The 112572-nt window shown below is 59.3% G+C and carries 108 protein-coding genes, 2 tRNA genes and 2 pseudogenes (1 of these 112 only partly in view); 62 read left to right on the top strand and 50 right to left on the bottom strand.

All coding sequences use genetic code 11. The features are described from left to right. On the top strand, positions 1–915 hold the 3' portion of the coding sequence (locus tag APH41_RS12070) for an ABC transporter substrate-binding protein (RefSeq protein ID WP_054919173.1). It extends 285 nt beyond the left edge of the window; the window shows 915 of its 1200 coding nt (coding positions 286–1200); the start codon falls outside the window, past its left edge; it ends in the stop codon at positions 913–915. Beyond that, positions 912–1673, top strand: a complete 762-nt coding sequence (locus APH41_RS12065; protein ID WP_054919169.1) for an ABC transporter permease — start codon at positions 912–914, stop codon at positions 1671–1673. The genes APH41_RS12070 and APH41_RS12065 overlap by 4 nt, the downstream gene beginning before the upstream one ends. A 122-nt stretch (positions 1674–1795) precedes the next feature. Here APH41_RS12065 and APH41_RS29360 read toward each other — a convergent pair whose 3' ends face one another. Beyond that, positions 1796–1927 carry a hypothetical protein gene (locus tag APH41_RS29360; RefSeq protein WP_254914091.1) on the bottom strand — a complete coding sequence of 44 codons (132 nt, stop codon included), beginning with the start codon at positions 1925–1927 and terminating at the stop codon, positions 1796–1798. 174 nt (positions 1928–2101) lie between these two features. Between APH41_RS29360 and APH41_RS12060 the strand changes: the two genes are divergently transcribed. After that, entirely contained in the window at positions 2102–2296 is a 195-nt protein-coding gene (locus APH41_RS12060) for a hypothetical protein (protein WP_014718591.1), read from the top strand. 10 nt (positions 2297–2306) lie between these two features. Here APH41_RS12060 and APH41_RS12055 read toward each other — a convergent pair whose 3' ends face one another. Next, positions 2307–2687 (bottom strand): hypothetical protein, encoded by a 381-nt coding sequence (locus tag APH41_RS12055; protein WP_034127544.1) that lies wholly within the window; start codon positions 2685–2687, stop codon positions 2307–2309. Positions 2688–2925: 238 nt separating this feature from the next. Between APH41_RS12055 and APH41_RS12050 the strand changes: the two genes are divergently transcribed. The 5 genes from APH41_RS12050 (at position 2926) to APH41_RS12030 (ending at position 8793) form a co-directional block, all read left to right on the top strand. After that, complete coding sequence (locus APH41_RS12050; RefSeq protein ID WP_054919168.1) at positions 2926–5205, top strand: acylase; 2280 nt, start codon at positions 2926–2928, stop codon at positions 5203–5205. A gap of 214 nt (positions 5206–5419) precedes the next feature. After that, positions 5420–5493 (top strand) — tRNA-Cys (locus APH41_RS12045). Between the two features lie 704 nt (positions 5494–6197). Further along, complete coding sequence (locus APH41_RS12040) at positions 6198–7529, top strand: nucleoside 2-deoxyribosyltransferase (RefSeq protein ID WP_054919157.1); 1332 nt, start codon at positions 6198–6200, stop codon at positions 7527–7529. Further along, on the top strand, positions 7526–8146 hold the full coding sequence (locus tag APH41_RS12035) for a 7-cyano-7-deazaguanine synthase (RefSeq protein ID WP_054919154.1): 621 nt from the start codon (positions 7526–7528) through the stop codon (positions 8144–8146). Before APH41_RS12040 ends, APH41_RS12035 begins: the two co-directional genes overlap by 4 nt. Beyond that, positions 8143–8793: a hypothetical protein gene (locus tag APH41_RS12030; RefSeq protein ID WP_054919152.1), complete on the top strand. Its 651-nt coding sequence runs from the start codon at positions 8143–8145 to the stop codon at positions 8791–8793. The genes APH41_RS12035 and APH41_RS12030 overlap by 4 nt, the downstream gene beginning before the upstream one ends. Before the next feature lie 72 nt (positions 8794–8865). On the opposite strand, the pseudogene APH41_RS12025 reads toward APH41_RS12030, so the two are convergent. Further along, a pseudogene (locus tag APH41_RS12025) lies at positions 8866–9714 on the bottom strand (tyrosine-type recombinase/integrase). 219 nt (positions 9715–9933) lie between these two features. After that, entirely contained in the window at positions 9934–10170 is a 237-nt protein-coding gene (locus tag APH41_RS12020; protein WP_054919150.1) for a DUF4224 domain-containing protein, read from the bottom strand. 118 nt (positions 10171–10288) lie between these two features. Here APH41_RS12020 and APH41_RS12015 point away from each other — a divergent pair, with 118 nt between their 5' ends. From APH41_RS12015 to APH41_RS12000, 4 genes are all read left to right on the top strand, one after another. Continuing rightward, the gene (locus tag APH41_RS12015) at positions 10289–11035 is read left to right on the top strand and encodes a hypothetical protein (RefSeq protein WP_054919145.1); all 747 of its coding nucleotides are present in this window, start codon (positions 10289–10291) and stop codon (positions 11033–11035) included. Positions 11036–11788: 753 nt separating this feature from the next. Beyond that, positions 11789–13984: a P-loop NTPase fold protein gene (locus tag APH41_RS12010; protein WP_233098190.1), complete on the top strand. Its 2196-nt coding sequence runs from the start codon at positions 11789–11791 to the stop codon at positions 13982–13984. 576 nt (positions 13985–14560) lie between these two features. Further along, the gene (locus tag APH41_RS12005; RefSeq protein ID WP_054919143.1) at positions 14561–15757 is read left to right on the top strand and encodes an SEC-C metal-binding domain-containing protein; all 1197 of its coding nucleotides are present in this window, start codon (positions 14561–14563) and stop codon (positions 15755–15757) included. Positions 15758–16352: 595 nt separating this feature from the next. Then, on the top strand, positions 16353–17072 hold the full coding sequence (locus APH41_RS12000) for an META and DUF4377 domain-containing protein (protein ID WP_256220278.1): 720 nt from the start codon (positions 16353–16355) through the stop codon (positions 17070–17072). A 436-nt stretch (positions 17073–17508) separates the two neighbouring features. On the opposite strand, the gene APH41_RS11995 is transcribed toward APH41_RS12000, so the two are convergent. Then, positions 17509–18450, bottom strand: a complete 942-nt coding sequence (locus tag APH41_RS11995; RefSeq protein WP_034127534.1) for an aromatic alcohol reductase — start codon at positions 18448–18450, stop codon at positions 17509–17511. A gap of 96 nt (positions 18451–18546) precedes the next feature. Between APH41_RS11995 and APH41_RS11990 the strand changes: the two genes are divergently transcribed. The 4 genes from APH41_RS11990 (at position 18547) to APH41_RS11975 (ending at position 22607) form a co-directional block, all read left to right on the top strand. After that, entirely contained in the window at positions 18547–18996 is a 450-nt protein-coding gene (locus APH41_RS11990; protein WP_034127533.1) for a helix-turn-helix domain-containing protein, read from the top strand. 122 nt (positions 18997–19118) lie between these two features. Next, entirely contained in the window at positions 19119–19727 is a 609-nt protein-coding gene (locus tag APH41_RS11985; protein WP_034127532.1) for a LysE family translocator, read from the top strand. A 944-nt stretch (positions 19728–20671) separates the two neighbouring features. Next, a complete protein-coding gene (locus APH41_RS11980) occupies positions 20672–21655 on the top strand; it encodes a GlxA family transcriptional regulator (RefSeq protein ID WP_052199968.1) in 984 nt (327 codons plus the stop codon). A 37-nt stretch (positions 21656–21692) separates the two neighbouring features. Continuing rightward, entirely contained in the window at positions 21693–22607 is a 915-nt protein-coding gene (locus APH41_RS11975; protein ID WP_034127530.1) for an ADP-ribosylglycohydrolase family protein, read from the top strand. A gap of 3 nt (positions 22608–22610) precedes the next feature. Here APH41_RS11975 and APH41_RS11970 read toward each other — a convergent pair whose 3' ends face one another. The 5 genes from APH41_RS11970 to APH41_RS11950 form a co-directional block, all read right to left on the bottom strand. Then, positions 22611–23858, bottom strand: a complete 1248-nt coding sequence (locus tag APH41_RS11970; RefSeq protein WP_034127617.1) for an FAD-binding oxidoreductase — start codon at positions 23856–23858, stop codon at positions 22611–22613. Between the two features lie 2 nt (positions 23859–23860). Further along, on the bottom strand, positions 23861–25432 hold the full coding sequence (locus APH41_RS11965) for an aldehyde dehydrogenase (NADP(+)) (protein WP_034127529.1): 1572 nt from the start codon (positions 25430–25432) through the stop codon (positions 23861–23863). A 162-nt stretch (positions 25433–25594) separates the two neighbouring features. Further along, positions 25595–26542 carry a dihydrodipicolinate synthase family protein gene (locus tag APH41_RS11960; protein WP_054919134.1) on the bottom strand — a complete coding sequence of 316 codons (948 nt, stop codon included), beginning with the start codon at positions 26540–26542 and terminating at the stop codon, positions 25595–25597. A 37-nt stretch (positions 26543–26579) separates the two neighbouring features. Then, on the bottom strand, positions 26580–27506 hold the full coding sequence (locus APH41_RS11955; protein WP_054919133.1) for a 4-hydroxyproline epimerase: 927 nt from the start codon (positions 27504–27506) through the stop codon (positions 26580–26582). 11 nt (positions 27507–27517) lie between these two features. Further along, on the bottom strand, positions 27518–29143 hold the full coding sequence (locus tag APH41_RS11950) for an APC family permease (protein WP_054919132.1): 1626 nt from the start codon (positions 29141–29143) through the stop codon (positions 27518–27520). 187 nt (positions 29144–29330) lie between these two features. Here APH41_RS11950 and APH41_RS11945 point away from each other — a divergent pair, with 187 nt between their 5' ends. Further along, a complete protein-coding gene (locus APH41_RS11945) occupies positions 29331–30119 on the top strand; it encodes an AraC family transcriptional regulator (protein WP_032897151.1) in 789 nt (262 codons plus the stop codon). Between the two features lie 185 nt (positions 30120–30304). Next, positions 30305–32368, top strand: coding sequence for a maltose alpha-D-glucosyltransferase (treS, locus tag APH41_RS11940; protein WP_054919131.1), 2064 nt, complete (start codon positions 30305–30307; stop codon positions 32366–32368). A gap of 163 nt (positions 32369–32531) precedes the next feature. On the opposite strand, the gene APH41_RS11935 is transcribed toward treS, so the two are convergent. Further along, positions 32532–32960, bottom strand: a complete 429-nt coding sequence (locus APH41_RS11935; protein ID WP_054898126.1) for a glycine zipper domain-containing protein — start codon at positions 32958–32960, stop codon at positions 32532–32534. 227 nt (positions 32961–33187) lie between these two features. Here APH41_RS11935 and APH41_RS11930 point away from each other — a divergent pair, with 227 nt between their 5' ends. Beyond that, a complete protein-coding gene (locus tag APH41_RS11930; RefSeq protein WP_014718573.1) occupies positions 33188–33646 on the top strand; it encodes an Hsp20 family protein in 459 nt (152 codons plus the stop codon). Positions 33647–33711: 65 nt separating this feature from the next. Here the strand turns inward: APH41_RS11930 and APH41_RS11925 are convergent, their stop codons facing one another. Continuing rightward, positions 33712–34608, bottom strand: a complete 897-nt coding sequence (locus APH41_RS11925) for a LysR family transcriptional regulator (RefSeq protein ID WP_054919129.1) — start codon at positions 34606–34608, stop codon at positions 33712–33714. A gap of 215 nt (positions 34609–34823) precedes the next feature. On the opposite strand from APH41_RS11925, the pseudogene APH41_RS28785 reads away from it, so the two are divergent. The 9 genes and pseudogenes from APH41_RS28785 to APH41_RS11885 all read left to right on the top strand — a co-directional run. Further along, positions 34824–34934, top strand: a pseudogene (locus APH41_RS28785) (hydrolase); the annotation flags it as partial. 66 nt (positions 34935–35000) lie between these two features. Continuing rightward, on the top strand, positions 35001–35627 hold the full coding sequence (ycaC, locus tag APH41_RS11920) for an isochorismate family cysteine hydrolase YcaC (RefSeq protein WP_003191542.1): 627 nt from the start codon (positions 35001–35003) through the stop codon (positions 35625–35627). Positions 35628–36069: 442 nt separating this feature from the next. Beyond that, positions 36070–37101 (top strand): phosphate ABC transporter substrate-binding protein PstS, encoded by a 1032-nt coding sequence (gene pstS, locus APH41_RS11915; protein WP_054919120.1) that lies wholly within the window; start codon positions 36070–36072, stop codon positions 37099–37101. Between the two features lie 74 nt (positions 37102–37175). Further along, positions 37176–38141, top strand: coding sequence for a phosphate ABC transporter permease subunit PstC (pstC, locus tag APH41_RS11910; RefSeq protein WP_054919118.1), 966 nt, complete (start codon positions 37176–37178; stop codon positions 38139–38141). After that, complete coding sequence (gene pstA / locus APH41_RS11905) at positions 38141–39034, top strand: phosphate ABC transporter permease PstA (RefSeq protein WP_054919114.1); 894 nt, start codon at positions 38141–38143, stop codon at positions 39032–39034. Before pstC ends, pstA begins: the two co-directional genes overlap by 1 nt. Positions 39035–39110: 76 nt before the next feature. Then, positions 39111–39872 (top strand): phosphate ABC transporter ATP-binding protein PstB, encoded by a 762-nt coding sequence (gene pstB / locus APH41_RS11900; RefSeq protein ID WP_019817112.1) that lies wholly within the window; start codon positions 39111–39113, stop codon positions 39870–39872. Between the two features lie 56 nt (positions 39873–39928). Continuing rightward, entirely contained in the window at positions 39929–40627 is a 699-nt protein-coding gene (locus APH41_RS11895) for a hypothetical protein (protein WP_054919112.1), read from the top strand. Further along, positions 40627–41244 carry a hypothetical protein gene (locus APH41_RS11890; protein WP_054919109.1) on the top strand — a complete coding sequence of 206 codons (618 nt, stop codon included), beginning with the start codon at positions 40627–40629 and terminating at the stop codon, positions 41242–41244. The genes APH41_RS11895 and APH41_RS11890 overlap by 1 nt, the downstream gene beginning before the upstream one ends. Before the next feature lie 369 nt (positions 41245–41613). Beyond that, positions 41614–43473: a calcium-binding protein gene (locus APH41_RS11885; RefSeq protein WP_054919107.1), complete on the top strand. Its 1860-nt coding sequence runs from the start codon at positions 41614–41616 to the stop codon at positions 43471–43473. Between the two features lie 154 nt (positions 43474–43627). Here the strand turns inward: APH41_RS11885 and APH41_RS11880 are convergent, their stop codons facing one another. Continuing rightward, on the bottom strand, positions 43628–44095 hold the full coding sequence (locus tag APH41_RS11880) for a MerR family transcriptional regulator (RefSeq protein WP_256220273.1): 468 nt from the start codon (positions 44093–44095) through the stop codon (positions 43628–43630). A gap of 94 nt (positions 44096–44189) precedes the next feature. Between APH41_RS11880 and APH41_RS11875 the strand changes: the two genes are divergently transcribed. After that, a complete protein-coding gene (locus tag APH41_RS11875; protein ID WP_034127517.1) occupies positions 44190–44828 on the top strand; it encodes an NAD(P)H-dependent oxidoreductase in 639 nt (212 codons plus the stop codon). Positions 44829–44984: 156 nt separating this feature from the next. Here the strand turns inward: APH41_RS11875 and APH41_RS11870 are convergent. Next, positions 44985–45071: transfer RNA gene (locus APH41_RS11870), tRNA-Leu, on the bottom strand. A gap of 223 nt (positions 45072–45294) precedes the next feature. Here APH41_RS11870 and APH41_RS11865 point away from each other — a divergent pair. Continuing rightward, the gene (locus tag APH41_RS11865) at positions 45295–45771 is read left to right on the top strand and encodes a hypothetical protein (RefSeq protein ID WP_054919104.1); all 477 of its coding nucleotides are present in this window, start codon (positions 45295–45297) and stop codon (positions 45769–45771) included. Positions 45772–45904: 133 nt separating this feature from the next. On the opposite strand, the gene APH41_RS11860 is transcribed toward APH41_RS11865, so the two are convergent. Then, a complete protein-coding gene (locus tag APH41_RS11860; RefSeq protein ID WP_054897299.1) occupies positions 45905–46432 on the bottom strand; it encodes a DinB family protein in 528 nt (175 codons plus the stop codon). A 124-nt stretch (positions 46433–46556) separates the two neighbouring features. Here APH41_RS11860 and APH41_RS11855 point away from each other — a divergent pair, with 124 nt between their 5' ends. After that, positions 46557–47255, top strand: a complete 699-nt coding sequence (locus tag APH41_RS11855; RefSeq protein ID WP_054919192.1) for a tellurite resistance TerB family protein — start codon at positions 46557–46559, stop codon at positions 47253–47255. On the opposite strand, the gene APH41_RS11850 is transcribed toward APH41_RS11855, so the two are convergent. The 8 genes from APH41_RS11850 to APH41_RS11815 form a co-directional block, all read right to left on the bottom strand. Then, the gene (locus APH41_RS11850; RefSeq protein ID WP_054919102.1) at positions 47252–48064 is read right to left on the bottom strand and encodes a hypothetical protein; all 813 of its coding nucleotides are present in this window, start codon (positions 48062–48064) and stop codon (positions 47252–47254) included. The two genes, APH41_RS11855 and APH41_RS11850, sit on opposite strands and share 4 nt — an antisense overlap. Positions 48065–48082: 18 nt before the next feature. Beyond that, positions 48083–48430, bottom strand: a complete 348-nt coding sequence (locus APH41_RS11845; protein WP_003191350.1) for a DUF2493 domain-containing protein — start codon at positions 48428–48430, stop codon at positions 48083–48085. 64 nt (positions 48431–48494) lie between these two features. Further along, positions 48495–51209: a magnesium-translocating P-type ATPase gene (gene mgtA / locus APH41_RS11840; RefSeq protein ID WP_054919100.1), complete on the bottom strand. Its 2715-nt coding sequence runs from the start codon at positions 51207–51209 to the stop codon at positions 48495–48497. Between the two features lie 236 nt (positions 51210–51445). Then, complete coding sequence (locus APH41_RS11835; RefSeq protein WP_054919099.1) at positions 51446–51739, bottom strand: hypothetical protein; 294 nt, start codon at positions 51737–51739, stop codon at positions 51446–51448. Between the two features lie 318 nt (positions 51740–52057). Then, complete coding sequence (locus APH41_RS11830; RefSeq protein ID WP_054919097.1) at positions 52058–52669, bottom strand: LysE family transporter; 612 nt, start codon at positions 52667–52669, stop codon at positions 52058–52060. A 276-nt stretch (positions 52670–52945) separates the two neighbouring features. Beyond that, positions 52946–53428 (bottom strand): arsenate reductase ArsC, encoded by a 483-nt coding sequence (locus APH41_RS11825; protein ID WP_054919095.1) that lies wholly within the window; start codon positions 53426–53428, stop codon positions 52946–52948. Between the two features lie 11 nt (positions 53429–53439). Then, the gene (locus APH41_RS11820) at positions 53440–54723 is read right to left on the bottom strand and encodes an arsenic transporter (RefSeq protein WP_054919092.1); all 1284 of its coding nucleotides are present in this window, start codon (positions 54721–54723) and stop codon (positions 53440–53442) included. Between the two features lie 19 nt (positions 54724–54742). Further along, on the bottom strand, positions 54743–55099 hold the full coding sequence (locus tag APH41_RS11815; protein ID WP_034127507.1) for a metalloregulator ArsR/SmtB family transcription factor: 357 nt from the start codon (positions 55097–55099) through the stop codon (positions 54743–54745). Positions 55100–55276: 177 nt separating this feature from the next. On the opposite strand from APH41_RS11815, the gene APH41_RS11810 reads away from it, so the two are divergent. The 4 genes from APH41_RS11810 (at position 55277) to APH41_RS11795 (ending at position 57094) form a co-directional block, all read left to right on the top strand. Then, positions 55277–55492 (top strand): hypothetical protein, encoded by a 216-nt coding sequence (locus tag APH41_RS11810; protein WP_003191339.1) that lies wholly within the window; start codon positions 55277–55279, stop codon positions 55490–55492. A 71-nt stretch (positions 55493–55563) separates the two neighbouring features. Then, the gene (locus APH41_RS11805; RefSeq protein ID WP_054897293.1) at positions 55564–56259 is read left to right on the top strand and encodes an AzlC family ABC transporter permease; all 696 of its coding nucleotides are present in this window, start codon (positions 55564–55566) and stop codon (positions 56257–56259) included. Beyond that, a complete protein-coding gene (locus tag APH41_RS11800) occupies positions 56256–56567 on the top strand; it encodes an AzlD domain-containing protein (RefSeq protein WP_014718527.1) in 312 nt (103 codons plus the stop codon). Before APH41_RS11805 ends, APH41_RS11800 begins: the two co-directional genes overlap by 4 nt. A 173-nt stretch (positions 56568–56740) precedes the next feature. After that, a complete protein-coding gene (locus APH41_RS11795; protein WP_054919090.1) occupies positions 56741–57094 on the top strand; it encodes a hypothetical protein in 354 nt (117 codons plus the stop codon). A gap of 148 nt (positions 57095–57242) precedes the next feature. On the opposite strand, the gene APH41_RS11790 is transcribed toward APH41_RS11795, so the two are convergent. The 11 genes from APH41_RS11790 to APH41_RS11745 all read right to left on the bottom strand — a co-directional run bounded on the left by APH41_RS11790 (position 57243) and on the right by APH41_RS11745 (position 66981). Next, on the bottom strand, positions 57243–57947 hold the full coding sequence (locus APH41_RS11790; RefSeq protein ID WP_054919088.1) for a YoaK family protein: 705 nt from the start codon (positions 57945–57947) through the stop codon (positions 57243–57245). Between the two features lie 69 nt (positions 57948–58016). Beyond that, positions 58017–59651, bottom strand: a complete 1635-nt coding sequence (locus APH41_RS11785; protein ID WP_054919085.1) for an ABC-F family ATP-binding cassette domain-containing protein — start codon at positions 59649–59651, stop codon at positions 58017–58019. 124 nt (positions 59652–59775) lie between these two features. Beyond that, entirely contained in the window at positions 59776–60825 is a 1050-nt protein-coding gene (locus APH41_RS11780; RefSeq protein WP_054919082.1) for a DNA topoisomerase IB, read from the bottom strand. A 74-nt stretch (positions 60826–60899) separates the two neighbouring features. Then, entirely contained in the window at positions 60900–61979 is a 1080-nt protein-coding gene (modC, locus tag APH41_RS11775) for a molybdenum ABC transporter ATP-binding protein (protein WP_054919081.1), read from the bottom strand. A 5-nt stretch (positions 61980–61984) separates the two neighbouring features. Further along, a complete protein-coding gene (gene modB, locus APH41_RS11770; protein ID WP_003191329.1) occupies positions 61985–62665 on the bottom strand; it encodes a molybdate ABC transporter permease subunit in 681 nt (226 codons plus the stop codon). Continuing rightward, positions 62666–63418, bottom strand: coding sequence for a molybdate ABC transporter substrate-binding protein (modA, locus tag APH41_RS11765; protein ID WP_054919080.1), 753 nt, complete (start codon positions 63416–63418; stop codon positions 62666–62668). Between the two features lie 112 nt (positions 63419–63530). Next, positions 63531–64595, bottom strand: a complete 1065-nt coding sequence (locus tag APH41_RS11760; protein ID WP_054919079.1) for a nitronate monooxygenase family protein — start codon at positions 64593–64595, stop codon at positions 63531–63533. Positions 64596–64666: 71 nt separating this feature from the next. Next, the gene (ada, locus tag APH41_RS11755; protein WP_054919077.1) at positions 64667–65740 is read right to left on the bottom strand and encodes a bifunctional DNA-binding transcriptional regulator/O6-methylguanine-DNA methyltransferase Ada; all 1074 of its coding nucleotides are present in this window, start codon (positions 65738–65740) and stop codon (positions 64667–64669) included. A gap of 75 nt (positions 65741–65815) precedes the next feature. Then, complete coding sequence (gene alkB, locus APH41_RS11750; RefSeq protein WP_034127498.1) at positions 65816–66481, bottom strand: DNA oxidative demethylase AlkB; 666 nt, start codon at positions 66479–66481, stop codon at positions 65816–65818. 3 nt (positions 66482–66484) lie between these two features. Then, a complete protein-coding gene (locus tag APH41_RS29050; RefSeq protein ID WP_169918926.1) occupies positions 66485–66652 on the bottom strand; it encodes a hypothetical protein in 168 nt (55 codons plus the stop codon). A 26-nt stretch (positions 66653–66678) separates the two neighbouring features. Then, positions 66679–66981, bottom strand: a complete 303-nt coding sequence (locus tag APH41_RS11745; protein WP_003191319.1) for a DUF1883 domain-containing protein — start codon at positions 66979–66981, stop codon at positions 66679–66681. Between the two features lie 212 nt (positions 66982–67193). Here APH41_RS11745 and APH41_RS11740 point away from each other — a divergent pair, with 212 nt between their 5' ends. Beyond that, entirely contained in the window at positions 67194–67544 is a 351-nt protein-coding gene (locus APH41_RS11740) for a hypothetical protein (protein ID WP_003191317.1), read from the top strand. 146 nt (positions 67545–67690) lie between these two features. Beyond that, on the top strand, positions 67691–67921 hold the full coding sequence (locus APH41_RS11735; RefSeq protein WP_034127497.1) for a hypothetical protein: 231 nt from the start codon (positions 67691–67693) through the stop codon (positions 67919–67921). A gap of 5 nt (positions 67922–67926) precedes the next feature. Here the strand turns inward: APH41_RS11735 and APH41_RS11730 are convergent, their stop codons facing one another. Then, a complete protein-coding gene (locus tag APH41_RS11730; RefSeq protein ID WP_003191312.1) occupies positions 67927–68208 on the bottom strand; it encodes a hypothetical protein in 282 nt (93 codons plus the stop codon). 141 nt (positions 68209–68349) lie between these two features. Continuing rightward, entirely contained in the window at positions 68350–68535 is a 186-nt protein-coding gene (locus APH41_RS11725; protein ID WP_034127495.1) for a hypothetical protein, read from the bottom strand. A gap of 311 nt (positions 68536–68846) precedes the next feature. Between APH41_RS11725 and galU the strand changes: the two genes are divergently transcribed. Together galU and gorA are read left to right on the top strand one after the other, a co-directional pair. Then, positions 68847–69686, top strand: a complete 840-nt coding sequence (galU, locus tag APH41_RS11720; RefSeq protein WP_003173830.1) for a UTP--glucose-1-phosphate uridylyltransferase GalU — start codon at positions 68847–68849, stop codon at positions 69684–69686. Positions 69687–69791: 105 nt separating this feature from the next. Next, positions 69792–71150 carry a glutathione-disulfide reductase gene (gene gorA / locus APH41_RS11715; RefSeq protein WP_054898428.1) on the top strand — a complete coding sequence of 453 codons (1359 nt, stop codon included), beginning with the start codon at positions 69792–69794 and terminating at the stop codon, positions 71148–71150. Here gorA and APH41_RS11710 read toward each other — a convergent pair whose 3' ends face one another. Further along, positions 71151–72158: a DNA-binding protein gene (locus APH41_RS11710; RefSeq protein WP_054919075.1), complete on the bottom strand. Its 1008-nt coding sequence runs from the start codon at positions 72156–72158 to the stop codon at positions 71151–71153. Positions 72159–72328: 170 nt separating this feature from the next. On the opposite strand from APH41_RS11710, the gene APH41_RS11705 reads away from it, so the two are divergent. From APH41_RS11705 to ahpF, 3 genes are all read left to right on the top strand, one after another. Beyond that, a complete protein-coding gene (locus APH41_RS11705) occupies positions 72329–73261 on the top strand; it encodes a site-specific integrase (RefSeq protein ID WP_054898430.1) in 933 nt (310 codons plus the stop codon). Positions 73262–73394: 133 nt separating this feature from the next. Then, a complete protein-coding gene (gene ahpC, locus APH41_RS11700; protein ID WP_003191303.1) occupies positions 73395–73958 on the top strand; it encodes an alkyl hydroperoxide reductase subunit C in 564 nt (187 codons plus the stop codon). 130 nt (positions 73959–74088) lie between these two features. Then, on the top strand, positions 74089–75654 hold the full coding sequence (gene ahpF / locus APH41_RS11695) for an alkyl hydroperoxide reductase subunit F (RefSeq protein WP_054919072.1): 1566 nt from the start codon (positions 74089–74091) through the stop codon (positions 75652–75654). 132 nt (positions 75655–75786) lie between these two features. Here the strand turns inward: ahpF and gloA are convergent, their stop codons facing one another. After that, complete coding sequence (gene gloA / locus APH41_RS11690; protein ID WP_054919070.1) at positions 75787–76308, bottom strand: lactoylglutathione lyase; 522 nt, start codon at positions 76306–76308, stop codon at positions 75787–75789. Between the two features lie 178 nt (positions 76309–76486). On the opposite strand from gloA, the gene APH41_RS11685 reads away from it, so the two are divergent. Continuing rightward, positions 76487–77023 (top strand): DUF4946 domain-containing protein, encoded by a 537-nt coding sequence (locus APH41_RS11685; protein ID WP_054919069.1) that lies wholly within the window; start codon positions 76487–76489, stop codon positions 77021–77023. 111 nt (positions 77024–77134) lie between these two features. On the opposite strand, the gene APH41_RS11680 is transcribed toward APH41_RS11685, so the two are convergent. Next, the gene (locus APH41_RS11680) at positions 77135–77500 is read right to left on the bottom strand and encodes a histone-like nucleoid-structuring protein, MvaT/MvaU family (RefSeq protein ID WP_014718508.1); all 366 of its coding nucleotides are present in this window, start codon (positions 77498–77500) and stop codon (positions 77135–77137) included. Positions 77501–77694: 194 nt separating this feature from the next. After that, positions 77695–79239: an EAL domain-containing protein gene (locus APH41_RS11675; protein WP_054919068.1), complete on the bottom strand. Its 1545-nt coding sequence runs from the start codon at positions 79237–79239 to the stop codon at positions 77695–77697. A 295-nt stretch (positions 79240–79534) separates the two neighbouring features. Between APH41_RS11675 and APH41_RS11670 the strand changes: the two genes are divergently transcribed. The 5 genes from APH41_RS11670 to APH41_RS28780 are packed head-to-tail and all read left to right on the top strand — an operon-like array spanning position 79535 to position 85360. Continuing rightward, positions 79535–80095, top strand: coding sequence for a fimbrial protein (locus APH41_RS11670; protein ID WP_054919067.1), 561 nt, complete (start codon positions 79535–79537; stop codon positions 80093–80095). A 45-nt stretch (positions 80096–80140) separates the two neighbouring features. Beyond that, positions 80141–80923: a molecular chaperone gene (locus APH41_RS11665; protein WP_034127487.1), complete on the top strand. Its 783-nt coding sequence runs from the start codon at positions 80141–80143 to the stop codon at positions 80921–80923. A 2-nt stretch (positions 80924–80925) separates the two neighbouring features. Beyond that, positions 80926–83547, top strand: a complete 2622-nt coding sequence (locus APH41_RS11660; RefSeq protein WP_054919066.1) for a fimbria/pilus outer membrane usher protein — start codon at positions 80926–80928, stop codon at positions 83545–83547. After that, positions 83547–84296 (top strand): molecular chaperone, encoded by a 750-nt coding sequence (locus APH41_RS11655; RefSeq protein WP_054919065.1) that lies wholly within the window; start codon positions 83547–83549, stop codon positions 84294–84296. Before APH41_RS11660 ends, APH41_RS11655 begins: the two co-directional genes overlap by 1 nt. A gap of 47 nt (positions 84297–84343) precedes the next feature. Further along, positions 84344–85360, top strand: a complete 1017-nt coding sequence (locus APH41_RS28780; RefSeq protein ID WP_177333562.1) for a fimbrial protein — start codon at positions 84344–84346, stop codon at positions 85358–85360. Here the strand turns inward: APH41_RS28780 and APH41_RS11645 are convergent. Beyond that, on the bottom strand, positions 85351–86238 hold the full coding sequence (locus tag APH41_RS11645) for a LysR family transcriptional regulator (RefSeq protein WP_054919063.1): 888 nt from the start codon (positions 86236–86238) through the stop codon (positions 85351–85353). The two genes, APH41_RS28780 and APH41_RS11645, sit on opposite strands and share 10 nt — an antisense overlap. Before the next feature lie 77 nt (positions 86239–86315). Between APH41_RS11645 and APH41_RS11640 the strand changes: the two genes are divergently transcribed. The 7 genes from APH41_RS11640 (at position 86316) to APH41_RS11610 (ending at position 94860) form a co-directional block, all read left to right on the top strand. Further along, the gene (locus tag APH41_RS11640) at positions 86316–87236 is read left to right on the top strand and encodes a DMT family transporter (protein ID WP_054919061.1); all 921 of its coding nucleotides are present in this window, start codon (positions 86316–86318) and stop codon (positions 87234–87236) included. Between the two features lie 246 nt (positions 87237–87482). Further along, on the top strand, positions 87483–88559 hold the full coding sequence (gene hppD / locus APH41_RS11635; RefSeq protein WP_054919059.1) for a 4-hydroxyphenylpyruvate dioxygenase: 1077 nt from the start codon (positions 87483–87485) through the stop codon (positions 88557–88559). A gap of 233 nt (positions 88560–88792) precedes the next feature. Next, on the top strand, positions 88793–89356 hold the full coding sequence (locus APH41_RS11630) for a fimbrial protein (RefSeq protein WP_034127482.1): 564 nt from the start codon (positions 88793–88795) through the stop codon (positions 89354–89356). A gap of 93 nt (positions 89357–89449) precedes the next feature. Continuing rightward, on the top strand, positions 89450–90241 hold the full coding sequence (locus tag APH41_RS11625; RefSeq protein WP_236455538.1) for a molecular chaperone: 792 nt from the start codon (positions 89450–89452) through the stop codon (positions 90239–90241). A 68-nt stretch (positions 90242–90309) separates the two neighbouring features. Next, entirely contained in the window at positions 90310–92982 is a 2673-nt protein-coding gene (locus APH41_RS11620) for a fimbria/pilus outer membrane usher protein (RefSeq protein WP_054919057.1), read from the top strand. Between the two features lie 64 nt (positions 92983–93046). Further along, positions 93047–94081, top strand: a complete 1035-nt coding sequence (locus tag APH41_RS28095; RefSeq protein ID WP_080757688.1) for a fimbrial protein — start codon at positions 93047–93049, stop codon at positions 94079–94081. Next, positions 94078–94860: a molecular chaperone gene (locus APH41_RS11610; protein WP_052199965.1), complete on the top strand. Its 783-nt coding sequence runs from the start codon at positions 94078–94080 to the stop codon at positions 94858–94860. Before APH41_RS28095 ends, APH41_RS11610 begins: the two co-directional genes overlap by 4 nt. Here APH41_RS11610 and rarD read toward each other — a convergent pair. The 3 genes from rarD to APH41_RS11595 form a co-directional block, all read right to left on the bottom strand. Further along, positions 94829–95710 carry an EamA family transporter RarD gene (rarD, locus tag APH41_RS11605; RefSeq protein WP_034127481.1) on the bottom strand — a complete coding sequence of 294 codons (882 nt, stop codon included), beginning with the start codon at positions 95708–95710 and terminating at the stop codon, positions 94829–94831. The genes APH41_RS11610 and rarD overlap by 32 nt on opposite strands. Positions 95711–95746: 36 nt before the next feature. Continuing rightward, positions 95747–96757, bottom strand: a complete 1011-nt coding sequence (locus APH41_RS11600; protein WP_054919046.1) for an aldo/keto reductase — start codon at positions 96755–96757, stop codon at positions 95747–95749. 76 nt (positions 96758–96833) lie between these two features. Continuing rightward, positions 96834–97736 carry a LysR family transcriptional regulator gene (locus APH41_RS11595; RefSeq protein ID WP_054898442.1) on the bottom strand — a complete coding sequence of 301 codons (903 nt, stop codon included), beginning with the start codon at positions 97734–97736 and terminating at the stop codon, positions 96834–96836. Positions 97737–97837: 101 nt separating this feature from the next. Here APH41_RS11595 and APH41_RS11590 point away from each other — a divergent pair, with 101 nt between their 5' ends. After that, on the top strand, positions 97838–98542 hold the full coding sequence (locus APH41_RS11590; RefSeq protein WP_054919044.1) for an SDR family oxidoreductase: 705 nt from the start codon (positions 97838–97840) through the stop codon (positions 98540–98542). Between the two features lie 48 nt (positions 98543–98590). Here APH41_RS11590 and APH41_RS11585 read toward each other — a convergent pair whose 3' ends face one another. Next, the gene (locus APH41_RS11585) at positions 98591–99901 is read right to left on the bottom strand and encodes an MFS transporter (RefSeq protein WP_054898444.1); all 1311 of its coding nucleotides are present in this window, start codon (positions 99899–99901) and stop codon (positions 98591–98593) included. Positions 99902–100058: 157 nt separating this feature from the next. Between APH41_RS11585 and APH41_RS11580 the strand changes: the two genes are divergently transcribed. Then, complete coding sequence (locus APH41_RS11580) at positions 100059–101159, top strand: sugar diacid recognition domain-containing protein (protein ID WP_034127476.1); 1101 nt, start codon at positions 100059–100061, stop codon at positions 101157–101159. Positions 101160–101364: 205 nt separating this feature from the next. Further along, the gene (locus APH41_RS11575) at positions 101365–102504 is read left to right on the top strand and encodes a glycerate kinase (protein ID WP_054919043.1); all 1140 of its coding nucleotides are present in this window, start codon (positions 101365–101367) and stop codon (positions 102502–102504) included. Here APH41_RS11575 and APH41_RS11570 read toward each other — a convergent pair. The 4 genes from APH41_RS11570 to APH41_RS11555 all read right to left on the bottom strand — a co-directional run bounded on the left by APH41_RS11570 (position 102494) and on the right by APH41_RS11555 (position 106723). Next, positions 102494–103606, bottom strand: a complete 1113-nt coding sequence (locus APH41_RS11570; protein ID WP_054919042.1) for a class II histone deacetylase — start codon at positions 103604–103606, stop codon at positions 102494–102496. The genes APH41_RS11575 and APH41_RS11570 overlap by 11 nt on opposite strands. Continuing rightward, positions 103603–104757, bottom strand: a complete 1155-nt coding sequence (locus APH41_RS11565; protein WP_054919041.1) for an MFS transporter — start codon at positions 104755–104757, stop codon at positions 103603–103605. Before APH41_RS11565 ends, APH41_RS11570 begins: the two co-directional genes overlap by 4 nt. 22 nt (positions 104758–104779) lie before the next feature. Next, positions 104780–105652 (bottom strand): transporter, encoded by an 873-nt coding sequence (locus tag APH41_RS11560; protein WP_054919040.1) that lies wholly within the window; start codon positions 105650–105652, stop codon positions 104780–104782. Positions 105653–105751: 99 nt separating this feature from the next. Further along, positions 105752–106723 carry a helix-turn-helix transcriptional regulator gene (locus APH41_RS11555; protein WP_054919039.1) on the bottom strand — a complete coding sequence of 324 codons (972 nt, stop codon included), beginning with the start codon at positions 106721–106723 and terminating at the stop codon, positions 105752–105754. Between the two features lie 227 nt (positions 106724–106950). Between APH41_RS11555 and APH41_RS11550 the strand changes: the two genes are divergently transcribed. Further along, a complete protein-coding gene (locus tag APH41_RS11550) occupies positions 106951–107463 on the top strand; it encodes a GNAT family N-acetyltransferase (protein WP_054898451.1) in 513 nt (170 codons plus the stop codon). Positions 107464–107893: 430 nt separating this feature from the next. Here APH41_RS11550 and APH41_RS11545 read toward each other — a convergent pair whose 3' ends face one another. Further along, a complete protein-coding gene (locus APH41_RS11545; protein ID WP_054896527.1) occupies positions 107894–108586 on the bottom strand; it encodes an aspartate/glutamate racemase family protein in 693 nt (230 codons plus the stop codon). Positions 108587–108943: 357 nt separating this feature from the next. On the opposite strand from APH41_RS11545, the gene APH41_RS11540 reads away from it, so the two are divergent. The 3 genes from APH41_RS11540 to idi all read left to right on the top strand — a co-directional run. After that, positions 108944–111169: a cytochrome P450 gene (locus APH41_RS11540; protein WP_054919035.1), complete on the top strand. Its 2226-nt coding sequence runs from the start codon at positions 108944–108946 to the stop codon at positions 111167–111169. Beyond that, positions 111166–111963 carry a trans-aconitate 2-methyltransferase gene (locus APH41_RS11535; protein ID WP_054896525.1) on the top strand — a complete coding sequence of 266 codons (798 nt, stop codon included), beginning with the start codon at positions 111166–111168 and terminating at the stop codon, positions 111961–111963. Before APH41_RS11540 ends, APH41_RS11535 begins: the two co-directional genes overlap by 4 nt. Before the next feature lie 49 nt (positions 111964–112012). Beyond that, positions 112013–112572: isopentenyl-diphosphate Delta-isomerase (gene idi, locus APH41_RS11530; protein ID WP_156359043.1), on the top strand; the 560-nt coding region annotated here is incomplete at its 3' end.

The following is a 112572-nucleotide window of genomic DNA, read 5'->3' as shown; positions in this document are numbered from 1 at the left end:
GTGATACACCTGCTGTCGCCAATGACCGTATGGGCGCGCTACGGCAGTAAAGTGCCGGCCAAAGTCGTGGCGTGGAACCATGTGGGCGGTTCGGGCTTGACCGTATCCCCAGGTATTACCGACGTGAAGCAACTGGGTGGCAAGTCGGTGGCGATTCCGTTCTGGTACTCGATTCATAACGTGGTGGTGCAGCAACTGTTCCGCGATAACGGCCTCACGCCGGTCACTCGTGCCACCGGCAGTTCGATTGCCGCCAATGAGGTCAACCTGATCGTGTTGCCGCCCTCGGACATGCCTCCGGCCCTGGCCAGCAAACGCATCGACGGCTACATCGTCGCCGAACCGTTCAATGCCCTGGCAGAAAACCTCAAGGTCGGTCGCGTGCAGCGCTTCACGGGTGACGTGTGGCGCAACCACGCGTGCTGCGTGGTGTTCATGCACGAGCACGACCTGGCTAACCGTCCGGAGTGGTCGCAGAAGGTGGTGAACGCCATCGTCAAGGCCCAGGTGTGGACCCGCAACAACCGTGAAGAGGCGGTGAAGCTGCTGTCCAAGGATGGCCCGAACCGTTACACGCCCCATGCCGAGCCGGTGTTGAGCAAAGTCCTGGCGCCGGCGGCCAGCGACCGCGCCTCCTACGTGGCCGACGGCGCGATCCAGCACGCCAACTGGGACGAGCATCGCATCGACTTCCAACCGTACCCGTTCCCCAGCTACACCGAAGAACTGGTGCGGCGCTTGAAGGACACCTTGATCGAAGGCGACAAAAAGTTTCTCACGGGCCTAGACCCGGCCTTCGTGGCCAAGGACCTGGTGGACGACCGCTTCGTGCGCAACGCGATCGAAGCCGTGGGTGGCATGCAGACCTTCGGTTTGCCGGATGGTTATGAGCGGCACGAGGAGATCGGCGTTTGAACAACAGCAGAATCCCCGGCTGGTGGCTGGGGCTGAGTGGCTTGGCGGGTTTGTTGGTGGTGTGGTGGCTGGGCGTGAAAGTGTTCGGCGAGGCCGATGGCCTGTCGGCACGCTTTTCCCTGGCGGCCACCGCCAGCAGTTTGTGGGAATTGCTCGGGCGGGGTGAGTTGTACCTGCATATCGCCGTGAGCCTGAAGCGTATTTTCGTCGGGCTGTTTATCGCGTTGTTGGTAGGCGTACCCCTCGGGCTGCTGGTGGGCAGTTCGCGTAACCTGGAGGCGGCGACCACGCCAGCGTTCCAGTTTCTGCGGATGATTTCGCCGCTGTCCTGGATGCCGATCGTGGTGATGCTGATGGGCGTGGGCGACCAGCCAATCTATTTCCTGCTGGCCTTTGCCGCTGTCTGGCCGATCATGCTCAACACCGCAGCGGGCGTACGTCAGCTCGACCCGCGCTGGTTACAGTTGAGCAAGAGCTTGAGCGCCACGCGTTGGGAAACCTTGCGCCGGGTGGTCATTCCTGGCGTGGTAGGGCATGTGCTGACCGGCGTGCGCCTGGCCATCGGCATCCTGTGGATCGTGCTGGTGCCCTGCGAAATGCTCGGGGTCAGTGCGGGGCTGGGGTATTACATCCTCGACACCCGTGATCGGCTCGCGTATTCGGAGTTGATGGCGATGGTAGTGGTGATCGGGGTGCTGGGGTTCGCGCTGGATGCGTTTGCGCGTTGGTTGCATCGGCGGTGGGTGCATGGCGGCTAAGTGGTTGAAACTGGCGTCGAGGCTCCGAACCCGCCTGACGAGTAGGTAATGTCGATGCAGTAACGCGTGAAGCCCCCAAGCGTGCTGCACGCGTTGTGCACGAAGCGTTATCCGGATGCAGATCAGCGGCGCTGGTAACCGCCACCACCCTCATAGCGGTGATCATGCCAGCCCCCGCCGCGCGGGAAGAAGAAACAACCGCCCAGGCTCAGCATGATCATCAGTGGAACCAGCAGGATGAGTCGTCGCAGCATTTCACAGTTCTCCAAGGGGTATTCGCAAGGCCTGTCAGGCGGAGGGCAAGCCAAAACTTTTCATCGCCTGTAACATAAGACCCTGCCGAAACCGCGCCATCCCCGTGACTGGGTATGTGCTTGGCATGCACGGCGATACACAGTGGATACATTCTTCAGGTTCAGGAACTCGTCATGACCCAAAAGCAACGCTTGAAATACTCGCTTCTGATTGCCCTGGCTGTACTGGGCGCGATGTTCGGCCTGTCTTATCTGCAGAACACAGGCGTGATCAGTGAAAAAACCTTCCAGTACCTGGCCATCGCGATTGCCGTGGTCGTCGTCGTGATCAACGGCATCATGCGCCGCAAGGTCAAGCCTAACTTCTGACGGGCGTCAGTCAGGCACGACCTTCGAGTACCTTGGCAGCCTCTTCATGGAGGCTGTAGCTCTTGTCAGCGTTGAGGGTGATCACGCCCTCGCTGCATAGACGCTTGAGTACCTCGCGCACGCTGAGAAACGACAACGGTATGCCCAGCTCCAGCAAATGGCTGTGCACGCCGCGTACCCCGAGGGTGCGCTGATTGTCGGCGGCAGTGAGGAGGGCGTCGATGACCTTCAGCCGGATCAGGCTGGTGCGCAAACCGAAACACTTGAGCAAATGGCGGATGCGCTGGTTGCCCTGCTGTTCGGGCGCGTTACCGAACGCCCGTGCGTCGTTGCCATAGTGGGTATCTGCGGCCTTTGAATGTCCATCCGTGGGCACTTGCGGGTTATACATGCAAAAACTCCTTTTCAGAGCCTGATCAGGAAAAAGATGGTGCTCTTGGGGAATAAGACGAACGAGTGACGCAAATCATGAAACGATGGATGTAGAAAATTTGTCGGTATCAGGTTTGTCACATCCCCTGCGCCGTCGATAGGCAACCTTGTGCGGTTAAATTTTGCCGGACGATGTGCGTTCTTACGGTGGGGTAACCATCCCTCGTGAGGCTGTTCAATTTGACTGTGGAGTCGGCGTGATTATTTCCAAGGGGTTGTCCAGAGTGGGCACGGCAGGGCTGTTACTCGCCTTGAGCCTGGCCGTATCGGCACGCGAGCAAGTGACGCAGACGTCGGCGGATATACGGCGTACCAGTTATGGCGTGCCGCATATTCGCGCCTCTGATGAGCGGGGCCTGGGGGTAGGTATGGGTTACGCCTATGCCCAGGACAACCTGTGCCTGCTGGCCAATGAAATAGTCACGGTCAATGGCGAGCGGGCGAGGTTTTTCGGGCCGGACCAGGCGACCCTGGAAGAGCGCAACAACCTTGCCAGCGATGTATTCTTCAACTGGTTGAATACACCCGAGGCCGTTGCGGCATTCTGGAAAGCCCAGACGCCCGAAATGCAACAGCGCATCGAAGGGTACGTGGCCGGCTACAACCGTTATCTCAAGGATAAGGGCGCACCCGCACAGTGCCAGGCCGCGTGGGTACGGCCCTTGGTAGTGCAAGACCTGGTGAAGTTGACCCGCAGGCTATTGGTGGAAGGGGGCATCGGCCAATTCGCCGAAGCCTTGGTCGGGGCAGCACCGCCGCAGGCCACCGCCAGTGTGCAGTCCGGTGCCAAAGCCTTTGCCACGGCCGCCGCCAACCAGCAACGCTTCACGCTGGATCGAGGCAGCAATGCCGTTGCCGTGGGCCGTGACCGCTCATTCAATGGCCGTGGCATGCTGCTGGCCAACCCGCATTTCCCGTGGGTGGGCGGCATGCGTTTTTACGAGATGCACCTGACCATCCCGGGCCAGTTGGATGTGATGGGCGCCGCACTGCCAGGGCTGCCCGTGGTGAACATCGGTTTCAACCAGCATGTGGCGTGGACCCACACCGTGGACACGTCCAAACACTTCACCCTGTACCGCCTGACCCTCGACCCCAAGGACGCCACCCGTTACCTGCTGGACGGCAAGTCCATCCCCCTGGAGAAAACCGCCGTAACGGTACAGGTCAAGCAAGCCGACGGCAGCCTCAAGGCCGTGACCCACACCGTCTACAGTTCGCAGTTCGGCCCCGTGGTGCAATGGCCGGGCAAGCTCGACTGGGACAACCACTACGCCTTCAGCCTGCGCGACGCCAACCTGGGCAACGACCGGGTGCTGCAACAGTGGTACGCCATGAACCGCGCCGGTAGCCTCAAGGAGCTGCAAACCTCAGTGCATACCCTGCAAGGCATCCCCTGGGTCAACACCCTGGCCGCCGATGACCAGGGCCAAAGCCTGTACATGAACCTGTCGGTAGTGCCCAACGTCAGCGCCGCCAAGCTGGCAAAATGCAGCGACCCACGGGCCGGCCTGCAAATGATCATGCTCGACGGCGCCCACAGCGCCTGCACGTGGGACATCGACCCGCGCGCGGCCCAGCCGGGTATCTTCCCGGCCGACCAGTTGCCCCAGTTGCAACGCACCGACTACGTGCAACACTCCAACGATTCCGCCTGGATGGCCAACCCCAAGGCGCCGCTAAGTGGCTTTTCGCCGGTGATCAGCCAGGACAACATCGGCCTCGGCCCGCGTGCGCGCTTCGCGCTCCAGCGCCTGCAAACCCTCGAGCAGCAGCCGATCACCGTCACTGATCTGCAAGACATGGTCATGGATAACGAGGTGTATCTGGCGGGCCAAGTCATGCCCGACCTGCTGACGTTCTGCGCCAAACACCTGGGCACTGACGCCGCTACGCTACAGCCGCTGTGCACCAGCCTGAAAAACTGGGACCAGCGCGCCAACCTCGACAGCGGCGTCGGCCTGGTGCACTTCATCAACCTGGTGCAGCACCTGCAGCAAATCCCTGACGCCTGGCGCGTGGCCTTCGACCCGGCCCATCCCCTGACCACCCCTAGCGGCCTCGCCATCGACCGCGCCCCGGTCGCCAAGGCCTTGCGCGCAGCCATGCTGGCCTCCAGCGCTGAGGTCAGCAAACTGGGGCAGACCCGCTGGGGCGATATCCAAGTCTCCGGCCAAACCCCCATCCACGGCGGCCCGCAAGAACTCGGTATCTACAACGCCATGCAAACCGTGCCCCGCGCCGACGGCAAACGCGAAGTCGTCAGCGGCACCAGCTACCTGCAAATCGTCAGCTTCGACGACAAAGGCCCCAACGCAGTCGGCGTCCTGGCATTCTCCGAGTCCAGCAACCCGGCGTCCGCCTATTCAAAGGACCAGACCCAAGCCTTCTCCGAGAAAAAACTGCGCCCATTGCCCTTCACCGAGGCCCAGATCAAGGCCGACCCGCACTACCAAATCCACACGGTGAAGGAGTAGGGCAGAGGCGCAACCCCTTGATGCCAAGGCAGAATATTTTTTGAAATCAAGGGGTTGCAGGCCTAGGCAAATGAGTACATAATGGCGCCCATCGAACGCAACGAAGCATTAAAAACTTCAATGTATTCAATGAGTTAGAGTAGAGGCAGGTTTCACGTAGCCCACTCAAGTTTGTATGCGGTGAATGTCAGCAACCAGGGCATTGATCGTTTGAGGCCGAGTAGCAAAATGGTTATGCAGCGGATTGCAAATCCGCCTACGCCGGTTCGATTCCGACCTCGGCCTCCACTCTTGAAAACCCCGTAGATTAGCGTCTACGGGGTTTTTTATTGCCTGTAATTTGAGGATCACTTCTGCAACTTTTTGAATCACTTCCTCAACCAGCCCTTTTTACGAGCTAATGAGCGCCCTAGGCGGTACGAATCACAGAGCAGTTCCTAGCATCTGCAGGCTCCAGTATCGTGCCAACCTATTAAGGCTGTTTTCTGCATTTATGAAGGGTTCATCCAGTTAGTTAATTTCCGACAGCTGGATTGCATTAACCCATGGAAGAGGATACAAACACCTTCCACTGAGGCAAATCGCTATCACAAGGAGGGTGTTATGGGGAGCTCTGGATCTGGGCGTTTTTCGGATTATCCTGGTACGAAACCCAAGGAAGTAGCAGGCGACGGTGCAGGAGTTGCCGGAGGTACAAGCGGAGTTGATAGGTGCAGCCAGGCCTTTCACGTACTGTTGGAAGATGTTGGAAATGGCCAGTTTTACTCGCAGTCCCGGACTGTCCCATCTCTGAGTACTCAGTTGACGATTATCTTCGACGGACAGCGCGTTTTTGCGGTTGACGCAAATGGTTTGAAGGTTGGTGCACTTCCTACGCTATATAATTATCTTGTTGCATGCATGCAAGACGGTGTTACTTACGTAGGTGTGGTCACTTCGTCCGCGGCATCACCCGTACCTACCGTCGAAGCTGACTTCGTGCCGCAATAATTATGGGCACTATAGAAAGAGTCTTGGTGGTCGGAGAGCTTGTTGTCGATTACACGCTGGGCCAGCATGGTTCAATGTGTAAGCTTCGCTTGGGGGGTGTAGCGCATGCTGCAAGAGGGCTTTGGGCAGCAGGGGTTGAATACTCCGTTGCTGTTTTTTGTCCGCAATATCTCGTCGACGAAGCAACTGACTATCTTGCGCAGCTTGAGTGCTACGAATTCATCTGGCTTGGGGATGTGGTCGGAGCTCCCAATGTCATTGTCATTGGCGATGTGACGGAGGTTGCGCATCAAGGTTATGAGGACCTTATGCGTGAAACGAAGAGATTGAAGCTCCGCGATCCTTTACCCTCGTTAGAAGCTTACCAAAAGGTTGTTGTCTTTCCGGGCAAGTTCAGCATTGAAGCGCTTGCTCAGGCATTCTCCAAAGATGCACGGTTCTCGTTCGATGTTGCCTATGATCTTGAGGACCTATCGTCGGTCGAAGCGTTTCGAGGTCGGTTGCAAGCAATCATTATTTCGACGTCATCGTCTCTGTTCATGAATTTAGGGCATGAAGACCTTGATGGATTGCTTGCTGCCGTGCGAACACTTTCACCAGAAGTGTTCCTGCTTAAAGAGAATCGTGGTGGGAGCCGGCTTTTCGATTTGCGTAAGGGAACCGTTCTACAGATCCCGGCAACGTTGGGTCGCACCATTAATTCCGTGGGCGTAGGGGATGTTTACTCAAGTGTTATGGTCGCCCACTCACAGAAAGGGTGGGTCGAGGCGGCATGGCGTGGGTGTCAGGCTGCGACAATCTACTCTCAGTCTACGTTCCCAGACGATATCAAGCGGGAAGTACAGCGCGGGTTTAGGCTGCCTTTAAGTTCGCTGCAAGGTCTTGGTGGGACGTCGCTTCCGTGGCACGACCGGCAGAAGTACTCTATTTATCTCGCAGGCCCGGACTTTTCTTGCGTCGACAAGCGAGAGCTTGATCGGGCGGTGGATAGCCTCACGTACCACAATTTTAGAGTACGACGACCGATAGTAGAGAACGGTGAGTTAGAGAGGCCGGCCACAGAAAGCGGTCTGCGTCGAGCCTATTTTTTGGACTGTCAGCTACTTAGGGACTGCGACGTGGTATTTGCAATTCCTCTCGATCGTGACCCCGGAACCCTCGTAGAGATTGGGATGGCTATTGAAATGGGCAAAAAGATAGTCACCTATGATCCTCGGCGCGAGAATGAAAACACGATGGTCATGGTTGGTAGCTCTATATTCTCCGCCGACCTCGACACATGTCTCAACGGAACCTTCAACTTAATTGCTGAATTAGGGCGCGAAAAGTCATGAAAAAGGCCCTATTACTGGCATCAGGTGGTTTGGACTCCACCACCGTGGGATATCAGCTCGTCGCCCAAGGCGTTGAAGTAGTACCAATTTTTTTCGATTACGGGCAGCATTGCGCCGACGTTGAATGGGAGCGGGTGAATGAGGTCCTTCCATCCGGAATGGTGCGACCTGAGCGCTTTGATATCTCGGATATTTTCCGGGGGTCGCAGTCCCGCCTTATCCGAGAGGCTGATCTCTGGATAGAAGAAGTGAAGGACGACGACCTGTACATCCCGTATCGGACGATGCTCTTCTTTGCCGCTGCTGCAGCGCGCGCCCAGACCGTCGGGATTTTGGATGTCTATACTGGCTTCATTAACAGCAACCACGCTAAAGAAATCGACTGTACTGCTGCGTTTATGAACAGCCTTAATGGGCTAACCTCGACAATAGGCTCTGTCCGTTTCCATTCACCCTTCCGATACTCCTCCAAAAGCGATGTGGCTATGGCTGCAGCTGCGCTAGGCGTACCGATTGGTAGGACCTACTCCTGTCAGGCGTCGGCCCATTTTCCATGCGGCGCTTGCCCGAACTGTGTTGAGCGCTTGAACGCGCTGAAAGAGGCTAAATTGGTATGAGAAACTCCCTCGTCGATGTTCTCCTGGTTGCACGTCGTATTGCTAACCGCGCCAAGGAGGAGGGCGCGCTCTTCGATGAGAAGCATCCGCGTGCCACTTGTGAGCATCTTGGGGCGGTGCTGGCAGACTCTGTACTTCAGGCGGGCCTCAATTATACGATGGTCGTGCGGCCTCGTGTCCTTGCAATTCTGCAGTCGCATCCGGATCTGGACACAATCTCCTCATTGGTCTCGTTGGTTCAAGCTAGCAATGTCGGTGCTTTTTTGAATTGGCGCCATTTTGAAAAAGTGGGCCGATTTGAAGCACTTGTGCTTTTCTTGCAGGGTAGGGGAATCGAAGACGCGCAAGATCTACGCACAGCTTTGGTTTCCGCCGAGTTCTGCGATGCAATTCAAACAGTGAATGGCATCGGGCCAAAAACGGTTGACTATATGGCGTGCCTGGTTGGTATCGACTCTATTGCTGTTGATCGTCACGTTCGTGCCTTCGCACGATCGGTTGGTGTTGAAAATGACGATTACCATTTTCTCCGTAAGTCGTTTTGTTGTGCTGCCGATCTCCTATCTCTTCCTCGTCGCGAGTTCGATGCCTGGCTTTGGCGTCGCGCGACCGTACCTGCTCAGGTACAGCTGAGCTTGGCTGTCTAAGCACGCATTGGTGATGTCCAATTGAATAGTGGGTAACTGCTGGTTAACGGCCATTAATGACTCAAAGGTAAGTTATTTTGTGGGCTTAATAATCTCACCGACTCGCCTGTATACCTTTTTGGTCATCTCTTCGGTTGAGTGGTCCAGAAGGCGGCTCGCGTGCGTCAGTTCGATCTCGCTTGCGGCTTTCGGCCGGATGTCCTTGAACTGAAACTGCCGGATGCTGATGGCTAGCGCTGGGTCACCGTCCACGGTTGCTTTTATAGCAGCCTTCTCCCGTGCGTCGTCCCACCGGTTGCGTAACATCTGCTGGCTCATTCGAAGCCCTGACGCGTTATTGATCAGGGTTGAGGTCCTAATGCCATTGATGGTTCTGCGTTCCTGCAGGTCATCGATAAAGGCACTCAGCCCCGACTGGATGCCTGCATCCTCCAAACGAAGGCGCAGCCGCTTTTCGGTCTTGCCCTGGCCAATCAGCAAAAATCCGTTGTTCAAATCGGTAGCCGCGATCTTGAGCACATCGGCGGGGCGCAGTCCTGTCAGGTAGGCCAGATCCATAGCATCCTTGAGCTCCTGTAAGACCTCGGCGTACACGGCGTTCCACACAACTTCACCAGCGTAATAGTCGCGCGGCTTTTCCTTGTTGCGGCGCACGCCAAAGCAAGGGTTGGCTTTGTCGGTAAGGCCCCACTCACGCGCAATGGTAAAGGCGTGAGAGAGAGGGGCGATCTCACGGTTCGCTCTCACCTTAGCTGTTCTGGCATCGCGGTACTGGGCAACCACCTAGGGCGTGATCGACTCAATGGGCGCACTCTCAAATGCTCTCCTGAGCTGCTTGAGTTCCTTTCGGTTGTCTGATTGGGTACGAACGGACTTGCCCGGGATGATTTCCTTTTCATACCGGTCGAACACGTAGCCCATCAGGTGATTGGGTTTCGGCGGTGCCTTCCGCTCGAGTCTGGCCCATTCGACTTTCGCTTGGTCCAGGTCGGTGCCCAGCGGAATTTCCTTTCGTTTTCCGTCCGCAGTCCTGCCGTCGTAGTAATACTATATCCAAGTCTTTCCGCTTTTACCCCTGCGGATGCGCCGTATCATCCGCGGCGGAAGATCCCGGTTGGCTGTGCTTTTCTGGCGCATAGATCAACTCACATTCGAAAGGTCGAGCGTCCAGGTTTCGGCGACGGCGTTAGACGCCGAAGGCTTAACGCCTGCTAGTTTCAGTCGAGCGTATACCCTACCCACGATAGGGCGTCGGGCACCGGTCAGAACGAACTCCCAACGGTTGTCAGTTAGCCATTGGATTTGTTTGTATGGGAGCAGATAGCCAGTGATAGCTGTCAGCTCTTCCTCTGCGAGGGTTTCGCTTTGTATTTCCATTAGGTGGTCCTTGCCGCTGTGGTGGCTGACTTTGAAGGGGGGGGGTAGTGCTGGGTATAGATCTAGCTTGTAGAATTGGTCAAGCTTCGCGTTATTTCAGGCTAAGGATGAGCTTTCGGTGAAAAAGTTAGAAATTCCAGAAGGTTTAAAGATTGCTAGTATTTGGTTGGTTTGGGCGTTTGTTGCTGTTGGCGTTGTTGGATGGTCGCTATTTATTGTGTTGAGAGCTTTTGATGTCACCCAAGATGCGGCTGCCTGGGTGCAGGCTTTTGGTTCAATACTTGCGATCGTAGGAGCTTTGTCAGTGAGCCGAAAGCAGGTTCAGGCACAAAGCGATGTCGCTTCCGCCCAAATTCAGCATCAAATGAACATGGTGGAACAAGCGGCGAGGGATAAAGCTGAAGCTTTCTTTGCTGTCGTTGATTATGCAGCAACAAGCTGCGTTGCGATCTGCAATATGGCTCGTCAGAAGATGCCTGTTGAAATTATGGGGATGCAGTGGGAGGCGCATTTGAAAGAGGTATCTCAGGCAAGTCTTATGGCTCTCAGGAGAGTCCCTGTGCATGAGTTAGGGTCTTATGAACTAGTTGTTGGGTACTCCACGGTTTTGGCTTCTTATATTAATTTTATTAGCGAAACTGAAAGAACAATTAGTGGCGACCGTCAGTATCACTCGCCGGAGTCTAGTGATTTGTATGCAGGGATGATACAACATAACGCCATGCTACAAGCTGGGTTTGAAGTTTTCAAAATGGCTCATGCCCTTAAGTTTGGTGGATTACCTGAAGGGACAGAGCAACCTGTACAAAAGGAAGAGGGAGAACGGACAGTATCAGAGGGTGATACTGTGGTTGTGAGTGGCTGAATCAGGGCATACTGCTGCCTCAACTATGCGGCGCAAATACGGGTAGTCATGGTTTCTTTCAACAGCCTTGCCATCGACCAGGTAATGCCACTCATCACCGAATAGCTCGGCCAACAGCTTGCTATGATGCCGGCATTCGTTCGAACTCTCGATACTGGGCAAGATGCCGATTTAATGCCAAAGCTCGCCCAGTTCCCAATCGTGGCGCCCGTTCTGTTGTCGGCGGTGCTGGACGATACACTTCTTGGTGAGAGCATGTAGCGCGTCACCACCGAACATGGTGGGGTTGATTCCGCGATCTAGGCAGCTCAGAACGTAGTTCCAGCTGCATTTGGTGACGTACTCTGCGACGGTGTGCGACCTCACCCCGCCCAAGTAGGTATTCCAGCTGTTGTCTCAGCAGTTGATGGTGATTTGGCTCTGGGCTTTCTGGTCGTTCGGATCGGATTCGGTCGGACAGCCATGCCGACTGAAATCTTCGGGAAGACTGTGGTGGCGTTAAGCTGTGGCGCGTCGGTGATCACCAACTTCGTAACGGTCGATCGACCAACCTGTAGCGGCTCTGTCAGGCTGTTTTCTGTGGGCATGGGGATACCGGTATGGCAATATGCTGCTAATGAATGTTTCGGCGCGTGATCTAAGTGCGAAATAATACAAATAAGTTGCTTTTGGTCGCAGGCCTGCTAGGAGCTCTAGTGACATTGCATTCGGATATTCAGGAATACTCACTACAGAAAGGGATTCTAGGGATAAATGATGGGGAAGAAAATAGTGGGGGAGAGTAGTGACAATACTGTGAGCCGGGACTTTTCGGATATTGATTTCGACGTTCCCTTGCAGCCGAGTTCTGCGCTAGCAAAAGATAAGCTATCACGTGGGGGGTTTGCCGAAATTGCAGCCGTAACGCTACGAAAGGTCACATCCTCAGCAGGATTTGTGTTGTCGATTGAGGGGCCATGGGGCAGCGGAAAAAGTTCGACCCTTGCGATGATTGAAGCGCTGCTTACCACCGGAGATGAATTGGGTGCGCCGATTATTGTGCATTTCAACCCATGGTTGGTGGGCGAGAAGGATGCCTTGCTGCGTCAGTTCCTCTCCAGAATTGCCAGTGCGATCAAGTTAAGTGACCGTACTCAAGGGGCCAAAAAGGTCGCAACAGCAATCAAGGCTTATGGCAAAGTCTTCGACCTAGTAAAGCTGATCCCAGGGGCCGAACCTTGGGCTTCGATGATCAAATCCGTTGTAGAAGCTACCGGAGACGCGACAGGGTCAATATCCGAGTACAAGACTCCCGATGTCGAGGAATACAAACTGCGACTGGAGGAGGTGCTTAGGAAGTTTGAACGCCCCATCATAGTGTTTATTGATGATATTGACAGGCTATTTCCTAACGAAGTGTTTGAGATGATTCGGATCATCAAGGCAGTGGGAGGATTACCCCGTGTCGGCTACGTTGTGGCGTGGGATTCGTCCTATGTCATTGGCGCGCTTGAGAATCTCGGGGTTCCGCAAGCTGGTAACTACCTGGATAAAATTGTTCAGGTAAGAATGTCGCTTCCTAACCTTTCACTGACGGCACGCGAAAAGCTGCTCAATAGCGCGTTGGAAGGACTTGATCCTAGTGCATTACACCCACGCTTTGCTGGCCAAGATAAGCGGATGAGGTTCCTTTTCCACTCCGGGCTACGTGACTTCTTAAATCAACCCAGAGACATTGCTCGAGTTTTTAATGCGCTACGCATCATTGAACCTCTCCTTCGAGGGGAGATCGTCTTAGCTGATATTCTCGGGCTAGCTGCGTTGTCCGTGAAGGCACCCGCGGTGTTTGAAATGCTGAAAAAGAAACCACACCTTTTCGTGGGACGCATGCGTAACGATATTTTAGAAAGAGGAACATCTGACAAAATCATAAAGGATGGTAATGACGAGCGAAGGCAAGCTTATGAAGCTGGTGCCGCTGGAGGCTCTGCTCAAAAAATGGTTCATTTTCTTTTTCCTGAAGTGGCGGTTGCTGAGAAAGAGCATTCATTAGGAAGAGGCTCATATGTGGAGGGCGTCATTGCTCATCCGGCGAGGTTAGCTATTGCTCTTCAGTTGGGGGTGACAGACGGTGATGTCAGCATCAAAGCTGCCAGGAGTTACCTACAAAACCCAAACCTCCGACGTCAAGTGGTATCCGGATTGACTAGTGAAAACTGTGACGCGTTTGTCGAGATGGTCGGGGAAGTCGGTGTATCCCTACAAGGAGAAGGTATCTCGGATATGGATGAGCTCTGTTTATCAATTGCCCGTCTCGTGGATGAGCCACTATTTGTTGACCGAGCCCTATCAAAAGGAATGCGATTTAGCCCGCGCATTGAAGATTTTGCATTGCAAAAAATTTATGCGCTCGCCAATACAGGAGATAACAAAATATTCGGGCGAATTGCGATGAATATTGCAAAGGATGATTTTGCACTTTCCTGCGCCGCAGAAATTTTAAGAAAAAATTACGGCCAGGAACGCGAAGAATATTACGGTGACGATAGACTTGTAGATGAAAGCAAGGCAGATATTATTCAAACATTTGCCACGAATGTACAGGATGCTGGGCGCAAAGGAGAACTGTTCGAGAAAAACCGTGCAGGTTTCATATTGCGAACGCTTGCTTTAGTCGCACCTCAGGAGTGCTCCAAGCTTTTGACAGAGCTGAAGATCGTAGACCCAACACTGGATCGTTTCGCGCTCGTTTATTTTATGAGCTCTTGGGACTCATCGAAAGGCGACGCATACAGCTTGCATCAGAATGAGGTTCTTGACACTGCGTACTGCACGCTGGAGGACATCAAGAAACATGCATCCATGCGACTGAAGGACGAGTTTCTCGAGTATCCAGCAAAAGCGGTATGGCGATCTTTGCTTGAAAATAAGAGTTTATACGGTGTCGATGGAACTGAAATGACACGATGAGAAGGAAATTTCTACGGCCCATATTGAGTCTCCTCTAGATCTATTGGGCATCCAGGCTTTCGAAAAGGAAGAAGTCCTGCAATATGCTCATCTTTGTCAGAAAGTAGATCCTCAATAAGTTTCAGTTTGACATCTTGTCTGGTCGTGGGCTGCGCTGGGTCGGCACGGCACTGAAAAGTGCGGAGATCAGTTCCGCAATCCACGCTGGAGACCTTGAAGGGCCTAGCCTACAGGCCTTTAAGAATCACGATAATGCGGAACTAAAAAATCGTTAACTATCTGATTTGTAGTATAAAAGTTATGGATTGCAAATCCGCCTACGCCGGTTCGATTCCGACCTCGGCCTCCACTCTTAAAAGCTCCGTAGATTAACGTCTACGGGTTTTTTTGTTGTCTAAAAAAATTGCGAAATTTCGAGTTATTACCGTGACGTTTACGCTCGGATTGGGTATGGTAGCGCTACGCCATTATCGGCGAAAATAAGCCGAAAAAAGTAGGTCTACGCCTGGCTTTCGTTATCACTTGGCTTTAACCGTTTCGTTTGTTGTGTAATAGCTTCGAATTTAAGGAGAGACAATGCAAAGGAAGTTTTTGTCAGATGAGTGCCCAAATTACAAGTGCTTGGAGATGTATTTGGCGCAGGGCAGATTTGGAGATTTGCCAGATGAAAAATTGCATAAATTGCAGCATGAACAGGCGAATAATAAAATTGTATTTGAAGAGATGCGGAGTAAAAATATTGAGCTGTTTAAGCTCGATACTGAAAATGTAGCAGAAAAAGTTTTACAGGATTTAGCAGGGCTTGCACTGCCCACTAGATATGATAGTCCGTGGGGGTATCAGCAGATAAGTTTGTTGATTCAGAAAGTAAAGGGGGCAGCTAAAGATTTGGGTCTTGAAGTGGGACTTTTTCCACTCCATGCAACGCTGCCGACAGGCCAAGTTAATGCGATGGCCGTTAACCTGCCGTGCTCTTCGAAAGCTTTTTTGCTGTTTGATCCGGAGCTATTAACTTTCTGCAATATTCTCTCTAAGTTATATGCTCAATGCTTGACGGCTAACGTAGAGTCTCGTTCAGGGAATAAAAAAATTTTACGAGCGGTCATTGAGAGCTCGCCGGAAATCCCTATTCGGCTAAAGGGTGTGCTTGAAGCGTTTGTCAAGACGGGGCGGCCGGGTACCTCCCCACCTTTTTCCGTTGATACGAGCAGTATTCGGTTGAGTAATATCCTCCGTACTAGCATGGAGGTTTTTGTTGTTGCTCATGAGTTTGGCCATGTGTATGCAGGTCATTTGAGTGAGTTACTTTCTAAATTGCATATGGCAGCGCCTGTAATATCCTTACCGACGTCCCATGTTCAGGAATTTGAAGCAGATTATTTCGGTTTGGTGCTTACGGTCTTCGCACTCAAAAAAGAAGGTTATGAACTTCGCCATATTTTGGGGGCGATTAAGTTATTTTTTTCGAGTTTGGATCTCGCAAAGCGTTACGCTGATTTTAAGGCTTACGGAAGTAGCCGAAAGTTTGTCAGTGAGGCGAGCGACACGCACCCTTCAAATGAAAGTAGAAAAAAAGCAATCGATGAAGCGATCGAGAGTTTCAATGCTGAGTCTGACGATTTAGAATTGGCGCAGCAGTTCTACAGCTTGATAGATGAGTCGACTGATTTGCTCTGGTGCGCCATGACCTCAAAGGCAAAAAAAATTGGGAGTAATGATCTATGTCCCTGTGGTTCGACGAAAAAGTATAAGAGATGCTGTCGAGTTAAATGACAACTAGATAACAGCGTGTACCTTGTTTTGGGGGGCGGAGAGGGGCGAAGTCAGAGAGAGGTTTTTATACGAAAAGCTCTTTAGGGTCGCTCTGATTCAACTTGATCGCTGAGTTTGATGTGCTCAGTAAGCAACGGTTTCCCCTGACTAGAAACGATCGACAGTAAGACGGTTCTCTATCCCAAATATTTCGAGTCGTGAATTTGAGTCAAAACATGGCCATTAATCAACGCGGGATCTCTGATTGACGTTTAGAGAGCGCATTCGGTAATGAGCTTGCAAGGTCTCTCGAAAATTCTGGGCGGTTCATCACTTGCACTCTCATTCCGTGAAACTGAACGAAGCAAATGATGTCCGATTGCTATCGGCCAAGGACGAGGTCTGCCAAGCACGCATTGGGTCTATGCTCAGTAAGGTCTCAAGCGACCTCCTCACGCCGTTTTAGCCGCGCGCTTATCCTGCCAGCGCAGGACGCCCGCACTCATCAAAGCTGACAGAGTGACCCATGAAACAAAAAATTCTTCTTGTAGCCGTGTGTGCTGCACTCATCCAAGGCTGTGCCGCCCCTTCCAAAAGCCATGAAGAATCACCTTCGATGCCGACTACCTCAGCCGCTGTAGCCAAGCCAACCTTATCCGCTTACGACTGGAACCTGGTCTCGGCAACGGACGCGTCGGGCAAGCCTCTTGTGGCGATGAACAAAGGCATCGAGCGCAAGTTGCGCGTTGCCTTCGGTGACAAGAACCTGAGCATCAGCGGTGGCTGCAATCGTCAGTTCGGCGGCTTTCACTATCAGGACGGGGTTCTGAAGGTTCAGCCACTGGCCTCTACGCTGATGGCCTGTGACAAAAGCCTGATGGACCTTGATGCCCAGGTAGGGCGGCTGTTCAAGGGTGAGCTGCGCGCTGTGATCACCGGCGATAACGTGGCGCCGATGCTGCAACTGACGACAGCGGATGGCTCGGTGCTCAAGCTGCAAGGCGAGGCCACCCCGCAGACCCGCTACGGTAGCGAGGGCGAGGTCAAGTTTCTGGAAGTGGCGGCCAAGACGGTCAAGTGCAGCCATCCTTTGATCCCAGGTTATCAGTGCCTGCAAGTGCGCGAGCGTCGCTATGACGACGCGGGCCTGCAACTGGCGACCCAAGACACCTGGCATCCGCTGTACCAGCCTATCGAAGGCTTTGTGCATCATGACGGCGTGCGCACTGTGCTGCGGGTCAAACAGTACGAATGGAAGAATCCGCCAGCGGATGCGCCTTCGACGGTCTACGTGTTGGATATGGTGGTCGAGCAGGACGCTTCTGGCAGCAAGTAAGCGAACACAAACCCCGTAGATCAGCGTCTACGGGGTTTTTTATTGCCTGTGATTTATGCGTGTTTTCGACGAGTGACACGTCTAGATCAACGGTCCTGGGTCGATCAGGGGTTGTCACGTGCGGATTTGCCGACTACCCTGAAAATGTTTGAATTATTACAAACAATTTCGGTGTGACTGTTTTTTAGGTCATACGGCTTCAGGACGAGGAACGAAAAATGTTTTCACATGAAGGTACTGCACTAGAGCTGTTGGTCTTGGTTTTTGGCGTCACTGGGTTATTGTTGATCGCCTGGTTTATTCACCATCAATACGAGCTAAAGTCGCGTAGGCATGTAAAAAAACAACATGTTTCTGGCCAGCAGCGTGAAGCTCAGAGCCGCTGACTGTCCCTTCACCCGTGCCAGCCTTTACGGCTGGCTTCAGCATCCGGTTTTCAATGGACTGCAAGGTTTTCCCGAGCCCACTGCTCAGCAGTGGTGACAGGAATCGATTGTTGCTCGTTGAACGTGGCCGCCTTAGGCCAGGCCACACCTTTGCCTTGTGCGAATACAGCACGGTACTTCTTGATGTGGTGCGTGGGGTCTTTTTCCAGTGCCTGCATGAGATAGTCAACCGTCCACACGTTGCGTTTGAACGGGCGATCCAGAACGCGTTCCAGCATGCTCGCAACCTGCCCATACGTGACGGTGTCGCCGGCGAGATAGACAATCTGATTGCGCATGCGCGGTTCGAAGAACACGATTTGCGCTGTCAGCGTACCGATGTCGTCCGGTGTCGTGAGCGTCACGCTGTTCTCGAGGCTGCCCAGGGCGTTCACTGTGTTGTTGTCGAAGTCGACGACCTCGAACACCGGCTCGAACAGGAAGCTGGTGAACATGCCTGTCGAGATGATGACCCATTCAGTGTTGTCCTGGGCGCGCAGCAACTCACGCACATCCAGTTGGGCATCGAACAGATCCTGGGGGCTGCCCCGGCCAATCACTTCGAAATCCACGCCAAACTGCCAGGGGAAGTAGCGCTTCACGCCGGATTTGAGTGCGGCGGTTGCCAGCTTCATCGGGGTTTCTCGGCCCGCGATCATGCCCGCGCAGCCGATCACGGTATCGAAGCGTGCGAAGACCTTGGCAAGTTGATCGATTGAGTCGTTCACCAGATCTGCGGCGACCATCTGGATGCCCAGGCTGCGCAGCTCATCGATGTCTGCCTTTTTCTCGGGCGCTTGAGTGTTGATGGTCGATTCCCTGAGTAATACGCTGATGGTGGAACCGGGCGCGCGTTTGGCCTCCCGCGCCAGGTTGCGCAAAACCGGCAGGCCGAGTTCGCCGGCACCTAGAACGAGGATCGATTGAGGGGGAAGTGGGGTCATTTCAGGCATGATTTCTCCGCAGACCTGTTGGCGATAAGATGAGCCCATGCTGGCACGATTCGGCAGCGCTCATAAGAAGGCACACGTGTGATACCAGGGGTAGAAATGACCGATCAGGAAACGCTCAGCCAGGCAGAAGTTATCTGCCAGTCGCTCAGAGAGGAGGACGATGGCGTCAGGCGTGAAGTCCTTGCTCATGCCGGTAGCCGCTGGGCATTGGGCATCCTGCATGCCCTGGGTGTGTACGGTGCAATGCGTCATGCCGAGATAAAACGACAGATGACGGGTGTGACTCAGCGCATGTTGACCAAGACGCTTCGTGCCATGGAGCGCGATGGTTTGTTGGTTCGGCGCGAGTTCGGTGAAATTCCTCCCCGCGTCGAGTACGAGCTGACGCCGCTGGGCAGGGAGCTTTTGATTCGCATGTCGCCTATCTGGACCTGGGTGGTGGAAAACGTGGAGGACTTTCGCAAGGCTCGGCGTATTTTCGACAGTCAGGAAGGCAAAAAACCGGCATGGCAGGTTCCCACACCGGTTCCCGATGCGCCTCGGTAAGCGCTACTTCTCGATGAAGGCTTTGCAAGTGTATGCCTCGATCCATCCCTAGCTGTACGGGGCGCAGCGCGCCATAACCCCCTACTGTCGCAGGCACATCACCACCGCTTGGATGCCGCGCCATGATCATGTCTACCAGCCTGTTATCAGCTTTCGTGCTGTTCGCTTTTGTCTCTTCGATCACCCCTGGGCCCAACAACACCATGTTACTGGCCTCAGGCGTGAATTTCGGCTTTCGACGTTCGATGCCTCATGCGCTGGGGATCAGCATTGGCTTCATGCTGTTGGTGATTTGTGTGGGGCTGGGCTTGGGCGAGGTGTTCAAGCTGTTTCCGTGGGCCTACACGCTATTGCGTTATGTCGGCGCCGCGTATTTGTTGTATCTGGCGTGGAAGATTGCCAATGCGGGCGGCATGTCTGATAACCCGGATGAACATGGCAAGCCGATGACCTTCCTCGGTGCGGCGGCCTTCCAGTGGGTCAACCCCAAGGCGTGGATCATGGCGCTGGGGGCGATCACTACCTATACGCCTGCCGAGGGTTATGTCACCAATGTGCTGGTGATCGCCCTGGTGTTTGCGGTAGTCAATTTGCCGAGCGTGTGTGTATGGGTGGGGTGTGGCAGCGGCTTGCGCAACTTGCTGCGTGAGCCGCGCTGGTTGCGGATGTTCAACTGGTCCATGGCCGGGCTGTTGGTGCTGTCGCTGTATCCGATGCTGTTTGTGGGCTGAGGTGGCGTAGGTAACGCGTTGACTGTCAGGCCGTCATCGCAGCATAGGTATCTACATAACTTCGGCACGACGCTAAATCTGTGGCGAGGGAGCTTGCTCCCGCGACGGCCTGGCAGCCGACACAGATATAACTGATGCGCCGCGATCCAATGTGGGAGCTGGCTTGCCTGCGATGACCATAGGTATCTATACAACTTTGCAAAGCACCCGTAGCAGCCGACGGTAACCACGATGCGAAGCGAGTCGCTCTTGATCTGCTTTTGATCTTAGGCGCCCCGTCAAACCACGCTGGAGGAGTACGGGCACACCCAGCCTAAGCGAGGTGCCGAGTGGTGGGGTAAGAGCCTTTTGCTTACTTTTTGGCTCTTTTCAAAAGTGAGCCGCTGTAAAAGCGGAACCCTAAGTGGCCGCTACCGCAGGAATGGATATGTACACGGTCCAACTGAGTTGACCGTCAGGCCGTCATCGCAGGCAAGCCAGCTCCCACATTTAGGTCTCGGGGCGTCAGGTAGATCACCGTCGGTTGGCAGGCCGTCACGGGAGCAAGCTCCCTCGCCACGATGCGGGATTAGACCGGCGAGATGGTCGCCAACATGCCGATGCCAATGGTCAATACCAAAAAGCCGAACAGGAAAATTGCCATCTTGGTCATAAGGCCTCCGAGGGGAAGGGGACGACAGGAGTGTCGGGATGGGGCTATTGTCCGCCTCAAGCGGTTTTCAATACAGGCGCAGATCGAAAAGAAAAAACCGTATCAGATCACCGCGCAGCGCCTGGGCCGTGGCTTTTCAAACGAACAGTTTTTATCAAGATCAGTGCAATGGCCGCTGCCAGCCTCGAGCGTCACCTGAGACAGGCACTGCATTTGCCCCTAAGATAGCCCCCACTGCACAACAATAAGCGTGGGCCGACCCTCGATGGAAAGACGCCAGTTCAGCGGTGGCATGCAAGGCAAGAACCTGCGCTACCTCAGTGATAATCCCCAGCAATCGACCTCGGTCACCCGTGTCGGTTTTTTGCTGCTCGAACACTTCTCCTTGCCGGCCTTTACCCAGACCCTCGACACGCTGGTGACCGCCAACCTGTTGCGCCCCGATCTGTTCGCTACGCGCACCTTCGGCTGGGGTGAGGGCGAAGTGATCAGCGACCTGGGCCTGGTCATTCGCCCGGATGCGAACCTGACGCTGGCGAGCTTGCAGGACTTGGACCTGTTGGTGATCTGCGGTGGTTTTCGCACCGAACTCAAGGCGAGCGAGCCATTTATCCAATGGCTGCGCAGTGCGGGTGAAGCGGGCGTGCGCCTTGCCGGTTTGTGGAACGGCTCGTGGTTCCTCGGGCGTGCGGGGCTGCTGCAGGGTTACCGCTGTGCCATCCACCCCGAACATCGCCCGGCGCTGGCCGAAGTGTCCAAGGCGGCGCAGGTCACCAGCGAGCCCTACGTGATCGACCGCGACCGCCTCACCGCGTCCAGCCCCTCGGGGGCTTTCCATATGGCCTTGGACTGGATCAAGAGCCTGCATGGCAAAGCCTTGGTCGAAGGCATCGAAGATATCCTGGCGTTCGAAGAGTCACGCTACCGCCGTATCAAACCCACTGAAAACATCTGTGTCAGCGCGCCGTTGCGCGAGGTGGTGAAGTTGATGGACGCCAACCTCGAAGAACCCCTGGAACTCGATCAACTCGCCGTCTACGCCGGCCGTTCCCGCCGCCAGTTGGAGCGCCTGTTCAAAGAACAGCTGGGTACCACGCCGCAGCGCTACTACATGGAACTGCGCGTCACTGAGGCGCGACGCCTGTTGCAGCACACCGAGTTATCCCAGGTGGATGTGCTGGTGGCGTGCGGGTTTGTCTCGCCGAGCCATTTCAGCAAATGCTACAGCGCGTATTTCGGCTATCGCCCCTCCAAGGAGAAGCGGTTGGTCAAGTAGCCTGGCGGGTGTAGCAAGATTTTCACGAGGAGTGGCAATGAATATCACGCTTTTGGATCGTTATCGCGGCAGCCTACTTGGGCTGGCGTGTGGCGATGCGGTAGGGACGACGGTTGAATTCATGCCCCGCGGCAGCTTTTCTCCCGTGACGGATATGCTAGGCGGCGGACCGTTTAGCCTCAAGCCTGGCCAATGGACTGACGATACCTCCATGGCTCTGTGTCTGGCCGAAAGCCTGTTGCGCAAAGGCGGTTTTGACGCGATGGACCAGATGGGACGTTATCTGAATTGGTGGAAGTGGGGTTACTTGAGTTCTACCGGAGAGTGCTTTGATATCGGCATGACGGTTCGCGAAGCGTTGGAGCAATTTCAGCAAAGTGGCAACGCTTTTGCGGGCTCAACGCATCCGTATTCGGCCGGCAATGGTTCGATGATGCGCCTCGCACCTGTCGTGTTGTTTTACTTTCCAGATAGGGCGGACATCCACCTGTTTGCCGAGCAAAGCTCGCGAACTACGCATGCCGCGCAGGAGGCTATCGAGTGCTGCCTGCTGCTGGCCGAGGCTATCAGCAATGCCCTGAGCGGTGTTCCAAAGAAGCAGGTGCTGAGTTTTTCCCACACCGCGCTGTTGGCCCCTAAGATCAAGGCTATCGCCTCTGGCGATTATCGCGATAAAACCTCTGCTCAAATCGTTGGCTCAGGTTATGCGGTGGCTTCGCTGGAGGCCGCATTCTGGTGTTTCGATCAGACCTCAAATTTTGCTGAAGCGATACTCGCTGCCGCCAACCTTGGGGATGACGCAGACACTACTGCCGCAATCGTTGGGCAACTGGCGGGGGCGTATTACGGCGTCCAGGCTATCCCTGTCGGTTGGTTGAACAAGCTATGGATGCGCGATGAAATCCAAGAAACGGCTGATGCGTTATTCAGCACTTCGCGCTTACCACGGTAAGGTTCAGAAACGATCTAGCCGATAAGGCTGTAGTTCTGGCACCCGCTCACCCGCAGCAAGTTGCCCAACCCACTCGGCCGTCACCGCCGCTTGTGTCAGTCCCAAATGCTGGTGACCAAATGCAAGCAGCACTTTGCCTTCGCACACCCGGTCAATGATCGGCAGCGAGTCGGGCAGGGAAGGGCGAAACCCCATCCAGGGCGTGGCTTCGCTGTCGCTCAAGTCGTGTTGGAACAGCCCTTTGCTCAACCGGTGCAACTGCCAGGCCCGTTGCATATTGGCTGGGCGGTCGAGGCCGGCGAATTCGACCGTGCCGGCCAGGCGCAGGCCACCGGTCATGGGCGTCATGATGAATTTGCGCTCCAGTGAAGTGACCGCGAAGGGCAGGCGCTGTTGTTCCTGGGGCAGCATCAGGTGGTAACCGCGTTCGGTGTCCAGCGGCACTTGTTTGCCGGTGAGAGCTGCGGTGAGTTTGGCCGAGTGGGCGCCGCAGGCAATCAGCACTTGCTGCGCTGTCAGTACGCCTTGGTCGGTCATCAGGGAAACGCCGCTAGCCTCCAGGCGTCCGTCCAGAACGCGCTGCTGAAGAAATTGCACCCCCTCAGCCTTGGCCGCGTTCACCAGTTCGCCAACCACCGTGTACGGGTCCAGAAAATGTCCGGTAGCGGGAAAGAACAAACCGCCTTGTATGGCGTCGCTCAGTTGCGGCGCAGCCTTGCGCACCGCATCGCCGCTCCAGAAGTCCACGACGACGCCTTGCTGCCGCATGCGTTGCTGCACTGCATCCAGTGCAGCGCGGGATTCGGCGCGCTCATACACCAACAGCGAACCGTCTTCACGCAGCAATGGCGCTTGCCCAATCGATTGCAGCAAGCGTTGCCACGCGCCCAGGCTGCCTTCGTTCAGCGCGCGAAGGCCGGCTACGGTGCGCTGATAACGCACTGGCCGCAGGTTCAGCAGCAGGCGAATAAACCAGGGCAGGGCGCGGGGCAGGTAGGTCCAGTCCAGGCGCAGCGGGCCCATGGGGTCCAGGAGCATGGCGGGCAAGCGCTTGAGGATCGACAGGTCGGCGATGGGGAACACCTGCTCCGTTGCCAGGTGGCCGGCGTTGCCGTAGGAGGCGCCCATGCCGGGTGCCTGCGGGTCGAGCACGACGACTCGGCGGCCTTGGCGTGCCAGCTGCAAGGCGCAGGCGACGCCGATAATGCCGGCGCCGACTACTACGATGTCTGCTTGCTTGGGATCGGCCATGATCATGCTTCTCGCTGGCCGTCGAGCAGGCGCCGCAACCGCAGCGGGTTGTCGTGCTGCAGCGCGGTGGGCAGCAAGGCGTCCGGGACGTCCTGGTAACACACCGGGCGCAGGAATCGCAGGATCGCCGCCGTGCCCACCGAGGTACTGCGCGCATCCGAAGTCGCCGGAAAGGGCCCGCCATGCACCATGGCGTCGCACACTTCTACGCCGGTCGGCCAGCCGTTCACCAGCAGGCGCCCAGCCTTGCGCTCCAGCACCGGCAGCAATGCCCGCGCCTGTGGCAGGTCGTGGTCATCCATGTGCAGGGTTGCGGTGAGTTGACCTTCCAGGTGCTCGGACACCTGGCGCATGTGCTCGACATCACGGCACTGCACCACCAGCGAGGCGGCGCCGAATACTTCGGCTTGCAGGTGTTGATTGTTCAGGAACGCCTCGGCCTGGGTCACGTACAGATGGGCCTGGCCCTGGTTCGGCCCGGTCGCTGGCAAGCCCTTGGCGGCGATGTGAGCGTGCTGGGCCAGGGTCTTCAGGCCGGTTTCGTAAGCGCTGAAGATGCCCGGTGTGAGCATGGTCTGGGACGGGCAACGCGAGAGCCGCTCACTGGCAGACTGAATAAAACGGTCCAGAGCGGCGCCTTGCAGGGCAATCATCAGGCCAGGGTTGGTACAGAACTGGCCGGCGCCTTGGGTCAGCGACGCGACGAATCCTTCGGCCAAGGCTTCGCTCCGAGCTTCAAGCGCAGCAGGAAACAGGTACACCGGGTTGATCGAGCTCATTTCCGCGTACACCGGGATCGGCTCCGGGCGTGCCTGCGCCGCTTGGCACAGGGCGATACCGCCACTGCGCGACCCCGTGAAGCCTACGGCCTTGATGCGCGGGTCGCGCACCAATGCGATACCCACCTCGTTACCCGCGCCGTAGAGCAGTGAAAACACACCCTCCGACAAGCCACAATCTTTGACCGCCTGGGCGATGGCGCGCCCCACCAGCTCGCTGGTGCCGGGGTGCGCGTTATGCGCCTTGACGATCACCGGGCAACCGGCGGCAAGGGCCGATGCGGTATCGCCGCCCGCCACGGAGAAGGCTAGAGGGAAGTTGCTGGCACCGAACACGGCTACCGGACCCAGGGCGATATGGCGCTGGCGCAGGTCGGCACGGGGCAGGGGTTGGCGCTGGGGCTGTGCGGTATCGACGCGCACGTCGAGCCATTCGCCCAGGCGCACGGTGCGGGCAAAAGCGCGCAGTTGCCCGCAGGTACGGCCGCGTTCACCTTCAATGCGTGCGCGAGGCAAGCCGGTTTCGGCGCAGGCGCGTTCGATCAACTCATCGCCCAGGGCTTCGATGTGGGTGGCGATGGTTTCAAGCAACGTGGCGCGATCTGCCAAGGTGGTTTCGCGGTAAGCGTCGAACGCGGCCCACGCCAGTGCGCAGGCCTGGTCGACGTGCTGCTCATCCCCGCCAGCGTAGGCGGGTTCCAGTGGGGTGTTGGTAGCGGGGTTGATGGCCCGGATCGCATCGCGATGGCCGCAAACCGATTGCTGACCGATCAGCATCTTGCCTGTCAGAGTCATGGGGACATCCTGGAAAAAAAAGAGGTGTTGTAGGCGCGAGCTTATGTGGCGAGCAAGCTTGCTTGCGCTGGGGTGCGAAGCGCCCCCAATAAAAGCCGGAGACTGCTGCGCAGTCAGCGGGAGCAAGCTCCCTCGCCACAGCAAGCTCGCGCCTACAGAAAATCAAACGACGTTCTGTTCGGCCGACCAGTTGGCATACCACTGACGGAACAGCGCGTACTGCTGCTCGGCATACCGGCGCTGGGCAGCGCTGAGCCCGTCGGTTTCGTTGAAGTGCAGGGCGTAACCCTGGTCGCCGTTGAGCACCATCAAATGCTTGTAATACAGCACCAGATCGCAACCCTCGTCGAACGAGGACAACACCGCCAGTGCAGCTTCCAGTTCGCGGGCCTGGCGACGCGCCTTGGCATCGCCCTTGGCGGCCTTTTTGCTCAGGGCCACCAGTTGCAGCACCTCGCGGGGCAGTGCATTGCCGATGCCGGTGATAGCGCCGGTGGCGTTGCAGTTGACGAAGCCGTGTACCACCTGGGTGTCGACGCCGACCATCAGGGTCACATCATCATCCTGGGAGGTGATGTTTTCGGCGGCGTAGCGCAGGTCGGCGGCGCCGCCGAACTCCTTGAAGCCGATCAGGTTCGGGTGTTCGCGGCGCAGTTCGAAGAACAGGTCGGCGCGGGTGGCGAAACCATAGTAGGGGCTGTTGTAGATCACCGCCGGCAGGTTGGGGGCGGCGTTGAGGATTGCTGCAAAGTGGGCCTTTTGCGCAGTGACCGAAGCCCCTCGGGACAGCACGCGGGGAATCACCATCAAACCATCGGCGCCGACTTTGGCGGCATGGGCTGCGTGGGATACGGCTTCACGGCTGTTCACCGCCCCCGTACCGACGATGGTCGGCACACCCGCAGCCACCAGGCGCGCCACGCCTTCCTGGCGCTGGGCCTCGGTGAGCAGCGGCCAGTCGCCCATGGAACCGCAATACACCACGGCACTCATGCCGATGTCGATCAGCTCGCGGCCCTTGGCCACCAGTGCGTCGAAGTTCGGTTGGCGCTCGGCGGTGCAAGGGGTCATCAGGGCGGGCATGCAGCCGGTGAAGATGTTGTCGCTCATGGTGCTAACTCCGGTTTCAGTTGAATGAATAATGGGCTCAGATGCCCCAGGCAAACGGGTCTTGTTCGTCGATCAGCAACGTGCTGTCGGCGGTCATGTAGGCGCGGCCGGTGATGAATGGACGTACGCGTTCGCCGTCCCACTCATAGCGGCCCAGGAACTGGCTGCCGGTGATGCTGGCTTGGACCCAGGGTTCTCCTGCGGCCAGTTTTGCGTCGGCGGCCAGGCAGGCGAGCTTGGCGCTGGTGCCGGTGCCGCAGGGGGAGCGGTCATAGGCTTTGCCGGGGCACATCACGAAGTTGCGGCTGTCGGCGTGGGCGTCGTCGGCGAACAGTTCGATATGGTCGATCAGCGCACCGTCTGCGCCACGGATGCCTTGGGCTTCGAGGGCGTTGAGCATGGCCCAGGTGTAGTCGTTCAGGGCCTCCACGTTGTCCATCTGCAACTCATGGCCGTGGTCCGACACCAGGAAGAACCAGTTGCCGCCCCAGGCGATGTCGCCCAGCACCACGCCATGCCCAGGCACTTCAACCGGCACCTGCTTGCGGTAGCGGTAAGCGGGTACATTGCGCAGGGTCACGCTGCCGTCGTCGTGCAAGGTGGCCGCGACCGGGCCGACCGGCGTGTCAAGGCTGTGCACGCCCGGTTGGATCAGCCCCAGGTGGTGCAGCGAGGCAACCAGGCCGATGGTGCCGTGGCCGCACATGCCGAGGTAGCCGGCGTTGTTGAAGAAGATCACCCCGCAGGTCGCCCCCGGCGTAACCGGCGCGCAGTACAGCGCGCCCACCAGCACATCGTTGCCCCGTGGCTCCAGCAGGCAGGCGCGGCGCCATTGATCGTGGTGGGTGCGCAGGTGCTCCAGTTGCTCGGCGATCGAGGCACCGACCAGTTCGGGAAAGCCGCTCATGACCAGGCGTGTAGGTTCACCGCCGGTGTGTGAGTCAATCACATGCAGCCGTTTCATAAGGCGCTCCATCAGTGGGTAGTCGGGGATAGTGGGGTGCTGTAGTGCACGTCGCTGACGGCTTCGCTTTCGTCCTCTTCCTGCTCCAGGCGTACCCAGTGGGCGGGTACGCCTGTGGCGGCGCCCCAGTAGTAAATGCCCAGGGCGCAGGCCGCCACCACCAAGGTGTCAAACGGGTGGCTGATCACCCCGATACCGCCAAAGCTGCCGAGTTTGGAGAGCAGGATGGTCACGGCGTAGAAGCCGATCAGCCAGGCCGAGGAGCGTACTTGTTGCTTGAGGTTCAGGTGCGCGGTCGGCACCCAGCGCGCGCACAGCAGGTACACCGCAAACATCAGAATTTGCAGGCCCAGCAGCCATGACACCGTGCTCCAGCCCGACCAGTAGACGATCAACGCAGCGATGATGAATGACAGCGGGCCCAGCACCGCCATGCCCTTGACCCGAAACGGGCGCGCCATGTCGGGTGCATTGCGGCGCAGGGCGGCGACCGTCACCGGAGCGACCGCGTAGCTGAGGATCAGGGCGGCAGACACCACGTTGATCAGCGCTTCCCAGGACGGGAACGGCAAGGTCCAGAACACCGACAGGCCAAAGGTCAGCCACAGCGCCGGGCGCGGGATGCCGGACTTCTCATCGATGCGCGTGAAGATCTTGAAAAAGGTGCCGGTCTGCGCCCATCCATACACTACGCGCGGGGTGGCGTTCATGTAGATGTTGCCGCAGCCGCTGGGGGAGATCACTGCATCGGCCACCACCAGGTAGGCCAGCCAGCCCACGCCCAGTGCCAGGGCGATATCGCGATAGGGCAGGGCCAGTTCCTTGCTGATGCCGGCCCAGCCATTGGCGAGCATTTCGGTAGGCACGCCGCCGAGGAACGCGGTTTGCAGCAGCACATAGATGGCCGTAGACAACAGTACCGAGAGGATCAAGGCGATGGGGATGGTGCGCTGTGGGTTTTTCACTTCGCTGGCCACCGAAATGATCGGCGTCAGGCCCAGGTAGGCAAAGATCACCCCGCCCGCCGACACGGCCATCTCGATGCCCGACAAGCCGAACGGTGCAAAGCCATGCACCTGGAAGTTCTCCGGCTTGAAGAAGGTGAACAGTACGCCGATCACCAGCAACGGCACGATGAACTTGAATACGCTCACCAGGTTATTGGCGATGGCAAAGGTCTTCACGCTGCGGTAATTGAGCACAAAGAACAGGCACAGCAAGGCAAATTGCACCAGCCAGCCCAGGGTGGTGGGGTCGCTGGAGCCGGCCTTGGTCAACTGGGGAAACCAGGCTGCCGCATATTGGCGCGAGGCGACCACTTCAATCGCCACCAGGCTGGAAAACGCGATCAGCGTGATAAAGCCCATCAGGTAGCCCAGCAGCGGGCCATGGGAGTACACCGGGTAGCGCACCACGCCGCCAGCGCGGGGCAGGGCGGCGCCCAGTTCGCAGTAGACAATGCCCAGCAACAGCACGGCGAAACCGCCCAGCAACCAGGAAAAAATCCCCGCCGGGCCTGCGATGGCAGACACGTGACTGGCGGCGAACAACCAACCCGAACCGAAGATGGCTCCCAACCCGATAAAGGTGAGGTCCATCAGTGACAGCTGTTTCTTGAACTTGCCTTGGCCTGACATAGCGGCGCCTTCTTGTGAGTTATTGGATAGGCATGCAGTGGCGCTATCCTGAACCCATCAGGCAGGCTGACGATTGATGTTTTGCGCAGGGATGGATGACGAATTCAGCACAATTTGCCGCGCTCGACAGCGCTCGCCCCATGCCTCAATCTGCTGGCTGTCGACGAATAAAGGGGCTGAGAAAGTCATGTTGCAAAGCGCGTTCGCGAGCCTTTTCCAAGGCAGCCGACCCCACAGCATCGAGCAGCTATTAAGCGGGGTAGAGCAGTTGCTGCCGATGCTTGATGTACTGCCCAATGCTGCGATTTTCATCAAGGACATCGACGCTCGCTACGTGCTCGCCAACCGCACCCTGGTGCAACGCTGCGGCCTCAAACAACTGCAACCGCTGCTGGGCAAGACCAGCGCCGAAGTGTTTCCCGCGCAATTGGGCCCCGGCTATACCGAGCAGGACAGGCGCGTGCTGAAGCAAGGCCTGGTACTGGAGGATCAACTCGAACTGCACCTCTACGGCACCCGCGAACCGGGCTGGTGCCTGACCCACAAGTGGCCGCTGTACAACCAGCTCGGTGCGATCATCGGCCTGGCCGGGATCTCGGTAGACCTGCAATCAGCCAGTGAAACCCACCCGGCCTATCAGCGTCTGGCGGCGGTGGACGAACACATCCGCAGCCACTTCAACCGCCGTGTCACCCTGGGGGAATTGACCCGCATCGCCGGGATTTCCGTGGCGCAACTGGAGCGCTACTGCAAGCGCGTCTTTCACCTCACCCCCCGGCAAATGATCCAGAAAGTCCGGCTGGAACACGCCCGGCGGTTGTTGCATACCGAGCTGCCGATTACCGAGGTGGCGCTGCAATGCGGCTACACCGATCACAGCGCGTTTACCCGGCAGTTCAAATCTTCAACCGGGTTCACCCCTAGGCAGTACCGGCAAGCGACGCAAGGCGGCAGCGCAGGTGAATGTCTTCTGTAGGAGCGAGCTTGCTCGCGAAAAACTCACAGGCGCCGCGTTCATTCAGGAAGCACGCGTTATCGTTGACGTTTTTCGCTAGCAAGCTCGCTCCTACAGGGTAAGCGTTCTATTGCGATGCAACGAATGCCGCCCACGCCCCTCATATGCTTACACCGACCCTTTTCACCACGACAGGTACCGAGCTTATGACCGCGGCGAACAACGATCATGTGAACTGGCTGGTGCAACATTCCATGCTCCACGCAGCGCGCCAGCGAGCCAAGCTGTATTCGGGGCAAGGCCGCCTGTGGCAGCAGCCTTATGCACAGACCCGGCCGCGTGACGCTTCAGCCTTGTCGTCGGTGTGGTTCACGGCCTACCCCGCCTCGATTGTCACCCGCGAAGGCGGCACCGTGCTGGAAGCGTTGGGGGACGAAACCCTGTGGCATACCCTGTCGAAGATCGGCATCCAGGGCATTCACAACGGCCCGCTGAAGAAGTCCGGTGGTTTGTCTGGCACCGAGCACACCCCGACCATCGACGGTAATTTCGACCGCATCAGCTTCGACATCGACCCGCAACTGGGCACCGAGGCACAATTGCAGGCCTTGACGCGCATGGCTGCCGCGCACAATGCGGTGATCATCGACGATGTGATCCCGTCGCACACCGGCAAGGGCGCGGACTTTCGCCTGGCAGAAATGGCCTATGAGGACTATCCCGGCCTGTACCACATGGTTGAAATACGCGAGGAAGACTGGCCGTTGCTGCCCGACGTGACTGCCGGACGCGATGCACAAAACCTCAGCCCGTCCCAGGTAGACGCACTGCGCGACAAGCACTACATCGTTGGCCAATTGCAGCGGGTGATTTTCTTCGAGCCCGGCGTCAAAGAAACCGACTGGAGCGCCACCCCGGTGGTGCTCGGCGTAGATGGCAAGCCGCGGCGCTGGGTGTACCTGCACTACTTCAAGGAAGGCCAGCCGTCGCTCAACTGGCTCGACCCTTCGTTTGCTGCGCAGCAGATGATCATCGGTGATGCGCTGCACGCCATTGATGTGATGGGCGCGAAAATCCTGCGCCTGGATGCCAACGGCTTTCTCGGCGTGGAGCGAAAGCTCGATGGCACGGCCTGGTCCGAAAGCCATCCGCTGTCGATCACCGGCAATCAGTTACTCGGCGGCGCCATTCGCAAGGCGGGCGGGTTCAGTTTTCAGGAACTCAACCTCACCGTGGACGACATCGCGTCCATGTCCCACGGCGGCGCTGACCTGTCTTATGACTTCATCACCCGGCCGGCCTACCAGCATGCATTGCTGATGGGCGACACCGAGTTCCTGCGTCTGATGCTGCGCCAGATGCACAGCCTCGGCATCGACCCCGGCTCGCTGATTCACGCGCTACAGAACCACGATGAACTGACCCTGGAGCTGGTGCACTTCTGGACGCTACACGCCCATGACAGCTTCCTGTTCCAGGGCCAGACCTTCCCCGGCAACATCCTGCGCGAGCATATCCGCGAACAGATGTACGAACGCCTGACCGGTGAGCATGCGCCGTACAACCTCAAGTTCGTCACCAACGGCGTGTCCTGCACCACCGCCAGCATCATCATCGCAGCCCTGGGTATTCGTGACCTGGAGGCGATCACCCCGGCGGATATCCAGCAGATTCGCCAGATCCATTTGCTGCTGGTGATGTACAACGCCATGCAACCTGGGGTGTTTGCCTTGTCCGGCTGGGACCTGGTGGGCGCGCTGCCGTTGGCGGCCGAAGACGTGGCGCACCTGATGGCCGATGGCGACACACGCTGGATTCACCGTGGCGCCTATGATCTGGTAGACCTGAACCCCGACGCCGAACTGTCAGCTGGGCAAATGCCGCGCTCCAAAAGCCTGTATGGCAGCCTGAACAGCCAACTGCAGGACCCGGAGTCCTTTGCCTCCCAACTGCAAAAAATCCTCGCCGTACGCCGCGCCTACGACATCGCCGCCAGCCGCCAGATCCTGGTGCCGGATGTCGAGCATCCCGGCTTGCTGATCATGGTGCACGAACTACCGGCGGGTAAGGGCACGCAAATCACCGCGCTGAACTTTGGCGCCACGCCGATCACCGAAACCCTGCACCTGCCCAACATCGCACCGGGGCCGGTGGTGGATATCATCAATGAGCGGGTGGAAGGCGATTTGACCGAGGAGGGCGCGTTCACGATTACCCTGGACGCTTATGAAGGGTTGGCGTTGCGTGTGGTGAGCAGCACGCCGATGTAAAGGCGACGAAACGGTAACTGTGGCGAGGGAGCTTGCTCCCGTTGGACTGCGTAGCAGTCCCAGCCTCTTTGAACAAAAGAGCGGGGCGGCTTCGCGCCCCAACGGGAGCAAGCTCCCTCGCCACAGGTTAGTGTTTGGTGGCTAACAGCGCCGTGCCACGCGATCAGTGGTGCTTGTTCTTGTGCTTATGTTTGTTGCCTTTGTGCTTGCCACCACCGGAACGATGACCGCTCTCGTCATCGGCCAGGTTGTTACCCAGCGCGCCACCGGCTGCGCCACCCACGCCGGCGCCGATGGTTGAACCGGTGGTGCCGCCCAGGCGATTGCCAATCAGCGAACCGCCTGCCGAGCCCAAACCGCCGCCAATCGCCGCTTCGGTCTTGTTGCCCTTCTGCGCACCCACTGCACTCCCGGCTGCGCCCCCCACGCCGGCGCCTATGGCCGCACCTGTCGAGCCACCAAGCTGCTGGCCGACCACGTTGCCCAATACACCGCCGACACCGCCTCCCAGCGCCGCCGTACCATCTCCAGCGGCCAGGGCCCCTTGGGTGATCAGAATGCCCAATGCCAGGGCCGGGAATGTCATTTTCATTTTTTTGTACCTCAAGGGCTGTCTCAGGCGCTCACGGGGTAAAGCACGCCTGGCATTTTGATTAGAGCACACGCCATAACACTTGGGCTTGGGTGATCGCCCCTTGCGCAAGAAAAATTTTTTCCAGCCCTCTTGAATTCCTTTTGCGCGTCCATAAATTTTTGATCACGCGATGCCGAATCCGGGTCGTGTACTAAATCACTTGGAGAAACTCAGGAGATTTTAAAATGGCTACTACCCTGTCGTTGGCCCCACTGTTCCGCCAATCGGTGGGCTTTGATCGCTTCAATGACCTGTTCGAGTCGGCGCTGCGCAGCGAGGCTCCGAATTCCTATCCACCTCACAACGTGGAAAAGCACGGTGACGACGCGTACCGCATCGTGATCGCCGTCGCTGGCCTGACCGAGGAGGATCTGGATATCCAGGTCGAGAGGGGTGTATTGACGGTTTCCGGCGGAAAACGCGAAACCGACGATAAGGTCGCTTACCTGCACCAGGGCATTGCCCAACGTGCGTTCCGGTTGTCGTTCCGCTTGGCGGACCATATCGAAGTACGTGGCGCATCCCTGACCAACGGTTTGCTCAACATCGACCTGCTGCGTGAAGTGCCTGAAGAGGCCAAGCCAAAACGCATCATGATTGGTGGTGAGACCAAACCCGAGCTGCGTCAGGTCAGCTTGCAGTAAAACAATCGGCGGTAAAAAGGCGCTCTACGGAGCGCCTTTTTGTGCGCGCTGCAAACTCAGGCCGGCTAAGCCTGGGTATTGGGTGCAAACAACCGCCTGGCCTCGGCAAAACACTTCTCTGCGATGACCGAGCGCGGTTCGGTCTTGCGCATCACCATGCCCAGGGGCGCAAGGACACTGGCGTCTGGCAGGTGGATAAATGCCAGGTTTTCGATGGGGTTTTCCAGGCCGCTGTCCAACGGCATGATTGCGCAACAGAAGCCTTCGTGGATGGCCTGGAACAGTTGATAGGTGGAGTCGCTTTCCAGAATCGGCTGGGGATCGAGACCGCGGCTGCGGAAACTCAAGTCGATGGATTTTCGGTAGTGCATGCCATTGCTGATCATCCCAAGGGGCAGTTCGGCGGCTTCTTCCCAGCTCATCTGTGTGCCTTCGAAGTGGAAGTGGCGGGTGTCGTACAGCAGGCCGACGCGGGTTTCGCCCAGCTCGAAAAACTCCAGGTAATTGGGGCTGACGTGGTCCAGGTAGCACACGCCCAGGTCCAGTTGGTTGGTGCCCAAGGCTTCGATGATTTTGTCCGAACTCATGGAGGTGAGGCTGAACTTGAGTTCCGGGAAGCTGTGGGACAAGCCCTGGATAAAGCTGATCGGGTTGAAGCCGCTCAGGGGCACCAGGCCCAGGCGCAGGTTACCGACCAACTGGCCGCGGCACGCAGCGGCTTCGGCGAACAGGCCGTCGTGGGCGGCGAGCAGGGTCCTGGCCCAGGCCAATACGCGTTCGCCGGCCTGGGTGAAACCTTCGAAGCGTTGGCCGCGGGTTACCAGCTCCAGGCCCAGTTCCTCCTCCAGGTTGCGCAGGCGCATCGACAGGGTGGGCTGGGTGATGTTGCAGCGCGCGGCGGCCTGGCCAAAGTGGCGGGTCTGCTCCAGCGCGATCAGGAATTTAAGCTGCTTGATGTCCATGAAGGCACCTGCCTGGAAATAAGTGAACGGTCATGATTGGCGCAAGTGCCTGAAACCCACGGGGTGGAGCCGATGATCGCATTGTAACGACCGGCACGTCCAAGTGCCCTTGCCACCGTGCGGCTGCATTGTTCCATTTTTGAGATGGAGCGGCCCGTTTCAGCCACTACCTAACCCTGAACGCGATGATTAAGGTGGTTCCACTGTTTTTTGGATGGGCCAACGTCTACACCCAGGCCGTGCCGCACTACCAGCTTCTCATCGAGAGCTATGTCAAGGCTCAGGAAGTGGCAAACAACCACGAAGTACTAGACTCACAGCGCTAGTAAACACGCTGGGTTCTTTACGGGGCGCCCACTCGGGGCGTCACCTTCTTTATCAGGAGTACCACGATGTCTACACCTTACGTTCGCTTGGACAAAGACAACGCCGCTGTGCTGTTGGTCGACCATCAGGCCGGCTTACTGTCATTGGTCCGCGACATTGACCCGGACAAATTCAAGAACAACGTGCTGGCCCTGGCTGACCTGGCCAAGTACTTCAAGTTGCCGACGATCCTGACCACCAGTTTCGAAACCGGCCCCAATGGCCCGCTGGTGCCCGAGCTCAAGGCACTGTTCCCGGATGCGCCGTACATTGCGCGCCCAGGCCAGATCAATGCCTGGGACAACGAAGACTTCGTCAAGGCCATCAAGGCCACCGGCAAGAAGCAATTGATCATTGCCGGCGTCGTGACCGAAGTGTGCGTGGCGTTCCCGGCGCTGTCGGCCCTGGCCGAAGGCTTTGAAGTGTTTGTGGTCACCGACGCCTCCGGCACTTTCAACGAACTGACCCAGCAGTCCGCCTGGGCCCGCATGTCGGCCAATGGCGCGCAACTGATGACCTGGTTTGGTCTGGCCTGTGAGCTGCACCGCGACTGGCGCAACGACATCGAGGGCTTGGGGACGTTGTTCTCCAACCACATTCCGGACTACCGCAACCTGTTCACCAGCTACAACGCGTTGACTGAAGGCAAGTAAGCCTGACGCGAGGCTGCCGCTAGCCCTGAGGGGGACGGTAGAGCGCCTATTTCACTGGCACCCCTAGGTCCACATGTGGGAGCTGGCTTGCCTGCGATGGCGGCATTGCGCCTGGCACCTATTTATCTGACACCGCGCGATCCAACTGTGGGTGTCAGGTAAATAGGCGTTGGCTGTCGGGCCGTCATTGCAGGCAAGCAAGCTCCCACAGTTGGATCGCGGAGCGTCAGTTGGATCGGCGTCGACCGTCGCGGGAGCAAGATCAGTAACGCTAGAGGGATGACAGCACTTTAGTCGTAATTTGTTACTAACCAATGCCCTAAAAATACAACGCTGTGGCGGCAAAGCGGGACAAAACGCCCTCTCGCCATTCAATTTTCATAAAAATGTAACAACCCTGCTTCACAGTTCGGGAGCCCGTCACCACAACGAGTTCCTTTTAATGAAAAGCTTGATGAAGTCCGCAGCACTCGCCGTTACGGTATCCCTGTGTGCCTCCTCCTTGACCTTCGCCGCCGAAAACGTGCGCCTCACCGGCTCCGGCGCCAGCTTCCCTGCACCGATCTACCTCACCTGGTTCAAGGATTTCAGCAAGAAGACCGCTGGCGTCACCGTGGATTACCAGTCCAAGGGCAGCGGCGCAGGTGTGCAGGACTTCCTGAATAAAACCGTCGACTTCGCCGCCAGTGACTCGGCCATGAAAGACGAAGACATCGCCAAGGTCGCCGAAGGCGTGCAGTTGCTGCCAATGACTGCCGGTGAAATCGTGCTGGCCTATAACCTGCCGGGCAATCCCAAGGGCCTCAAGCTGCCACGCGATGTTTACTCCAACATCTTCCTGGGCAAGATCACCAAGTGGAACGACCCACAGATCGTCGCCGCCAACCCGGACCTGAAACTCACCGACACGCCGATCACCGTGGTGGTACGCGCAGACTCCAGCGGCACCACGGCGGTATTCACCAAGCACCTGGCGACCATCAACCCTGAATTCAAAACGGCACTGGGGGAGGGCAACACCGTCAACTGGCCGGCCAGCGACAAATTCATCAAGTCGCCCAAGAACGATGGTGTGACCGCCACCGTACGCCAGACCCCAGGCGCGATTGGCTACATCGAGTACGGTTTCGCCAAACTGGCCAAGGTTGACTTCGCCCAGTTGCAGAACAAGGCCGGCCAGTACGTGGTGCCGAACGCCGAAAGCGGCGCCGAGGCCCTGGCCGCAGTTAAGATGCCGGAAAGCCTGGTGGCCTGGTTGCCTGACCCGGACGGTGCCAAGTCTTACCCGATCACCTCTTACACCTGGATGATTTTCCGCAAGGACAACGGCAACCCTGCCAAGGCCAAGGCCATGCGCGAAATGGTTGAGTACAGCCTGACCGAGGGGCAGAAAATCGCCGACTCCATGGGCTACATCCCGCTGCCGCCATCGGTGGTCGAGCAGGTTCGCAAGGCATCCGCCAACATTCAGTAACACCCGTGAGGCCGCTCTCGGTGTGGGCTGTTTGCCGCGCCGGGGGCGTTTCCCCCCTGTTCCGGAATTAGCCAATGAACAAACCTTTCGTCGTACCGGTTAACCGGGATTCTGCCTGCCAACCTCCCTCGTCCAAAGACTTTCTGGTCGATCGCACCTTCCGTGGGCTCGCGCGAATCGGGGTGGTACTGATTCTGGCGTTGGTCGCAGCCTTGGTATTCGAGGTGGGACGCAAGGCCTTGCCGGGCATGGAAAAGCACGGGTTCGATGTGCTTTTTGGCAGCGTCTGGGACGTTAACCAGGGCAAGTACGGGATCTTGCCGGCCATTTGGGGCACGCTCTACAGCGCTTTCATCGCGCTGCTGATTGCAGGCTTTTTCGGTGTCAGCATGGCGATTTTCCTGACTCAGGACTTTCTGCCGGCCAAACTGGCCGCTGTGTTTCGCACCATCGTTGAGCTGCTCGCGGCTATCCCCAGCGTGGTGTACGGCCTGTGGGGCATCTACGTGGTGATCCCGGCCATTCGGCCACTGACCACCTGGTTGAACAGCGAACTGGGTTGGATACCGTTTTTCGGCACGTCCCTGAGCGGGCCGGGGTTGCTGCCTGCGGCGCTGGTGTTGGCCATCATGATTCTGCCGACGATTGCCGCCGTATCCCAGGACGCGCTCACCAGCGTGCCGATGAAGACCAAGCAGGCCGCCTACGGCATGGGCACCACCCATTGGGAGGCGATTCTCAAGGTGATGGTGCCATCCGCCGCCACCGGTATTTTCGGCTCCCTGGTACTCGGCCTCGGCCGTGCGCTGGGCGAAACCATGGCGCTGGCGATGCTGGTGGGCAACGCCAACAACATTTCACTCTCGCTGTTCGCGCCGGCCAATACGTTGGCAGCCTTGTTGGCGCTGAACTTCCCCGAAGCCGGGCCCAACGAGGTGGAGGTATTGATGTACGCCGCTCTCGTCTTGATGTTCATCACGCTGCTGGTGAATGTCATCGGTTCCATGATCATGCTCTACGCCCAACGGGGTAACCGATGATGACGAATCTCACATCCCCTATCACCGCTGTGCCGAGCCTGCAGCGCAAGTTCGAAGGCCGCGCCTTGCGCAGTCTGGTGTTGACCACATTGGTATGGTTTGGCGCGCTGCTGGCCAGTGTGCCGCTGATTTCCGTGCTCTACATGCTGATCACCCGTGGCGGCGCACGCCTGAGCCTGGAGGTGTTCACCGAACTGCCGCCCACCGGCTTCGAAACAGGCGGCGGTTTCGGCAACGCCATGGCCGGCACCTTTGTGATGGTCGGTATCGCTGCGGCGATTGCGGTGCCGGTCGGCATCATGGCCGCGGTCTTCCTGGCCGAACTGGGGCCGGACAGCAAATTGGCCAACGCTGCACGCTTTGCCGCCAAGATGCTCACCGGCTTGCCTTCGATCCTGGCCGGGGTGTTTGCCTATGCCTTGGTGGTCATGACCACCGGCACCTACTCGGCACCGGCAGGCGGCGTGGCACTGGCGGTACTGATGCTGCCCATCGTGGTGCTGACGGCTGAAGAGTCGATGCGCATGGTGCCCAAGATCATGAAGGACGCCGCCTATGGCATGGGCTGCACCCGCTCCCAAGTGATCTGGAAGATCATCTTGCCGACCGGCCTGCCAGCGATCCTCACCGGCGTAATGCTTGCAGTGGCACGTGCCGCAGGCGAAACCGCGCCGTTGTTGTTCACCGCGCTGTTCAGCAACTACTGGATCTACCACGACGGCGACTTGGCGGTGATGAACCCCACGGCCTCCCTTGCAGTGTTGATCTACAACTTTTCCGGCATGCCCTTCGACAACCAGCTGGAGCTCGCCTGGGCGGCCTCGTTGGTGTTGGTGATGATCGTGCTGGTCGTGAATATTGTGAGCCGTATCTTCGGCAAGCCTAAGTATTAAGAACGGGAGCATCTGAATCTTGAACGTCTCAACTGCGCAAATAGCCGCTCCGTTTGTTACCCAATCGCCTGTGGTCATGGACTGCAAGCTGGACAGGATTTTCTACGGCAACTTCATGGCAGTGCGTGACAGCCATGTGCCGATCGAGAAAAACAAGATCACCGGTTTCATCGGCCCGTCCGGCTGCGGCAAAAGTACGGTACTGCGCAGCCTCAACCGCATGAACGACCTGGTGAAGGGCTTTCGTTTCGAAGGCCACGTGCATTTCCTGGGGCAGGACGTGTATGGCAAGGGCGTAGACCCGGTGGTGGTGCGCCGTTACATCGGCATGGTGTTCCAGCAGCCGAACCCGTTTTCCATGAGCATCTTCGACAACGTCGCCTTCGGCCTGCGCTTGAACCGCTACAAAGGTGACCTGGGCGATCGCGTCAAGCACGCCCTGCAAGGCGCTGCGCTGTGGGATGAAGTCAAGGACAAGCTCAAGGTCAGCGGCCTGTCGCTTTCCGGTGGCCAGCAGCAACGGCTGTGTATTGCCCGCGCTATCGCCACAGAGCCGGAAGTGCTGTTGCTCGACGAGCCTTGCTCGGCACTCGACCCGATTGCGACTCGCCGGGTAGAGGAACTGATGGTGGAACTGAAGAAGGACTACACCATCGCCCTGGTCACCCACAACATGCAGCAGGCGATCCGCGTGGCGGACACCACGGCATTTTTCTCGGTGGATATTTCCCAGGGCACGCGTACCGGCTACCTGGTGGAAATGGGCCCGACCGCGCAGATTTTTGGCAGCCCGCGTGAACAGATGACCGAGGATTACATCAGCGGCAAATTCAGCTGAGTAACTCCATGTTCGATAGAAACCACACGTGCGCCACCGTCAGCCCAGGAACGCCAATGTCTGCAACGCATCGTCTTGATTTGTCAGCGATTGAACGCGCGCTCCGCAAAGTGCAGAGCCGCTTTGCCCAGCTCAGCACGCAATTTACCGAGCCGCGCGACCCCTTGACCGACGAAGTGCTGCACAACGTGCTTGAAGGCTATGCGCTGGTTGACGACTATGTCGCACGGGGCGTTGACCTGTTTGACCTTCATCATCTGGACCTGATGCTGGAGATCAACGCCACGGTGCTCTGCGGTAGTGACCCGGCGCGCCGCGTGGAATACGCGCAGCACCTGGCCGCCACCGAGGAGCACTTCTTCAACAACGTTGAAGGCGGTATCAAGGACTTGTTCAATTGGTATTGCGCGTATCGCAGTGAATCGGTGTGGAAGCGTGCGGCCGGTGTGTATGTGCGCATCCTCAGCAAGCCGCAGTTGTTCATCGAAGGCAACAACCGCAGTGGTTCGCTGATCGTCAGTTATCTGCTGATGCGGGCCGGGTTGCCACCGTTCGTGCTGACGCTGGAAAATGCCGAGGGCTACTTCAATCCTTCCTCGGTAATCCGCAACTCGGCCAAACATGGGGTCAAGGCGTTGTATGAATTGCCCAAAATCAAGAAAAAGTACGCCGCCTTCCTGGAGGAACAGGCCCCGGATCCCAAGGCGTTTTTCTTGAGCAACGCACCACAGCCTATTTATCAGGGAGGCCATTAATGCGCCGGTATCCAACACTCGCCAGCCGAGCTGTGCAAGCTATCCAGCAGGCGCTTCTCACGCGTGCCGCCAAGCGACCGCGTGTACGCATCTCCTTTGATATCGACGACACATTGGCTTGCCAGCTCCACCACGCTGATGTCGAAAGCAGCTGGCTACCGGCCTGCGCTCATCGTTGGTGGGGAGAACCGCTGCGTATTGGCACCCGTTCGCTGACGCGAGAGCTGCGGCGCCAGGGTTGCAGTATCTGGGTCTACACCTCATCGGGCAGGGCGCCTTCCTACATCAGGCGTTGGCTGATGCTGTACGGCATTCGTGTCGACGGCGTAGTCAACAGCGTGCGGCATAATCACGCCCTCACGGTGCATGGGCTGTCGAACACCCCCTCGAAATTTCCGCCGGCCTTCGACATTGATTTGCACGTGGATGATTCCGAGGGTGTGCGCCTTGAAGGTAACGACCACGGCTTTCGCGTGGTGGTGGTTGATCCGCAGGATGAGCACTGGGCGCAACGAGTGCTTGAAGCCGTCGCGGGCGTGCAGGCGCAACTGGCCCGGCAGCAATTACCCAGGTTCAAGCAGTCTGTATGCCAAGGTGCTGAGGTTTATTCTTCCTGAGCTCCAAAGAAACCTGAACTTCTTGAGCCCTTATTGCAGTTCACAACTTGCTATAAGGGTTTGATTTTCTTTGACTCGCCAGTCACGAACAACACAGAACTTCACCTCTTGTTCGACAAACAGCGCTTATGGCGCTTTTGTCGTCTATCTCCCCAAGTACATACACTTGTCATCCGATAGTCGGTCACTTTAACGCAGCACTTCTAGGCTAGTGTTGACGAGCTTCCTTAATGGTCAACCTCGATATTAAGCAACGAAGCAGCCTGAACAGAATGCACAACAACAACTTCAATGCATATTGTTTAGCCCGACGCATCAGGTATTACCGTTGACTTTCGGTGTTGATCGCTGGGCTCAAGGAGTACTGACATGGCTATATTCGATTACAAGGGGCAAGACGCCCGCGTCCTGATTTCAGATGCCTGGACCCTCGCCACTTACACCAGTGGTGTAGCGACCGTCGGCGCGCTCTACAACATTCCGGGGCTTGTGCTGGGCGAGGGCAACACCTTCGCGCTGCCCAAGGGCTGGCGTGAGATCGGCGCGAGCGAACTGCAGGTTGATAGCAGCCACACCGACGTCACTGGAAGTTTTACCGGCGACGGCGTCTTTGGTTCTCAAGCCAGGGTGTTTGGTCAATACGATGACAGCGGCCAATTAGTCAAAATGGGTTTTTCCATTGCCGGCACCAACTCGCCAATTGATCTGCTGGGTTGGCCGGCGATGATCGATAACTCTTATATCAACGGCTACGACTACCTGCTCAACTCAATCAAGGATTACGCCACCGGCCATAACCTGAGCGGCAAGGATGTTCTGGTCACCGGCTATAGCCAGGGTGGCTCCGTTACCAACAGTATGTATATCGGCAAGGACACTTTGGCCGACGGTTTTTTCAAGGATTCGGACTACTTTGGCATGGAGTCGCCCAAGTCCAGCAACAGCGACGGCATCTTCAACTTCGGTTTTGAAAACGATGTGGTCCACCGTCTCACGGGTCAAGAGACCAACGTGGGCAGCGCCATTATCGATGCGCTTCAAGGCAGTGATGCCAGTTACACCTCGACGACTGACAACATCGTGCTGTTCGACACAATCTACGCGCTGCCAACCTGGCCCAATGGTCCGTTCTCGATTGCCAACCTGTCAGGATGGGCCGCGCACCTGGAAGGCATTTTCATCAACCCTATCCAGCGTATCGCCCAATCGACCTTCTACGATTACATCGAGCGCGACAGCACCATCATCATCAGCAACCTCGACGCCATCAGCCGCAGCTTTACCTGGGTCAGCGACAAACAGACCGCCACCTCCAACCACTACGGCACACCGGCTTTCCTGCTGGGCACCGACAGTTCGGACAAGCTGCAGGACGGCCGCAGCGATGACTTCCTCGACGGGTTCAAGGGTGACGACAGTTTCCGGGTGAGTACCGGTACCGATATCGTCGCCGGCGGCGAAGGCAACGACAAAGTCTTCCTCAAAGGCACCGCGTCTTCCTACGAAGCGGTGAAACTCAGCGATGGCACGTTGTTTCTGAACGACAGCAGCGGCCAATATGGTCTGAAGGAATTGCACGGCGTAGAGCATGTAGAGTTCGAAACCGGCCTGGCCAACAGCCTCGGCCATGTGCCCGTGCTGGGCGGGCTCTTCGGTGGTATCGGCGAGGCCCTCACGCCGGCCTATACGGTGACCAGTGGCAAACTCGACTTCGAAGGCCTGTTCGGCGCCGATAAGGCGTATGCCAAATCCATCGAAGGCAGCCAGCTGGCCGACACCCTCAAAGGCACCGCCGCTCGCGACCTGATATTCGGCCAGAACGGCAATGACCGGCTCGACGGTGGCGCCGGCAATGACCTGCTGCACGGCGGTGAGGGCAACGACACACTGCTGGGCGGCACCGGTAACGACGCGCTGTATGGCGCCAACGGCAATGACGTCTTGATCGGCGGGCAGGGTAATGACCAACTCAGCGGTGGCGTGGGCAGCGACCTGTTTGTTTTCGACCAGCGCGGGTTCGGCCACGACGTGATCAGTGACTTCAACATTCATCAGAATGGGAAAGACCTGCTGGTGTTCGCCAAGTCGCTGTTTGCCAGCGCCGATGCTGTGCTCGGTGCGACTACCCAGCACGGCAGTGACAGCGTGATTCTGGCGGGGGACAGCAGTGTCACCCTGGTGGGGTTCAATGCGGCGCAGTTGAGTGCAGAGATGATCAGCGTGGTTTGATGCCGGATTGGTAAAGCTGGTGATAAAACCTCACAGGATCGTTGATGCTGTGGGGTTTTTTCTTGCTTATCGCTTTATAGCAATCTGTCAGTGCGAGAGGCAGCATCAGGTTTGTATTTGGTTGAGATCCAGATCTCGCAGTATTGCGCTTTCTTTACTTGCTGGTAGCCATCATGTGTTTGCTTCGCATGACTACGGCTCGATCAGGTCGTAATCGCTCCACGCTGCTTGGGCAATCCAATCCAGGTGCGATGCCCGTACGAAGGCTTTCTTCGAGGACTTCTTGCAGCATCAACAACTCCTCACGCTGCACTTTTAGCGTGGCTTCGATGTGCTGTATCTCCTCCAGGCGTACATTGATCTGTTGCAGAGTGAGGGATTTGGAGCAGCTACCGTCATGAAGGAAGAGGCCACGGATGGTGTCGAGGGAAAACCCCAGCCTTTGCGCGTGGATCACGACTTCCAAGCGTTTAATGGTGGTTTCGCTGTAATAGCGATAGTTGTTCACGTCACGCGTGGGAGCGTCCAGCAGGCCTTGCTCCTCGTAGTAGCGTATTGCTGAAGCAGCAAGGCCTGTGCGTCGCGAAATCTCGCCGATCTTCATTTTTTGCTTGACCTTCAAGTTGACTTTAATCCGCAGTATAAGCCGGAGCGCAATCCTGAAGGTATTCGGATTGGGCTGGATAAAGACCGTTGACCTACGTGGAATATGAAGAATGAGCAAAATAACCGAGTTACTGAATTGGCGTTATGCGACGAAAAGTTATGACCCGTCCAAGACCGTGCCGGCTGAAAAGCTGGAGCGAATTCTGGAAGCGGTACGACTGACGGCGACCTCGAGCGGCCTCCAGCCATTTGAATTGCTGGTGGTGACTAATCCGCACATTCGCGAAAAGATCAAGGCGGTCAGCTGGAATCAGTCCCAGGTGACCGACTGCTCTCATTTACTGGTGTTCGCCGCCTGGGATGACATAACGCCTGAGCGCGTCAACATGATGTTCGACCTGACCAATACTGTACGAGCTACTGTCAACCAGGGGTGGGAAGATTACCGTCAAATGCTCCTCGGCATAGTCGCCGAGCGTGGGCAGGAGGCCAATTATCAAGCGGCTGCGCGCCAAGCCTATATTGGACTGGGCTCGGCTTTAATCGCCGCGGCGTCCGAGCAAGTCGACGCAACGCCCATGGAAGGCTTCGATCCCTCGGCTGTCGATGAGATTCTGGGACTGGGGGCCAGGCATCTGCGCAGTGTGGTGCTCCTGCCGTTGGGGTATCGGGCAGCAGAGTCTGACTGGCTGGTAAATTTGAAAAAAGTACGGCGGTCTCGCGAAAACTTCGTCACTGAAATCAACTAGGGAGACCGTGCAGCCGCCCCACATTGCGGCAGTAGTGGGGTGGCGCTTCATGGGCCGAACGGATTGTGTTCGGTCGGCAGGACGCCGCTGATGAGAATTGCGGAGCAGAAAAGATAAGGGCCTGCCCAGGTTTCCCTGGCAAGCCCTTGATATCTATGGTGCCCGAACCCGGAATCGAACCGGGACGCCCTTACGAGCGGGGGATTTTAAGTCCCATGCGTCTACCAGTTTCGCCATTCGGGCGGTAGCGCGGTGTAACAGGGTTGGGAATATATAGATCCAGCCGCTTCAGCGCAACCTCCCAGCCGGTTTTCCCGCATAAAGATGCGCAGAAAAAAACGTGGCAGATCAGTGATCTACATGACCTTTGTGCCAAGTCCTGATGAACGCTCGCAACCCAGGAACAAGCCCCATAAATGACAGTCATAGCGATATGCCATTTCGGCATTTCGCAGGGAGTCGTTTGATGCTCAGTATCCGTAAGCAGGCTTGGATCATGGCCGCAGGTGTAGCGGGGTTGTTGGGCACTGGCGCGTTCAGCTCGGCGCAGGCGGGGAGGGCGGTGCAGTGGGGCGAATTTAGTGCGTCGTCTTCAGACAAGTTGACGGCCGGCTCGATGGACGTGGGCGGTGCCTATGTGTTGAAGCCGTCGGGTGTTTCCGTGGGGGATGTCGAGGCGCTGCAAGCTGGGCAAAAACAGAGTCAAAGCGAACTGCAAAGCTTGAAAAGCAAAGTAGAGGGGCAGGAGCGTGCGTTTGATGAGTTCAAGCGCAAGGACGGTTCGAGTGCCAGTAGCAGTGACAGTCAGTTGTCGAGTCTCAAGCGTACGGTGGATGAGCAGAAGAGCACGATAGAGCGGCAGAAAAGCGAGATCGACGGTCTCAAGCGCAGCCTGGATGATTTGAAGCGCAGCGTGGAGACCTTGAGCAGCAAGGTGAAGTGACAGCACTGATGCTGTGGGCAATATAGGGCAACTGTGGGAGCTGGCTTGCCTGCGATAGCGATGTGTCAGTCACAGGTATGAACCTGTTACACCATCGCAGGCAAGCCAGCTCCCACATTGACCGTGTCGGCCTTCAGTCAATCAGTGCCAGCAAGTCGGTGACCCCCACGTCCACACCCGCCTGGCTCAGCAGTGTCGTCACCTGGCCGCGGTGATGAGTCTGGTGGTTGAAAAAGTGCACCAGCAAACCGAAGAAGGGTTTCTCGGCGGCCACGCCGCGCATGTTGTGATAACGCAGGCGTTGGTCGAGGTGGGGCTCTTGCAGGCTGTGGGCCCAATCGATGATGAGTTGATCCAGCCAGGCGCGATGGGCCGCTAGTTCTGCAAGGCTGGCGAAGGCCAGTTGCTTGAGGTCGCCGGGCGTGGCAACCCCGTTCAGCGGCGCCAAGGCCGCAAAGTTGGCCGGGTGTTCGGCGAAGCGCTTGAGCCAGACGGTGTCACCCAGCATCAGGTGGTTCAAGGTGCCGAAGATCGAACCGAAAAACGCTTGGCGGTCCAGGGTCAACTGCGCGTGCGTCAGGGCGGCGGCGGCGTCGTAGACCTTGCGGTTCATCCATTGGTTATAGGTGGCCATCAGCGCAATGTGCTCGATGCGGTTCACCGCGGTTCTCCCTTCTTGGCGTGATGGCGCCATCATAAAGCTTGCCCGCCCGACGGTCATGGTGTTCCATCGCGGGAGGACTATGTTTGATCAATGCCACTATTGCGCCCCGGAGGGCGACACCATGAATACCAGCGATCTACTGGAACAACTGTTGCGTGCAGGGCAGCAAGGCGGCGGGGCTTCGGGCGGCGGCCTGGGCGGGTTGCTTGGAGGGTTGTTGAAGGGCGCCGGCACCGGCAATGCGTCTGCGGCGGGTGGCGGTTTGGGTGGTTTATTAGGTGGCCTGGGCGGCTTGTTGGGCGGCGCTCCGGCAGGTGGTACTACCCAGACGCGCAGCGGCGGTGGGATGAACTACGCGGCGCTGGCGTCCCTGGGGATGGCGGCCTTCCAGGCGTATCAAGCCTGGCAACGCCAACAGGCTTCGGCACCGCAGCAAGCTATCCAGACCGTTGACCAGCTTGAAGGGCCTGAAGCCGAAGCCCATAGCCACGGCGTACTGCGTGCGTTGATCGCGGCGGCCAAGGCCGATGGCAAAATCGATGCGCAAGAGCAGCAGATTATTTCTGCCGAGATCGGCCGTCATACCGACGACCCACAACTGCAGCAGTGGCTCGACGCCGAAGTCGCCAAGCCCCTGGATGCCGCCGATTTTGCCGAGTATGCCAATGACCCCGCACTCGCTGCGGAGATTTACCTGGCGAGCGTGATGCTGGTCAATGATCAGCAGGACGCCGAGCGCAATTACCTCGACGACCTGGCCGGTCAGTTGCAAATCGATCCGCAATTGCAGCTGCATCTGGAGCAGCAGGCCAAAGCCTAGAACCTCAGCGTCGCCCCAGTGGTCAGCCACTGGGCGCGATCGCCAATCAGGCTGCGCCCGACCAGCAGGTCCACGTCAACAAATTCACCAATGTGCAAACGCGGCCCAGCCTGCCAGGCCTGTTCGCCGCCTTCCTGGCCATACCGCTCGCCAATCAGCGTGAGCTTCTCTGCCAACTGATATTCGAACCCCGTGCCCCAGGTCAGGCGATGTTGTTGATCACCGTCGTTGTAGGCGTGGCTCCAGCCGGCGTTCAGGTTCAGGCGCAATGCATCCAGGGGTTGCCATGTCAGGGGGATGTTCAGGTCTGCGCCGTCAAGCCCGTGATGGCGATCCAGCGCGACATGCGCCCCGACAGCAATCGCCAGTTCCAAGCCCACGTCTTGCCGTGACAGCACCTGCACCTTGGCTTGCGGGCTGATCTGCGTCTCGCCTTTGCCTGCATCCACGGCCCGTGACAACGCGGCGCCCCATTGCACGGCGGGCATGGCGCTGAACGTGCAGGCGGGCGACAAGGTGCCGTTATGGGTACTGCCCGCGTGCCGCTGGGCGCTGTACCAGGCGTCGACATTGCATTCACCCGGCGTGTTGATCGCGCCGTCGTCAACCACATAAGCGCCGCCTGCGGCTTGGGCTTTTGAAATCAACGCGGCCACCAGGACAAGGCCCAGGATCACGCCGATAAAGATCAGGTTGCGCTGCAATGCGCGGCGCTTTGCTGGCGGCAGTAACAGCAGGGTGTGGCGAGAGTGGCGTGCGCGATATTTGGCAAACCCGTCGCGGCGTGCCGGCGTGTGTTTTTTGTGCATGATGCACCTCGCTTGAGTTCAGCTTTCTACGGTCAGCACCGAAATGCCGCTGGCTTTGGCCTGGCAAACCAGCTCCGAGGTATCGTCACCGCCCGGCAGGGCAATGATCAGATCGGGGCGGCTGTCGGCCAGCATGAAGTGATTGCGCTGGCGTTCCGCCTGTTTGCCATGGCGCTGCCAATTGGGTGGATAACGCACCACGTCGATACCGATTTCCCGGGCCCATTCCTCGATCTCACTGCCCAGGAACTGGTTGCCGCCGTGGATCAGTACCTGCACCGGGCGCAGGCGGTGGTAAGCGTCCAGCACATGGCGGGACTTTTTGGTGTCGGCGTAATGACGACCTGCACAGATCAACACGCGCATGAGCAAATCCTTGTATTGCACGCAGGCGACCGGGCGGCCGCCTGCGTTTGAACGGCGGGGAGGGTCAGTACCACTGCTTGAAGCGGCGGATGTAGATCGTCTTCATCAGTTGGGCGACGCAGCAGTAAGCCAGCAAGGTGCCCACCAGCCATGGGAAGTACGCCAGCGGCAGCGGTTGCAGGCCCACCAGGGTGCCCAGCGGTGAGAACGGCACATAGATGCCCAGGGCGATCACGATGCAGGTCATCATCAACACCGGCCAGGCGGCCGTGCTCTGGAAGAACGGGATCTTGCGGGTGCGCAGCATATGCACCACCAGGGTTTGCGAGAGCAGCCCTTCGATAAACCAGCCGGACTGGAACAGCGTCTGCATTTCCACACTGTTGGCCGAGAACACGTACCACATCAGCGCAAAGGTGGTGATGTCGAAGATCGACGAGGTCGGCCCGATCCAGATCATGAAGCGGCCGATGTTTTTCGCATCCCACTTGCGTGGCTTGGCCAGGTATTCCTTGTCCATCTTGTCCCACGGCAGGGCCAGTTGGGAGATGTCGTACATCAGGTTCTGCAGCAGCAGATGGATCGCCAGCATCGGCATGAACGGGATGAACGCACTGGCCACCAGCACCGAGAACACATTGCCGAAGTTGGAGCTGGCAGTCATGTTCAGGTACTTCATGATATTGCCGAAGGTTTCGCGCCCTTTGAGCACGCCTTCTTCCAGCACCATCAGGCTCTTTTCCAGCAGGATGATGTCGGCCGACTCCTTGGCGATATCTGTGCCGCTGTCCACCGAAATTCCCACGTCGGCATCCCGCAGCGCCGGTGCATCGTTGATGCCATCGCCGAGAAAGCCCACCGTATGGCCGTTGGCTTGCAGCGCCTTGAGCACGCGGGATTTTTGCAGCGGTGTCAGCTTGGCGAACACCGTGCGTTCTTCGACGCGGCGCAGCAGGGTAGCGTCGTCCATCGCTTCGATTTCCACACCCAGCAGCGGCTGTCCGGGTTCCAGGCCAACCTGGCGGCAGATCTTGCTGGTTACCACGGCGTTGTCGCCGGTCAACACCTTGATCGCCACGCCAATCTGTTGCAGCGCCGCAATGGCCGGGCCTGCGGTTTCCTTCGGTGGGTCCAGGAACGTCAGGAAGCCCTGGATCACCAGGTTGCGTTCGTCGCTGGTGGTGTACTGCTGGCGTGCCAGCGCTTTAGGGATATTGCGGGTCGCTACCACCAGCACGCGGAAACCGTCTTCGTTGTAATCATTGGCGAGCGCCAGTAGCGCCTCACGACGGCGGTCATCCAGGGGCAAGGCTTCGCCGGCCTCCATGACATGGGTAGAAATGCTCAGCATCTCTTCCACCGCGCCCTTGCATACCAGCAACTGATCACCGGCGGCATCCTTGACCACGATCGACAGGCGACGACGGACAAAGTCGAACGGCAATTCATCGACCTTGCTGTAGGCAAACGGCACCTGGAACTTGGGGTTCTGTTCCGAGAACTGCACCACGGCCTGGTCCATCAGGTTCTTCATGCCGCTCTGGTGGAAGCTGTTGAGCCAGGCCAGGGACAGCACGGCGTCATCGCGCTGGCCGAAGGCATTGACGTGATGTTCGAGGATGATCTTGTCCTGGGTGAGGGTGCCGGTCTTGTCGGTGCACAGCACGTCCATCGAACCGAAGTTCTGGATCGCATTGAGGCGCTTGACCACCACTTTGCGCTTGGCCATGGCCGTGGCGCCCTTGGCCAGGTTGGCGCTGACGATCATCGGCAGCATTTCCGGGGTAAGGCCGACGGCTACCGCCAGGGCAAACAGGAAGGCATCGCCCCAATCGCCCTTGGAGAAGCCGTTGAGGAAAAACACGATGGGTACCATCACCAGCATGAAGCGGATCAGCAGCCAGCTGACACTGTTCACGCCCCGGTCGAAGGCGGTTTGCACCCGCGAGCCGACAATCGCCTTGGCCAGGGAGCCAAAGTAGGTGCGCGGCCCCGTTGCCACCACCACTGCTTTAGCGCGGCCGCTGACCACGTTGGTGCCCATGAAGCAGATGTTCGGCAGGTCCAGCAGGTTGCTCTGGTCGGCGGCCAGGGTAGAGGCGGATTTTTGCGTGACATCGCCCAGGGTGTCGTACTTCTCCACGGGCAAGGCTTCGCCGGTCAGCACGGCCTGGCTGATAAACAGGTCGCGGGACTCGATCAGGCGGATATCGGCGGGGATCATGTCGCCGGCTGACAGCTGCACGATGTCGCCGGCCACCAGGTCGCGCATCGGCACTTCGCGCAAGAACGGCTGGGCGCCAACCTGCTCGCGGCGCAGCACGGTGGCGGTGGTGCGTACCATGGCCTTGAGGGCTTCTGCGGATTTGGCCGAGCGGTGTTCTTGCCAGAAACGCAGCAGGCTGCTGAGCAACACCATGGTCATGATGATGATGACTTTGGTCAGGTCGACTTCTTCACCTGCCTGAAGTGGCAACCAATAGTCGGTGACAAAGCTGATACCGCCCAGGGTCAACAGTACGTAGATGAAGGGGTTGTTCAGTGCCTGCAGGAACTGGACGATGGCGTGTGGCGGCTTGTCATGGGCCACTTCGTTATAGCCTTCGCGTTGCAGGCGCGCCGAGGCGTCCAGTTCGGTCAGGCCGTCCTGGGTGGCCCGTACATTGGCGAGGGTGGCCGCCAGGCCATTGTGGGCTTCGCGGGCGGCACGCATCGACAGCCTGGTGTCGGGGGCGGTGCCATTTTTCTTGTGCAGAGGCGTGTTTTTTACGGCGCTCATTGTCTGTACTCCTGTCGCCAATTCTCGACAAAACATACCCTCTACTTACCTGCAGGCAGGCGAGCGAAAGCATGCCGAGCCGCGGACTTCGCGATCGGTTCAAATAAAGTATTCACATAACTTCTGAAGGGCCCGCTAACAGCAAGTTAGTTAACTAGCGTGCAGCAGGCTACTACTGGACGTGTTCATAAAGAACTCCAGGGTCATCAATAAGAAAGTTGCTGTTTCCAGCGAGGTCAGGCGGCGCGAGTACTCAGGTAGAAACCGAGCATCAAGCGCGCTTGCGCCAGGCAGGAAACCTGGGGTCTCTGCGGGTCTTGAGGGTCGGCATGATCCCAGTGCTGCACCAGGTGGCCGCTTTCAGGGCAGATACGCCAGTGCGCCAGCGGCGGGGCTGGGCGCACTTGAGGGGAGGGTGTGACAAAGGTCGAGCGGGTTGGCGAAAAGCCCGCCGGCGCTCGGCACAGCTTGGCGCGCAGGGCTGCGACCAGTGTGCGCGTATCAGGCAAAACAAGGAGTTGGAAGGTCATAACACACCTCGGGACCGGACGGGCGACCGGTGAGGCAGTTACGGTGGAGCATCAAGCTCTAGCGCAGCTTACCGGACCTGGAACGCGAGTCCTGTCATATTCTGGGTTTGGCGCCCGATGCCCGCAAAGGCGGTGCTCGGACAGCGACTAGATACTGTGTCCATTGGCTTCTTTTGTGAGGTTTAAAAAAGGCCCCAGTTGCGGGCACGGGCAATCTACTCAGGGCGTCAGTGAATGTCAACGTATGATTAATTAAATTAACCAGTGTTCAGAGTTTGTTCAGACAAGAGGCGCGCGTAAGTTGTGGGTTGAATAACTTCATACACCTTGCGCGGCGAGGAGTGCCAGATAGATCAATACTAAACCGCAGGCCGCATAACTCGCACGCTGCCAAGTCGGTGATGCGTTCTTGCGTAGCAGGTTCACCAAGGCGGCGGTAAGAAAACACGAGAGTACCGACGCCAGCATGAAGCCGGCAAAAAACATCAGGGTCTGCCCGTGACTGGGGGTGGTGCCGACAATCCCCGACAGTGCGCTGCCCAAGGCGCCCCAGTAGACGATGTTTTTCGGATTAGCCAAGGAAATCGCCGCGCCCACCGCCAACGCATTTTTGCCTGAGCTGGCAGGGGCATTGTCCATTGCCGGTAACTGCCAGGCATCAATCAGGCTGCGAATGCCCAGCCAGGCCAGGTACAGCGCGCAGACGATTGTAAGTGGAACCCGCACTGCATCATGCTGGATCAGCAGTGCGATACCGGTGAGGCCAATCACGGCCCAGACGGCGTCGCCCACCAGTGAGCCGAACTGCACCAGCAACGCCGGCGTGAAGCCATGGAGCAAGCCGCGGCGCAGAGTCTCTGCCAGCACGGCGCCGGGGGAAAGGCAAAATACAAAACCGAATACCAGCGCATAGACAAAGATCGACAGCATGCTCAGTTCCTTTCGAGAAAGTGCCAGAGCATACGTCAGTCCGAGAGAGGGATACCACGCCCTCTGTAGGAACGCCCGCGATGGCGGCGCGTCAGCGACTGAATCTTCAACTGAACCACCGCTATCGCAGGCAAGCCAGCTCCCACACTGGCCATGCATTGCCCACAGGATCAGCGCCCCCTGTAGGAGCGAGCTTGCTCGCGAAAAGCGTCAACGATAACGTGCGTTTCCTGAATGACCGCGGTGCCTATGAGTTTTTCGCGAGCAAGCTCGCTCCTACACAGGCTGCGGCGTTAAGGCAATGCGATGGAGTTCAACCTTCAATTCATCCGGCGATAGACGTGCAAAGGGCAGCGCAAAAAACGCCTCGCAGCGTGCGGTGATAATGTCGAGGGTGGCCTTGAATGCAGCCTCTACTTGCGCCTCGTCACCCTGCACTTCGGAAGGGTCCTCCAGGCCCCAATGCGTCTTCACCGCTGGGCCGAAATATACGGGGCACGCTTCACCGGCTGCTTTATCGCACACGGTGATGACCACATCCGGCGGGCTGTCTTGAAAGGCCTCATTGCCCTTGCTGTACAAACCTTCGATGCTGATGCCCGCCGCCTGCAGCGTGCTCAGGCTACGGGGCAACACCTGGCCCTTGGGAAAACTGCCGGCGCTGATCGCTTCAAAGCCCGGCGGCGCCAGGTGGTTGAACATCGCTTCGGACAAGATGCTGCGGCAACTGTTGGCGGTACACATGAACAGCACTTTCATTGCAGTCTCCTTTAGATGCTCAGGCGCAAGGCGAGGGCGGCGAGGGTGACCAGCAGGACGGGCAGGGTCAGCACGATCCCGACCTTGAAGTAGTAACCCCAGGTGATGGTGATGCCTTTGCGTGCCAGGATATGCAACCACAACAAGGTGGCCAGGCTGCCGATGGGGGTGATTTTCGGGCCCAGGTCGCTGCCGATCACATTGGCGTAGATCATCGCGTCCTTGACCACGCCCACGGCATGGCTGGACTCGATGGACAACGCGCCAATCAGCACGGTCGGCAGGTTATTCATGGCTGATGAGAGCAGCGCTGTCAGCACCCCGGTGCCCATGGCCGCGCCCCACACACCATAGGTGGCGAAGGTGTCAAGCCAGGTGGCCAGGTAGTCGGTCAGGCCGGCGTTACGCAGGCCATAGACCACCAGGTACATGCCCAGGGAAAAAATCACGATCTGCCACGGGGCTTCCTTGAGGACTTTACGCGTGGAAATTTGATGACCTTTGGCAGCAATCACCAGCAGCAGTACCGCACAGAACGCGGAGATCGCACTGATGGGAATGCCCAATGGTTCCAGAGCGAAACAGCCGACCAGCAAAATACCGAGTACCCACCAGCCGGCACGAAAGGTCGCACGGTCATGGATGGCACTGGCGGGATCTTCCAGGTCGGACGGGTTGTAGGTCTGCGGAATATCCCGGCGGAAAAACCACAGCAGCACCGCGAGCGTGGCGGCGACACTGACCAGGTTCACCGGCACCATCACCGCGGCGTATTCGTTGAAGCCAATCTTGAAATAGTCCGCCGAGACGATATTCACCAGGTTCGACACCACCAGCGGCAGGCTCGCCGTGTCGGCGATAAACCCTGCGCCCATGACGAAGGCCAGGGTCGCCGCCGGGGAAAAGCGCAAGGCCAGCAGCATCGACATCACGATAGGCGTCAGGATCAACGCCGCACCGTCGTTGGCAAACAGCGCCGATACCAGCGCACCCAGCAACACCATATAGGCAAACAACCGCCGGCCGCGGCCACGCCCCCAGCGCGCCACATGCAGCGCCGTCCAGGCGAAGAAACCGGCTTCGTCCAGCAACAGGCTGATGATGATCAGCGCGACGAAGGTGCCGGTGGCGTTCCAGATGATGTGCCACACCGCCGGGATGTCCGCCAGGCTGATCACCCCGCAGGCCAGGGCCAGGATCGCGCCCAGTGTGGCACTCCAGCCGACGCCCAGGCCCTTGGGTTGCCAGATGACCAGCACGATGGTGACGAGGAAAATCGCAATTGCGACAAGCATGAATAAACGCTCCGATGGCTCAGCAGCAGGTGCTGGCCCGTTGTGGTCTGTCGCCCATTGCATTCAGACGCAGTGCGTCATCCTGCAACCATGGCTGGTTGGCTTGCAGAGTGGTATCCAGCACCTGAGTAACCCAGGCGGGCAGTGCCGGATTGATGCGGTAGTAGATCCATTGCCCTTGACGTCGGTCCACCAGTAGCCCGCAACTGCGCAATTGCGCGAGATGGCGGGAGATTTTTGGCTGGCTGTCGTCCAAGGCATGGATCAACTCACACACGCAAAGTTCGCCCTCGCGCAGGATCAGTAAGGTCACCCGTGCACGGGTGGCATCGGCCAGGCACTTGAACAGGGTGGGAGGAGAGAAGAGGTCTGACATGGTCAAGGACTTTTCAAGTAGAGATATTTGAATATACGTATTTGCATATATACAGGTCAAATCTTGTTTCAATTGATATGGATCAAAACCCTTTGAAAGCGCCACAACTGTTTGAAATTAAAATGAAACACAAATGTCCTAACGTGCCTGCCCATTGCTGATGAAGGAAGACCCCGCGTGACCCGAGCCACCCGCAACCTGCGCAAGACCCTGGATTCCGTCGCGGAAAATAACGAAACCGCGGCCTTCGACCTGATGCGCGCCGTGGAAAAACTCGGCGATGAAGTGCTGCGCCAGCGCCTGCTCAATACCATCCACCGGCTGAACCAGGATGCGTATGAATTGCGCGAAGCCCGGGATTCGGTGGAGCAGGTTTCGGTAAAGCTCGCCTGAGCAAGATCGTTCAAGACAAGCTTTCGTTCGTGCTGGCATGCTTGTCGACTGTCTGTCGATGAGCCGCTTCCATGCCCACTGCATTACCTCATTACGCCTTCACCCGCGGCGCCATCGCCGTCATTCCCTTATCCCTGGCCTGTGCGCCCTGGGGGTTGCTGGCCGGCTCCATGGCCATCGACGCGCAATTTACCCCGCTGCAAGCCCAAGGCTTGTCTGCCATTGTGTTTGCCGGTGCCGCTCAACTGGTGGCCATCGGCATGGTCAAGAGCGGTGCCAGCCTGATTTCCATCGTGCTGACCACCTTGCTGCTCACATCCCAGCATCTGCTCTATGGCATGCACATGCGTCCTACGCTGTCTTCGCTCAACACCCGTTGGCGCATGAGCCTGGGGTTCTTGTTGACCGATGAATTCTTTGCCCTGGTCAACCACTACGACCGCGAGACCTTCAATCGCTGGTACGCCTTGGGCGTCGGCCTGACGTTTTACCTGGTCTGGAACCTCTTCACCCTCGCCGGCATTGTGCTGGGCAAAAGCATTCCCGGCCTTGATCAATTGGGGCTGGAGTTCTCGATTGCTGCGACCTTTATTGCCTTGATCACCCCCGTGGTGCGCGACGTGCCCACGGTGGTATGCGTTGCCGTGGCACTGCTGAGCTCGGTCTGGTTGAGTTATCTGCACTGGGAGTCGGCGGTGGTGGTCTCGGGTGTGTTGGGGATGAGCGCGGGGTTTGCCTGTAAACGGCTGGGAGTGGGGCAACGATGATTTACCTGATGATTGTGGCCATGGGCCTGGTGGTGTTCTTCAACCGTTACCTGTTTATCGAACCACGCTTGCCGGTACGGCTCAATCGCGGTGCGCGTGAATTTCTGGGCTTCGCCGTGCCGGGCATGCTCACCGCGATCTGCGGGCCGATTATTTTCCTGGCTGACCATCGGCTTAACCTGAGCCCGAGCAACCCTTACCTGCTGGCCGGCATCTGCGCAGTGGCGTTGATGTACTGGACGCGCAGCGTGTTGACCACCGTGCTATTGAGCATGGCGCTGTTCTATCTGTTCCGTTGGTGGTTTTGATACCCAGGCAAAAAAAAAGCCCGCGGGGTGGCGGGCAGAAGGGAGACTTCTAAAAAATGAGCCTGGCCACTATAGGCGGCGTGTTTACCCTTCACAGTGAAACAAAGTTCATGGGCGCGTCAGTTGGCAGACGCACAGTGGTAGAGTCACGGTTTTTCCAAGGAAGCAATGGCATGCACAAAGTGGTAATGGGCGCATTGATACTGGCGGTACTGACCGGTTGCGCCGGTTCGAAAATGAAAGAAGCGCGCGCAGGCAGCCCCTACAAGACCTTGGCATCAGACAAGGCCACTCTGGTCGTTGCCCAGTGCATCCAGTTCGGCTGGCAGGATGAAAGCGTGTTCGGCGTCGATGCTGGCGGCTTCAAGGAAGCGACCGAGGCGGATGGTTTTACGGTGTATACCACCGGTGGCGATTACTTTGTCGATGTACTCAGCACCGGCGCGGGTTCTACGGTCAACTACTATGCAGCACAGGACAATATGCCGGCCAAACGTCGCCTGGCAGCACTGGCCACTTGTCTGTAAGTCGGTTGCCTTAGCCATATTCCGAAACGCCTGGCGGGACAGCCGCTGGGCATTGGCCTATGATTCACGTGCTCGTTCGACGTGATGGCTCTTTACCGGTACACGGATGTCGAGGCTTAAACGTCGAACGAGCTCCTCCACCCCAACCTCACCGGGGCATGAAACCCAAGTGCCAGCGTCGCGGAATCAACAGTGTCGCCACCCCCAGGGCCGCAGCCAACGCACCACTGACCCACAATGCGCGCAGGCCCATCTGCTGTTCCAGCAGTGCACCGATCACAGCGCCAATGAACATCCCGCCCCACGGAATCAATTGCACGCGCCAGCCATTGCGGCGCTCGCCCAATAACCAACGGCCCAGCCCGCGACCAAAGCGTGACAGCGCCCCGGTGACGTAGGTCAGCCCCACCGGCAGCCCGTTCACCTCCTCGACGGCCGCGTTGAGCATGCCCATGGCAATGATAGCCGCGAGCAAAGCGGGCAAGGTGTCGGTCGATGGCCACAACGCCGCAGCGCAGAGCAAGGCGCCGATGCACAGTAATAAGGGCAACGCATGGCGCTTGCTGAAACGGCTGACCAGCACGCCCAAGGCATTGCCGACCACGAAGGTGGCGACCAGCAATACCAGGCGCCCGGTGAGCCCCAGGTCGCCCGCACTGATGGCCACCGCCAGGCGCGTGGTGTTACCACTCATGAACGAGACGAAATCGCCGCTGGCCATAAAACCGATCGCATCGGTCATGCCCGCCAGCACCGACAGGCAGGCCACCAGCATCAAGCCCACGCGCCCGCGCCAGCGCTGACGACGGGCGAGCGTGGCATTGGTGTAAGGCTTGCGGGACGAAGGCAGCATGGGGCTGGTTTCCTCGGTGAGATTATCCGGCCACTACCGTAGGGCGCTTTGCCTGTCCGCGCAATGACCTCAGACACGCTCCAGTTGCCAGCCGGTGGCGTGCCACGTCAGATGGTGAGTCGGCTCGATCGCCTGCAAGAATGCCTCGTCGTGTGATACGGCCAGCAGCGCGCCGGTAAACCCCTTCAAAGCCTGCTCAAACGCTAGCACTGACTCCAGGTCCAGGTGGTTGCTGGGTTCATCCAACAACAGTAATTGCGCCGGTGTATCACGCCACAAGGCCAGGGCCATCGCGGCTTTCAAGCGCTCGCCGCCGCTGAGTTGCCCTGCCGGCTGCGTAACCCGCAGCGCGTCCAGCTGCAAAAACGCCAGACGTGTGCGCAGTTCGGCTTCGGCCAGCGGCGTGTCGAGCAGGTTGAGTTGCTCGACAAGGCTGCGCCGGTCGTCCAGCAGCGCCAGGTGCTGATCAATGTACGCACTGGGCACCGCTACGCTGCACTTGCCACTGACCGCCTGCCAGTGGCCGGCCAGCAGTTTGAGCAAGGTCGATTTGCCGCAACCGTTCGGCCCACGCACGGCAACGCGAGCCGGGCCCGTCAGGTTGAGCGTCAGGTAGCTGACGGGCGCCAGGGGATCGAGCCAGGGCAATTGCGCCTGCTCCAGCACCAGTACCTGGCGGCCATTGGGGACCGTCGAGCCTGATAATGCGAGCAGTGTGGGCGTCTCATCCGCCACGCGCTCGTAAGCCTGGCGCACCTGGGCGTCGAGTTGGTTTTTGCACGCATGATGGGCGCTACGCACGCTGCTGACGATCTCCTTTGCTGCGCTTTTCCAGCGCGCCTTGGTAAAACGGTCGACGTTGGCGGTCTCGGCCTGTTTACGTGCGCGTGCGGCATGGCGCTGCAGGTCGTCGTGGTCTTTTTGCAGACGCCGACGCTCACGGCTGCGGGCCAGACGCGCCTGTTCCCACGCAGCAATCGCGGCCTGCTGGTGAGTATCGCGTTGCTGGCGATAGGCGTCGTAGTTGCCGCCGTAGACCTGAATGCCAAGGGGCGAAAGCTCAATGATGCGACCCATGACGTTGAGCAACTGTCGATCATGGCTGACCACCACCAGGCCACCTCGCCAATCGCGCAACACACGCAACAGCCAATCGCGCCCGGCAGCATCAAGGTGGTTACTGGGCTCATCCAGAATCAGCAACTGCGGCGCAGCCAACAACGCCCCGATCAGCGCGACCCTGGCGAGTTGGCCACCGCTGAGTTGATCGGCCGGGGTACTGGCACTGAGGGTCTGCAAACCCGCTGCATCCAGTGCCTGGCGCAGGCGCTCGGCGAGGTCCCAGCGATCGTCGATCAGCTCCAGGTCACCGAGGCGTGCATCGCCCTGGGCCATACGTGCAAGGGCAGCCAAGGCTGCGGCAGTTGCGGTGATATCGGCGATGGTTTGCCCTGGTTGAGCCGTGATGGCCTGGGGCACATAGGCAACATGGGCCGGTTTTTTCAACGTGCCGGAGGAGGGCAGCAGCACGCCGGCCATCAACTTGGCCAGGATACTTTTGCCCCGTCCATTGCGCCCGACGATACCGGTAGGCGTTTGATCAATGGACAGGTTCACGTCGGCCAGCAAGGTTTCGCCATTGGCGAACTGGAAAGACAGGTGTTGCAGGGAAACAAGAGCGGGCAGCCGTTTGACGTCAGTCATCAGCACCTCCAAAAAAATGTCGAACAGGCCAACAAGCGCGCCAGGCGGCTCGTTGCAGATACATTTTGGAAGGCTTAGATGTTCACGTCGGCGGTCATCCCGTGAGTCAGAAGGGAGGCAGAGCCTAACCCACCTTAACTTTGTGCGGCAAGTCTTCGGCCAGTTTTTCCAGGAACATCGCCAGCGCGACTTCTTCGGCTTTCAAGCCTTTGCGCACCCGCGGCTTGGGCAACTTCGACAATTCGCCGAGGCTGAAATGCTCGAGCACCGCCGGGTGGATATAGCACTTGCGGCACACCGCCGGCGTGTTGCCCAACTGCCTGGCGACATCCTTGACCATCGCCACCACATGCCGCTTGGCGTCGGATTCGGGCTGCCACGCCAACTCGCGCAATACTGCCAGCGCCATTGCTGTACCAGCCCAGGTGCGGTAGTCCTTGGCGGTAAAGTCTTCGCCGGTCAGGCTGTGCAGGTAGTCGTTGACGTCCTGGGAGCTGACGGTATGCCGCTCACCGTCTTCGTCCAGGTACTGGAACAGGTTTTGCCCTGGCAATTCCATGCAACGCTTGACCACCCGGGCCAGGCGCCGATCCTTGACGCTGACTTGGTGCTCCACGCCACTCTTGCCACGAAACTGGAACTGGATCTCACTGCCCTTGATGTCCACATGGCGGTTGCGCAAGGTGGTCAGCCCGTAGGATTTGTTTTCACGGGCATATTGGGTATTGCCGACGCGGATCAGCGTGGCGTCCAGCAACATCACCACCGTGGCCAACACCTTTTCGCGGGTAAACCCCGGCTCGGCGATTTGAGCTTCGAGCTGTTTGCGCAATTTGGGCAACGCGGCGCCAAAAGCCTGCAAGCGCGAGTACTTGTCGCTGTCGCGCACCTCGCGCCAGCGTGGGTGGTAACGGTATTGCTTGCGGCCACGGGCGTCGCGGCCGGTGGCTTGCAGGTGGCCGCGAGGGTCGGCACAGATCCACACGTCGGTGTAGGCGGGCGGCACCGCCAAGGCGTTCAGGCGTTTTATTTCGTCCGCGTCGGTAATGCGCTCGCCCTTGGCGTTCAGATACTGGAACTTGCCTCGCACTTTTTTACGGCGGATGCCGGGCTGGGTGTCATCCACATAATGCAGGTCGCGGGGCAGGTCGGCGGGTAGCGAAGAGTCAGGCATGGGGCGGGTTCCTTGGCAACAAATCAGGCCGGTATGTCTGATTGACCGCAGCACCCTGCGGTCGTGCCAAATGGTTAAGCCAGCACCGCCACCGCCTTGATTTGCGCCCACAGTGTCTGGCCCGGATGCAATTGCAACTGGTCGTGTGAGAAGCGCGTGATGCGTGCCAGCAAGGGCGTGCCGCCGGCGTCGAGGCGCACCAGCACGTGGGCGCTTTTGTCCGCGCCAATAGTCTGGGTGACGGTCACCGGCAAGCGGTTGAGGATGCTGCTGTGTTCCTGGGCCTGCAGGCTCAGGCTTACATCCCGTGCCTGGACCTTGACCCGCAGCGGGTTGCCCACCGCCAGCGGGACATGGGCCACGCGCATCTGCAACGGGCAATCGGGCAACTGCAGAGTGAGCAACTGATAGTGCGCGTCGTAGGCAACGACGCTGCCGGCGATCACCACGCCGGCATCGTCGCCCAGCGCCAGGGGCAGATCGAGGCGCGCCAGGGTCTCGCCGATCGGGCCGCTGGCCAGGGCCTTGCCGTCGCTGAGCAAGACAATATGGTCGGCCAGTCGCGCCACTTCGTCCTGGGCATGGCTGACGTACAGCACCGGGATATCCAGCTCGTCGTGCAGGCGTTCCAGGTAAGGCAATATCTCGCTTTTGCGCTGGCTGTCCAGGGCCGCCAGCGGTTCATCCATCAACAACAACTTGGGGCTGGTGAGCAAGGCGCGGGCGATGCCGATGCGCTGGCGCTCGCCGCCGGACAAGTGTTGCGGGTGACGCTCAAGCAAGTGTCCGATGCCCAACAGTTCGGTGGCCTGGGCCATGTCCACGCGCCGTTGCAGACGAGGGATACGTTTGAGGCCGAACTCCAGATTGGCGCGCACCGACAGGTGCGCAAACAGGCTCGCTTCCTGGAACACATAGCCAAGGGCGCGTTTATGCGGCGGTACAAACAGCCCTTTGCGGCTGTCTTGCCAGACCTCGTCGTTGATCTGTACAAAACCGTGTTCGGCGCGTTCCAATCCGGCGATGCAGCGCAGGCACGTGGTCTTGCCGGAGCCAGAATGCCCGTACAGCGCGCTCACGCCACGGCCGGGCAATTGCAGGTCAACATCCAGTGTGAAGGCGCAATACTTCAGGTGCAGGCGTATATCCATCATCGCGATCAGCTCCAGCCCATCTTGGTTTTACGGCTGGAATAGAGCGCCAGCAACACGAGGAAGGCGAACACCACCATGGCGCCGGCCAGCCAATGGGCCTGGGCATATTCCATGGCTTCGACGTGGTCGTAGATCTGCACTGAGACGACACGGGTCTTGTCCGGGATATTGCCGCCGATCATCAGCACCACGCCGAACTCACCGACAGTGTGGGCAAAGCCGAGGATCGAGGCGGTGATAAACCCAGGGCGTGCCAGCGGCAGGATCACCGTGAAAAACGTGTCCCACGGGTTGGCGCGCAAGGTCGCGGCCACTTCCAGCGGGCGCGTGCCGATGGCAGAAAACGCGTTCTGCAACGGCTGCACTACGAAGGGCATGGAGTAGATCACCGAGCCAATCACCAGCCCGGCGAAACTGAAGGTGAGGGTGCCCAGGCCCAGCCATTGGGTGAACTGGCCGACGTACCCGTTGGGCCCCATGGCCAACAGCAAGTAAAAGCCGATGACCGTTGGCGGCAACACCAACGGCAGTGCGACCACTGCGCCGATGGGGCCGCGCCACTTGGAACGGGTGCGTGACAGCCACAGGGCGATCGGTGTGCCGATGATCAATAGGATCAGGGTGGTCAGTGAGGCCAGTTTGAGGGTTAACCAGATCGCAGAAAAGTCAGCACTCGACAGGGGCATTTACAGCTCGTAACCGTAGGATTTGATAACGGCAGCCGCTTTCGGGCCTTTGAGGTAGTCCACCAGTGCCTTGGCGGCGGCGCTGTCCTTGCCCTTATTGAGGATTACGGCGTCCTGTTTGATCGGGTCATGCAGGGAGGCCGGAACAACCCACGCCGAACCGCCGGTGACTTTGCCGTCCTTGTAGATCTGCGACAAGGCCACAAAACCCAGCTCGGCGTTGCCGGTGGAAACAAACTGATAAGCCTGGGTGATGTTCTGGCCCTCGACGAGCTTGTCCTTGACCTTGTCGCTCAAGCCTTCCCTGGCCAGCAATTGGGTGGCGGCCAGGCCGTAGGGCGCTGTTTTGGGGTTGGCGATGGACAAGTGCTTGAATTGGTTTTTCTTCAGCACATCACCCTTGGCGTCCACATAGCCTTCTTTGGCCGACCACAGCGCCAGGGTGCCGACCGCGTAGGTGAAGCGTGAACCCTTGACGGTAGCGCCTTCGCTTTCGAGTTTTTGCGGGGTGGTGTCATCGGCGCTGAGGAACACCTCAAATGGCGCGCCGTTCTTGATCTGAGTGTAGAACTGCCCGGTGGCACCGTAAGCCGCGACCAGTTTATGGCCGGTGTCTTTCTCGAAGTCGGCGGCAATCGCCTGGATCGGGGCGGTGAAGTTGGCGGCCACGGCCACCTGCACTTCATCGGCATGGGCCGTACCCAAGGCAAAGGCGGCAAGCAGGGGGGCCAGGCGCGAAACGCGGGTCATCATGAAGCAACTCCTTGAAGGTGTACGGCAGGTTGTAGGTAAAGAGGCTTACCGCTATGTATGGGAATATATAGCGGTAGGCTATTGCCGGTACAGCATCAAGTTGCTGCGCAGGTCAGTCGCGGGTGAATCGGGTTATCGCGTGCTCGGCCAGTTCGCGGGTCAGGTCATAGGTGGACAGGTCTTTGCCCAGCCTCAGGGCCTGGCCTGCCCACAGGTTACTGAAACCGGCTTCATCCTTGGCCTTGAGCGGCATTAATGCGCCTCCGGCTTTGGGGAATGCCGGCGCCGCCGGGTTGATTGCGCCGAGTTCACGCATTACGCGGTTGACGATGCCCCGCGCCGGGCGGCCGGTAAACAGGTTGGTCAGCGCGGTTTCGCTAGCCTGGGCATGGCGCAGCGCGTGGTGATGGGAAGCGCTTACAGTGGCTTCGGGAGTGAACAGGTAGGCCGTGCCGACCTGCACGGCCGAAGCGCCGAGTGCAAAGGCGGCGACGATGCCGCGCGCATCGCCGATTCCGCCCGCAGCAATCACCGGCACGCTGACCGCGTCGACAATCTGCGGTAGCAGCGCCATCAAGCCGATCTGGCTGTTGAGGTCATCGCTGAGAAACAGGCCACGATGCCCACCAGCTTCGATGCCCATGGCGATAATCGCGTCGCAGCCGTGCTGTTCCAGCCACACGGCTTCCTCGACAGTGGTGGCCGATGACAGCACCTTGGCACCGGTGGCTTTTACCCGGTCCAGCAAAGACTTCTCTGGCAGGCCAAAATGAAAGCTCACCACTTCTGGCCGAAACGCTTCCACTACCTGGCAGGCTGCGTCATTGAACGGCGCGCGGTTGGACACCGGGGTTGGCGCATCGAAGTCGGCGCCCAGCTCATAGTAGTAAGGTTGCAGCAAGGCCTTCCAAGCCTGGTCCCGCGCGTCATCGGCATCGGGGGGTTGATGGCAGAAGAAGTTGATGTTCAGCGGCGCATGACTGGCCTGGCGAATGAGAGCCAAGGCATCGCGCAGTTGCTCCAGGCTCAGCGCCGCCGCAGGCATCGAGCCCAGGGCGCCGGCCTGCTGGGCGGCGATGACCATGGCGGTGGTCGTCGCGCCAGCCATCGGCGCCTGGATAATCGGCACCTCAATGCCCAACAGGTCAAGAATGCGGGTGTCTGGCCAGGTGCTCATGGGGTGCTTCTCCAGCGTTAGTAGGGCTTTTCGCTGTTTTAGCAGGGCAATCAGCACCCGGCCAGTCTGTTTTATTCACTGGACGGAAGCGGCGTTTTGTGGCGCTGGGTTTCGCGCTCGAGTAACTGGCGCTTGCGCTCTACGCCCCAGCGGTAGCCCGACAGCTCGCCACTGCTGCGCACCACGCGATGACAGGGAATCGCCACCGCCAGGTGGTTGGCACCGCAAGCCTGGGCCACGGCGCGAAAGGAGGAAGGTGCACCGATACGCTCGGCAATCTGCGCATAGCTGGCGGTGCTGCCCGCAGGGATTTCGCGCAACGCCTGCCACACCCGCTCCTGAAAGGCCGTGCCGCGCAGGTCCAAGGGCAAATCCAGGCCCACGGCAGGGGCCTCGACAAAGCCGACGACGTGGGCCACCAGTTGTTCGAAACCCTGATCCGCGCCGATCAACTCAGCCTTGGGAAACTGGTCTTGCAGGTCGCGCACCAGTTTGTCCGGATCATCACCCAATAAAATCGCACACACGCCACGTTGGCTTTGCGCCACCAGAATCGCCCCCAGCGAGCACTGGCCAACGGCAAAGCGGATGGTGTTATTGGCGCCGCCGCCTTTGTAGTCTCCAGGTCTCATGCCGAGCACTTGGTCGGCGGCTTCATAAAAGCGGCTATTGGAATTAAAGCCCGCGTCATACAGGGTGTCCGTCACCGAATGCTGGCCCTTGAGGCCGTCGCGCACTCTGCGCGAACGCAGGGCGCTGGCGTAACCCTTGGGGGTCAACCCGGTGTTGGCTTTGAATACGCGGTGGAAGTGAAAGGGACTCAGCCCGGCGCATCGGGCCAGCACATCCAGGCTAGGCGGAGTTTCGGCCTGCTCGATTTGCCGGCAGGCCTCGGCCACCAGTTGCCCATGGTGAGCGGCCAACTGGGTCTGGTCGCCGGCAGCGCGTTTACTGGGACGATAACCGGCGGCTTCGGCCTGCGCCGGCGTGTCGAAAAACTCGACATTCTCCGGGCGCGGCAAACGCGAAGCGCTGCTGGGGCGGCAATACACGCCGGTGGTTTTCACGCCGTAGACAAACAAGGCGTCGGCCTTGGCATCACGGGCAATAATGGCAGCCCAGCGCGGATCGTGTTCGTTGTTCATGGCCTGCACTCTTGACGGTTCAGGAGCAGATTAAGCCTGCCGCTCGCAATCGACACTCCGAAGCTTGCGGTCAAATTAACCGGCGGTGCGAAAGGTCAGGTTGATGCGCTGCGGGCCCATGACCGGATGCACGCCGTCCTTGATCGGCATCACGCCATGAAAGCGCAGGCGATCAACGCCGCCCCACACCACCACATCACCATGAAACAGCGAGACCTTTTGGGTTTTGTCGCTGCGCGCATGGCCACCGAACAGGAAAATCGCCGGCAGCCCCAGGGACACCGACACCACGGGCGCGCTGTAGCTGCGCTCGTTCTTATCCTGATGCAGGGACATCTTCGCCCCCGGTACGTAACGGTTGATCAAGCAGGCATCGGGTTGAAAACCGCCAAAGCCGGCCTCGATAGCCGCAGCCACCGCCAGTTGGCGCAATGTGTCGGGCATGACGGGCCAAGGTTGCTGGCTGCGCGGGTCGAGTGGGCTGTAGCGATAGCCATGGGCGTCGGTGGTCCAGCCCAGCTCGCCGCAACTGCTCAGCGCCGCAGACATGGTAAAGCCGCCGGGAGTGACCATCTGCCGAAACGGTGATTGAGCCAGGACACGCCGCAGTTCAGGCAATAACCGCTCGATCCAGGGCAGGGCATAGCCCCTTAGTACATAGGACTCTTCGCCAATTTGCTCGCGCCCGGCAGGCTGTTGCAGGGCCTCGTCGGCAAACAAATCGGCGGTAGGGCCAGGCATGGCTTACAGCGCCTTGCTCACGTTGATGTCGGTGATTTCGTCGTTGGCATCATGAATTTTTGCCAAGGCTTGCTTGGCTTCTTCGATGCTGTTGTTGTGCAACTGGGCAAATTCAAAGCGGCGTTCGCCGTTGAGCTTGTACTTGATGACGTATTTGGTTGTGGTGGTCACAGCTTTTTTCCTGTCAGGTGTTCAGGTCAGCTCAGCTTGCTGCTGGTACGACGAACGATACGGATCTTGTGGGACAACGCAGGTTTACGGGTCACGCTGATGGCGCGACGGGTCACCACATCCAGGGTGATGTTCCAGAACCCGGTGCTGGGCGCGGTGATCTTGGCCGGGAATTTATCAAATGCGCCGCCGTGGTAGGTATGGCGGCCGCCATTTTTGAAGCTGCGAAAGTTCGCATCGCTCATCAGGCGAATATTGCAGGTCTGCGAGCATTCGATGACGACAATGTCTCCCTCGTTGAGGTGCTCACGCTGGTGGATGAATTTCATGGGGTGTCTCCAGAAGGGCTTTTTCTGAAAAATCAGAACGATACGTAGGTTAAGATGGAGTTTATCAGCCCCAGCGCGTTTATTATCGGGCCGTCGTCGACGACTTCGACAATTTAAAACAGTTATTTACCGAGTTATCACAGATAAATCCTACGTTGGTGGGAGAAAATTACCATCCCCGCTGTCGTAGGGTCTTTATCGGAGGTTTTTGTATGAAGTGGAGTGTGTTGGTGCTGGCCTTGGCAATAGGTGGGTGTGCTTCGGTTGCAGATATCAAGCAGACCCCGCCAACATTGGTGGTCATCTCAGGGAAGAAACCGCAGGAATATGCGGCGTGTGTGGTACGCAAATTGGAGGCGACCCGTCGGCCGCCGCAAATCGAACCCCATAAAGACGGCATTCAGGTGATCGTGCCGCAGAAGTTCTCGGCAGACCCGTCGGCGATCTTTGAAATCGAAGACCGCTCCAGCGGTAGCAGCATCAAGCTTTATGAAAGCATGTCCAATGTGCCGATCCGCCCGGGCGACGTGAAGAAGGCGGGGGAAGAATGCATTTCCGGTTGAGCTCCAGACTCATCCCTCACACCCGATAAAAAAAAGCCCTTACCCTGCAGGGACGGTATGCATCCGTTAAACTGTCGGGCATTCACTATAAAGATGCCGCTCAAACCCGGGGTTTGAGCGGCATTTGTTTTTCTGGAAAGCCGGTTATGAAACGAGAACACGTCAAAGCCCGCCATGCCGAAGGGCAGATCTCGGCCACCCATGTCATCCAGAACCCCGCCGATCTGGGCGAGTGGATCGTATTTTTCAAGAAGAGCGGCGGGCGCAGCTACTTCCTGGTGGACGAACAGGATGAGGTCGAATCATTTGCTCGCCTGGATGACCTGATCGAAATCCTGCGGGGCCTGGGGATCAAGTTCGCTGAAGTGCACCTGTAGCAACGTTACTTGCAGACCACCACCACGCTGCGGCCTTTGAAGTTGCCCACGTCCTGGCCCAGGGTCTTGTCGCTTTCCTTGAGTGCCGGCGTGCCATTGGTGCCGACGATGCGGTAGCCGGTGCCCGCGCAGGAGGCGTCCGCCTTCTCGTAGCAACTGGCCCATGAATTGGCCTCGCCCGAGCAGTCGATGGTCAGGCCTTGCTCGCCATTTTTCAGCAGGGTGTCGGAGGCGGTGGTGCAGCCGGCGAGTGCCAGTACCGCGGTCAGTGCCAGGATTTTTTTCATAGAGGGGGTCGTCATCGAGGGTATTGGAAGGGCGCGCTGACACTGTCGTGGCGTTGTTGAAGATTATAGCGAACTGCCATCTAGGTACAGACAAACAAAAAAGCCCCGTTTAACGGGGCTTTCAAAGCAGTGCAAAGAGGCTTACTTGGTTTTCGGCCGCTTGCTCGATGCATGGCCTGCCTCATCCACAAACACTTCGGCGACGGCGATCGCCATGCTTTCGGACTCGAATACGCCGGCAACGCTGTCACCGTGAAAATTGATCAAGTGCCAGCCGTCTGCTCGCTTAGTGATCAGGTAGCCGTTTACACCTTTTGGTTCTGACATCTGTTGGCAATCTCGTGGTCTTGGTTCAAGGCGCACATGATAGCGCCAAATGCCGGGGCAGGGCGCAAGTTGTTGCGGGTCAGTGCCAGGGGTGCAAAAGCGTGCTAAAACCATTGCAGCCCTTTCAAACAAGGGGTCGACGCGAGTTCTGACCAACCGTTGGTGACACCCATTGCAGGATCAGCGGAACTTACGCCGACATTTTTTCTCTATGATGACATCGCAACGCCAGCAGAACCCCATTGTAAGGTGACTGCGGCCTGATTAGACTGCGCCGAATTCCGTACGCACAGCCCTTTGTAAGGACTCATATGATCAAGAAATGCTTGTTCCCAGCAGCCGGTTACGGCACTCGCTTCTTGCCAGCGACCAAAGCCATGCCCAAAGAAATGCTGCCAGTGGTGAACAAGCCACTGATTCAGTACGGTGTGGAAGAGGCTCTGGATGCCGGTTTGAACGAGATCTCCATCGTCACGGGTCGTGGCAAGCGCGCGCTGGAAGACCACTTCGACATCAGCTATGAGCTGGAAAACCAGATCAAGGGCACCGACAAGGAAAAATACTTGGTCGGTATCCGTAAACTGCTCGACGAGTGCTCGTTCTCCTACACCCGTCAGACTCAGATGAAAGGTCTCGGCCATGCCATCCTTACCGGTCGCCCGCTGATTGGTGACGAACCCTTTGCCGTGGTCCTGGCGGACGACTTGTGCGTCAACCTGGAAGGCGACGGTGTGCTGACCCAGATGGTCAAGCTCTACCAGAAATACCGTTGCACCATCGTTGCGGTGATGGAAGTCAACCCAACCGAAACCAATAAGTACGGTGTTATCGCCGGTGACGATATTGGCGATGGCCTGATCCGCGTACGCGACATGGTCGAGAAGCCAGCGCCGGAAGACGCGCCATCGAACCTGGCGATCATCGGTCGTTACATCCTCACGCCGGACATCTTCAAGCTGATCGAAGAAACCGAGCCAGGCAAGGGTGGCGAGATCCAGATCACCGACGCTCTGCTCAAGCAAGCCAAAGACGGCTGCGTGATTGCCTACAAGTTCAAGGGCCAGCGTTTCGACTGCGGCGGCGCTGAGGGCTACATCGAAGCGACCAACTTCTGCTACGAGCATTTCTACAAGACGGGCAAGGCTTACTGATCCACGCTTGCCGGCACGTTTTAAGCGAAAGCCACCTTCGGGTGGCTTTTTCGTTTTTCAGCCCCATGTAAGTCGGTATGCTGGTGTACTGCCGAGGAGAGTGAAATGGCCTACGATTTTGACCTGTATGTAATTGGCGCCGGTTCCGGCGGTGTTCGCGCGGCGCGCTTTGCCGCGGGCTTTGGCGCCAAGGTGGCTGTGGCCGAGAGCCGCTACCTGGGCGGCACCTGTGTGAACGTCGGCTGCGTGCCAAAGAAGCTGTTGGTGTACGGCGCGCATTTTGCCGAAGATTTTGAACAGGCCAGCGGCTTTGGCTGGTCCCTGGGCGAGGCGAACTTTGATTGGGCGACCCTGATCGCCAACAAGGATCGTGAGATCAACCGCCTCAACGGTATCTATCGCAACCTGTTGGTAAACAGCGGCGTGACCCTGCATGAAGGACATGCACGCCTGGTCGATGCCCATCAGGTGGAGATCAACGGTGAGCGTTTCACTGCCAGGCACATCCTGATCGCCACCGGCGGCTGGCCGCAGATCCCTGAGATTCCAGGGCGCGAGCACGCCATTGGCTCGAACGAGGCGTTCTTCCTTAAAGAGCTGCCCAAGCGCGTGCTGGTAGTGGGTGGTGGTTATATCGCCGTTGAGTTCGCGGGCATCTTCCACGGCTTGGGCGCGCAAACCTCATTGCTGTATCGCGGTGACTTGTTCTTGCGCGGCTTTGACGGTTCGGTGCGCAAACACCTGCAAGAAGAGCTGACCAAGCGCGGCCTGGACTTGCAGTTCAATGCAGACATCGAGCGCATCGACAAACAGGCCGACGGCAGCCTCAAGGCCACTTTGAAGGATGGCCGCGTGCTGGAAGCCGATTGCGTGTTCTACGCCACTGGCCGCCGTCCAATGCTGGATAACCTGGGCCTGGAAAATACCGGGGTCAAACTGGACGAACGCGGTTTCGTCGCGGTGGATGATCTCTATCAGACCGCCGAGCCGTCGATCCTGGCGATTGGCGATGTGATTGGTCGTGTGCAACTGACGCCGGTGGCCCTGGCTGAAGGCATGGCCGTGGCGCGGCGGTTGTTCAAGCCCGAGCAATACCGCCCGGTGGATTACGCCAATATCGCGACGGCGGTATTCAGCCTGCCGAATATCGGCACAGTCGGCCTGACAGAAGAGGATGCACGCAAAAATGGCCACAACGTGCAGATCTTTGAAAGCCGGTTCCGGCCGATGAAGCTGACCCTGACCGATTGCCAGGAAAAGACCTTGATGAAGCTGGTGGTCGACGCCGACACCGACAAAGTACTGGGTTGCCACATGGTCGGTCCGGATGCGGGTGAGATCGTGCAAGGGCTGGCGATCGCGCTCAAGGCGGGCGCGACCAAGCAGCATTTCGATGAAACTATCGGCGTGCATCCTACGGCGGCGGAAGAATTCGTCACCATGCGCACGCCTGTAGCGGACTGATCAGGTTGGCTCTGCTGCCTCTGGCGCCGTTGCAACGACGGTCGCCAGGCGCAGGGCTTCGATGCTTGCCTGGGCCTTGACCAGGTCCAGCTCAAGCGCCTTGTTGTGCTGCTGATACTCCAGCAGTGACGCTTGGCGCGATTGGCTGTCCAGCACGGCAACCCGTAGGCGCTCCTGGAGCAGGGTGCGCTCGCTGTCGATCTGGCTGAGCTGCTCCTTGAGTTTCAGCTGTAGCGCCTGGTCCTGGCGAGCTTGCTCCTGCAGCGTATTCAATTCCTTGGTTGTCACTCGCTGCTCACTCAGCAGGCGCTCGTTGTCGCGATGCAGTTGGGTGATTTCGTCCTGGCGCACCAGTGCGCTTTGCTGCGCCTGACGCAATTCGGCCTGTACCTGTTGCAATTGGCCCTCATGGCGACGCTGTTCCTGCTCGCGCTGCTCCTTGATGGCAGTGCGGTAATGCTCAAGCGCATCGCGGGCGTGCAGGTGTTTTTCTTCCAGTGAGCGAATCTGCTCGTCTTTGTCGTTGAGCCTTAGCTCGTAGTCGCTGCACGCCTGGCTCAGCCCGGCGTTACGGGTTTGCTCGGTCTGCAGGCTGGTGCTGGCGGTTTGCAGCGCCGCGCTTTCTTCAGCGAGGGCAGCGGCCTGGATATCAAATTGCTGTTTGAGTTGGGTATGCGCTTCTTCCAGGGTTTCTACCTGGGCGAGCAGGGCGGCTTTTTGTTGCTCGAATTGCGCCAGGGCCAGGTCGATCGGCTCTTGGGCCTTCTCTTTCAGGCGTTGGGACAGGCGTGCAACTAGCTCGCCCAGCTCATCATCAATCGGTGCTTGGGTGATGGTCTGGCGCGTCTCGCTTTCGTCCAGCTCTTTCAAATAGCGATGAATGGTGGTTTTCGAGCCGGTATTGCCCATTTCGATACGCACCGCATCGATGCTGGGGTTTTCGCCACGGGCGAGGATCGCCAGGCGTGCCGTTTGCACTACTGCTTTGTTTATGCCGCCGCGAGCCATGGGGTCTCCGTCGATTTAGTACTGTGGTACATAGTATGTATATACATACTATATCATGATTGAAAACTGGTTGAAATTCATGATTTAACAGATGGGATATTGGCGTATTATCCCGTGTCATAAGCATTTTCATCAGCCATCCACCCCTTCAGCAGTACGAAAACACGCCTATGAGCGACCTCGACCGATATCTCAACGCCGCCACTCGCGACAACACGCGCCGCAGCTACCGCGCGGCCATCGAGCATTTCGAAGTCAGTTGGGGAGGGTTCCTGCCGGCCACCAGCGAGAGTGTGGCGCGCTACCTCGTGGCGCATGCCGGGGTATTGGCCGTCAACACCTTGAAACTGCGGCTCTCGGCCTTGGCGCAATGGCATACCAGCCAAGGGTTTGCCGACCCGACGAAGGCGCCGGTGGTACGCAAGGTGCTCAAGGGCATTCGCGCTGTGCACCCGGCGCGGGAGCGGCAGGCCGAGCCTTTGCAGCTCACGCAGTTGGAGCAAGTAATCGCTGCCCTGGACATTGAAGCCAAACAGGCCAGCGAGCGTCACGACCAGCCGCGCTTGCTGCGGGCCAAGCGCGACGCTGCGCTGATTCTGCTGGGCTTCTGGCGCGGCTTTCGCAGTGATGAGCTGTGCCGATTAAGCATTGAGCACGTGCAGGCCGTGCCAGGCGCAGGCATCAGCCTGTACTTGCCACGCAGCAAAAGTGATCGTGAAAACCTCGGCAAAACCTACCAGACCCCAGCGTTGCTGCGGCTGTGCCCGGTGCAGGCTTATAGCGAGTGGCTCAGCGCCTCGGCTTTGGTTCGCGGCCCGGTGTTTCGCGGCATTGACCGTTGGGGCAACCTGGGTGAGGAGGGCTTGCACCCCAACAGTGTGATCCCGTTATTGCGCCAGGCCCTTGAGCGCGCAGGCATCCCCGCCGATCAATATACCAGCCACTCCCTGCGTCGGGGTTTCGCCACTTGGGCGCATCGAAGTGGTTGGGATTTGAAGTCGCTGATGAGTTACGTCGGCTGGAACGACATGAAATCTGCGATGCGCTATGTTGAAGCGACGCCGTTTCTAGGCATGACCCTGGCAACCCAACCGCTGATTTGAGATTTTTTCTATTAATAGCGTCACCTGATAGAGAAACCCAATCGTCAGCATCAGGTTTGCCAATGAGCCATCGACCGAGAGAGCCGGTAGGATTCACCTCATCAACTTCTTAACCCCTGACGGAGAGTCAACGATGCCTATCATCAACAGCCAAGTAAAACCGTTTAAAGCCACCGCTTTCAAAAACGGCAGCTTCGTCGATGTGACCGACGCTGACCTGAAAGGCAAGTGGTCGGTTGTCTTCTTCTACCCAGCCGATTTCACCTTCGTCTGCCCGACCGAACTGGAAGACCTGGCTGACAACTACGCCGAATTCCAGAAGCTGGGCGTCGAAATCTACAGCGTTTCCACCGACACCCACTTCGCCCACGCTGCCTGGCACAACACTTCGCCAGCCATCGGCAAAATCCAGTACACCATGATCGGCGACCCAACCCTGACCATCTCCCGCAACTTCGACGTACTGATCGAAGAAGCTGGCCTGGCAGACCGCGGCACCTTCGTGATCAACCCAGAAGGTCAGATCAAGATCGTTGAACTGAACGACGGTGGTGTAGGCCGTGACGCTTCCGAGCTGCTGCGCAAGATCAAGGCTGCTCAGTACGTTGCCGCCCACCCGGGTGAAGTATGCCCAGCCAAGTGGAAAGAAGGCGAGGCCACTCTGGCACCGTCTCTGGACCTGGTCGGCAAGATCTAAGTCTGTGAACGCGTATCAAGGGCGGGTATCCGCACTTAAGTAAGCTGCATCCGCCCTCAAAACGCCCGGGCGAGATTCGCTCGGGCGTTTTTTTGTCTGCAATAAACCGAATGAACAGGAAATCGCCCGTATGTTGGACGCCAATCTTAAAGCTCAGTTGAAGTCATACCTGGAACGGGTCACCCAGCCGATCGAGATCGTCGCCTCCCTCGACGACGGTGCGAAATCCCAGGAAATGCTTGCTCTTTTGCAGGACGTAACCAGCCTCTCCACGCTGATTACTCTGAACACCAATGGCAATGATGCGCGCAAGCCATCGTTCTCCATCAACCGCCCGGGTGCCGAGATCAGCCTGCGTTTCGCCGGTATCCCCATGGGCCATGAATTTACTTCGCTGGTGCTGGCCCTGCTGCAAGTCGGTGGCCACCCGTCGAAGGCCAGTGTCGAAGTGATTGAACAGATCCGCGCCCTCAAAGGCGAGTTCAGCTTCGAGACTTACTTCTCGCTGTCGTGCCAGAACTGCCCGGACGTGGTCCAGGCGCTGAACCTGATGGCCGTGCTGAACCCGAACATCCGCCACGTTGCGATTGATGGCGCGCTGTTCCAGGCTGAAGTCGATGAGCGCCAGATCATGGCGGTCCCGAGTGTCTACTTGAACGGGGTCAACTTTGGCCAAGGCCGTATGGGCCTGGAAGAAATCCTCGCCAAGCTCGACACCAGCGGTATCGAGAAAGCCGCGGAGAAAATCAGCGCTAAGGATGCCTTCGACGTCCTGGTAGTTGGCGGTGGCCCGGCCGGGTCTTCGGCTGCCATCTATGCGGCACGTAAAGGTATTCGTACCGGTGTGGCGGCTGAACGCTTTGGTGGCCAGGTGCTGGACACCATGTCCATCGAAAACTTTATCTCGGTACAGGAAACCGAAGGGCCGAAACTGGCCAGCGCACTGGAAGCCCATGTGCGTCAGTACGACGTGGATATCATGAACCTGCAACGCGCCAGTAGCTTGATTCCGGCAAAAAATGCCGGTGAGCTGCACGAAATTCGCTTCGAAAGCGGTGCGACCCTCAAGTCCAAGACCGTGATCTTGGCCACAGGCGCGCGCTGGAGAGAGATGGGTGTGCCCGGCGAGCAGGAATACAAGGCCAAGGGCGTGTGCTTCTGCCCGCATTGCGATGGCCCGCTGTTCAAGGGCAAGCGTGTGGCGGTGATCGGCGGCGGTAACTCCGGCGTAGAAGCGGCCATTGACCTGGCCGGTATCGTCAGCCATGTCACCTTGCTTGAATTCGACAGCAAGCTGCGCGCCGATGCCGTGTTGCAACGCAAGCTCTACAGCCTGCCGAACGTGGATGTAATCACCAGCGCGCTGACCAGTGAAGTCAAAGGCGATGGCCAGAAAGTCACCGGCCTTGCCTACAAGGACCGCGACACTGGTGAGTTCAAGACCATCGACCTGGAAGGCATCTTTGTGCAGATTGGCTTGCTGCCCAACACCGACTGGCTCAAAGGCAGCGTAGAGCTGTCGCCGCGTGGCGAGATCATTGTCGATTCCCGTGGCGAGACTTCACTGCCTGGCGTGTTCGCCGCCGGAGACGTAACGACTGTGCCGTACAAGCAGATCGTGATAGCAGTAGGCGAGGGCGCCAAGGCTTCGTTGAGCGCGTTCGATCACTTGATCCGCACCTCTGCTCCGGCGTAATCCTGAGCTGCAAATAAAAAACCCCATGAGCGATCATGGGGTTTTTCTCGTTCCCACGCCCGGCGCGGGATTCTCGTTCCCACGCTCCGCATGGGAATGCATCCGGTGACGCTCCCCGTCACGCAGTGCTTATTACATCGGCGCCGGCTGGATGATCTCCACCCAATAAGCATCCGGGTCTTTGATGAACGCGAGGCTCTTCATACGGCCATCCGTCAGGCGTTTCTGGAAGTCGCAACCCAAGGCTTCGAAACGTTCGCACGCCGCGACAATGTCCGGCACCGAGATGCAGATATGGCCAAAACCACGCGGGTCGGTGTTGCCGTTGTGGTAGGCAAAGTCGGCATCGTTTTCGGTGCCGTGGTTGTGGGTCAGTTCGAGAATGCCCGGAATCGACTTCATCCACTGAGTGCGCTCGGCCGCGTCGGCCGGGATCTGGGCCTTGTCCACCAGGGCCAGGAAGTACAGGCTGAATTCGGCTTCCGGGAAGTCACGTTTCTCGACCAGGGAGAAACCCAGGATGCGCGTGTAGAAATCCAGCGACTTGGTGATGTCCTTGACCCGCAACATGGTGTGGTTGAACACAAAGTTCGCCGTGGCGCTGTCGGGTTGGGCAGTGACGCCCGGGAAGGTGTTCAATTCGTGCAGGCTCATGGGCCCTCCAGAAAAAATGTGAGATGAGCGGTCCATTGGCTTGCGGCCTGCGTCCATGCAGGCGGGCCATGATACGCAAGCCGCACCGGGTGCGCCAAATGAAAAAGCGCGCCCAACCCTTGCAGTCAGCGCGTGCCGGGCCGCACACTTTGCCGCTGGAACCTTGGGTGTTTTTGCAATGATCGAGTTTCGTAGGCCACTGTTGAGTGCTGTGTGCGTGTTGTTGGGCAGCCCGTTTGTGCTGGCCGCCGAGCCGGAAGTCCATTGGCCCAGCGGTTGGCAGGTCGAGGAAGTAGTGCCTGACGGCGAGCTCCTTGCCAAACCCCAAGCAGTGTCCCGGCAGCGAGCGATCAAGAATGATGAAAATGGCGCCACGTTGATGGTGATGGAGTTGACCGGAACGCCGATTGAGGCCGGCCATAAAGTTAATCTTCCCGGCGTGTTGCTGGAGATGCGCAAGTCGATCCAGAAAGACTTTGCCCGTGGTGGTTATCAAAGCGTGTGCAGCAAAATGCACCCCACGACATTGAGTCGTCTTGATGCGCTGGAAACTACCTGTGTGATTACCGAGAACGGTCGACACGTATTGTCGCAAACATTAGTCGGTGCGCTGGATGTCGACAAAGCCTATGTTTTTTCATACGCAGGCCAGGCGCAAGCGTACGAGGCGAGCAAGGAGGAAGTCAGTCTGGTGCGCAACAGTCTGAAACTTTGACAGGTTCAAGCTGAGCGAATTTGAACAATACGAACCCTGAGTTAAGTTCGATTCCGAACCGTTAGAGCAAAAAAAGCCCCGCGTATGCGGGGCTATTTTTTAGTACATGTTTCAGCCACGAAGCCAGGAGTCTACAGTGGCGGCGCCGTACTGCTCTTTCCAGGCTTTGAGGCCGCGGTGGTTGCCACCTTTGGTCTCGATCAGCTCGCCGGTGTGCGGGTTGTGGTAAACCTTGACCACCCGTGCGCGGCGCTGTTTTGGCGCCGCGGCGGCCGGTGCGCCGCCTTTGCGTGGCGCTGGATCGAGGATGGCGATCACATCGCGCAGGCTTTTGTCGTATTTGCCCATCAGCGTCTTGAGCTTTTCTTCGAATTCGATTTCTTTCTTCAGGCCAGCGTCGTTCTTCAAGGATTCCAGCTGGGCAAGCTGCTCTTGAAGGGCTTTTTCTGCTGCGCGAAATTCGGCGAGTCTGGACAAAATATATACTCCAATAATGTAGTTGCTGATATCAACTGCAGACAAAGCTATAAGCCAAGAACGTTAAGCCACGTCAACGAAAAAGACCCTTCTGCGAGTTCTGCACAGGCAGAAAAAATTGTAGTAGTTAATTCATCTCGAGTAAATCATGTCTTTTAAAGAAAGACCAATCTTTCATGGTAGGTGGTACACGGCTATTCAACGATACCCAACGACTTAATGAATTCATCGCAGGGTAATGGTCGACCAAACAGGTAACCCTGTAGGAAATCCACGCCCTGGGCAACGAGGTATTCACACTGTTGGGCTGTTTCCACGCCTTCGGCAACAATGCCTAGATCCAGCTTGACCGACAACTCTATGATGCTGTCTAGAATATGCCGCGACAGCGCATCCGCACCGATCATGGCGACAAAGCTTTGATCGATCTTCAAGTAGTCGACATTGAAATTGCGCAAATATCCCAAGCTGGAGTGGCCGGTGCCGAAGTCATCAATGGCGATCATGACCCCCATTTGATGCAGCGCCTCGAACAGGCTGCGGGTGGTCTCGGTGGGTTCGATCAGTTCCCGCTCGGTCAACTCCAGCACCAGGGTGACCTGGCCGGGTGGGAACGCGGCGAGGAATTCCCGGCAGTCCTGCACCAGCGCCATGTCCTGGCAATGGCGGGCTGTGATGTTCACGCCGATATGAAAGCCAGGGCTGAAGCGTGCGGCATGGGGCGCCAATTGCACGGCGGTCTGGCGCAGCAGGGCACGGGTCATCGGCACGATCAGGCCAGAGTCTTCGGCCAGGGGAATAAACAGGTCCGGGCGCACCAGGCCTTCTTTGGGATGCTTCCAGCGCATCAGGACCTCACAGCCGGCCCATTGGCGTGTGTCACCCCGTACCACCGGTTGGAAATACGGGATGAACTCATTGGCTCCCAAGGCGCGTTGTAACTCGTGGGTCGGCGCGGACGAGCGTTTTTGCAGCCAGTGAGCGAGCAGCCCCGCCAATATCCCGAAGAACACCACCAGGCTGAACAGCGCTGGATACCGCGCCTGCATGTAGCGCCAGACTTCACCCTCGGGCATCCCGGCCTCGACACTGTATTGATAGCGCTCGGAAGCCAGGCGTTGTGGCGCCACGGCAAATACCGGCAGCGCGCCTTGATGCACCTTGCCGTCGGCATCCAGCCAGTTCGGGCCGACGTGCAATACCAAGTGCGCGTAACGGCTGATCAGGCGCAAGGCGTTGGTGAGGTGGTAACCGTCAACCGAGGCAAACGCGCCTTGATCGCCTTCCACCAGGCGATACACCAATAGCGCGGTATCGGGTGTAACGGGGTTGCCATTCATCAACCACAGGCGCCCATCGACATAGTCGTCCGGGTTGACTGGCGATTGGTAGCGACCGCCAAACAACGAACTGCAATAGATGTTTTTCTGCCAGGACAGCGTCGTGGCCCGCACAAACGGCCGGCGCGTGACTTGTTCACGTAGCGCCAACTTGGCGACGCTGTCACAAGGTTTACCGGCCAGCGGCAGCAAAGCTTGGGCAGCGATGGCGGTATTGTCCAGCATCAGGTCGAACTGGCGCACCGCTTCTTGAGCGGTTTGCGCTGTGCTTTGCTCGAGCGTGCGTTCGGCTTGCCAGTAAAGAATTACCACCCCCAACAGAATGGGCAGCAGCCCGCACAGGGTGCTGATGAAATAGCGTGCGGCTCGGCTTCGTGGGCCTTTGACGGTCAGGGGCATGGGAGCAGTCAATCGTGAAAAAGAGAGTGGGCTCTGCCGATGATAGATGGCATTGCACGGGGCTGCTCACTTGTTTAACGCCTACTGACCTAGCCGTTCGGTCAGTTGTGGCGGGCACTTCAACTTGGCAACATAAACTTCATTGCAAAACGTAAGAGACTCGGTAGCCCTTAATCCCTACAGCCTCTTTCTTAGCCGCTCAGCCCAATTTTGGCGGGAGGGCCGCGTCTCGCCCTTCGATTGATGAGTCATGGCTTGCAACTCTTTCACTGACATTCACGAGGAAGTATCTGTAATGAAAACTATCGCATTGGCCGTTGTATTTCTGGCGGTCACCGGCGTTGCCGCTTTGCCTGTTGTCGCCGCAGACGGCAAGATCACCTTGATCGGTGAAATCACCGGCACCACTTGCAGCATCAGCGGTGGCACGGGCTCTGCGCCCGGCACCAGCCCGGACTTTTCGGTGCCACTCAACAAGGTCCAGGCCAGCGCGCTCAAGGCGCCCGGCCAGACTGCCGGGGCGAAACCCTATTACATCCATGTCGGTTCCTGCCCGAAGGATACGACCGTCGCCGTGATGTATGAGAGCAGCAGCCCCGCGATCAATCCGGCGACCGGTAACCTGGTCAACCAGGCACCCGCCAAGCCGACGCCTGCCACCCTCGTTGAGGTGCAACTTGTGGATGGCGTCACCCACCAGCCCATGGATTTGCGCCTGGGCCAGAACTCCAGCCCCGCGAAAGTCCCGGCAAGCGGCGAGGTGTCGCTGCCCTTTGCTGCCCAATACATTGCCACGGGCACTGCTACGCCAGGCCCGGTCAGTACGCAAGTGCTGTATTCGGTGACGTTCCCCTGATCGAGGCCCCGTTGCCTGGCCGTGCGCCAGGCAAGGACAGACGAAATGCTTGCCCGGACATTGCTAGTGACCCCCCTGCTGAGCGCACTGCTGACCAGTGTCGGGTTGCTGTCCGCCGCTCACGCCGGCGTAGTGATCGACGGCACGCGGCACATCTATCCGCAGCAGCGTCGAGAAATCACGCTGCGCCTGACCAATGACGATCAGCGAGCGCCGCGCCTGGTCCAGGTGTGGCTGGACCAGGGCGACCCGGCGCAAGACCCCACCGGCAGCGACGTGCCGTTCAGCCTGTCGCCGCCTGTGTTTCGCATGGACGCGGGCAAAAGCCAGGTAGTGCGACTGGTGTATACCCAGGACCCACTGCCGGATGACCGCGAATCGTTGTTCTGGCTCAACGCCCTGGAGATACCGCCCAAGGTCAACGTGGCACCGGGCAGCCCGCAAGAGGCCCCTTCGAACCACCTGCAGTTCGCTTTTCGTATCCGCACCAAAGTGTTTTTCCGCCCGGCCCAATTGCCGGGCTCCGCGGACGAGGCGCCCACCCACTTACGCTGGACCCTGCACCGGAGTGCCCAGGGGCCGCTACTGGAAGTGCACAACCCATCGGCTTATCACGTGACCTTCAATGAGGTTGCCTTGGCCATGGGCTCGGGCCCGGGTGCTCGCCTGTTACCGGCGGGAGAGGGCATGGTGCCCCCCGGCGGCAGCCTGAAGCTGCCCGTCAAGGATGTCGCGCAAGCAATACCCGCCGACGCCCAGGTGCATTTCAAATACATCAATGATTACGGCGCATTCTCCGTGCCGCAGCGTGCTCCCCTGAAGTTCTGATCATGTATGCCTTATTGCAAATACCCGTTCACCGCTTTACGGCCTGGCTGTTTGCCAACCCCAACTTACTGCTGTGGCTGGGCCTGCTCAGTACCTTATTGATGTCGGCAGAAGCCGCGCCACTGGTGTTTGACATCGAGGCGTTCGCCAGCGGCCTGTCCTCTTCGGCAGATATCTCACGCTTCAATACCAGCAACGTGTTGGCGCCAGGTGTTTACCGCGTAGATGTGATGCTCAACGGGCAATCGATTGGGCGCCGCGAGATCACCTTCGCCCCCCTTGCCGGACAGGACGACGCCCAGCCGTGCCTGAACGCTGCCGAGCTTGGCCAACTGGGGGTTTCTGTGCAGGCGCCGACGGATAACACCGAGCATGCCTGCCGGGATTTTGCCGAGTGGATACCCATGGCCAGCAGCCGCGTCGATATCGAGACCCTGACCCTGGATGTCAGCATCCCGCAGATCTATATCAACCGTTCCGCGCGCGGCTCCATTGACCCGTCTGAATGGGACAATGGCATTGAAGCCGCGCTGCTCAACTACAACTTCAGTGCCGCGACGGCGACAGCGGGCGCCGGTGAGGATCGTGGCTACCTGGGCCTCAACGGCGGCCTCAACCTGGGCGACTGGCGACTGCGCCATCAGGGTGGGCAGGCGTGGGCATCCGGTAGCGGCCTGGCGCGTTATCAACACACCGCCACCTACCTGCAACGGTCCCTTGGCGCCTGGCGTTCACAACTGACCGTCGGCGACAGCTTCAGCAGTGGCCAGATCCTCGACGGTGTGCGTGTACGCGGCATCACCCTGGCCACCGATGACCGCATGCTTGCCCAGTCGCAACAAGGCTATGCGCCTCAGGTGCGAGGCATTGCCGACAGCAATGCAACGGTGACAGTGCGCCAGAACGGCTACACCCTCTACGAAACCACAGTGGCCCCGGGGCCGTTTGTCATCGATGACCTGTACCCCACCGGGTACGGCGGCGACCTGCACGTCAGCGTCACCGAGGTCGACGGCCGGCGCAGCAGCTTCGTGGTGCCTTACGCCGTGGTGCCTTACCTGCTGCGTGACGGTGCCAGCCACTACAGCGTGACCTTGGGGCAGTTGCAGCAATACGGCGTCAGCGATGCCAGCCCGCTGATCTTGCAGGGTACGCTGCAGCATGGCCTGGGCGATCGTCTGAGCGCCTATGGTGGCAGTACGCTTTCCCCAGGCTACGGCCAGGCCAAAGCCGGCCTGGCGATGAGTACTCCGATTGGCGCGTTCTCCCTCGACAACACCCACTCGCGCACCCAAGTTCTGGGGCTGGGCGTAGTCGGCGGGCAAAGCTGGGGCCTGGCTTATAACAAGAACCTGCCGTTCTCGGGAACGCACTTTGCGCTGGGCGCCTATCGTTTCTCCACGGACGGGTACCTGAACCTGCCTGATGCGCTCAATGTGCGGGAACTGGCCCGCCAAGGCGGGAGTATCAACAGTTACGCGAGGCAGAAAAGCCGCCTCGACCTGACAATCAGCCAGCAGTTGGGCGCAGGCTCGCTGAGCCTGTATGGCAGCTCCATCGACTACTGGGCGGGCCGCCAAGGGCGCCAGACATCCTTCACCCTCAGTTATGCGGCTAATTGGAAGTCACTCAACTGGAACCTTTCGGCGCAGCGCTCGCGTGTCAGTGAAACCCATCAATTGAACGATCACGAGCGCAGCGACGAAATCTTTTTTGGCCGGTCGGCGCAAGCCGGGCGCGTGGATAATCACCTGGTTCTGACACTGTCCATGCCATTGGGCGCAGGAACGCGTGCGCCAACCCTGAGCAGCAGCCTGTCGCACGATGCTGGCGATTCACGCGGCAGCCAGCATCAGGTGGGAATCAATGGTTTGCTGGGTGACACCGGTGAAGCCAGCTACGGGCTGACTGGCAGCCGTGGCACGGGCCACCAGCAAGGCTCCAGCTTCAATGCCTACGCGGGCTATCGCAGCCGGGCTGCAAGCCTGCGGGCCGGCTATGCCCAGGCCCGCGACAGTTCGCAACTATCCATGAGTGCCGATGGCGGGCTGATAGCCCACGAGGGTGGCGTGACTTTCGCGCAAAACCTCGGTGAAGCCTCGGCACTGGTGTATGCGCCGGATGCACAAGGTGCCCGGCTCGGCAGCAGCGGGGCGCGTATCGATAAGCAGGGTTATGCGGTGCTGCCAGCCCTCAGGGCTTATCAGCGCAATGAAGTAGATATCGACCCCGAGGGCATGCCCATGGATGTCGAACTCAAGGAATCGAGTCACGCCGTGGTGCCGACGCTGGGAGCCGTCTCACTGGTCAGGTTCGAGACCGTCAGTGGCCGTGCCGTGGTGATCAAGGCCACTCATATGGGTGGCAAGCCGTTGCCATTTGCCGCGCAAGTGTTTGACGAGCGCGGCGTCGAAATCGGCGTGATCGGCCAGGCTGGCAAGGCTTTTGTGCGCGGGGTTGCCGACCAGGGGCGGTTGACGGTGCGCTGGAATGCAGGGGCGGCTGACCAGTGCTTCATCCATTACCGTTTGCCGCCGCGCAGGCCCGAGCAACGCCAGGAAAGCGCGGACCAGTTGGTCAGTCAATGTGCCGACCATGGTGATGCGGACGAGGAGCGCAGTTGATGACTCATCGATTGCTCCGCGTGCTGCTTGGCCTGGCCCTGGCGGTGCAGACAGTATTGGCCCATGGGGAAATCGTCATTGACCGCACGCGCATCATTTACCCGGCCAGCGCCGCTGGGGTAACGGTCAACCTGCACAATGAGGCCGACGGCCCGCGATTGGCCCAGGTGTGGATCGATGCGGGGGACCCGCAGGTCGCGCCCGAGTCCAGTGATGTGCCCTTTACGGTGACCCCGCCGATCCTGCGCCTGGATGCCGGCAAGCACCGCGCATTGCGGGTGATGTACCACGCGACCCAAGACAAGGCCATGGCCGTGCCTCAGGAGTTGGTGTACTGGCTGAATGTGCTGGGGATCCGCCCGTCTGTCGACACCGGCAACCAGCTGCAATTTGCCTTTCGCACACGGATCAAGCTCTTCCTGCGCCCGGACGCGTTGCCAGGCCAAGCGCAGCAGGCGGTGGATACGTTGCAGTGGCGCCTGGCAGGCGACGGCCCGGTCCTGCAGGTGCGCAATCCCAGTGCCTTTCATGTGACGCTTTCCAGCGTGTTGCTGACCGTCGATGGCGTCGAGTACCACAGTGAGGCCCCGCCGATGCTGTTGCCGCGCTCGGTTGCCCGCATCGTGCTGGAGGGCCCGGCGCCGTGGGGGCAGGGTACGGTCGCGCTGCGATTTACCACCCTGGATGACCATGGCATGACGCGTACGCACACAGTGTCTTTGGGGCACACGAAGGATTTGGCGATATGAACGGTGTCCGGCAATTTATGTTCAGGTTTTTACAGATTGGCGTGTGCTTGAGTATTTGCGCAGTCGCGATGGACGCACAGGCGCATTTCAATGCGGGCGTCTGTACCCCCCAAGCCCCGGTGACGCTGTTCGTCCCGCCCATCACCCTGCCTGACAACCTGCAGGTGGGCGAGGCGATTGGCTACCCAAGTGGCTATGACTTCGCCGGCAATGGCTTTGTCATGCGGTGCCGCTACACCGACTGGCCATTGTCGCAGCCGGTGTCGGCCAACCTCAGCGTGGTCAATTCGCCGGCGACCGGCATGACGTTCAACGCAAATGGGCTGACGTTGCCCGTCTATGCGACCAGCTACCCTGGCGTCGGGTTCGTCATGATGGCCGGGGATCCGTCCCAGCATTTGAAGGTCATCACCCACACCGGCGTCACGCTGTTGGACACCAAGCACAACAAACCCAATGGCTGGGGCCTGCAAGGGCGCGTGTATCTGGTGGCGACGGGCCCGATCACCTCGGGCACCATCCCTGGGAACACAGTCGCCAGGTATATGCTGACCAATGTCAATATCGAAAGCCCCGGCGCTGCCTCGGTCAACTTTGCCGATACGGTGATATTGCCGCCGCAAAAGCCAACTTGCCGGGTGCCCACGCCGTCGCTTGCAATGCCGCTGGGGCAGGTGCCCAGCCGTGATTTCAAGGGAGTCGGCAGCAGCGCCGGCAGCGTTAGTCGCGACATAACCCTGGACTGTGCCGGCGGCACCGGCGGCATCCTGGATGTATGGATCACCGTGACTGACCAGACGGAACCCGGCAACCGCAGTAACCAGTTGTCCTTGACCCGCAACTCGCACGCCCGTGGCGTCGCCCTGCAATTGCTCAATGGCGATCGGTTGGTAAGCTATGGGCCCGATTCCTCCGGCGTGGGCAACCCGAACCAATGGCAGGTCGCAAACACGGGCAACGGCACCCTGACGATTCCCTTGACCGCCCGTTACGTTCAGACCGCGTCGACCATCAAGCCTGGGACCGCCAACGGCCTGGCCTCGTTTACCCTGAGTTACCGGTGAGCCCCGGGATCAGGGTACAGCGTTTGCGCCAGTGCGATAAACGCCAGGGTTGCGGGAGAGGCCTGGCGGCGATCCAGCACCGCCAGGCCTATGCGGCGCGGTACGCCCGGCGACAACGGGCGGGCAACGTAGCGCTGGTCGGCATCGGCCGGCAGTGAGCCCTGGGCCACGATACTCAGGCCGTCGCCGCGGCTGACAGCTTCCAGGGTAGTGAGTAGCTGAGTGCAGCGATAACGCACTTTAGGTTGCAACTGCGCGTCACCAAACAAACGCGTGACCAGCTCTGCTGAGCCTGCCTCGGTCAGGATGAACGGGTCATCGCACAACGCTTTCAAAGGTACCGCCATGCTTGCCGCCAAGGCATGGCCGACCGGTATCAGCGCCACCAGTTGGTCTTCGAGCAGGGCCACGGTGTCGAAGCGTTCCTGCTCCAGTACCACGAAGCCCACATCCACCCGGCGCTGATCCAGCCATTGAATGACCTGCCGGTCCGGCCCTTCGTCTACATGCACCTCGATACCCGGATAGTCCCTTCGAAAGTGGCTGAGAATGGTCGGTAGCAAACGGTTCGAAGCGGTGGGGCCGAACGACCCTATACGCAATGTCCCGCGCTTCATCCCGCGGGCATCGGCGGCTTCCTGCTGCAAGGTGTTGGCCAGGCCCAGCATGCCCCGTGCGCGCCCAAGTAACTGCGCGCCGATATCGCTCAGTTCCACCAGGGTCTGGTGCCGGCGAAACAACTCTACCCCCAGTTCCTGCTCCAGGGCCTTGATCGCATGGGACACCGCCGATTGGCTGATGCCCAGGCGATGCGCCGCACTGGTGAAGCCTCGGAGTTCGGCGACCAGGGAGAAGATTTCCAGCTGGGTCAGGGTCATGAGTAAAGCCTTGTTTTACGATGACAGATCATTAGTAAAAGAATAGTCCCATCCTTTCTCACGTTGAGCACATTCTTATGCATGCCCGCGAAGGCCTCACTTACCTGAAGCTGGCCGCTGTCACCATGATCTGGGGCGGGACCTTCGTCGCCGGGCGCTTTCTGGCCGATCACGTGGACCCGCTGCTCGCGGCCTGCCTGCGGTTTATCCTGGCCAGCCTCGCGTTGCTGCTGTTCCTGGCCTGCGCGCGCATCCCACTGGCGCGCCCAACTACAGGGCAAATGGCGCGGCTGGTACTGCTGGGCCTATGCGGCATCTTTTTCTACAATCTGTGTTTTTTCTATGGCCTTCACTACATCAATGCGTCGCGGGCGTCGTTGATCGTGGCATTGAACCCGGCAGTGATCGGCCTGGCGTCCTGGTTGTTGTTCAAGGAGCGCCTGGGCCGGGCCAAGTGGCTGGGTATCGGGCTGTGCCTGCTGGGGGCGGCTGTGGTGATCGTGAGCCGCAATCCCAACCTCATGCAGGGGGCCCGCAACGCTTGGATCGGTGACCTGTTGATCCTGGGCTGCGTAATGGCCTGGGGGGCCTATTCGCTGCTGTCCCGGGAGCTCAACCAGACGTTGGGGCCGGTGCAAACCGTCACTTGGTCGGTGCTGTGGGGTACGCTGATGTTGACCCTTGCCACCCTCACCACCGGTCGGCTGACGCTGCAAGGTTTCAGCGCGCTGCAGCTGGCGCAGTGGTACAGCCTGCTGTACCTGGGCGTGCTGGGTTCAGCCCTGGCCTATATTGGTTACTACGACGGCATCCGGCGAATCGGCGTGACCCGCTCCGGGGTGTTCATCGCCCTCAACCCGCTGACAGCGGTGATATGTGGCGCGTTGCTGCTGGACGAAGCCTTGACGGTGCCGATGCTGGCGGGTGGCGCGGTCATCCTGTTGGGCATCTACCTGTGCAACAAACCCCTTGCGCGGGGCAGGGCAATGGGGATTTGATAAGAGTACGGACAAACCTGGTTACGCTGTGTAGAATCAGTTTACGCATACAAGAATATGGACTTGCGCTCACGCAAGCCTCGGCCGTCAGAGACTGATGACACCATGAAGCTACTTGGCTCCCCCCTCATCTTTGGTGACTTCCTCGCCCGCAGCGTGCGAGGCCTTTCTTGTGCGCCACCCTCCAGCCTCATCCTTGCTTGCAACTAAACAATTGCTACCCACAAGAATGATGAGGCACCGAACATGACCGACCAACTCGACAACCCAATGGGCCTGATGGGCTTTGAATTCATCGAATTTGCATCGCCCACCCCAGGCACGCTGGAGCCGATCTTCGAGATCATGGGTTTCACCAAAGTGGCGACCCACCGTTCCAAGAACGTGCACCTGTATCGCCAGGGCGAGATCAACCTGATCCTCAACAACGAACCCGACAGCCTCGCGTCCTACTTCGCGGCCGAGCATGGCCCGTCGGTGTGCGGCATGGCGTTCCGCGTCAAGGACTCGCAACAGGCCTACAAACGTGCCCTGGAGCTGGGCGCCCAGCCGATCCACATCGACACCGGCCCGATGGAGCTGAACCTGCCGGCGATCAAAGGCATTGGCGGTTCGCCGTTGTACCTGATCGACCGGTTCGGCGAAGGCAACTCGATCTACGACATCGACTTCGTCTACCTCGAAGGGGTTGATCGCAACCCGGTAGGCGCTGGCCTGAAGGTCATCGACCACCTGACCCACAACGTCTATCGCGGGCGCATGATGTATTGGGCCAACTTCTACGAGAAGCTGTTCAACTTCCGCGAAGCGCGTTATTTCGATATCAAGGGCGAGTACACCGGCCTGACCTCCAAGGCCATGAGCGCGCCGGACGGCAAGATCCGTATCCCGTTGAACGAGGAGTCGTCCAAGGGTGCCGGGCAGATCGAAGAGTTCCTGATGCAGTTCAACGGTGAGGGTATCCAGCACGTCGCGTTCCTCACTGACGACTTGGTCAAGACCTGGGATGCACTGAAGAAGATCGGCATGCGCTTCATGACGGCGCCGCCAGACACGTATTACGAAATGCTCGAAGGCCGCCTGCCGAACCACGGTGAACCAGTGGACCAGTTGCAATCGCGCGGCATCCTGCTGGACGGCTCGTCGATTGCCGGTGACAAGCGTCTTCTGTTGCAGATCTTCTCGGAAACCCTGATGGGCCCGGTGTTCTTCGAGTTCATCCAGCGCAAAGGCGACGATGGGTTTGGCGAGGGCAACTTCAAGGCACTGTTCGAGTCGATCGAGCGCGACCAGGTGCGTCGTGGCGTATTGACCGCCGACTGATCCATGTGAGGCCGGGCAGGCTGTTCCGGCGCTTCAAGCACAGGCTCCGTATCGAAAGGTACGGAGCCTTTTTTTGCCTGCCAAACAGGTCCGACCGATCTTGTAACAGACAAATCCTCGGGGCAGGGGAACGGCGTCGTCATGGCTTCCACTCAGGAGTGACGCAAGAGCTGATCTTCTCCTGTGTCGCAACCTTGCGTTTCGCGAACCCCAATTGTGAGGAAAGACTGATTATGACAAAACAAACTCTGGCGGCTGCAGTGCTCGCTTTGTGCGGCTTCGCTGCCAGCTCCGCGCATGCGGCAGACGGTACCATCACGATCACCGGCTCGGTCAGTGGCACCACCTGCACCATCAGCGGCGGTACCGGGGCCTCGCCAGGCTCAGGCGCTAACTTTCCGGTAGTGCTTGACCGCGTACAAACCTCGGCTCTCAAGGCAGCAGGCGATACGGCAGGCGCCAAGCGCTACTTTGTGTATGTGGGCGGCTCGGGCGGGTGCCCGGACGGTACCAAGGTCGCCGTACGTTATGAACCGACCAGCCCTGGCATCAACCCGGCAACCGGCAACCTGCGTAACACGGCAACGGCGACACCCGCCTCCCGGGTAGAGGTACAAATTCTCGATGGGGCTTCCAACACGCCAATGGACTTGCGCACAGGTAATAACTCGACCGTTGCCACCGTTACCAGTGGTCTGGCGACCTTGCCGTTTTACGCACGCTACATCGCCAACGGCGGAGCGGCAGGCGCGGGCAATGTCACCAGCAGCGTGCAGTACTCGGTCACCTTTCCTTGATGCAGCCAGGCTGATAACCACTGCGTTTGTTGCCTGAGATCCTCGCTCGACCCAGTGGTCGGGCGCAGGACAACCGTTTTCAAGGATTACCTGATGCAGGATTTACTGATGATCTTGAGTCGTCGTGTGGTGCGGGTCGCGCTGAGCCTGGCCTTGGGGATGGCATCGCACACGGTACACGCGGGAGTGGTTATCGACGGTACGCGACAGATTTACCCCGAGCCGCGACGTGAGGTCACCGTGCGAGTAACCAATGATGACAAACACGCGCCCCGCCTGGTCCAGGCGTGGCTGGACGCGGGTGATGCGCAGGAAGCGCCGACACTGAGCGATGTGCCTTTCGTCCTGTCTCCTCCGGTATTTCGCCTGGACGCCGGCAAAAGTCAGTCCATGCGCCTGTCCTACACCAAGGCACCGCTGCCGACGGATAGAGAGTCGCTGTTCTGGTTGAACGTACTTGAAGTGCCTGGCGCTACCAGTGAGTTTGACCCCACGCTTGAAGACAGCCAGCGGAATCACTTCAAGTTCGCGTTTCGTATCCGCACCAAAGTGTTTTTTCGTCCGACGCAGTTACCTGGAACACCCGAGGAGGCGCCTGGGCTGTTGCGCTGGTCCGTGGAACGGGGCGCCCAAGGCAGCGTGATACAGGTGCATAACCCCTCGGCGTATCACGTCACCTTCAACGACATTGTCCTGCTCATGGGCTCTGGTCCCGAAGCGGAAAAACTGTCCCTGACGGAGGGCATGGTGGAGCCAGGAGGCACGTTGAAGGTGCCGGTGCCGAAAGCCGCGAAGGTAATACCCGCCGATGCGCGGGTGGATTTCACTTACATCAACGATTTCGGCGGCTTTTCATCCGCGCAACCTGCTGTATTGCACCGCTGAACGCGGCCCCGAAACGTTGCTGATGGCAAGCAAACGTACATTTCTCAGCGTCCACTGAAGTCATAACTATGCCTAGTCACATCCAAGTACGGGTGCATCGCTGCGCCCCGATTTTGCCATTCCAGCATCGCACGATAATGCTGGGCGGTTTGATGAGTGCGGCCGTGATCGCCAGCGATGTCGCGCTTGCGGCTGAGTTGAGCTTTGATCTGAACGCATTCTCCAGTGGCCTGGCGTCGTCGGTTGACACGTCACGGTTCAATACCAGCAACCAGATGAGCCCTGGCATATACCGCGTAGATATCGTAGTCAACGGCCAGACCCTGGGGCGCAGGGAGGTGGAGTTTGTTGCAGCCCATGCAAAGACCGGGGCGCAGCCGTGCTTGAGTCGTGAAGTATTGGAAAAAATCGGTATCGCGATGGATAAAGTCGATACTGATGCCCATGGGCGCGAACTCTCGAACCCTGCCGCCGCCGGCCAGTACTGCGGCGACCTGGGGCAGTGGATTCCGATGGCATCCAGCACGTTCGATCCGGGTGCACTCGAGTTGGCGGCCAGCGTGCCGCAGGCCTACATGAAGCGTTCCATGCGCGGCTACATTGACCCCGAGTTGTTGGATGAGGGCATTGCCGCCGGGCTGCTCAATTACAACTTCAGTACCAATACGGTCACCGCAGGTGAAGGTGACGGTCGTACTTACCTGGGCCTCAATGCCGGTATCAACCTGGGTGCATGGCGCTTGCGACATCAGGGCGCCCAGGCCTGGGGCAACCGCACTGGCTTTGAGACTTATCAGAACACGTCCACTTATGTACAGCGCAGCATCATCCCCTGGCAGTCACAACTGACCCTCGGAGACACCTTCAGCAACGGACAGATTGTCGACGGGGTGCGCGTGCGGGGCGTCACTCTGGCCACCGACGACCGGATGCGCCCGCAGACGCAGCAAGGTTACGCGCCGCAGGTTCGGGGGACCGCCGACAGTAATGCAACGGTCACGGTCAGCCAGAACGGCTACACCATTTATGAGACCACGGTGCCGCCCGGCCCCTTTGTTATCAGTGACCTGCATGCCACCGGCTACGGTGGTGATTTGATCGTCAGCGTGACCGAAGTCGACGGGCGTCGGAACACCTTTGTCGTGCCGTACTCGGTGGCCCCGCAGTTATTGCGCGCCGACGCGACAAAGTACAGCGCCACCTTGGGTAAGGTGCAGCAAAAGGGCGTTGATGCGAAGGGCGCCAACGTCTTTCAAGGCACTTTGCAGCACGGTTTGACCGATGATCTGACGGTCTACGGTGGCGGTAGTGTTTCCAAAGGCTATGAACAGGGAAAGCTCGGTATCGCGTTGAATACGTCCTTCGGTGCGTTCTCTCTGGACACTGCCACCTCCCATACCGAGGTGCCCGATCATGGGCGCCAGTCCGGGCAAAGCCTGGGGCTGGGTTACAACAAAAGCCTGCCGGCCTCGGGTACGCATTTTGCGCTGGGTGCGTATCGGTTCTCCACCGAGGGTTACCTGAACCTGCAGGATGCACTGAATGTGCGCGAAATCGCGAGCCGGGCAGGTGACATCAACAGCTATGCCCGGCAAAAAAGCCGGCTCGACATGACAGTCAGCCAGCAGTTGGGTATCGGCACCTTGAGCTTGTACGGCAGCTCCGTCGACTATTGGGGAGGACAGGAAGGGCGCCAGGTTTCATTCACCGCCAGCTATGGCTCGACCTGGAACAAGGTCAACTGGAACCTGTCGGCACAGCGTTCCAGGGTCCAGGACACGCGACAACTGACCCAAAGCGAGCTCAGCGACGATGTGTTTTTCGGGCGTATCGGCCAACCCGGGCGTATCGATAACCGCTACATGCTCACACTGTCGATGCCGCTGGGGGGCGAATCGCGAGCGCCGACGATCAATACTTCGTTCTCCCGGGACACCGGTGATACACGGGGCAGCCAGCAGCAGGTGGGCATCAACGGGTTCCTGGGCGAGGACACCGCGCTCAACTACGGTGTTTCAGCCAGCCGCGCAACCAGTGAAAGCACGCACACCGGCCAGTTCAACACCTATGCCGGCTATCGCACGGATGCCACCCAACTGCGTGCCGGATATAGCCAGAGCCGCGATAGCTCGCAGCTTTCGTTTGGCGCCGATGGTGGGGTGGTCGTTCATGCCGAAGGTATCGCGTTCTCGCAAAGCCTAGGCGAAGCCTCGGCGCTGGTGCATGTGCCAGGTGCAGAAGGGGCCAGGCTCGGGGGGAGCAGCGGTGCACGGGTCAACAGCAGCGGGTTCGCTGTCGTGCCCAATCTGACGGCGTTCCAGAATAATACGGTGGAAATCGATCCGGAAGGCATGTCGATGGATGTAGAGCTCCAGGAGTCGACGCGCAACGTCGTACCGACCTCGGGCGCAGTATCGCTGGTCAAGTTCGACACGCTCAGTGGTCGGGCGGTACTGGTCAAGGGCGTCCACGAGAATGGCAGCCCGCTGCCATTTGCAGCACAGGTATTTGATGCGCAAGGGCGTGAGGTAGGTGTGGTGGGGCAGGCCAGTAAAGCCTTCGTCCGAGACATCCCGCAGGAAGGTCGTCTGACCGTCAAGTGGGGCAGCAAAATCGCCGAGCAGTGCGATATCTACTACCACATGCCGCCAATCACCGAGGGCCAACGACAGGCCACTACCGATTACCTTCAGGGGGTGTGCGTGGCAAGCCAAGGGCGCCAGGTTGCGGGGCAGCTATGAGTGAGTGCCGATGGATGACTGTTGCGGCGCATGACTTATTCGATATGACAGAGGTGTTGTTTTCATGACTAGGTTTTCACTTGCCAGCGTGGTGTTGGGAGGATGGATGGTGGCGCTGGAAGCTCAAGCGATCACCTGTGCCCCCGGCCCGGCGGTGAATATTTCCATTCCCCCGATCACGGTTGCGGCCGGGCAGCAAATCGGGCAGGTGGTCGGGTCCGCCAATGGCTATCGCTTCGACAGTCCTCCATCGTCCGCGCTTCGGTGTACCACACGAATTGCTTTAGGGGCACAGGCCAGGCTGGCACTGGTCAATAGCACGCCGACGGGCCGGACATTTTTCGCTAGCGGGCTTTCAATGCCAGTGTATGCCACCAATGTGCCTGGGGTGGGGTTTGCCCTGATGGCGAGGGACCCGAACCGGCCGTTCATGGCCATCAACACGGCAGGTGTCACACTCATTGTTGGAGATGCCAGAGCAAGACCCATCGTCCTTGGGCTTGATACCCGAATTTATTTTGTCGCCACAGGCGCCATAACGGGTGGCACGATCACCGCCAGAAACATTGCAAGGTATACGATCACCGGCACGCCCATCACCGGCGCTGGCTATTACGCAGTGAACTTCTCCAACGTCACCATCAATGCGCCACGAAAACCCACCTGCAGGGTCTCAACACCTTCGGTCGCCATGCCTATGCCGGCCGTGGCTGCTCGTGATTTTCGCGGCGTGGGCAGTTTCGCCGGCAGCGTGACCCGCAATATCACACTGTCATGTGCGGGTGGCATCGGCGGGGCAACGCGTGACGTATTTGTGACGGTGACAGACCAGACCGTGCCGGCTAATCGCAGCGACGTACTGTCCTTGACCCGTACCTCTATGGCCAGTGGCGTTGCTCTGCAATTACTACGGGGGAACACGCTGGTGCGCTACGGGGCTGACTCCACGACGATTGGGAACCCTAATCAGTGGCTGGTCGGCAGTACTGGCAATGCGACTGTCCAGATCCCTTTGACCGCACGTTATATCCAGACCGCCTCCTCGATCCGTCCCGGCAGCGCGAACGGGTTGGCGTCATTCACAATGAGCTACCGATGAGCAGCGCGCTTTGGCGCGGGGGCCTGGGCGTGCTGATGAGCTTGCAGGCAATCGCCGTGCAGGGCGAAATCGTGATTGACCGCACGCGTGTCATCTACCCGGTTACCGCGCGCACGGTGGTGGTCAATCTGCACAATGAGGCTGACGGTCCGCGCCTAGTGCAAGCGTGGATCGATGATGGCGATGCGATGGCGGCACCCGAGAACAGTGATGTGCCGTTCACGATTACGCCACCCATCGCCCGTATGAACGCGGGTACCGGGCGCGCCTTGCGGATCATGCATGATCAAACGCCAAAACAGGTGGCAGACCGGGAGTCGGTGTACTGGCTGAACGTACTGGCAATCAGACCGAGCGTTGAGGCATCCGATGAAACCAACGCCCTGCAATTTGCCTTTCGTACGCGGATCAAGCTTTTCCTCCGGCCCGCCCAATTGCCGGGAAAGGTGCAGGACGTGGTTCATGCGCTTCAATGGTGCCTAAGCCGAGGGGACGACGTGGGGTTGGAGGTGCTCAACCCCACGGCGTATCACGTGACCTTGTCTGGTGTGGTTCTGACACTCGGTGGTGTGGAGCATCACAGCGAAGATCCGCCGATGGTTGCACCTTATGCTACTGCACGGGTTGCGATACCTGAGTTGCCTAGCGGCGACCTATCCGGCCCGCAATTACAGTTCACCACCTTGGATGATGATGGGGCTACTCAACATCATCAAGCACAGTTGCAGTTTGTCGACTGTTCGTCGGTCAAACCCTACGCTGCCGCACCAGATGCTTGAACCCTTCGAACACCAGCACCATGACCGCGATCCAGATCGGGATGTAGGTCAGCCATTGGCCTGCCTTGATCCCTTCACCCAGCAGCAGCGCCACCACCAGCAACAGCACTGGCTCGACATAACTGAGCAGCCCGAACAGGCTGAACGCAAGCAGCCGGCTGGCGATGATATAGCTCACCAACGCCGAAGCGCTGATCAGACCCAGTATCGGGATCAGCGCATACAAATTGGGGTGGGCATCCATCACTGCAAAGCCCTGTTCGCCGCTTTGCACAAACCACCATGCCACCGGCAGCATCAGCGCCATGTCCAGCCACAGGCCGCCCAGGTGGTCGGTCTTGAGGTATTTACGCACGATAAAGTACAGCGGGTAACCGATGATCACCACCAGCGTCGCCCAGGAGAACCCACCGGCCTGGTATAACTCGTTGAGTACCCCGAGCCCGGCAAAAAACACCGCGATCTTTTGCAGGTAGGAAAGCTGTTCGCCCCACACCAGGCGCCCGGTGAGCACCATGGTCAGCGGCAGCAGGAAGTAACCGACCGACACATCCAGGCTGCGCCCGTTCAGTGGCGCCCACATGAACAACCACAGCTGCACGCCGAGCAAGGCCGACGACACCAGCACACCGCCGATCAGCCGTGGCTTGGCCGCGAGCATGCGCAGCAGTTCCCAGACCCGGCGCCACTCGCCGCTGACAAGCATGAACACCGTCATGCAGGGCACGGTGAGCAACATGCGCCAGCCGAAAATCTCCAGGCCACTCAAGGGCGTTAGCAGTGATGTGAAGTAATACATCACGGCAAACAACACCGAAGCCAAGACCGATAACACCACACCTTTAGACACGTTGTCCTCGCGAAAGCCAATTATTGCGCGGGTAGTCTACAGGCGTGCCAATCGACCGGATACAAAATGCCCGACATCGTTGAAGCCGGGCGAGGACGAATGCCCCGGCGTGACCAGCGAATCAATGAACGCCTCGTCTTCAGCGCTGATCTTCACCGCCAGCGCCCCGGTGTAGGCGTCCCACTGCGCCTCGGTCCGTGGCCCGACAATCGCCGAGCTTACCGCCGCATTGTTCAGCACCCAGGCGATTGCGAACTCGACGATCCCCACGCCACGCCCTTGGGTGTATTGCTGGATCTGCTGGGCAATGCGCAGTGATTCAATTCGCCACTCGGTTTCCAGGATGCGTTTATCCTGGCGCGCGGCACGGCTGCCGGGCTCGGGCGTGACATCCGGTGCGTACTTGCCGCTGAGGACCCCTCGGGCCAGTGGACTGTACGGCACCACTCCCAGGCCGTAGGCCGCTGCAGCGGTGATCTGCTCGACCTCGGCCTGGCGATTGACGATGTTGTACAACGGCTGGCTGATGATGGGTTTATCGACGCCCAGGCGTTCGGCCACGCGAATCACTTCAGCGATGCGCCAACCCCGGTAATTGGACAGGCCCCAATAGCGGACCTTGCCCTGGCGGATCAGATCTCCCATGGCGGACACGGTGACCTCCAACGGCGTGTCGTGGTCTTCGCGGTGCAGGTAGTAGATGTCCAGGTAGTCGGTATCCAGGCGTGCCAGGCTGGCGTCCAGCGCGTTGAACAGACGCTTGCGGCTCAAACCGCTGCGGTTGGGCACGCCGTCGGTAGGGCCGAAGCCGACCTTGGAGGCCACCACCCAGTCCTGGCGGTTGCGTGCAATCGCCTCGCCGACGATTTCTTCGGAGCGCCCGCCTGTATACAGGTCCGCCGTGTCGATGAAATTGATGCCCTGGTCCCAGGCCTTGTCGATGATGCGCAGCGAATCTTCGGTGCTGGTCTGTTCGCCAAACATCATGGTGCCGAGGGTCAGAGCGCTGACCTTTAACCCGGACTGGCCCAATGTGCGGTAATTCATGCAAAGCTCCTCACGCAAATGTAAGTGATGCAATACCAGACCCGAGCGCTCTGGAACAAGCCCTGGAGGCATTTCTTCATGTGCGTAGCAAAGTCAGGCAGCGGGCCTGTAAAAAGCGGTGCAGCACTTTCACGCGTTCCGACACTTGCAGGCGGTGCGGGCACATCAGGTTGAACGGCGCGGGTTCGCCTTGCCAGTCGGGTAGCAAGGGTACCAACCGCCCAGCCTGAATATCACGGGCCACATCCAGGTTGGCCTTATAGGCAATGCCATGCCCCGCCAACGCCCAGCGGCGGACAATCTCGCCGTCATCGCTGAGGTAGTCACCGCTCACCTCGACTTCTTGAAGCAACGCCCCCTGGCGGAAATACCAGGTGCTATTGGCCTGGCCCCGGCGCATATAGCGCAGCGTGCTGTGGTGGGCCAAATCTTCGGGCGTATGCGGAGTACCGTGGCGCGCCAGGTAGTCGGGGCTGGCGCAGGCAATGCGATGGTGATCGGGCACCACCGGCAGGGCCACCAGGCTGGAGTCTCTAGGCACGCCAAAGCGCAAGGCGATGTCGACCGTGTCGCGAAACAAGTCGGCATTGCTGTCGTTGAGCAACAGTTGCAGACGGATGGTGGGGTGCTCCAGCTTGAACTCATCCAGCCAGCCCAGCAGCACATTGCGACCAAAGTCCGAGGGCGCGGCCAACTGCAATAAACCACTGAGGCTCTGGCCCTGTTGCTTGATGGCGTGCTCGCCGTCCGACAGCGCCTCCAGTGCCACCCGCACACTGTCCAGGTAACGCCGGCCTTCTTCGGTCAGGCGCATGCTGCGGGTGGAGCGGGCGAGCAGGCGGATGCCGAGGCGGGTTTCAAGGCGCTTGAGGGCAATGCTGGCAGCCGCCGGCGTGAGGCCAAGGCCACGGGCGGCGGCCGTCAGGCTACCGGTGTCAGCGCTGCGCACGAAGACTTCAAGGTCGAGAATCGAACTCATTGATAAAAATCCTTTAAAGATCTTGTCGTTTTACCCGGATTTTTCATCGATTACCAAGCTGGGAAGATGAACGTTCACTTTCTGACCCAGGTAGTTTTCTCATGACCTCTTCTTTGAGCGGTAAAACCATCATCGTCATCGGCGGCAGCAGCGGTATCGGCGCGGCAGTGGCGCAGGCAGCCTTGGCGCGAGGCGCGGATGTGATCGTGGCCGGGCGCCGTTTGGCGCCAGGTTCCGACAGCGGGCTGCGCAGCGAGCCGGTGGACGTCACCGACAGCGCCTCGTTAACGCAACTGTTCGAAACCGTGGGGCGCTTTGACCATCTGGTCTACACCTCGGGGCCTTCGGTGCGGGCCAAGCCTTTGATTGAAACAGACCTGGATGAAGCCCAGGACAACTTCGATGTGAAGCTCTGGGGCGCACTACGCGCCATTCAACACGCGCTGCCCTTTTTGCACGAACAGGGCAGCATCACCCTGACCTCGGGCCAGTTGGGGCGCAAGTTGGCGGCAGGGCAGTTCATCAAGACGGGCATTAACGCTGCGACCGAGGCCTTGGGCAAACAACTGGCCAAAGAACTGGCGCCGCGTCGAGTCAATGTGATCAGCCCTGGGGTGATAGACACACCGGCCTATGCAGGGCTTGGCCAAGAGCAACGCTTGGCAATGTTTGCCAAGGCGGGCCAAGGGTTGCCGGTTGGGCGGGTGGGGCAGGCTGAAGAAGTGGCGGCGGGGTATGTACTGGCCATGGAAAATGGCTTTATGACCGGTGCGGTGGTTGATATCGACGGTGGCGGCCTGTTGTAAATACATGGTCCAAGTGGGAGGGAGCAGATCCCTCCCACGTTGAAGGCGTCAGGCCTTGAGCGTGCGCGTCATCCGCAATGCCAGAACACTGCCGCCCACAATCACCGCCGCCAGCAGGTACAACGCCACATCCGTAGACCCGGTGGCATCCTTCACAAAACCCACGATATACGGGCTGAGAAAACCCGCCATCTGCCCCATGGAGTTGATCAACGCCAAGCCACCCGCCGCCGCACCCGCGCTGAGCATGGCGGTGGGCACCGGCCAGAACATCGGCAGGCCGGTCAGGGCGCCCATGGTGGCGATGGTCAGGCCGAGAATGGCGATAGCGGGCGTAGTGGCGAAGTTAACGGCGATCACCAGGCCAATGGCGCCCATCAACATCGGTACCACCAAATGCCAGCGGCGCTCCTTGCGCAAATCGGCAGAGCGGCCCACCAGCAACATGAACACCGCCGCCAATAGATACGGAATCGCGCTGAGCCAGCCAATCACCAGGTTGTCGCTGAAGCCCATGTTCTTGATGATCGACGGCAGCCAAAAGTTGATCGCATACACCCCACTCTGGATGCAGAAGTAGATCAGACCGAATGCCCAGATCGCCGGGTTCTTGAACACTTCGGCCAGGGAGTCGCTGGTGGTTTTCGGCTTGTTAGCCAGGTCTGTGGCCTGGTCCGCTTCCAGTACCGCACGCTCATGGGGCTTGAGCCACTTGGCGTTGGCGAAGCTGTCACTGAGCAGGAAGTAGGCGAGGGCGCCGAGGACCACGGTCGGGATGCCTTGCAGCAGGAACATCCACTGCCAGCCCGCCAAGCCACCTTGGCCTGCGGCAAAGTGATTCAGAATCCAGCCGGAAAACGGGCTGCCGAGCAAACCGGACACCGGGATCGCCGACATGAACAGTGCCATGATTCGCCCACGGCGGAAGGTCGGAAACCACTGCGAAAGGTACAACACCACGCCGGGGAAGAAGCCCGCTTCAGCGGCACCGGTAAACAGGCGCAGGGTGTAGAAATGCGTGGGCGTGGTCACAAACAGCAGGCATGTGGAGAGCGTACCCCACACGATCATCATCAATGCGATCCAGCGCCGCGGGCCAAACCGGGTCAGCGCCAGGTTGCTCGGCACGCCGCATAGCACGTAGCCGATAAAGAAAATCCCGGCTCCCAGGCCGTATACGGTTTCACTGAATTTCAACGCGTCGAGCATCTGCAGCTTGGCAAAGCCAACGTTTACCCGGTCGAGGTAATTGAACAGATAGCAGATAAAAATGAAGGGGATCAGGCGCAGGGTAATGCGCTTGTAGATGGCGTTTTTATCGTCATCGCTGGCCAGTGCGGCAGTGGCGCTCTGTGACATGGGATTCTCTCTTTATTATGATTTTTCGCGGTGCGAGGGTAACGTTGGCCGCCCTGACAGTCTCGGTGACGTGAAGGGCAACTGTCTTTGTGCCGGCGCACAGTCAAGCCATCTTTGCGCTGTGCTGGTGAACAACCTTTTTCAGGAAATTAGCCCCATGTTCGAGCTGGATCATGCCCTGGCGCAGGAGATTGTCGACCGCACCATGGCAATCCTGCCCCATAACGTCAATGTCATGGACAGCCAGGGCTTGATCCTGGGCAGCGGCGAGCCGGAGCGCATCAATACCCGCCATGAAGGTGCCCAGCTAGTGTTGGCCAATGGGCGGGTGGTGGAAATCGACGGGCAGACCGCCAAGCATCTCAAGGGTGTGCAACCAGGCATCAACCTGCCGCTGCTGCATGATCAGCGCCTGATTGGCGTACTGGGTATCACCGGCGAGCCGGATGGGTTACGCACCTATGCCGAACTGGTGCGCATGACCGCTGAAATGCTGGTCAGCCAACGCCACCAGCAAGCCGAACAACAATGGCGGCGCCAGCGTTGCGATGATCTGCTGGCCCTGCTGTTGGCCGACAGCGGCGACTCCCCGCGCCTGGTGGACGAAGCCCAGCAACTGGGGCTCAAGCCACAACTGGCGCGCACGCCATACCTGTTTGAACTGGGCCCGGGCCAAACGGCGGAGGCCCTGAGCGCCTGGCTCGCCAGCCGCTACCCCGACAGTTGGTGCGTCAGCTCTGCGCAGTTTTCTTTGCTGTGGTGCCGACCTGCTGGGGTGCAGGTCGATAACCCCCGCTTGCTGGAAAAGCTCGACGGCCTGGGTTGGAACGTCCTGCGCGTGGCCATCGGCGGGCAAGCGGAGGGCTTGGCGGGACTGCGCCGCTGCTATCGGCGGGTGGGTGATCTGCTTGCTTATGGCCGCGATATCCTGCCGCAATCACGCCTGTTGACCCTCAACCGTTATCGCCTGCCGGTGATGCTGTGGCGTCATCGCAACGACGACGCCCTGGACGAATTGCTCAACCCGTTGCGCAAAGTGTTGGCCAAGGACAGCAACGGGCAACTGCTTGCCACGTTGCGCAGTTGGTGCGAGCACGATGGGCAAAGCCAGGCGTGTGCCGACGCCTTGGGCATTCACCGCAACAGCCTGCGCTACCGCATGGAGCGCATAGCCGAACTCAGCGGCGTAGACCCGCTGACGCTTGATGGGATGCTTGCGTTGTACCTGGGCGTCCAACTGTTGCCCCACCCCCTGTAGGAGCGAGCTTGCTCGCGAAAAACGTCAACGATAACGCAGGTTGCCTGATTCACCGCGGCGCGTTCCGGTCTTTCGCGAGCAAGCTCGCGCCTACAACGGGCATTGTAGAAATGAACAACAAACCCGCTCCACACTTGTGCATCGGCCCCGCGTCATTGCCCCAGCCAACTGGCAGCATGGGCGTTATAAAAACCGGAGAAAGCCCATGAAAATCGTGATCGCCCCTGACTCGTTCAAAGACAGCCTGAGTGCCGCAGGCGTCGCCCAGGCGATTGCCGAGGGGTGGGCCGAGGTCTGGCCGGATGCGCACGTGTTTCAATGCCCGATGGCCGATGGCGGTGAAGGCACGGTGGATGCGGTGCTCGCCGCGTGTAAGGGGCAATTGCGTCGGCAAACAGTCCGAGGCCCGCTGGGCGACAGCGTCGAAGCGCGTTGGGGATGGTTGGCCGACAGCCATACCGCGATGATCGAGATGGCCGAGGCCAGCGGCCTGCAACTCGTCGCGCCGGGGCAGCGCGACGCCTGTTCCAGTACCACCTATGGCACCGGCGAGTTGATCCGCGCCGCGCTGGATGCCGGGGCGCAGCGCATCATCCTGGCGATTGGCGGCAGTGCCACCAACGATGGCGGGGCGGGGGCGATGCAGGCCCTTGGCGTGCAGCTATTGGATAGCGAACGTCAGCCACTGCCGGCGGGTGGGTTGGCATTGGCACGCCTGGCCCATATCAGCCTTGAACAACTCGACCCGCGCCTGGCGCAGGTGCGTTTTGAAATCGCCGCCGACGTCAACAATCCCCTGTGCGGCCCCCACGGTGCCTCGTCGATTTTCGGCCCGCAAAAAGGCGCGAGTCCCGAGCAAGTGGCACACCTGGACGCGGCCCTTGAGCACTTCGCTGACCATTGCGCTCAGGTGCTGCCCAAGGATGTGCGCGACGAACCCGGCAGTGGTGCCGCCGGTGGACTGGGCTTTGCCGCCAAGGCGTTCCTCGCCGCCCAGTTTCGCCCAGGGGTCGAGGTGGTTGCTGAACTGGTTGGCCTGGATGAAGCGGTGCGTGGCGCCGACTTGGTAATCACCGGTGAAGGTCGCTTCGACGCCCAGACGCTGCGGGGAAAAACTCCGTTTGGCGTGGCGCGCATTGCCCGGCGACACGGCGTGCCGGTGGTCGTAATCGCGGGTACCTTGGGCGACGGCTACGATCAGATGTACGCCCACGGTGTGGATGCAGCGTTCGCCTTGCCGTCGGGGCCGATGTCTCTGGAGCAAGCCTGTCACGAGGCGCCGCGCCTGTTGCGTGAGCGGGCCTCTGACATTGCACGGGTATGGCGCCTGGCAGCTACTCGCTGACCCCGCGCGCCAGCCGCTCCACCCACTGCTCTTGAAACCCCTGTAGCTCCGCACTGGGTTGCTGCAACTGCACAAACTCAAGCATCGGGTCTAGCACCGCTGTGCGCACGCCGCTCAATTCCTCCAGGGTCGCCAGGCCGCAGAACGGTACATAGGCTTCGCTGTAGCCGCCTTCATGTACCAGCACCAGGCGGCCCTGGCACAGACGCTCGGCGGCCAGGCGCAGGGCGCGGGTCAGCAGCCGGAACGATTCACTGTGCAACAGCATACGCGCCAACGGGTCGACGGCGTTGGCGTCATAACCACAGGCGACGATGATCAACTCCGGCTCGAAGCGCTCCAGCGCGGGCACTACGATGCGTTCCATGGCGTGTAGATAGGTGGCGTGCCCACTGCCTGGGGGCAACGGAATATTGATGTTGGCCCCCACGCCGGCCCCGCGGCCTCGATCCTGCTCGCCGCTGTAGCCAGGCGGGTAGCAGCCGTCCTGATGCAGGGAAATCGTCAACACATCGGCCCGTTCTTCGAAGATCGACTGCGTGCCGTTGCCGTGGTGCACATCCCAGTCGATCACGGCGACTTTGCCCAGTCCGTTGCGGGCCTTGGCGGCCTCGATGGCAATGGCAATGTTGGCGAGAAAGCAAAAGCCCATGGCGCTGTCTGCCAGGCAGTGATGCCCCGGTGGCCGCGACAGCGAATAGGCATTGTGCGCCTGGCCCTTGAGCACCGCGTCCACGGCGGCCAGGGTCAGTCCGGCGGACAGTTGCGCAATCTCGTAGCTGCCCGGCCCGATCGGTGCCTGGGGGCCAAGCTCACCGCCGCCAGCATCGCTCAGGGCCTTGAAACGCTGCAGATAGGCACGGCTGTGGACGCGCAGCAGATCCTCTTCACTGGCTGGCGGCGCGCTGCGCAGTTGTAGTTGGCGGCTCAATCCGGAGACATCCAACAGGCTTTTCAAGCGGCGCTTGGTCTCCGGTGACTCGGCATGCCCGCTGCCGGCCGGCGGCTGCACCCAGCCGCCCACGGGCAGGGTCAGCGCATGGGCGCCGGCGCTGTGCCACAGGCTAATTTCGTCGAAGAAAAATGCGGTGGTTGGGTTCATACCGGTTCCAGTTCAGTGGGGGAGTGGGGACGGCTGGCGATGATCATCACCAGCGACAGCAAGGTGATAGCGGCTGCACCGAGCAGCAACAGGCTGAACCCGCCGCTGGCCTCGATCAGGCGGCCGGCGAGCGCTGGGCCGATGGCCAGGCCGCCGCCGATGACCAGGTTGGAGGCGTTCATCAGCTTGCCGCTGTGATCGAGGTCGGCCAGGCAGGCCAGGATCAACGGCAGAATGAAGGTCCAGGTGAATTTGAACAGCAGCGCCGCCAAGGCAAATCGCAGCAATGCGGGCTGGCCAAGCAACAAGAGCACCGCTGCCGCCATCAACAGGTAGCCCAGCAGCAACAGCACTCCACGCGGCAAGCGGGCCCCGATCAGTGAAGCGCTCGCTGCCCCTGCAATGCCCATCACGGTGGCGATGGCGAGGATGTCGCCGCCGTGCTGCGCCGAAATCCCGGCACTGGCGCCCAAGGCACCGATAAAGGTCCATACGCCCCCCAGGCTGATGTAAAAGGCCAGCACCGCGCCAACCCCCAGGGCGGCTTTCCAGCGTGAACCGGGCAAGACCGGGGCGCGGTTGGCGGGCAACGCAGGGCTACCGGCGGGAAACGCCCGCGCCAATGGCAGCAGCAGAGCCATCAACCCCGCCAGGATCAAGTAGCAGGCATTCAAGCCAAATCGTTCGAACAAACCAGGCAACACCACCAGGCCAAGGGCACCGACGATCAACTGCCCCATCACCCACAAACCATAGACCCGGCTGGGGTTGGCGGTGGTGGCCGCACTGGCCAGGCAGAGGATCATCAGCGAGCCGCCGGCCAGGGCGCTGGCAGCGCGCAACACCAGCAGTCCGGCGTAGGTGTCGGCCAGCATCGACAGCAGGTTGGCGGCCATGAACAGCAGCGCGGCGACCCGGGCGGCGGTGCGCCAGTCAACCCGCTTGAGCCACCACCAGGCGGGCAAGGTCGCCAGGCTCATGGCGCCCAGTTCCACGGAAAACAAGTCGCCAATACGCGCCGGGCTCAGTTGCCACTGGCTGGCCAACTGCGCGGCCACGGCGGGAGCTGTCATCAGGATGGTCGGGGTGATGGCGGCAAACAGCACGATCGCTGCCAGCCGTGCCGTTATCGCAGGGTTGGAAATGGGCATTTTCAAGCTCCAGGGAAAGGGGTCAGAACACATGCACCAGGCGCAACAGCGCTTCGGTGCCGGCATAGCCATTGGAAGCCGCAACGCTTTGCGAAAGGCTGACCATCAGTTGGTTCTGCCGGTCGAGCCAATGCCCGAGTTCGAAGCCGACTTGGGTGTAGCGCTTGTGGGTGTCGTCGAGGCGGCGGTTGTTGAGGCGCAGGGCGCCACCGTCGGCCTGGATCAGGCGCAGTGCACCGTAAGTGGCGGCGCTGAAGTCATACGAGGCAAAAGCCTGCAGGCGATACAGCGGGGCTTGCTTGAGTTCGCTGCCAAAGTAATCGTCATTGCGGCCATAGAGCTGGGCTTCCAGGTTGGCTTCCAGTACCCAGTTTTCGCCGATGCCGTGGGTGTAGTTGTAGACAAAGGTGGCGCCCCAGCGATTGGCACCGGGAGAGACGTCCGGGTTTTGACTGTGGTACTCACCCACCGGCACGGTGATCAGGCTCAACAAGCCGCTGTAAGTGCGCGAAGCCGGGTCGTTGACGAAAAACAGCGTGCCGCCCACCTGTGGATCGCCCATGCCGCGCTCGCGGCTGCGCTGGTTGGCGCCGGGCAGGCGTGCGCTGATGTCGGCAAAGGGCAGGATGAATTGCGGCGTGCACAACGTGCCGCAGGCGTCGGTGAAGTACACCTGGCGGTAAGCCACGGCGTTGACCCTGAGGTCAGCCTTGCCTGTGCTGTCGGCGGGGCCATGGAAATCGCCGGCACGGGTGGCGGGCAGGTACAGCACACCCAGGCGGGTGCCTGGTGGAGCGGCGAAAAAGTCGCGGGCGTTGAGGTCGGCAGCCTGGCTGTCGAGGCTGAACAGGCTGGCGCACAGCACTGCCAGGTTACGTAAGCGTGTGGAAGTCATGGCGAAGCGTCTCGTGTCAGAGAAGGCCGGAAAATGGGCAACAGCAGCCCGAGACCGTAAAAAACGACCGTGGCAAAACCGTGGGAGAAACGGGCAGGGTCAGTCGGGCGGGGCGTGCACCAGGTGCGCTATGCGCGCCTTGTCCTTGACGCCGAGCTTGGCGTAGATGGCGCGGATATGGTGACGCACGGTGTTGGGTGAGAGGCCAAGGTCGCGGGCCACTTCCTTGTAGGTCTTGCCCTCGCCAAACCCTTGGGCTACGTCGTTTTCCCTTGGGCTGAGCTGGGGCAGGTCGCGGTTGAGGCGCGCGGCCAACAGCAATTGGTCGCCCACCGGTGACGCCTGGATATGGATGCGCTTGCCGTCATGCCCGCGCTCATCCAGCAACACCGGCAGGGTGGGGCCACGCCATTGCGGCCATTCGCTGAGCAGCAGGTCGACAAAACCGCGCTCGGCGCATTGCAACACACCCCGTGGGTCACACACCGCCAGGGCCAGATTGCGCGGGCTGGCCAGGGTTTCACGCATGGCCACCAAGGTGCGGATCTGGTTTGCCGAGACCGCCGCCACCAGATGCAGCATCAGGTTATTGAGTAACTGGCAATCGTGCGCGTTGAACGTGGGCGCAGTGGGCTGGCGGTAGAGCGTCAGGTGGTGGCTGAGGTGGGTTTGCGGGTCGATATGGACCACACACAGCAATTCACCCAGGCCGTGGCGTTGCCCCAGCCAATTCAAGGCGCTGCCGTTGGCGGGGTCGCGCATATCGATAATTACTGCCTCGCCAGGCGAGGCATGCACCCGTGCAACGGTAACGTCCAGATGGCGGATCGACTGCCAGTCCGCCAGGTAGTCGGGTGGCAACTGATAGAGGTAGCTGTTGTGCTCTTGCGGCAGACCGTTGATGACAGCCGAGCGTCCCCACCAGGCACTGTCGAAGGCCAGCAATTGGCTGACGCGTGCCAGGGCATGGCGCTGGAAGTGTTCGATGTCCTGATGTTGGGCCAGGCGTTGCAGGTCCAGGGTCAGGGTGCTGAAGGCCTGCAACAGGCCCGAGTGATCAAAACGGCTCATGGGTGTTCCTCTGTGGGACTTTTTTTGTTGTTCTCGTCACAGGGTGAAGGCCGAAGCGTCGGGTTGACGGGGCAGGGCCTGGGCAGAGTATCGGCGCTGCGCATATGGATCGCCATCGTTCAGATGCAGGATGGTGCTGGTCGGCCAGTGGGAAAACTCCCGGCTCGTCAGCCAGGCGCTTAGCCTCTACACTGGCCCGCCACTTGTCTTTCAAAGGATGAAATGCAATGCACCCACCTGAACCGTCTATCGTGATCCAGCGTTTTACCGAGGCCCACCTGGAGGGCGTCGCCGCGCTCTACAACGAACCGGCTGTTTGTCGTCAGGTGCTGCAAATGCCTTTTCAGTCTGTTGAGATGTGGCGCAAGCGCCTGGTGATGGATAACGAGCGGCGCCTGCAGCTGGTGGCGGTGAAGGGCACTGAGGTGATTGGCCAATTGGGGCTTGAGCAGTACTTGCGTGTACGCCAGAGCCACGTTGGCTCATTGGGGATGGGCGTGGCGCCCGCGTGGCAGGGCAAGGGCGTCGGTTCGCGGCTGTTGGCGGCCGCGTTGGAGGTAGCCGACAACTGGATGAACCTGCGCCGTGTGGAGCTGACTGTTTACGCGGACAACGAGCCTGCGCACAACCTGTACCGCAAGTTCGGCTTCGAAGTGGAAGGGCGGCTGCGCGATTACGCCCTGCGCGACGGTATGTTTGTCGACACCCTGAGCATGGCGCGCCTGCGCACGTCGGCTTGATCCTGTAAAACTGTGGGAGCTGGCTTGCCCCAATGCCAGTCAGTTAATACAGAATCGGTAACTGTGGCGAGGGAGCTTGCTCCCGCTGGGGCGCGAAGCGGCCCCAAAAATGGGACTGCTACGCAGTCCAGCGGGAGCAAGCTCCCTCGCCACAAGTCACTGGTTGTCTGCTCTAGCTCTTAACTGACTGGCATTAGGGCAAGCGCGCGAAGGCGGAGTGTCAGTCACTGAATCTACAATTGAACCACCGCTATCGCAGGCAAGCCAGCTCCCACACGGGTCATGCATTACCCACAGAATCAGCGTCTGGTACAGATCCCCTGTGGGAGCGGGCTTGCCCGCGAAAGCGGGCTGACAGCCCGCCAGGATGTTGGATCAGACCGAGTACATACCCGTTATTCAGGTAAGGACCACAAAGTTGTGTCGATACCTAAGCCTCTAAGGCAAACCCCACTGCGGCCTGCGCATGCAACGCGGTGGTGTCCAGCAGCGGCAGGGCGCTGTGTTCGGGCTGGATCAGCAAGCAGATTTCCGTACAGCCGAGGATGATCGCCTGGGCGCCTTGTGCAGCGAGTGCCTGGATCACCCGCTGATACACCTGGCGTGACGCGTCACTGATGATGCCCACGCACAGTTCTTCATAGATGATTCGGTGCACCTCCTGGCGTTCATCCGCGTCTGGCACCAGCACGGTAAGCCCCTGGGCGGCAAGGCGGGACTTGAGGAAGTCCTGCTCCATGGTGAATGCGGTACCCAGCAAGCCTACCGTCAGGGTCCCGGCCTCCAGAGCCGCCGCCGCCGTGGCATCAGCAATATGCAGGAAGGGGATCGATACCGCCGCCTCAATACGCGGTGCCACCAAGTGCATGGTGTTGGTACACAGCACCACACAATCAGCGCCCCCGGCCTGCAAGCGCCGTGCGGCATCTTCCAGGATCAGCGCGGCATCGTCCCAACGCCCGGCATGCTGAGCCTGTTCCACCGGGCCGAAGTCTACGCTGTACATCAACACTTGCGCCGAGCGCAGCGGGCCAAGACGGTCGCGCACGCGCTGGTTTATAAGGCGGTAATACTCGGCGCTGGACTCCCAGCTCATGCCGCCGATAAGGCCGATGGTGCGCATAGGGTGCTCCTGAAAAAGGATGAGCCTTCACCTTACCCACTCGAGGCTGATGAGTCATACGCAGTTGCCGACCCATTCACCGGAACAGTTCAAGCAACTTGGGTGATCGGTCATCGTCCGGTGCTGAGCGACTCGTCCATACCTGTGAGAAATGACAGTATATTTTGCTGAAAACCCCCTACCTAATCAGCACGAACGACCGAGCAGCCCCTGAGCGCTCATGATGGCGACGCTCCGTTTTCCCCTACGCCGAAAGACCGCCATTGCCGAGTGACCTTCGGATACCTCTCACATCCAGAGTTTTTGATTTCAAATAAGGTCAGCCCTACAGAAAGTTTGATTCCAGAGGAGCTTTTCATGGCACCGCAACACTGTGAAGGCGACACCGATACCCGCCACAACAGTCATTCGTCACCGGCGCCGCTCACGATTCCCGATATCCCGCTACCTTTCGCCGTTGCACCGCCGCGTGCCGACACTGAACGGCTGCGTGCGCATGCGCTTGCTTGGGCGCAGCGATACGGTTTGATCGGCAGGCGTGGCGCGCATCGGTTGACCACCACGGCACTGCTCGACCTGGGAATAGCATTGTGCGGGCGGGCGCCCACGCACCGAGCGCAGACTCTGGTGTGCTGGTACCTGTGGGCGCTTACGCTGGATGACCGTATTGATGACGGACCCTGGGCGGAAAACGGCGCGCTGGAGCATTTCATCGCCGCCGTGCAGGCGTTGACCGACAGCGGCGATGCTGTGCCGTCAGGTGAACGCGACCGGTTCGAGGACCCGATGCTGGTTGTTCTGGCCGATGACTTGTGGCCCGAGATCCAGCGTTGGGGCAGCGGGCCTTGGCGGCAGAGGCTGGTGGGGCACTTGATCCAGCATCTGCGCGCGCAGGCGGTGCAGGTACGCATGCGAGAAACCGATACGGCGCTCGCCTTGGCTGAGTATCTGCCGTTGCGCCGGGATTCCTTCGGCGCCCTGTTCTTTTTTGATCTGATCGATGGTGCCGAAGCCCTGGACCCGTACGAGCATCCTGCGCAGGTGGAAACGTGGAGCAGGTTGCGTAAGCACGCTGCCGATATCATCGCGTGGACAAACGATATCCACTCGGTTGCCAAAGATGTGGTGTGTGGCGAGCGCTTCAATCTGGTATCGATACTCGCGCACACCGCTGGCCTGGACTGGCCTGGCGCGATAGAAGCAGCCCATCAGATGGTCAACACGGCAGTTGCTCAATTCACGGCAGCCGCTACCGAGCATGCCCATTACCCGCCGTGCGCTGCGACCGATCCGGACCGGTTGCGTCAGGTTGTCCGGGCGGCGGGGGACTGGCATCGCAGCGTTTCGCGCTATCACCTACAGGCCGATGGCTGCGCGGTACAGCACAGCCGACAAGTGGACCTGGCGCTGACTCCGCCGACCCTCAAGTCCCGCCAGTTCGAAATCGACCCGTACCCCTTGTATGAGCGTTTACGCACCACACTTCCGATCGCGTACGACGAGCCCACCGATGTGTGGCTGGTCAGTCGCTATGTGGATGTCAAAGCCGCGCTGACCCACCCAGGGGCAAGCAATCGCAACTACACCTGGCAGATTGGGCCGCTGCTGGGGCACACCATTGTGACCATGGACGGCTGCGAACACGCCCAGCACCGAGCATTGCTCACCCCGTCGTTTCGCAGCAAGGCGCTGGTGGCGCTCGAAGCGTCTGTCACCGCAGTGACCGCAGACTTGCTGGCGCGTATGCAGGGCCGGCCTCAGGTCGACCTGATTGCCGATTTCACCGCTGCGCTGCCGGTGCGAGTGATGGCTCATGCATTGGGCCTCCCGGCACACACACGAGAGGAGGTGGAGCGGCTCAAGCGTTGGTGTGCCATCGGCTTCGCGTACATGGGCAACTATCGTCAGGACCCAGCACTGTTGACCGGCGGGTTATCCAACCGAGACAGTTTTTACCACTTTATCCAGCCCTACATCGACGCTCGGCGTATAGAACCCAAGGACGACTTGATTTCACAACTCCTGGCGGCACGCATTGACGACCAGCCGTTGTCCGAGTCCTTTGTACGGTCCTATTGCGCGATCCTGATGACGGCAGGCAGCGAGACCAGTCACGGCGCCCTGGCGAATCTGATTGTCAACCTGTTGAGCGAACCTGGCGTGAAAGAGGCGGTGATCGCTGATCCAGCACTGATGGACAACGCCCTCACTGAAACCCTGCGACGCAACCCGCCATTGCAACTTGTGCTGCGGGAGGCGACTGAACCGCTGCAACTGCCCTCGGGAACAATTCCGGGTGGCGCAACCCTGGCCTGCCTGATCGGTTCAGCCAACCGTGATCCGGCCCGGTTCAGCGACCCGGACACCTTCAATATGTTGCGCGCCGAACAGGCGACCAGCCATTTCGCTTTCGGAGCGGGGCGCCACTTCTGCCTGGGCTCCATGCTCGCCCGGATGGAGATCACGATCGGTGCGCGCATGCTGCTGCAGACCTTTCCCAACCTGCGCTGGGCTCCGGGGTTCAAGCCCAAAGAGCGCGGGTTTCTCAATCGCTGCCCTGATCAATTGGAGGTGGTGCTTTGACCACATCTGTTTCCACCGAGCAACCCGGCTACACCCGCAGCTATCTCGCGGACCAACACGCAGGCCAATTGGCGAGGTTGCAAACCCTGGAGCGCGCCTTTGACCCGTTAAGCCATAAGGTTTTTGAACGATTGGATCTGCCGGACGCGCCCGCCATCCTTGATCTGGGCGCCGGTGCCGGATCGCTCGCGGGCTGGTTGAGCCAGCGATATCCCGACGCAACGGTTACCGCCACGGATATCGATACCCGCTTCCTGGTCGATATCCCCGGCATCAAGGTGATGACCCACAATGTCACGACCGATGATTTTCCTGCCGCATCGTTTGACGTGGTGCACGCCCGGGCGTTGCTGTGCCACCTCACTGACCGCGAGGAGATAGTGACGCGAGCCGCCACTTGGTTACGTCCCGGAGGCTGGTTGGTGATCGAAGATGTGAGCCTGCAACCGAGCCTCAGAACGACGAACCCGTTGTTGCGCAAAGTAGCCCAGGCCGGAATCACACTGTTGGAGCAGTCCATCGGGTCTGACATGTTCTGGGCCGATCGACTGCCTGATCGGCTACGTGACCGGGGGCTTGTCAACGTGGGGCATCGCACCCTCGAAGGCCGAATCGGCGACAACAGCCCGGCAGATGCCTTCTGGGCGGCAACCACCGCGCAGGCAGGGCCTGCATTGTTGGAACTTGGGTTACTCACCCAGGCAGAGCTGGATGCCATGGTCATGCTGCGTGCCGATCCAGCGTTCACCGACGCCGCGTTGACCTTGGTCAGTGCCTGGGGACAAATTCTTTAGCTCGATACTGTGTGGCGTGCGCGCCTCATTGCACAAAAGGAGATCCAGCATGATCCACGAGGTAGTGTTAGTCGACGCACAGGATGTACAGATTGGCGTGTGCGATAAACGCGATGCTCACCTGGGAGCTGGGCAGCTTCATCGCGCTTTTTCAGTGCACTTGATTGACAGCCGTGGGCGTCATCTGCTTCAGCGTCGGGCGGCGGATAAAATGCTCTGGGCAGGTTTCTGGTCGAATGCCTGCTGCAGTCATCCGGCACCTGGAGAGACTATTCTGGATGCCGCCTCTCGTCGTCTGCGTGAAGAGCTAGGCGTCTGGGCTTCGTGTCGAGCTCTCTATTACTTTGAGTATCATGCTTTGTTTGGCTCGATCGGCGCCGAGCATGAACTCTGTCATGTGCTGGTTGCTCAATCTGACGCTGAGGTCTCGCCCGTCCCAGAGGAAGTCAGCGATATCAAGTGGCTGACCCGCGCCGAAATAACGGCCCAGCTTGCAGAGCCCCGAGCGCCATTCACGCCCTGGTTTCGGATGCAGTGGCAGCGCCTTCTATCAGAGCATCCTTCGTTCGATGCGCCCAGGGCCGAGGCCACGCTCCCACCGCTGGGTCG

The sequence above is a fragment of the Pseudomonas sp. NBRC 111138 genome (genome assembly GCF_001320835.1).
Classification (GTDB): domain Bacteria; phylum Pseudomonadota; class Gammaproteobacteria; order Pseudomonadales; family Pseudomonadaceae; genus Aquipseudomonas; species Aquipseudomonas paracarnis.
Note: the sequence above shows the minus strand (reverse complement) of the source record. Positions and strands in the feature narration are given on the sequence as shown.

What these genes read in the sequence shown, in the direction of transcription:
- APH41_RS29360 (WP_254914091.1), bottom strand. Translation starts at nt 1,927, where the DNA reads ATGCTGCGACGACTCATCCTGCTGGTTCCACTGATGATCATGCTGAGC.
- APH41_RS12060 (WP_014718591.1), top strand. Translation starts at nt 2,102, where the DNA reads ATGACCCAAAAGCAACGCTTGAAATACTCGCTTCTGATTGCCCTGGCT.
- APH41_RS12055 (WP_034127544.1), bottom strand. Translation starts at nt 2,687, where the DNA reads ATGTATAACCCGCAAGTGCCCACGGATGGACATTCAAAGGCCGCAGAT.
- APH41_RS12040 (WP_054919157.1), top strand. Translation starts at nt 6,198, where the DNA reads ATGGGCACTATAGAAAGAGTCTTGGTGGTCGGAGAGCTTGTTGTCGAT.
- APH41_RS12035 (WP_054919154.1), top strand. Translation starts at nt 7,526, where the DNA reads ATGAAAAAGGCCCTATTACTGGCATCAGGTGGTTTGGACTCCACCACC.
- APH41_RS12030 (WP_054919152.1), top strand. Translation starts at nt 8,143, where the DNA reads ATGAGAAACTCCCTCGTCGATGTTCTCCTGGTTGCACGTCGTATTGCT.
- APH41_RS12020 (WP_054919150.1), bottom strand. Translation starts at nt 10,170, where the DNA reads ATGGAAATACAAAGCGAAACCCTCGCAGAGGAAGAGCTGACAGCTATC.
- APH41_RS12010 (WP_233098190.1), top strand. Translation starts at nt 11,789, where the DNA reads ATGATGGGGAAGAAAATAGTGGGGGAGAGTAGTGACAATACTGTGAGC.
- APH41_RS12005 (WP_054919143.1), top strand. Translation starts at nt 14,561, where the DNA reads ATGCAAAGGAAGTTTTTGTCAGATGAGTGCCCAAATTACAAGTGCTTG.
- APH41_RS12000 (WP_256220278.1), top strand. Translation starts at nt 16,353, where the DNA reads ATGCCGACTACCTCAGCCGCTGTAGCCAAGCCAACCTTATCCGCTTAC.
- APH41_RS11995 (WP_034127534.1), bottom strand. Translation starts at nt 18,450, where the DNA reads ATGCCTGAAATGACCCCACTTCCCCCTCAATCGATCCTCGTTCTAGGT.
- APH41_RS11990 (WP_034127533.1), top strand. Translation starts at nt 18,547, where the DNA reads ATGACCGATCAGGAAACGCTCAGCCAGGCAGAAGTTATCTGCCAGTCG.
- APH41_RS11985 (WP_034127532.1), top strand. Translation starts at nt 19,119, where the DNA reads ATGATCATGTCTACCAGCCTGTTATCAGCTTTCGTGCTGTTCGCTTTT.
- APH41_RS11980 (WP_052199968.1), top strand. Translation starts at nt 20,672, where the DNA reads ATGCAAGGCAAGAACCTGCGCTACCTCAGTGATAATCCCCAGCAATCG.
- APH41_RS11975 (WP_034127530.1), top strand. Translation starts at nt 21,693, where the DNA reads ATGAATATCACGCTTTTGGATCGTTATCGCGGCAGCCTACTTGGGCTG.
- APH41_RS11970 (WP_034127617.1), bottom strand. Translation starts at nt 23,858, where the DNA reads ATGGCCGATCCCAAGCAAGCAGACATCGTAGTAGTCGGCGCCGGCATT.
- APH41_RS11965 (WP_034127529.1), bottom strand. Translation starts at nt 25,432, where the DNA reads ATGACTCTGACAGGCAAGATGCTGATCGGTCAGCAATCGGTTTGCGGC.
- APH41_RS11960 (WP_054919134.1), bottom strand. Translation starts at nt 26,542, where the DNA reads ATGAGCGACAACATCTTCACCGGCTGCATGCCCGCCCTGATGACCCCT.
- APH41_RS11955 (WP_054919133.1), bottom strand. Translation starts at nt 27,506, where the DNA reads ATGAAACGGCTGCATGTGATTGACTCACACACCGGCGGTGAACCTACA.
- APH41_RS11950 (WP_054919132.1), bottom strand. Translation starts at nt 29,143, where the DNA reads ATGTCAGGCCAAGGCAAGTTCAAGAAACAGCTGTCACTGATGGACCTC.
- APH41_RS11945 (WP_032897151.1), top strand. Translation starts at nt 29,331, where the DNA reads ATGTTGCAAAGCGCGTTCGCGAGCCTTTTCCAAGGCAGCCGACCCCAC.
- treS (WP_054919131.1), top strand. Translation starts at nt 30,305, where the DNA reads ATGACCGCGGCGAACAACGATCATGTGAACTGGCTGGTGCAACATTCC.
- APH41_RS11935 (WP_054898126.1), bottom strand. Translation starts at nt 32,960, where the DNA reads ATGAAAATGACATTCCCGGCCCTGGCATTGGGCATTCTGATCACCCAA.
- APH41_RS11930 (WP_014718573.1), top strand. Translation starts at nt 33,188, where the DNA reads ATGGCTACTACCCTGTCGTTGGCCCCACTGTTCCGCCAATCGGTGGGC.
- APH41_RS11925 (WP_054919129.1), bottom strand. Translation starts at nt 34,608, where the DNA reads ATGGACATCAAGCAGCTTAAATTCCTGATCGCGCTGGAGCAGACCCGC.
- ycaC (WP_003191542.1), top strand. Translation starts at nt 35,001, where the DNA reads ATGTCTACACCTTACGTTCGCTTGGACAAAGACAACGCCGCTGTGCTG.
- pstS (WP_054919120.1), top strand. Translation starts at nt 36,070, where the DNA reads ATGAAAAGCTTGATGAAGTCCGCAGCACTCGCCGTTACGGTATCCCTG.
- pstC (WP_054919118.1), top strand. Translation starts at nt 37,176, where the DNA reads ATGAACAAACCTTTCGTCGTACCGGTTAACCGGGATTCTGCCTGCCAA.
- pstA (WP_054919114.1), top strand. Translation starts at nt 38,141, where the DNA reads ATGACGAATCTCACATCCCCTATCACCGCTGTGCCGAGCCTGCAGCGC.
- pstB (WP_019817112.1), top strand. Translation starts at nt 39,111, where the DNA reads ATGGACTGCAAGCTGGACAGGATTTTCTACGGCAACTTCATGGCAGTG.
- APH41_RS11895 (WP_054919112.1), top strand. Translation starts at nt 39,929, where the DNA reads ATGTCTGCAACGCATCGTCTTGATTTGTCAGCGATTGAACGCGCGCTC.
- APH41_RS11890 (WP_054919109.1), top strand. Translation starts at nt 40,627, where the DNA reads ATGCGCCGGTATCCAACACTCGCCAGCCGAGCTGTGCAAGCTATCCAG.
- APH41_RS11885 (WP_054919107.1), top strand. Translation starts at nt 41,614, where the DNA reads ATGGCTATATTCGATTACAAGGGGCAAGACGCCCGCGTCCTGATTTCA.
- APH41_RS11875 (WP_034127517.1), top strand. Translation starts at nt 44,190, where the DNA reads ATGAGCAAAATAACCGAGTTACTGAATTGGCGTTATGCGACGAAAAGT.
- APH41_RS11865 (WP_054919104.1), top strand. Translation starts at nt 45,295, where the DNA reads ATGCTCAGTATCCGTAAGCAGGCTTGGATCATGGCCGCAGGTGTAGCG.
- APH41_RS11855 (WP_054919192.1), top strand. Translation starts at nt 46,557, where the DNA reads ATGAATACCAGCGATCTACTGGAACAACTGTTGCGTGCAGGGCAGCAA.
- APH41_RS11850 (WP_054919102.1), bottom strand. Translation starts at nt 48,064, where the DNA reads ATGCACAAAAAACACACGCCGGCACGCCGCGACGGGTTTGCCAAATAT.
- APH41_RS11845 (WP_003191350.1), bottom strand. Translation starts at nt 48,430, where the DNA reads ATGCGCGTGTTGATCTGTGCAGGTCGTCATTACGCCGACACCAAAAAG.
- mgtA (WP_054919100.1), bottom strand. Translation starts at nt 51,209, where the DNA reads ATGAGCGCCGTAAAAAACACGCCTCTGCACAAGAAAAATGGCACCGCC.
- APH41_RS11835 (WP_054919099.1), bottom strand. Translation starts at nt 51,739, where the DNA reads ATGACCTTCCAACTCCTTGTTTTGCCTGATACGCGCACACTGGTCGCA.
- APH41_RS11830 (WP_054919097.1), bottom strand. Translation starts at nt 52,669, where the DNA reads ATGCTGTCGATCTTTGTCTATGCGCTGGTATTCGGTTTTGTATTTTGC.
- APH41_RS11825 (WP_054919095.1), bottom strand. Translation starts at nt 53,428, where the DNA reads ATGAAAGTGCTGTTCATGTGTACCGCCAACAGTTGCCGCAGCATCTTG.
- APH41_RS11820 (WP_054919092.1), bottom strand. Translation starts at nt 54,723, where the DNA reads ATGCTTGTCGCAATTGCGATTTTCCTCGTCACCATCGTGCTGGTCATC.
- APH41_RS11815 (WP_034127507.1), bottom strand. Translation starts at nt 55,099, where the DNA reads ATGTCAGACCTCTTCTCTCCTCCCACCCTGTTCAAGTGCCTGGCCGAT.
- APH41_RS11805 (WP_054897293.1), top strand. Translation starts at nt 55,564, where the DNA reads ATGCCCACTGCATTACCTCATTACGCCTTCACCCGCGGCGCCATCGCC.
- APH41_RS11800 (WP_014718527.1), top strand. Translation starts at nt 56,256, where the DNA reads ATGATTTACCTGATGATTGTGGCCATGGGCCTGGTGGTGTTCTTCAAC.
- APH41_RS11795 (WP_054919090.1), top strand. Translation starts at nt 56,741, where the DNA reads ATGCACAAAGTGGTAATGGGCGCATTGATACTGGCGGTACTGACCGGT.
- APH41_RS11790 (WP_054919088.1), bottom strand. Translation starts at nt 57,947, where the DNA reads ATGCTGCCTTCGTCCCGCAAGCCTTACACCAATGCCACGCTCGCCCGT.
- APH41_RS11785 (WP_054919085.1), bottom strand. Translation starts at nt 59,651, where the DNA reads ATGACTGACGTCAAACGGCTGCCCGCTCTTGTTTCCCTGCAACACCTG.
- APH41_RS11780 (WP_054919082.1), bottom strand. Translation starts at nt 60,825, where the DNA reads ATGCCTGACTCTTCGCTACCCGCCGACCTGCCCCGCGACCTGCATTAT.
- modC (WP_054919081.1), bottom strand. Translation starts at nt 61,979, where the DNA reads ATGATGGATATACGCCTGCACCTGAAGTATTGCGCCTTCACACTGGAT.
- modB (WP_003191329.1), bottom strand. Translation starts at nt 62,665, where the DNA reads ATGCCCCTGTCGAGTGCTGACTTTTCTGCGATCTGGTTAACCCTCAAA.
- modA (WP_054919080.1), bottom strand. Translation starts at nt 63,418, where the DNA reads ATGATGACCCGCGTTTCGCGCCTGGCCCCCCTGCTTGCCGCCTTTGCC.
- APH41_RS11760 (WP_054919079.1), bottom strand. Translation starts at nt 64,595, where the DNA reads ATGAGCACCTGGCCAGACACCCGCATTCTTGACCTGTTGGGCATTGAG.
- ada (WP_054919077.1), bottom strand. Translation starts at nt 65,740, where the DNA reads ATGAACAACGAACACGATCCGCGCTGGGCTGCCATTATTGCCCGTGAT.
- alkB (WP_034127498.1), bottom strand. Translation starts at nt 66,481, where the DNA reads ATGCCTGGCCCTACCGCCGATTTGTTTGCCGACGAGGCCCTGCAACAG.
- APH41_RS11745 (WP_003191319.1), bottom strand. Translation starts at nt 66,981, where the DNA reads ATGAAATTCATCCACCAGCGTGAGCACCTCAACGAGGGAGACATTGTC.
- APH41_RS11740 (WP_003191317.1), top strand. Translation starts at nt 67,194, where the DNA reads ATGAAGTGGAGTGTGTTGGTGCTGGCCTTGGCAATAGGTGGGTGTGCT.
- APH41_RS11735 (WP_034127497.1), top strand. Translation starts at nt 67,691, where the DNA reads ATGAAACGAGAACACGTCAAAGCCCGCCATGCCGAAGGGCAGATCTCG.
- APH41_RS11730 (WP_003191312.1), bottom strand. Translation starts at nt 68,208, where the DNA reads ATGAAAAAAATCCTGGCACTGACCGCGGTACTGGCACTCGCCGGCTGC.
- APH41_RS11725 (WP_034127495.1), bottom strand. Translation starts at nt 68,535, where the DNA reads ATGTCAGAACCAAAAGGTGTAAACGGCTACCTGATCACTAAGCGAGCA.
- galU (WP_003173830.1), top strand. Translation starts at nt 68,847, where the DNA reads ATGATCAAGAAATGCTTGTTCCCAGCAGCCGGTTACGGCACTCGCTTC.
- gorA (WP_054898428.1), top strand. Translation starts at nt 69,792, where the DNA reads ATGGCCTACGATTTTGACCTGTATGTAATTGGCGCCGGTTCCGGCGGT.
- APH41_RS11710 (WP_054919075.1), bottom strand. Translation starts at nt 72,158, where the DNA reads ATGGCTCGCGGCGGCATAAACAAAGCAGTAGTGCAAACGGCACGCCTG.
- APH41_RS11705 (WP_054898430.1), top strand. Translation starts at nt 72,329, where the DNA reads ATGAGCGACCTCGACCGATATCTCAACGCCGCCACTCGCGACAACACG.
- ahpC (WP_003191303.1), top strand. Translation starts at nt 73,395, where the DNA reads ATGCCTATCATCAACAGCCAAGTAAAACCGTTTAAAGCCACCGCTTTC.
- ahpF (WP_054919072.1), top strand. Translation starts at nt 74,089, where the DNA reads ATGTTGGACGCCAATCTTAAAGCTCAGTTGAAGTCATACCTGGAACGG.
- gloA (WP_054919070.1), bottom strand. Translation starts at nt 76,308, where the DNA reads ATGAGCCTGCACGAATTGAACACCTTCCCGGGCGTCACTGCCCAACCC.
- APH41_RS11685 (WP_054919069.1), top strand. Translation starts at nt 76,487, where the DNA reads ATGATCGAGTTTCGTAGGCCACTGTTGAGTGCTGTGTGCGTGTTGTTG.
- APH41_RS11675 (WP_054919068.1), bottom strand. Translation starts at nt 79,239, where the DNA reads ATGCCCCTGACCGTCAAAGGCCCACGAAGCCGAGCCGCACGCTATTTC.
- APH41_RS11670 (WP_054919067.1), top strand. Translation starts at nt 79,535, where the DNA reads ATGAAAACTATCGCATTGGCCGTTGTATTTCTGGCGGTCACCGGCGTT.
- APH41_RS11665 (WP_034127487.1), top strand. Translation starts at nt 80,141, where the DNA reads ATGCTTGCCCGGACATTGCTAGTGACCCCCCTGCTGAGCGCACTGCTG.
- APH41_RS11660 (WP_054919066.1), top strand. Translation starts at nt 80,926, where the DNA reads ATGTATGCCTTATTGCAAATACCCGTTCACCGCTTTACGGCCTGGCTG.
- APH41_RS11655 (WP_054919065.1), top strand. Translation starts at nt 83,547, where the DNA reads ATGACTCATCGATTGCTCCGCGTGCTGCTTGGCCTGGCCCTGGCGGTG.
- APH41_RS11645 (WP_054919063.1), bottom strand. Translation starts at nt 86,238, where the DNA reads ATGACCCTGACCCAGCTGGAAATCTTCTCCCTGGTCGCCGAACTCCGA.
- APH41_RS11640 (WP_054919061.1), top strand. Translation starts at nt 86,316, where the DNA reads ATGCATGCCCGCGAAGGCCTCACTTACCTGAAGCTGGCCGCTGTCACC.
- hppD (WP_054919059.1), top strand. Translation starts at nt 87,483, where the DNA reads ATGACCGACCAACTCGACAACCCAATGGGCCTGATGGGCTTTGAATTC.
- APH41_RS11630 (WP_034127482.1), top strand. Translation starts at nt 88,793, where the DNA reads ATGACAAAACAAACTCTGGCGGCTGCAGTGCTCGCTTTGTGCGGCTTC.
- APH41_RS11625 (WP_236455538.1), top strand. Translation starts at nt 89,450, where the DNA reads ATGCAGGATTTACTGATGATCTTGAGTCGTCGTGTGGTGCGGGTCGCG.
- APH41_RS11620 (WP_054919057.1), top strand. Translation starts at nt 90,310, where the DNA reads ATGCCTAGTCACATCCAAGTACGGGTGCATCGCTGCGCCCCGATTTTG.
- APH41_RS28095 (WP_080757688.1), top strand. Translation starts at nt 93,047, where the DNA reads ATGACTAGGTTTTCACTTGCCAGCGTGGTGTTGGGAGGATGGATGGTG.
- APH41_RS11610 (WP_052199965.1), top strand. Translation starts at nt 94,078, where the DNA reads ATGAGCAGCGCGCTTTGGCGCGGGGGCCTGGGCGTGCTGATGAGCTTG.
- APH41_RS11600 (WP_054919046.1), bottom strand. Translation starts at nt 96,757, where the DNA reads ATGAATTACCGCACATTGGGCCAGTCCGGGTTAAAGGTCAGCGCTCTG.
- APH41_RS11595 (WP_054898442.1), bottom strand. Translation starts at nt 97,736, where the DNA reads ATGAGTTCGATTCTCGACCTTGAAGTCTTCGTGCGCAGCGCTGACACC.
- APH41_RS11590 (WP_054919044.1), top strand. Translation starts at nt 97,838, where the DNA reads ATGACCTCTTCTTTGAGCGGTAAAACCATCATCGTCATCGGCGGCAGC.
- APH41_RS11585 (WP_054898444.1), bottom strand. Translation starts at nt 99,901, where the DNA reads ATGTCACAGAGCGCCACTGCCGCACTGGCCAGCGATGACGATAAAAAC.
- APH41_RS11580 (WP_034127476.1), top strand. Translation starts at nt 100,059, where the DNA reads ATGTTCGAGCTGGATCATGCCCTGGCGCAGGAGATTGTCGACCGCACC.
- APH41_RS11575 (WP_054919043.1), top strand. Translation starts at nt 101,365, where the DNA reads ATGAAAATCGTGATCGCCCCTGACTCGTTCAAAGACAGCCTGAGTGCC.
- APH41_RS11570 (WP_054919042.1), bottom strand. Translation starts at nt 103,606, where the DNA reads ATGAACCCAACCACCGCATTTTTCTTCGACGAAATTAGCCTGTGGCAC.
- APH41_RS11565 (WP_054919041.1), bottom strand. Translation starts at nt 104,757, where the DNA reads ATGCCCATTTCCAACCCTGCGATAACGGCACGGCTGGCAGCGATCGTG.
- APH41_RS11560 (WP_054919040.1), bottom strand. Translation starts at nt 105,652, where the DNA reads ATGACTTCCACACGCTTACGTAACCTGGCAGTGCTGTGCGCCAGCCTG.
- APH41_RS11555 (WP_054919039.1), bottom strand. Translation starts at nt 106,723, where the DNA reads ATGAGCCGTTTTGATCACTCGGGCCTGTTGCAGGCCTTCAGCACCCTG.
- APH41_RS11550 (WP_054898451.1), top strand. Translation starts at nt 106,951, where the DNA reads ATGCACCCACCTGAACCGTCTATCGTGATCCAGCGTTTTACCGAGGCC.
- APH41_RS11545 (WP_054896527.1), bottom strand. Translation starts at nt 108,586, where the DNA reads ATGCGCACCATCGGCCTTATCGGCGGCATGAGCTGGGAGTCCAGCGCC.
- APH41_RS11540 (WP_054919035.1), top strand. Translation starts at nt 108,944, where the DNA reads ATGGCACCGCAACACTGTGAAGGCGACACCGATACCCGCCACAACAGT.